Consider the following 112356-nt stretch of genomic DNA (forward strand, 5'->3'; position numbering starts at 1 on the left):
GGGGCGCAAGCCGATCCTGCTCGCAGGCCTGAGCCTGTTTGTGCTGGGCTGCGCAGGCATGTTCTGGGTCGAGACGGCGCCGCAACTGCTGGCGCTGCGCTTTATGCAGGCGATTGGCGTGTGTGCCGCCGCGGTGAGTTGGCAGGCTCTGGTGATCGACCGTTACCCGGCCGACAAGGCTCACCGCGTGTTCGCCAGCATCATGCCGCTGATGTCGCTGTCACCGGCGTTGGCGCCGCTGTTGGGCGCAATGGTTTTGAATCACTTTGGCTGGCAGGCGATCTTCGGCGTATTGCTGGGGGTGTCGCTGTTGTTGCTGTTGCCGACATTGTTTCTGCGCACCCCTCCGAAACGTCAGGCAGAGAAGAGCGAGCCTTCGCGCCTCGGCTACGGGCAGTTGCTGACTTCTCGCGTGTTTACCGGCAACGTCATGATCTTCGCCGCGTGCTCGGCCAGCTTCTTCGCCTGGCTGACGGCTTCGCCTTTCATCCTTGGCGACATGGGCTACAGCCCGAATGACATCGGGCTGAGCTATCTGCTGCCCACATTAGCGTTTCTGGTGGGTGGCTACAGTTGCCGCAGCGCGCTGCAGCATTTTCAGGGCAAGACGCTATTGCCATGGTTGCTGCTGGCGTATTGCATCAGCATGGTGGCGCTGTACCTGGTTGCCACCTTGACTGTGCCGACGCTGACCACCTTGCTGATGCCGTTCTGCTTGATGGCCCTGGTCAACGGTGCCAGTTACCCCATCGTGGTGGCGAATGCGCTGATGCCGTTTGCGGAAAATTCCGGCAAAGCCGCGGCACTGCAAAACACCCTGCAACTGGGTCTGTGCTTTCTCGGCAGCTTGATCGTGTCATCGATGATCGACCAGCCGCTCCTGATTACCGCCATCGTGATGCTGGCAACCGCGCCGCTGGCGGTGTTGGGGTACTGGTTGGCGCGGCCCAAAAAGGGTAATTCGGCACTGGCACAAGCCTGAAGTGACAATCGGATCCCACACTTGATCGGATTCCTTCAGCGATTAAAAGGTGATTTCCAGATTCACCGTCGGCGTCGATGTGCGGCTACCCCGGCCGCCGTCCACGCCGAACTTGTTATGCCAGTACTCGTAACCCACCCCGAGATACAGGTTTGGCTTCACATTCTTACCCGGTCGCACCGCCACCATCAGCGCCGTGCGCATCAGGGCTTCCGGCGCGGTGTCGCGGCCGTGGTAGTCCTCACCTTTTTCCCCGACATAATTGATAAAGCCCTGGAATTTCGCCGCGTGATTGGCGATCTCGAACGGTCGCATCCAGGTCAGGTTGAGCATGTAGGTATCGTCGAAGGTGTGGTTCGACTCCTGCGCACCGGGGATGCCGGTGTGGTTCCTCTCCTTGTAGTACATCAGGCTCAGGTCCAGCACACCGACGGTGTTGAACTTCAAGGTCGGGCCGATCACCAGCGCGCGTTTTTTTGCTGAAGCGAAATTGTTGTTGCGGTTGGCATCGAAGCCCAACGTCAGCGCGTAATCCTTGACCAGGCCGGTACCCAGCGGCACATCGAATACCCGCGATGCGTACAGCTGGTGGCGGTACACCGCGTACACCTCACTCCCCCCATGATCAGTGCCCTCGCGCGGGTCGCGGCTGTCGGACAGGAACACATCGAGGTTGAGGAAATTGCTGCCGTATCGGTAGCCGCTGGCGTGGGTGAAGCTGTAGATGCGCTTGCTGAATTCGTTGGGGTTATTCGGATTGGTGAACTGCTGGCCGTAGCGAAACCCTACGCTGTTGTTCATCCATTCCACCGCGACGGCCTCCCCGCCGCCGAGCAGGGTGAGTGCAACGGTGGCGCCCTGTAATGCCTTTTTCATTGTCCTGGGTCCTTTGGCGTTCTGGCTCATCACGGCCGAATTGTTTTTGTAACGCCGGCGGAGGGTAACTTGTTCGGGTGATTGTATACAACTCTATGGACATCCAGTCCGGACATTGCATACAGTGACCGCACAACAAAAACAGAGAACCCCTCACCATGACTAACCCGAAGGCGTCACCGCAGCGGCCAGAAGATGAGAATCTCGGCGTCGCCGCTAACATGGCTTACGGCCTGCAACATGTACTCACCATGTACGGCGGCATCGTCGCGGTACCGTTGATCGTCGGCCAGGCGGCCGGGTTGTCGCCGGCGGATATCGGCTTGTTGATTGCCGCATCGTTGTTTGCCGGTGGCCTGGCCACGCTGTTGCAGACCTTGGGCCTGCCGTTATTTGGGTGTCAGTTGCCGCTGGTGCAGGGCGTGTCGTTTGCTGGCGTGGCGACCATGGTGGCGATTGTCGGCAGTGATGGCGCCGGCGGGATACCGGCGATTCTCGGGGCGGTGATGGCCGCGTCGCTTATCGGGTTGCTGATAACCCCGGTGTTCTCTCGGATTACCAAGTTTTTCCCGCCGTTGGTCACGGGCATTGTGATCACCACCATCGGCCTGACCCTGATGCCGGTCGCGGCGCGCTGGGCCATGGGCGGCAACAGTCGCGCTGCGGATTTCGGCAGCATGCCCAATATCGGCCTGGCGGCATTGACCCTGGTGCTGGTGTTGCTGCTGAGCAAAATCGGCAGCGCTACCATTTCACGTTTGTCGATCCTACTGGCAATGGTGATCGGTACGGTGATCGCGGTGTTCCTCGGCATGGCTGACTTCTCCGGGGTGACCCAGGGGCCGATGTTCGGCTTCCCTGCGCCATTCCATTTCGGCATGCCTACCTTCCATGTGGCCGCGATCATCTCCATGTGCATCGTGGTGATGGTGACCTTGGTCGAGACCTCGGCGGACATCCTGGCGGTGGGTGAGATCATTGACACCAAGGTCGATTCCAAACGCTTGGGCAACGGCCTGCGCGCCGATATGTTGTCGAGTATGTTCGCGCCGATCTTTGGTTCGTTCACCCAGAGCGCCTTCGCCCAGAACGTCGGTCTGGTCGCGGTTACCGGGGTGAAGAGCCGTTTTGTAGTGGCCACGGGCGGGCTGTTTCTGGTGATTCTCGGCTTGTTGCCGTTCATGGGACGGGTGATTGCGGCGGTGCCGACATCCGTACTGGGCGGGGCGGGGATTGTGTTGTTCGGTACCGTGGCGGCGAGTGGTATCCGCACTTTGTCCAAGGTGGACTACCGCAACAACATGAACCTGATCATTGTTGCCACCTCCATCGGTTTTGGCATGATCCCCATCGCGGCGCCCAGTTTTTACGATCAATTCCCCAGCTGGTTCGCGACCATCTTTCACTCGGGGATCAGTTCGTCGGCGATCATGGCGATCCTGCTGAACCTGGCGTTCAACCACTTCACCGCTGGTAACTCGGACCAGCAGTCGGTGTTTGTGGCAGGCACAGACCGCAGTTTGAGCGCCCGAGATGTGTCATCACTGCGTGAAGGGGACTATTTCAGGGGCGGCAAATTGTTTGATGCCGAGGGTAAGGAGATTCCGTTGGTGGCGGATGTGGCGAGGAAAGCGCCGAAGACAGAAACCACCGAGGTCTGACGCCGAACAGGGGGGCAGTGTGGGAGCTGGCTTGCCTGCGATAGATAGCAAGGGTGAATTCACCGCCGTCATCGCAGAATAGGTATCTACACAAATATTGGTCGATACCCAAATTTGGCTGCGATGCCGCTTTGGCTTTTGATCTGGCTTGTGATTTTGATCTCAGGCGCCCCGTCAACCACGCTGGCCGAACGCAGGCTTGAATCCGTGGGTAACACGGCAGGACGCCCGGTTAGCCGCACTGGGCCAAGGATGGCCCATTGCGGCGGCCCACGGATTCAAGCCTGCGTTCTGGCACACCGAGCCTGGGCGAGGTGCCGAGTGGTGGGGCGAGGACCTTTTGGTTACTTTTGGGTCCTTCCAAAAGTGACCCGCTGTAAGAGCGGAACCCTAGGAGGCCGTTACCGCAGCAATGGATATGTTCCCCGACCAAAAAACTCTAGCGCCTGACACATAGCCTTCGCGAGCAAGCCCGCTCCCACACTGTGATCGATTTACACCTGATAAGGCTCGATCGACTATCAGGTCGCCACGGGAACAAGCTCCCTCGCCACAGGTTTAACACAGTCCTCAAAAATGTGTAGATACCTATGGTCATCGCAGGCAAGCCAGCTCCCACATTGATTTAGCCAGCTTTGAGTTCTTTGTACTGCGCTGAACACACCTCGTCCAAAAACTTCACCACGGTCCCCATGCACGCCTGGCGTTCTTCCACATGGGGCATGTGGCTGGAGTCTTCAAACAGCGCCCAGCGCACATCGGCAATCTCATCCAGGAACGGTTTGACCACCAGCGGCGTGGCCTCGTCATGGCGACCGGAAATGACCAGAGTGGGTACATTGATCGCCGACAGGCGGCCAATGGATTTCCAGTCCTTCAAGCTGCCGATCACGTGGAACTCGGTTGGGCCGCTCATCGCGTGGTACACCGTCGGGTCTGCGTCGACCTGGGCGAACGTGCGCGCCACTTCTTCCGGCCACGGGTTGACCCGGCACACGTGATGGTCATAGAACACTCGCGAGGCGGCGAGGTATTCCGGGTCATGGTAGGTACCGGCGGCTTCATGCTTGAGCAGGGTTTCATGCACGCCTTCGGGCAACAATTTGCGCAGGCGGTTGGCTTCGCTGACCCAGGTGCGCATGCACGTCGGCGAGTTGGCCGGGATGAAGGCACGCAAGCCTTTAGGCTGCAAAATCGCGTGTTCACTGCCAAGCATGCCGCCCCAGGACTGGCCGAGGATCGCGTAGTTATCGCTGATTTGCAGATGATTCAGCAGGTTGTTCAGTTCTTCCAGGAACAGGCCCACGGTCCAGAAAGACGGATTTTTTTCGGGCAGGTGGGTGGAGCGACCGTTGCCCAGTTGGTCGTAATGGATCACGGCGTGGCCGCTGGCGGCGACGTCCTTGAACGCATCAACATAATCATGGGTGCACCCGGGGCCGCCGTGGATAACCACCAGGGGCGTGCGGCCGCTGCAGAGGTCACCTGTGACGCGGAACCAGGTTTGGTAGGCGCCAAACGCCGCATACCCTTCGCGGATTTTTTCGATGAATTCCATTTCGTACCTGCTCTGAAAAAATGATCAGGCACACGATAAAGCGTGGAAGAAGTTTAAGTAACTAGCAAAACAGCTAGGTTTTGCCGAGGGGTCAGTCTTCCAATAGGCGGTAATGGGTGGCGCGCACCACCGCCTGTACGCGATTCTTGGCCCCCAACTTGTGCATTGCCGAGGCCAGATGCAGGGTGACCACCGCCAGTGAACGGCTCAATTGCGTGGCGATTTCAGCGGCGGTCAGGCCGTCGGCGGCCCATTTGAGGCACTCGCGTTCACGTTTGGTCAGGTGGATATGCGGGTAAGTGCGCAGCTCTTTGCTGAACAGCGGGTAGGCCGCTTCCTGCAGGGCGTGGGAAATCAGGCTGAAATCCGACAAGGTCTGCTGCGCATCCTGCAGGACGTTGCCGGCTTTACCGGTACGCAGGCCGGTCAGCGAGGCGAAGCCGCCACGGGGCAGGTGAATGGGCACGCTGACGCCGCAGGTCAGTTGTTGGTCGTGCAGATAGGATGAAACGGGGGCGTGGCAGGGATCGATGATCTTTTGCAGAGGGGTATCGGCCTTGATGTCGTAGGACCAAACAAACGGCGACACCGTGCTCAGGGCCAGGTGTTGCACCGGGTCGATCTGGTAGAACCCTTCGCTGCACCACAAGCTATGCCAGCCCGGCGGGGTATTGCGCAGTTCGAGCACCGAGGGGGTGATCAATGCACCATCCTGGTCGATTGGCACCGGGGTGTAGTCATACACCAGTGCATCGAAACCCAACTGCTGGGCGAGGATGAATGTGTTGTCCATCTGCTCATCCAGGCTCCTGCCCGGCATCAGACGGTGATTTAAGGCAGTCAGCTTGGCCAGCATCCGTTCTGCTCCCGAATTCATTTGAATCTCGACTTGCTGCAAGTAGAATGCCACGCCCCGGCGAAGGACTGCCAGGCCCAAACCTATAAGAAATGCTAGGTTATGGACGCGCGGCATCCTCGGTAGTGTTGGCCTGATAAACGGCCGCTACCTGCCAGGCCGACACAACACAAGGAATGTATGCATGTGGCGTGAAATTGCCCCCGACCAGCAGTACAACGTGCAAGTCGACGGCCATGACCTCGTGGTCTACAGCTTCGGCGAAGGCGATGAGGTGCTGTTGTGCCTCAACGGCGGGCCCGGCCTGCCGTGTGACTACTTGCGCGACGCCCATGGCTGGCTCAAAGACCATAACCTGCGAGTGGTTGCATTCGACCAGCTTGGCACGGGCGCATCAGCCAGACCGACCGACGTTTCGCTGTGGGAAATCGGCCGTTATGTCGAAGAAGTCGAAACCGTGCGCCAGGCACTGGGCCTGGGCCGCGTGCATTTGCTCGGGCATTCATGGGGCGGCTGGCTCGGTATCGAATACGCCATCCATTACCCCGATGTGCTGAAAAGCCTGATCCTCGAAAACACCGTGGGTGACATTCCACACCTGTCCCAGGAACTGGAACGCCTGCGCGGCGCCCTTGGCAGCGAAACCGTGGCCATGATGCAACGCCATGAAGCCATGGGCACCCTCGACCACCCGCAGTACCAGGCCGCGATCACCTTGCTCAACTATCGCCACGTGTGCCGTCTCGACGAATGGCCCGCGCCGGTCAAGCGTTCCCTCGACGACTGGAACATGGGCCCCTACGAAACCATGCAGGGCCCCAACGAATTCCTCTACATCGGCAACCTCAAGGATTGGAACCGCATCCCTGAGATGGCCGCGTTCAAGATGCCCCTGCTGATCACCACCGGCCAGCACGACGAACTCACCCCGGCCTGCGCCCTGCGCATGAAGATGGCGGCCAAACACGCCGAATTGCACGTATTTCCCAACAGCAGCCATATGCCCTTTTATGAGGAACCCCAGGCGTATTTCCCGGTGTTGCTGGACTTCCTCACGCGTCACCGAGGCTGACGGATGAACCTGGCACGTTATCGTTTTGTGCTGTCCCGGCCGCTGCAATTGCTGCCGGTGCTGTTTGGCATCAGCCTGATCACCTTTGTGCTGGTGCGCTCGATCCCCGGCGACCCGGCGCGCGCGCTGCTGGGTTCGCGCAGCACGCCCGACGCCTTGCTGAAAATCCGCGCCCAGTTCGGCCTCGACCAACCTGTGTGGCTGCAATATTTCTACTTCCTGAAAAACCTGCTCAAGGGCGACCTCGGTCAATCGCTGCTGTACAAGGTCGACGCGCTCAAGCTGATCGTCACGCGCATCGAGCCGACGCTGGTGCTGGTGCTCGGCAGCGTGGTGCTGGCGCTGCTGATCGCGGTGCCGCTGGCCACCGTGGCCGCGCGTAACAAAGGTGGCTGGGCGGATAAGCTGATCCGCGTGTTCACGACGGTCGGCCTGGGCATGCCGGCGTTCTGGCTGGGCTTGATGTTGATCTTGTTGCTGAGTGTGCAGTGGGGGCTGTTTCCGGTATCGGGTTACGGGCGGACCTGGCTGGACAAGGCGCACCACATGGTTCTGCCGTGCCTGACGATCGCCCTGGCCCTGTCGGCGGTGCTGGTGCGCAACCTGCGGGCGAGCATGTTGATGGAGTTGCAAGCCGACCACGTCACCGCCGCCCGGGCGCGCGGGTTGTCGGAAGCTGCGGTGTTTCGCCGCCATGTGCTGCCCAATTCGCTGGTACCGGCCGTCAACCTGCTGGCGGTGAATATCGGCTGGTTGATCAGCGGCACGGTGGTGATCGAAAGCCTGTTTGCCATCCCCGGGATCGGCCAGTTGCTGGTGCGCGGGATCTTCACGCGCGACTACATGGTCGTGCAGGGCGTGGCCATGGTGCTGGCGTGCGCGACCGTGGTGGTCAACTTCCTGGCTGACGTGGCCACTGTCGCCCTCGACCCACGGGTGAAGATGCAATGAGCACTCGCCCCTTGATTGCGCCATGGCGTTTGCGTCTGCGGTTTGGTTTTCGCAACGGCCGGCTGACCGCTGCCTGGGGTTTGTTGATTCTGCTGCTGTGGTTGGCGCTGGCGCTGTTTGCGCCGTGGATCGCGCCTTATGACCCGATTGCGCAAAACACGGACTTCAGTTTGCTCGGCCCAAACCTTGCCCATCCATTCGGCACGGACAACTATGGTCGAGACATTCTTTCGAGGGTGATCTGGGGCGCGCGCATCGATTTGCAACTGGCGATCGTTGGGGTGATCTTCCCGTTCCTGATCGGCACCTTTGTCGGCGCGGTTTCAGGCTATATCGGTGGGCGTTTCGACAGCTTCTGCATGCGCCTGATCGATGTGATTCTGGCATTCCCCTTCCTGGTGCTGATGCTGGCAATCATGGCCATCCTCGGTCCGGGCTTGAAGAGCTTCTATATCGCCATGGCGCTGGTGGGTTGGGTGTCTTACGCGCGGCTGATCCGCTCGCAGATCCTGGTGCTCAAGGAGAGCGACTTCGCCCTGGCCGCCAAGAGCCTGGGCTTTGGTCACGGGCGGATTCTGTTCCGGCATCTGCTGCCGAATGCGATGTTCGGCTCGATTGTGTTTTCCATGTCTGACGCGGTGCTGGTACTGCTTAATGGCGCCGCTGTGAGCTACCTGGGCCTGGGCGTTCAACCGCCGACCGCCGAATGGGGAACGATGGTGGCCGAGGGGCAAGCCTTTATCACAACCGCTTGGTGGATCTGCACCTTTCCGGGGCTGGCCATCGTGACGCTGGCCATGGGCTTCAGCTTGCTGGCTGATGGCGTGGCGCAAGTGCTGGGGGATCGCTCATGAGCCTGCTGCAAGTACGCGACCTCAGCGTGATTGCCAACAATACCGGGCGTGATGTAACCCTGGTCGACCGTGTGTCCTTCGACCTGGCTGAAGGTGAAATCCTCGGCCTGGTCGGGGAGAGTGGCTCAGGCAAGACCATGGCGTGTCGCGGCCTGATGCGCCTGTTGCCGTCGCCTGCGCTGCGCGTGCAAGGTGGCGCGGTTCGGTTGGCCGGCCAGGATCTGCTGCCACTCGATGACGCCGGCATGCGTGCCGTGCGCGGCGGCCAACTGGGCATGATCTTCCAGAACCCCAGCAGCCACCTCGACCCGCTGATGCGTATCGGCGAGCAGATTGCCGAGGGCATTCGCCTGCACCAAGGCGTGTCGAAAAAAGACGCGCGGCTGCAAGCCATCGAGGTGTTGCGCCAGGTTGGCATCCCCGATCCCCAAGCGCGGGTCGACAACTACCCCCACGAGTTTTCCGGCGGCATGCGCCAGCGCGCGATGATCGCGGTGGCGCTGGGCTGCAACCCGAAAGTGCTGATTGCCGACGAGCCGACCACGGCCCTGGATGTAACGGTGCAGGCGCAAATCCTGCGGTTGCTGCTGGAGCTGCGTGATAAACGCGGTCTGTCGATCATCATGATCACTCACGACCTCGGCGTGGTTGCGCAAACCTGCGACGCCATCGCCGTGATGTACGCCGGGCGCCTGTGCGAACACGGCAGCAAATACGAACTGCTGGCGCATCCGCAACACCCGTACACCGCTGGCCTGATCGACTGCCAGCCCGCCCACAGCAGCGGCCACGCCTTGCTGCGCACGATTCCCGGGCAGCCGCCGTTGCTGGACGCCTTGCCCGCCGGCTGCCGGTTCAACCCGCGTTGCCCGCAGGTCGGCGCCTTGTGCACCGAGGTGCTGCCGGAAGGCGCGCGAGTCGCCTGTCATTACCCTTTGGGAGCGCACCCATGAGCCTGTTGCAGATCAAGGACCTTGAGGTGAAGTTTGCCGCGTCCGGCACGGGGTTGTTCGGCCTGAACAAGCAGTGGGTGAGGGCGGTGAACGGCGTGTCGCTGGACCTGGCGGCGGGTGAAACCCTGGGGTTGGTCGGCGAGTCCGGCAGCGGCAAGAGCACCTTGGGCCGGGCGGTGTTGCACCTCAACCCGATCAGCGCCGGACAGGTGTTGTTTGACGGCATCGACATGGCCCACGGCAGCGCCATCGATATCACTCGCCTGCGCCATGAAACCGCGATGATCTTCCAGGACCCGTACGCCGCACTGAATCCACGCCACACCATCGGTGAAACCATCGCCGAAGTGTTGCGCGTGCAGCGCAAGGTGGCGCCGGATCAGATCCCCGCTCGCGTCAACGAGCTGCTCGACCTGGTCGGGCTGCGCCCCGAACTCGCCAGCCGCAGACCCGGCTCCCTCAGTGGCGGCCAATGCCAGCGCGTCGGCATTGCCCGGGCATTGGCGGTAGAGCCACGGCTGATCATCGCCGATGAATGCGTGGCGGCGCTGGACGTGTCGATCCAGGGCCAGATCATCAACCTGCTGCTGGAACTGCAACAGCGTATGAACCTGGCGATCCTGTTTATCGCCCATGACCTGGCCATCGTGCGGCGCCTGTGCAACCGCGTTGCGGTGATGTACCTGGGCAAGATTGTCGAGGAAGGACCGGTGGAAGCGGTCTTCACTTCGCCACGGCATCCTTACACGGCGGCCTTGATCCAGGCGATTCCAGAGATTGATCCGCATCGGCCGTTGCCTACGGAGCCCTTGCCGGGTGAGCCACCCAGCCCGCTGAATTTGCCTACCGGTTGCGCCTTTCACCCGCGTTGCCGGCACGCTCGAGCCATGTGTTCCGAGGTGTTGCCGCCAACGCATTTCCTGCACGAGCATCGATACAGTTGCGTGCTTGAAGAACCTTTGCTTTGACCCTTACCTGCCATTCATTAACAAGGAGTTGTGATATGCAAACGCGCCACTTGAAGTTGCTCGCCGCCGCTACGTTGACCGCTTGGTCCCTGACTGCTGGGTTGGCACACGCCGCCGGCGTCCTGACCATCGGCTGCCGCGAGGACAGCACCACGTTCGACCCGATCAAAAGCGCGCAAAACCGCGACACGTGGGTATTCGCCAACGTCTACGACACCCTGGTGCGCGTCGATAACCTGGGCACCAAGATGGAGCCGGGGTTGGCAGAAAGCTGGGATATTTCCAAGGATGGCCTGACCTACACCTTCAAGCTGCGCGACGCGAAGTTCTCGGATGGCTCGCCGATTACCGCTGAGGATGCGGCGTTCAGCCTGTTGCGTATCCGCGACAACAAAGCCTCGCTGTGGGCTGATCCGTTCAACTTGATCAACACCGCCAAGGCGGCCGATCCGAAAACCCTGGTGGTCACCCTCAAGACGCCGGCTGTCGCTTTTCTCTCGCAACTGGCGTCGCCGACGGTGTCGATCCTGTCGGAAAAGGCCATGACCAAAATGGGTGAAGACGCCTACTCGGAAAACCCGGTGACGTCCGGCGCGTTTACCGTAGACGAGTGGCGCAAGGGTGATCGCGTCATCCTGAAAAAGAACCCGAACTTCTGGCAGGCCAAGAACGTCAGTCTCGATGGCGTGGAGTGGGTCTCCGTCACCGACGACAATACACGCATGCGCATGGTGCAGAACGACGAGCTGGACGCAGCGATCTTCGTACCGTTCTCGCGGGTTGAAGAGCTGAAGAAAGACAAGAACGTGGTGATCCACTCCGACCCGTCCACCCGCGAAGATCACCTGTTGATCAACCACGCTCACGGCCTGCTGGCCAAGCATGAAGTACGCGAGGCGCTGGACATGGCCATTGATAAACAATCGCTGGTGAAAGCCGCCACTTACGGTCAAGGCACCGTGGCCTATTCATACATCCCGAAGGGCTCGCTGTTCCACTACGCCAACAACTTGCAACGCCCGTATGACCCGACGGCCGCCAAGAAGCTGCTGGAGGCTGCGGGTGCCAAGGACTTGAAGCTTAACTACGTGGTCAACGCCGGCAACGAAGCCGACGAGCAGATTGCGGTGATCATCAAGGACCAGCTGGCCAAGGTCGGCGTGACCGCCAACCTGCAAAAGGTCGACCCGACCCAAAGCTGGCAGATGCTGGTGGACGGGGAATACGATATTTCGGTGATGTACTGGACCAACGACATCCTCGACCCGGACCAGAAGACCACCTTCGTACTGGGCCATGACACCAACCAGAACTACATGACCCGTTACAAGAACGACAAGGTCAAGGAGTTGGTGGCGGCCGCGCGGATCGAGGCCGACCCGGCCAAGCGTGAGCAGATGTATGTCGAACTGCAGAAACTGGCGAAACAGGACGTGAACTGGATCGACTTGTACTACAGCCCGTACATCAACATCTCACGCAAAAATGTGAGCAACTTCCTGCAAAACCCGCTGGGCCGTTTCACTCTCGAAGAGGTGGTGAAAAACTAAAGAGCGCTGCAATACCAATGTGGGAGCGGCGGTCGCACCGCTGCTCCCACATTTGGTTCTGTGTTGTGTCAGATATTATTGCGCGTCAAACGCTTGCCCATTGATCCCCGCACTGTCCGGCCCCATCAGGTACAAATACACCGGCATGATCTCTTCCGGCGCAGGCCGTTCCATCGGGTTTTCCCCCGGATACGCCTGGGCCCGCATGCTGGTGCGCGTACCGCCCGGGTTGATGCTGTTAGCGCGTACCGCCGCCACGTCTTCGAGCTCGTCGGCCAAGGTCTGCATCAGGCCCTCAGTGGCAAACTTCGACACACCGTAAGCCCCCCAATACGCCCGGCCTTTACGCCCGACGCTGCTGGAGGTGAACACCACCGACGCATCCTGGGACAGCTTCAGCAGCGGCAGTAGGGTGCTGGTCAGCATGAACATCGCGTTGACGTTCACGTGCATCACGCGCATGAAATTCTCACCGGACAACTGCTCGATCGGCGTGCGTGGGCCGATGATCGACGCGTTGTGCAGCAGGCCGTCGAGGTGGCCGAATTCGTTCTCGATCATCGCGGCCAGCTCATCGTATTGATGGGGCAGGGCAGTCTCCAGGTTGAACGGAATCACCACCGGTTGCGGGTGGCCCGCGGCTTCGATTTCGTCGTAGACCTGGGCCAGGTTGGCCTCGGTCTTGCCCAGCAGCAGCACGGTCGCGCCATGGGCGGCGTAGGTTTTTGCCGCCGCCGCGCCAATCCCGCGACCGGCACCGGTCACCAGGATTATCCGGCCTTTGAGCAGTTCTGGACGTGCGGAGTAATCAAACATAAATAGCCTCGACAGAATTCAAGGTGATACAGCTTTCAATGTGGAATCCAATTCCTGTGGGAGCTGGCTTCAGTGTTTGCAGGGGCGGCAAACAATCAGCAACTGCACAGCGCGTTATCCAGCACCTTGCGCAGCTCCAGCGGGTGATCCACCACGACATCGGCGCCCCAATGACGCGGGTTGTCGTCCGGGTGGATGTAGCCGTAAGTGACCGCCGCCGTGCGGGTGCCGGCATCACGGCCGGATTCGATATCGCGCAGGTCATCGCCCACGAACAACACGCTGGCCGGGTCCAGGCCGAGCATCTTGCACGCCAGGATCATCGGCTCCGGGTCCGGCTTGCTGTGTTTCACATGGTCCGGGCAGATCAGCAGGGCCGAACGCTCGGCCAGGCCCAGTTGCTGCATGATCGGCTCGGCAAAGCGCAGCGGCTTGTTGGTGACCACGCCCCAGATCAGATGGGCCTTCTCGATGTCTTCGAGCAACTCGGCCATGCCATCGAACAGTTTGCTATGGATCGCGCAGCCCTTGACGTAGCGCTCGAGGAACTCCAAGCGCAATTCTTCAAAACCTGGGGATTCCGGGTCCATGGAAAAGGTCACGGCGACCATCGCTCGCGCACCGCCGGAGATTTCATCGCGGATGTGCTGGTCGTTGATCGGCGCCAGGCCGCGGTCGGCGCGCATGGCCTGGCAGATGGCGATAAAGTCCGGCGCGGTATCCAGCAAGGTACCGTCCATATCGAAGAGAACCGCTCGCAACTTCACAGGCTTACTCCTCGCGCAGGGTCTGGATCATGTAGTTGACGTCCACGTCGCTGGCCAGCTTGTAGTGCTTGGTCAGCGGGTTGTAGGTCAGGCCGATGATGTCCTTGACGGTCAGCCCGGCCTGGCGGCTCCAGGCACCCAGCTCGGACGGGCGGATGAATTTCTTGAAGTCATGGGTGCCGCGCGGCAGCAGCTTCATGATGTATTCCGCGCCGATGATCGCGAACAGGTAGGCCTTGGGGTTGCGGTTGATGGTGGAGAAAAACACCTGGCCGCCCGGCTTGACCATACGGAAGCACGCGCGGATCACCGAGGACGGGTCCGGCACGTGCTCGAGCATCTCGAGACAGGTGACCACGTCGAACTGCTCGGGCATTTCTTCGGCCAGGTCTTCGGCGGTGATCTGGCGGTATTCGACGTTGACGCCGGATTCCAGCTGGTGCAACTGGGCCACGGCCAATGGGGCTTCGCCCATGTCGATGCCCATCACGGTCGCGCCGCGCTGCGCCATGGCTTCGCTGAGGATGCCGCCGCCGCAACCTACATCCAGAACCTTCTTGCCGGCCAGGTTGACGCGCTCGTCAATCCAGTTGACGCGCAGCGGGTTGATGTCGTGCAGGGGTTTGAACTCGCTCTCGCGGTCCCACCAGCGGTGAGCCAGGGCTTCGAATTTGGCGATTTCGGCGTGGTCGACGTTGCTCATGGTGAATCCTCTAAATCTGATAAATCGGTTGGCCGTTTCTGAACGTCAGGGTTCAAAACCGGCGTTATTCGCTGTGCCCGCTGATGCGTTGGCCCCAGGCAATGGCCGTGGCGGTCAACTGTTGTTCATCCATGCAGGTCAATTGCCGGTCGTCGAGCAACTGCTTGCCGGCGACCCAAAGGTGTTTCACACAATCGCGTCCGGTGGCATATATAAGTTGTGAGACCGGATCGTAGATCGGTTGTTGCGCCAGCCCCGACAGATCGAAGGCGACCATATCCGCCGCCTTGCCCACTTCCAGCGAGCCAATCTCGCTTTCCAGGCCCATGGCCCGCGCGCCATTGAGCGTCGCCATGCGCAGGGCGCGGTGGGCATCCAGCGCGGTGGCTGAACCGGCGACGGCCTTGGCCAGCATCGCGGCGGTGCGGGTTTCGCCCAGCAGGTCGAGGTCATTGTTGCTGGCGGCGCCATCGGTGCCGATGGCCACATTGACGCCAGCCTGCCATAACCGCTCCACCGGGCAAAAGCCGCTGGCCAGTTTCAGGTTCGATTCCGGGCAATGGATGACGCTGGTGTTACTTTCTACCAGCAAAGCCAAGTCGTCCTCGCTGATTTGGGTCATATGAACGGCCTGGAAGCGCGGGCCCAGCAGGCCGAGTCGACCCAGGCGTGCCAGGGGGCGCTCGCCGGTCTGCTCAACCGCTTGCTGCACTTCAAAGGCGGTTTCGTGAACATGCATATGAATCGCTGCATCCAGCTCCTCGGCGATTACCCGGATTTTTTCCAGGTTGTCGTCGCACACCGTGTAGGGCGCGTGCGGGCCGAAGGTGATTTTGATGCGCGGGTGGTGCTTGAGGTCGCCGAACAGCTCGACACCCTGGCGGATCGCCTCATCGGCGGTGCTGGCGCCGGGGATCGGGAAGTCGAGGATCGGAATCGCGATCTGCGCGCGCATGCCGCTGTTGTGCACGCAGTCACTGGCGACCTTGGGGTAGAAGTACATGTCGGAAAAGCAGGTAATGCCACCTTTGAGCTGTTCGGCGATGGCCAGGTCGGTGCCATCACGTACGAAGGCTTCATCGACCCACTTGGCTTCGGCGGGCCAGATGTGTTTTTCCAGCCAGGTCATCAGTGGCAAATCGTCGGCCAGGCCGCGAAACAGGCTCATCGCCGCATGCCCGTGGGCGTTGATCAGGCCGGGGCTGAGCAGCATGCCCGGCAGTTCGCGCACCTCAACGGCCGAAAGCTTCAAGGCCGCGGCCCGTGGCCCGATAAAGGCAATGCGCCCATCGCGGATGCCCAGACCATGCTCCTTGAACACCACGCCGGCAGGTTCGACAGGTACCAGCCAGGTTGGCAGCAACAACAAGTCGAGCGGGGCGGCAGTGGCGGTCATCGCAGGCTTCTTCCCAGGCAGCTATAAAAGAAGGGCGAAGTATACCCGAGCGTCCTGGCTGGCGGATCGCTATAATCGGCGGCTTTGTTCATGAGTGCGGAGTAAGGGATGCGCGATCGACTGTTGGCAGCGGAGAAAGTGAAGGCCATCGATTGGCGTGATGGCGCGCTGTACCTGCTCGACCAGCGTGCCTTGCCGTCCCGGGAAAGCTGGGTGGCCTGCGTTACGGTCGATGAGGTGGCTGCAGCCATTCGTTCGATGGTGGTACGCGGTGCGCCGGCTATTGGTATCAGTGCTGCGTATGGCTTGGTGCTGGCGGCCCGCGAGCGGATCGCCGAAGGCGGTGATTGGCAGGCCGCATGGGAAGAAGACTACGCATTGTTAGCCGATACCCGATCGACCGCGTCGAATCTGTTCTGGGCACTGAAGCGCATGCGCGACCGCCTGGACCGCGTCAAGAAGCACGCCGATCCGCTGGCGGTGCTGGAAGCCGAGGCGATTGCGATCCACGAAAGCGACCGCGAAGCCAACCTGACAATGGCCCAACTGGGCGTTGAGCTGATCCGCAAGCACCAGGGCAATGCCCAGGCAATCCTCACCCATGGCAACGCTGGCGCCCTGGCGACCGGTGGTGTCGGTACGGCCCTTGGCGTGATTCGTGCGGCCTATCTGGAAGGCATGGTCGAACAGGTTTACGCCAATGAAACCCGGCCCTGGCTGCAAGGCTCGCGCCTGACCGCCTGGGAACTGGCGGGCGAGGGCATCCCGGTGACGGTGAATGCCGACTCGGCCGGTGCACATATCCTGAAGACCAAAGGCGTGACCTGGGTAATCGTCGGTGCCGACTGCATCGCCGCCAATGGTGATGTGATCGGCAAGATCGGCACCTACCAGCTGGCGGTGTGCGCGATGCATCATGGCGTGCGTTTTATGGTGGTGGCGCCGAGTTCGACGCTGGACAGGATGATGGCCACTGGCGATGACGTTGCGCTGGAAGAGCGTGATGCGGGTGAGCTGCTGGAAGTTGCGGGCCAGCGTTTCGCGGCCGATGTGACAGCTTATAACCCGGTGTTTGATGTGACGCCGGCTGATTTGATCGATGTGATCGTGACCGAGAAAGGCGTCGTTGAGCGGCCGGATACGGCCAAATTGGCCAGGTTGATGTGCCGTAAGCGGTTGCATTGAGGGCTTTGGCGCCTGTCCGATTGCTATCGCAGGCAAGCCAGCTCCCACCTTGGATAATGGTCACAGATCTACGTGTGGGAGCTGGCTTGCCTGCGATTGGCCATTTAAGTCAATAAAATCCTTGGATCCACGCTCGAAAAATAGCACCACCCCACTTCTGAGCCCCTCTCGTCCCCCTCAAGCCTGTCATCCGTCAACTTACTATGCTCCATGCGCATCAGGGGGATAGGTGCGTGGCGGCGATTGTGATAACATCCGGCGGTTTCCAGGGCTGCCCCAAGGGGTGGCCTATAACGTGCAGATCCGTGTCATAACTCGTTGATTTGTCGTAAGTCGTTGTCAGGCACTCTGCCGGCAGCGGCGAGCTTCGTTCGTCCCATATGGATGTGACGAGGTTTCACCCGAAAAAGGAATCAGGCTTCTCATGGGCGAACTGGCCAAAGAAATCCTCCCGGTCAATATCGAAGACGAGCTGAAACAGTCCTACCTCGACTACGCGATGAGCGTAATTGTCGGTCGGGCACTGCCTGATGCGCGCGATGGCTTGAAGCCCGTGCACCGGCGTGTGCTGTTCGCGATGAGCGAGCTGGGTAACGACTGGAACAAGCCGTACAAGAAATCTGCCCGTGTTGTCGGTGACGTGATCGGTAAGTATCACCCTCACGGCGACACTGCGGTGTACGACACCATCGTTCGGATGGCCCAGCCGTTTTCCCTGCGCTACCTGCTGGTAGACGGCCAGGGTAACTTCGGTTCGGTCGACGGCGACAACGCCGCGGCCATGCGATACACCGAAGTGCGCATGACCAAGCTGGCGCACGAGCTGCTGGCCGACCTGCATAAAGAAACCGTGGACTGGGTGCCGAACTACGACGGCACCGAAATGATCCCGGCGGTCATGCCAACCCGTATTCCCAACCTGCTGGTCAACGGTTCCAGCGGTATTGCCGTGGGCATGGCCACCAACATCCCGCCGCACAACCTCGGTGAAGTCATCGACGGTTGCCTGGCGCTTATCGACAACCCTGAGTTGACCGTCGATGAGCTGATGCAATACATCCCCGGTCCGGACTTCCCGACCGCCGCGATCATTAACGGTCGTGCCGGCATCATCGAAGCCTACCGCACCGGTCGCGGCCGCATTTACATGCGCGCCCGCTCGATGATCGAAGACATCGACAAAGTCGGTGGCCGCCAGCAGATCGTCATCACCGAACTCCCGTACCAGCTGAACAAGGCGCGTCTGATCGAGAAGATCGCCGAGCTGGTTAAAGAGAAGAAGCTTGAAGGCATCACCGAGCTGCGCGACGAGTCCGACAAAGACGGTATGCGCGTAGTGATCGAGCTGCGTCGTGGCGAAGTGCCTGAGGTGATCCTCAACAACCTTTACGCCCAGACCCAGCTGCAAAGCGTATTTGGTATCAACGTAGTTGCACTGATCGACGGTCGCCCGCGCATCCTGAACCTCAAGGATCTGCTGGAAGCGTTTGTCCGTCACCGCCGCGAAGTCGTTACCCGCCGTACCGTATTCGAACTGCGCAAGGCCCGCGAGCGCGGCCACATCCTGGAAGGCCAGGCTGTTGCGCTGTCGAACATCGACCCGGTCATCGCCCTGATCAAAGCCTCGCCGACCCCGTCGGAAGCTAAAGAAGCACTGATCAAGATGCCGTGGGAATCCAGCGCCGTAGTGGCGATGGTTGAGCGCGCCGGCGCCGATTCGTGCCGCCCTGAGACCCTGGACCCGCAATACGGTCTGCGCGACGGCAAGTATTTCCTGTCGCCGGAACAGGCCCAGGCCATCCTCGAACTGCGCCTGCACCGCCTGACCGGTCTGGAGCACGAGAAGCTGCTGGCCGAGTACCAGGAGATTCTCAACCAGATCGGCGAGCTGATCCGCATCCTCAACAGCGCCGTGCGCCTGATGGAAGTGATCCGCGAAGAGCTGGAAGTGATCCGCGCCGAATACGGTGATGTGCGCCGCACCGAGATCCTCGATGCGCGCCTCGACCTGACCCTGGGTGACATGATCCCGGAAGAAGAGCGCGTCGTGACCATCTCCCACAGTGGCTACGCCAAAACCCAGCCATTGGCTGCGTACCAGGCCCAGCGTCGTGGTGGTAAAGGTAAGTCGGCTACCGGCGTCAAGGATGAGGACTACATCGCTCACCTGCTGGTCGCCAACAGTCACACCACGCTGTTGCTGTTCTCCAGCAAGGGCAAAGTGTACTGGCTGAAAACCTACGAAATTCCGGAAGCCTCCCGCGCCGCCCGTGGTCGCCCACTGGTCAACCTGCTGCCGCTGGACAGTGATGAATACATCAGCACCATGCTGCCGGTCGAGGAATACACCGAAGGTCACTTCATCTTCATGGCGACCGCCAAGGGCACCGTGAAGAAGACCCCGCTGGAATCCTTCAGCCGTCAACGCAGCGTGGGCCTGATCGCCCTGGAGCTGGATGAAGGCGACGTACTGATCTCCGCGGCCATCACCGATGGTGAGCGTGAAGTCATGCTGTTCTCCGACGGCGGTAAAGTAACGCGCTTCAAGGAATCCGACGTTCGCGCCATGGGCCGTACCGCTCGCGGTGTGCGCGGCATGCGCCTGCCGGAAGGGCAGAAGCTGATTTCGATGCTGATCCCGGAAGAAGGCAGCCAGATCCTCACCGCTTCCGAGCGTGGTTATGGCAAGCGTACCGCTATCAGCGAGTTCCCGGAGTACAAGCGTGGCGGCCAAGGCGTGATTGCCATGGTCAGCAACGACCGCAACGGCCGTCTGGTCGGCGCAGTCCAGGTGCTCGATGGCGAGGAAATCATGCTGATTTCCGACCAGGGCACCCTGGTACGTACCCGTGTGGCTGAAGTGTCGAGCCTGGGCCGTAACACCCAGGGCGTGACCTTGATCAAGTTGGCCAAGGACGAAAAACTGGTCGGCCTGGAGCGTGTCCAGGAACCGTCGGAAGTGGAAGGCGAAGAGCTGGAAGGCGACGAGCTTGAAGGTGAAGGCTTCGATGGCGAGGTGATCGCAGCCGGCGATGACAACGTCGACGAGCCAACCCTCGATGCAGCCGCAGACGAAGAAGAGCCGCAGGAATAAGCGGACACACAGGGGGCGGATGAAGATTCGCCCCCTTGTTGTTTGTCCGGATGGAAATGTTGATACCCAAGCAGATTCCTTGTGGGAGCGGGCTTGCTCGCGAAGGCGGACTGACATTCACTACAAATGTCGGCTGTTAGATCGCTTTCGCGAGCAAGCCCGCTCCCACATTGGATCGGGTGTCGCCTGATATGTTTGCGTGACTACCACCAGATCAGAGTGAGATTGGATGTGAGCAAGAGAGCCTATAACTTCTGTGCCGGTCCCGCGGCGCTTCCTGAAGCAGTCCTGCAGCGTGCGCAGGGTGAACTCCTCGACTGGCATGGAAAAGGCCTCTCCGTGATGGAAATGAGCCATCGCAGCGATGAGTTCGTGTCCATCGCCACCAAGGCCGAGCAGGACCTGCGCGACTTGCTGGGCATCCCATCCGACTACAAAGTGCTGTTCCTGCAAGGCGGCGCCAGCCAGCAATTCGCCCAGATCCCGCTGAACCTGCTGCCGGAAGGCGGCACGGCCGACTATATCGACACCGGTATCTGGGGCCAGAAGGCGATTGAAGAGGCCTCGCGTTACGGTCACGTCAATGTGGCGGGCACCGCCAAGCCCTACGACTACTTCGCGATTCCCGGTCAGAACGAGTGGAAGCTGTCGAAGGACGCTGCCTACGTGCACTACGTGCAGAACGAGACCATCGGCGGCCTGGAGTTCGACTGGGTGCCGGAAGTGGGTGACGTGCCGCTGGTGTGCGACATGTCTTCGGACATCCTCTCGCGCCCGATCGATGTGTCCAAGTACGGCATGATCTACGCCGGCGCGCAAAAGAACATCGGCCCGAGCGGCATCGTGGTCAACATCATCCGCGAAGACCTGCTCGGCCGTGCCCGTTCGCTGTGCCCGACCATGCTCAACTACAAGGTCGCGGCGGATAATGGCTCGATGTACAACACCCCGCCAGCGTTCGCCTGGTACCTGTCGGGCCTGGTTTTCGAATGGCTGAAAGAGCAGGGCGGTGTGGCTGCCATGGGCAAGCGCAACGAAGAGAAGAAGCGCACCCTGTACGACTTCATCGACGCCAGCGGCCTCTACAGCAACCCGATCAACCTCACTGATCGCTCGTGGATGAACGTGCCGTTCCGCCTGGCGGACGACCGTCTGGACAAACCGTTCCTGGCCGGTGCCGACGAGCGCGGCCTGCTGAACCTCAAGGGCCACCGTTCGGTCGGTGGCATGCGCGCCTCCATCTACAACGCTGTCGACATCAACGCGATCAACGCGCTGGTTGCCTACATGGCAGCGTTCGAAAAGGAACACGGCTAATGTCTGAGCAAGAACTCAAGGCCCTGCGTGTACGCATTGACAGCCTGGACGAGAAAGTCCTGGAGCTGATCAGTGAGCGCGCGCGGTGCGCGCAGGAAGTGGCACGGGTGAAAATGGCGTCCCTGGCAGAAGGCGAAGTGCCGGTGTTCTACCGGCCTGAGCGTGAAGCCCAGGTGCTCAAGCGTGTGATGGAGCGCAACAAGGGCCCGTTGGGCAATGAAGAGATGGCGCGGTTGTTCCGTGAAATCATGTCGTCATGCCTGGCGCTGGAGCAACCGCTGAAAGTGGCGTACCTCGGCCCGGAAGGCACCTTCACGCAAGCGGCGGCCATGAAACACTTCGGCCACGCGGTGATCAGCAAGCCGATGGCTGCGATCGACGAAGTGTTCCGTGAAGTGGCGGCCGGTGCGGTGAATTTTGGCGTGGTCCCGGTGGAAAACTCCACCGAAGGCGCGGTCAACCACACCCTGGACAGCTTCCTCGAGCACGACATGGTGATCTGCGGCGAAGTCGAGCTGCGTATCCACCACCATCTGCTGGTGGGCGAGAGCACCAAGACCGACAGTATCAGCCGCATCTATTCTCACGCCCAGTCCCTGGCGCAGTGCCGCAAGTGGCTGGACGCGCATTACCCGAATGTTGAGCGCGTGGCAGTCTCCAGCAATGCCGAAGCCGCCAAGCGGGTCAAGGGTGAGTGGAACTCGGCGGCCATCGCCGGTGATATGGCGGCGGGCCTGTATGGCCTGATGCGCCTGGCCGAAAAAATCGAGGACCGCCCGGACAACTCCACGCGTTTCCTGATGATTGGCAGCCAGGAAGTGCCGCCGACCGGCGACGACAAGACCTCGATCATCGTCTCCATGAGCAACAAGCCCGGCGCGCTGCATGAGCTGCTGGTGCCGTTCCACGACAACGGGATTGACCTGACGCGCATCGAGACTCGTCCTTCGCGCAGCGGTAAATGGACTTACGTGTTCTTTATCGACTTCATCGGCCATCACCGCGACCCACTGGTCAAGGGCGTGCTCGAGAAAATCAGTCAGGAAGCCGTGGCACTCAAGGTGCTGGGCTCTTACCCGAAAGCGGTTTTGTGAGGCGTTAACATGAGTGGCAACTTTCTCGCCCTGGCTCAGCCGGGCGTGCAACAACTGTCGCCTTACGTTCCGGGCAAGCCTGTGGACGAGTTGGCGCGTGAGTTGAATCTGGATCCTTCCAAAATCGTCAAATTGGCGAGTAACGAAAATCCGCTGGGCCCGGGCCCTAACGTGCTCGCGGCGATTCGCGAAGAGCTGGCCGAGCTGACGCGTTATCCCGACGGCAATGGCTTTGCTCTGAAGTCGCTGCTGGCGCAGAAGTGCCGCGTCGAGCTGAACCAGGTGACGTTGGGCAACGGTTCCAATGACATTCTCGAGCTGGTCGGCCGTGCCTACCTGGCGCCTGGCCTGAATGCGGTGTTCAGCGAGCACGCGTTCGCGGTGTATCCAATTGTCACGCAGGCTGTTGGCGCGGATGCGCGCATCATTCCTGCGAAGGACTGGGGCCACGACCTGCCGGCCATGTTGGCGGCCATCGACGCCCAGACCCGCGTGGTGTTTATTGCCAACCCGAACAACCCGACCGGTACCTGGTTTGATGCTCAAGCGCTGAACGACTTCCTGCAAGACGTGCCTGAGCACGTACTGGTGGTGCTGGACGAAGCCTACATCGAATACGCCGAAGGCAGCGACTTGCCGGACGGCCTGGACTTCCTGGCGGCCTACCCGAACCTGCTGGTATCGCGCACGTTCTCCAAGGCCTATGGCCTGGCGTCGTTGCGGGTCGGCTACGGTCTGTCCACTGCGGTGGTTGCCGATGTGCTGAACCGCGTACGCCAGCCGTTCAACGTCAACAGCCTCGCGCTGGCCGCGGCCTGTGCGGCGGTTAAGGATACCGAGTACCTGGAAGAGAGCCGTCGCGTCAACGAAAGCGGCATGCTGCAATTGCAGGCAGGCTTTCGTGAGATGGGCCTGGGCTGGATTCCGTCCAAGGGCAACTTCATCTGTGTCGACCTTGGCCAAGTGGCTGCCCCGGTGTTCCAGGGTTTGTTGCGCGAAGGCGTGATCGTGCGTCCGGTGGCCAACTACGGCATGCCGAATCACCTGCGTATCACCATCGGTTTGCCGGCTGAAAACAGCCGCTTCCTGGACGCGCTGGCCAAGGTTCTGGCCCGTGGTTGATGTCACCGCATTGCAACCTGCTGTGCCTATGATCGGTCGCCTGGTGGTGGTCGGTCTGGGCTTGATCGGCGGCTCCTTCGCCAAAGGCCTGCGTGAAAGCGGGCTGTGTGGCGAAGTAGTCGGTGTGGACCTTGACCCCAAATCGCGTCAGTTGGCGGTTGAGTTGGGGGTGGTGGATCGCTGTGAAGCGGACCTGGCGCTTGCGTGCCGCGGCGCTGACGTGATCCAGCTCGCGGTGCCAATCCTGGCCATGGAGAAATTGCTCGGTGTGTTGGCCGGCATGGACCTTGGTCAGGCGATCCTGACGGACGTCGGCAGTGCCAAGGGCAATGTGGTGCGTGCGGCGCAACAGGCGTTTGGCGGCATGCCGGCGCGGTTCGTGCCGGGCCATCCGATTGCCGGTTCCGAGCAGAGTGGGGTAGAGGCGTCGAATGCGCAGCTGTTCCGTCGCCACAAAGTCATCCTCACACCGCTGAAGCAAACCGACCCCGCTGCATTGGCGGTGGTGGATCGTCTGTGGCGTGAGTTGGGCGCGGATGTCGAGCACATGCAGGTTGAGCGTCACGACGAGGTGCTGGCGGCGACCAGTCACTTGCCGCATTTGTTGGCATTTGGCCTGGTGGACTCCCTGGCCAAGCGCAACGAGAACCTCGAGATATTCCGTTATGCCGCCGGCGGCTTCCGTGACTTCACGCGGATTGCCGGCAGCGACCCGGTGATGTGGCACGACATCTTCCTTGCCAATCGCGAAGCGGTGTTGCGCACCCTGGACACCTTCCGCAGTGACCTCGACGCCTTGCGTGATGCGGTCGACGCGGGGGACGGCCATCAATTATTGGGCGTGTTCACCCGTGCACGGGTGGCGCGTGAGCATTTCAGCAAGATCCTGGCTCGCCGGGCCTATATGGAAACCGCTGTGAGCGCTGATGAACTGACCTTTCTCGCCAACCCGGGCGGCCGCTTGAGCGGAAGCATTCGGGTGCCGGGCGACAAGTCGATCTCCCATCGGTCGATCATGCTCGGTTCGTTGGCTGAAGGTGTGACCGAGGTCGAGGGTTTTCTCGAGGGCGAAGACGCCCTGGCGACCTTGCAGGCGTTTCGCGACATGGGCGTGGTGATTGAAGGCCCGCACCATGGGCGTGTGATCATTCATGGCGTGGGTTTACATGGCTTGAAGCCGGCGCCGGGGTCGATTTACCTCGGTAACTCTGGCACCTCCATGCGCCTGCTGTCCGGCTTGCTGGCAGCGCAGCGCTTTGACAGCGTGCTGACGGGCGACGCGTCCCTGTCCAAGCGCCCGATGAGTCGCGTGGCCAAGCCGCTGCGGGAAATGGGCGCGGTGATCGAGACTGGGCCGGAAGGGCGTCCGCCGCTGACCATCCGTGGTGGCCAGTCGTTGAAGGGCGTGGCGTATGACATGCCGATGGCCAGCGCCCAGGTCAAATCCTGCCTGTTGTTGGCGGGTTTGTATGCCGAGGGCAAGACCGCGGTGACCGAGCCGGCACCGACCCGTGACCACACCGAACGTATGTTGCGCGGCTTTGGTTATCCGGTGGCGGTGCAGGGCGCGACGGCTTCGGTTGAGTCGGGGCATTCGTTGACGGCTACCCATATAGAAGTGCCGGGGGATATCTCTTCTTCTGCGTTCTTCCTAGTGGCTGCGTCGATTGCCGAGGGCTCCGAGTTGTTGCTGGAGCATGTCGGTGTCAATCCGACGCGTACCGGCGTGATCGACATCCTGCGGCTGATGGGCGCAGATATCACGTTGGAAAACCAGCGCGAAGTCGGCGGTGAGCCTGTCGCGGACCTGCGGGTGCGCGCGGCGGCGCTGAAGGGGATCGAGATTCCCGACGCGCTGGTGCCGTTGGCAATCGATGAGTTTCCGGTGCTGTTCGTCGCGGCGGCCTGTGCCGAGGGGCGCACGGTGTTGCGCGGGGCTGAGGAGCTGCGCGTGAAGGAGTCTGACCGTATCCAGGTGATGGCCGATGGTCTATTGGCGCTGGGGGTGAAGTGTGAACCGACCCCCGATGGGATTATCATTGACGGTGGCCTGATGGGGGGGGGCGAAGTGCATGCCCATGGCGATCACCGGATTGCCATGGCGTTCAGTGTGGCTTCCCTAAGGGCGGCGGCGCCGATTCGTATCCGCGACTGCGCCAATGTTGCTACGTCTTTTCCGAATTTTCTTACACTGTGTGCCCAAGTCGGCATCCGTGTTGCCCAAGAGGCTCAATTGTGAATATCAAAGCACCGGTGATTACCATCGACGGGCCAAGCGGTTCGGGCAAAGGCACGATAGCCGGCATCCTGGCCAAGCGCCTGGGTTGGTGCCTGCTGGATTCCGGCGCGCTTTACCGCCTGTTGGCGTTTGCCGCTCGCAACCATGGCGTCGACCTGACCAACGAAGAATCCCTGAAGCTGCTGGCCGCACATTTGGATGTGCAGTTCGTCGGCGCGACGGAAGGTCATCCCCAGCGCATCATCCTCGAAGGCGATGATGTGACCGATGATCTGCGCAACGAACAAGTCGGCTCCTGGGCGTCCCAGGTCGCCGCGCTGCCTGCGGTGCGTGACGCTCTGCTGCAGCGTCAGCGGGCGTTTCAGGAACCGCCGGGCCTGGTGGCCGATGGCCGCGACATGGGCACCGTGGTATTTCCAGAGGCGCCGTTAAAGATTTTCCTGACCGCCAGTGCCGAGGAGCGGGCTCGCCGCCGTTACTTGCAGTTGAAGGGCAAAGTCGATGGTGTTAGTCTGTCGAGTCTGCTAGATGAGATCCGTGCACGCGATGAGCGTGATACCCAGCGCGCAGTAGCCCCGCTAAAGCCGGCGGCTGATGCCATACAGCTGGATTCCACGGAGTTGTCCATCGAGCAGGTGCTGGAACGCATCATGAGCGAGATCGCTATTCGCGATATCGCCGGGTGACCAAGAAGGCCGCAGGGGACCAGTCATAGTCCTGTGGTGCTTCTTTTAATTGAAACTGACCCACACCGTCTGGGGTGTGGAGATGGGCGTATTCTTCGCCCTTATCAACAGGAATTAAAATGAGCGAAAGCTTTGCGGAACTCTTTGAAGAAAGCCTAAAAACCCTGAACCTTCAGGCAGGCTCCATCATCACCGGTGTTATCGTTGATATCGATTACCAAGCTCGCTGGGTAACCGTTCACGCTGGTCTGAAGTCTGAAGCTCTGATCCCGCTGGAACAGTTCTACAACGATGCTGGCGATCTGACAATCAATGTCGGTGACGAAGTTCACGTTGCTCTGGATTCGGTTGAAGACGGTTTCGGTGAAACCAAGCTGTCCCGTGAAAAAGCCAAGCGCGCTGAATGCTGGATTGTTCTCGAAGCAGCCTTCGCAGCTGAAGAAGTGGTCAAGGGCGTTATCAACGGTAAGGTTAAAGGCGGCTTCACTGTCGACGTTAACGGCATCCGTGCGTTCCTGCCAGGTTCTTTGGTCGACGTTCGTCCTGTGCGCGACACCACGCACCTGGAAGGCAAAGAACTCGAATTCAAGGTCATCAAACTCGACCAGAAACGCAACAACGTTGTCGTTTCCCGTCGCAGCGTCCTGGAAGCAGAGAACTCCGCCGAGCGTGAAGCTCTGCTGGAATCCCTGCAGGAAGGCCAACAAGTCAAAGGTATCGTCAAGAACCTCACCGATTACGGCGCATTCGTCGATCTGGGTGGCGTCGATGGCCTGCTGCACATTACCGACATGGCTTGGAAGCGTATCAAGCATCCTTCCGAAATCGTCAACGTTGGCGACGAGATCGATGTCAAGGTTCTGAAATACGATCGCGAACGCAACCGTGTTTCCCTGGGCCTGAAGCAACTGGGTGAAGATCCATGGGTCGCTATCAAAGCCCGTTACCCAGAAAGCACTCGCGTTACCGCGCGTGTTACCAACCTGACCGACTACGGCTGCTTCGCTGAGCTGGAAGAAGGCGTGGAAGGCCTGGTACACGTTTCCGAAATGGACTGGACCAACAAAAACATCCACCCTTCGAAAGTCGTACAAGTCGGCGACGAAGTGGAAGTTATGGTTCTGGACATCGACGAAGAGCGTCGTCGTATCTCCCTCGGCATCAAGCAGTGCAAATCTAACCCATGGGAAGATTTCTCTGGCCAGTTCAACAAGGGCGATAAAATCTCCGGCACCATCAAGTCGATCACCGATTTCGGTATCTTCATTGGTCTGGACGGCGGCATCGACGGCCTGGTTCACCTGTCCGACATCTCCTGGAACGAAGTGGGCGAAGAAGCTGTTCGTCGTTTCAAGAAGGGCGACGAGCTGGACACCGTTATCCTGTCGGTTGACCCAGAGCGCGAGCGCATCTCCCTGGGCATCAAGCAACTGGAAAGCGACCCGTTCTCTGAATACGTTCAGGACAACGACAAAGGCGCAATCGTTAAAGGCATCGTGAAAGAAGTTGACGCTAAAGGCGCCATCATCACTCTGGCCGACGATATCGAAGCGACTCTGAAAGCCTCCGAAATCAGCCGTGATCGCGTTGAAGACGCGCGCAACGTTCTGAAAGAAGGCCAGGAAGTAGAAGCCAAGATCATCAGCGTTGACCGCAAGAGCCGCGTAATCCAGCTCTCCATCAAGTCGAAAGACGATGCTGAAGAGAAAGAAGCCATCCAAAGCTTGAAAGACAAGCCTTCGGATAGCATCGCTGCTGGTCCTACCACTCTGGGCGACCTGTTGCGTGCACAAATGGAAAAACAGAACTAAGTTCTGTCAGACCCTAGAAAAAGGGCGACTTCGGTCGCCCTTTTTTGCGCCTGAAATTCGTTGAATCAACACCGAGAACCAAGATGCACAGCTCAGTGTCAGAACTGACTATAGTCTTAAAAAAACAGTTCTCGCGTTGTTGCTTCAATAAGGATTTGAATGAACAGGCTTATCGTACTAACCGCAGTGTTGGTACTTGCGGGCTGCTCCACCACCAGCGCCAAGACCCACGCCAAGCGAGGTGTCAGCGGCATCGAGATCGATTGCTCGGGCCTGGGCAACAACTGGAGCAAGTGCGACAAACGCGCGGCCAGAGAGTGCAAGATGCAGGGTTACAAGGTCATCACCAAGTCCAGTGACGCCACGGACGAAGAGGGCGACTATCCATTCGGCTGGAACCCCGCCGGCGCGGTAACGCGGACGATGTTGGTGATCTGCAATTGAGTGCGAGGTCCATCCGCAACAGGTGTTTATTCAGTCCACAGATAAGTTTATGCATGGGCTGTTCAAATTCATCAAGTCATGCTAAAACCTTCGAAGCGCTTTTCCTAGCTGCTTGAAAAAGAAGGGAAAAATATGACGAAGTCGGAGTTGATCGAACGAATTGTCACCCATCAAGGGCTGCTCTCATCCAAGGATGTCGAGCTGGCTATCAAGACCATGCTCGAGCAAATGTCCCAGTGCCTGGCGACGGGTGATCGGATTGAGATTCGTGGGTTTGGGAGTTTTTCGCTGCACTACCGCGCGCCGCGGGTAGGGCGGAATCCTAAGACCGGGCAGTCTGTGAGTCTCGACGGCAAGTTCGTTCCTCACTTCAAACCGGGCAAAGAGTTGCGTGACCGGGTGAACGAAGAAGAGGAAGAAGGCGTCTGAGTGTTTTTGGGGTAGGAGAATGTTATGCGTGGGGTTAAGCGCGTTGTCGTGGTGCTGACGGCGCTGGTAGTGGCATTGGTGGTTTTAACATTTGTGCTGGAAAACCAGCAGGGTGTGTCTCTTTCGTTCCTGGGCTTGGCTACAGGGCAGATGCCTGTGTCGGTGTTTATGGTTGTGGCTTTGATAGTTGGGATGTTGGTAGGGCCGCTGTTGGGTGTGTTGGTGCGTAAGCGACGTCAAAGTCCGATTCCTGCCGCGCGCGTCTAGCGTCTACTGCTGCTTGATGTGCCGAGGTTCGGTGTTCGATGTTGGGGCGCCGTCTTCAGATAATTTTGTCGCACAGCCCCTTCACTGCTGTGCTGCGTCGCAATGACGCGGCTCAAATTTTCGGCAATCCTGGCAGAGTCATCGAGCGATATCTGGCTTATTCAGAATTTCCTTTACTTTTTTTCTCCTTGAAAGGCCTCGCTAAGATTTTTCATTCGAGGGCAAGCTAAGCGCACTTTGTTGGAGTTGCGAAAACGGCAAGGAGACCAAGATTGTCTCTTTGGTCAGTCGGACCCGTCAGCAACCTTGCTCATGCTCTACGTTGGGCAATCCAGATTCCGGCAGTGCGAAGTGCGACGAGGCCAATAACTAGCAAGTTTCTAGTTCTTTCTGGGCGTTGATGCTCTGCAGATCGAAGAAGGCACTTGTAAAGTGCAAATCGGATGTTCCCACCGACGGCCGTATCGCTCAGATTTTTTTGGTAGACTTTAGGGTGATGGCCATGTGTATTTATCTCGCCAAGCGCTTTTTAATCGGGCAGAAGCGAGTTTCATTCTGAGAGCGCCTGTATCAGTAGATGGATCCGTTGGACATTACCCGCCTACTTCCAATCTGGCAATGTTCAGTCAATAAATTTAGGGCTTGCAAGTCCTGGCTTGCAGAGCGACGGAGACTTAGGCTACGGAATTTTCTTTCGCGGATTGATCCTGTGTAAAGTGATGTGGTACTCAATTCCCGAAATTGATCAACGGTATGCGGTTTCTCAAGAATCAATTCTTAAAGAGGTAGGCCTGAAAAAGCTGTGTAAAGCCTCGGATTTCCCGGACTCGTGGTTTCCTCCTTTTTGTGAAAAGTGACATCTCAGTTTGCAGCTTCGCTGGGTTGGTGCTCGTTTTGTCGTCGATGATTTGACCCGCTCTGGACTGTGGAGCGAACGCCGATACTCAATGCACAGAAGCCAGTCATTGAACTTATGCAGCAATACCGAGAAACTACAGCGAATTTATGCGCATGGCCAGTGGGTTATGGGGCGCAATTTGGATATTTTAGGAAGTAGCAAAGATATGACGGACATCAAACGCAAAGGAATTATCCTCGCTGGCGGCTCAGGCACACGCTTGTACCCACTCACGCTAGGCGTATCGAAGCAGATGCTGCCTGTCTTCGATAAGCCGATGATTTTCTATCCGCTGTCTGTGCTGATGCTTGCCGGAATGCGGGAAATTCTGATCATTTCCACGCCTGATGATCTACCCGGTTTCAAAAAACTGCTTGGCGACGGCCGTCAATACGGTATTCAGTTGAGTTACGCCGAACAACCCAGCCCTGACGGTCTTGCTCAGGCGTTCCTGATTGGCGAGGAATTTATTGGCAACGATCCATGTTGCTTGGTCCTCGGGGATAATATTTTCTATGGTCAGCGTTTTTCGGATAATTTGAAGTCGGCGATGGCTCAGCAAGCAGGCGCGACGATCTTTGGGTATCACGTTTCCGATCCAGAGCGTTTCGGAGTGGTTGAGTTCGATGCAGAAGGTGTGGCCCTGAGCATCGAAGAAAAGCCAAAAGTGCCCAAGTCAAACTATGCAGTGACCGGATTGTATTTTTACGATAATCGTGTGGTGGATATTGCCAAGGGCATTAAGCCATCATCGCGTGGCGAGCTTGAGATCACCGACGTGAATCAGGCCTATCTGAACGATAAATCACTGACTGTGGAAATGCTTGGACGTGGCTTTGCATGGTTAGATACTGGCACCCATGAGTCACTGTTAGAGGCGAGCCAGTTTGTTCACACCATTGAGAATCGCCAAGGTCTTAAAGTTGCCTGTCTGGAAGAAGTTGCATTCTGCAACGGATGGATTAGCCGAGAGCAGATGGCCACTCAGGCGGAAAAATTGAAAAAGACCAGTTACGGTCAGTACCTAAAAATGCTTTTGGAAGAGGCGTCAGGCGAATGAAGTTAATACAAGCATCAATACCTGACGTTGTAATCATCGAGCCGAAAGTATTCAGCGATGACCGCGGCTGGTTTTTAGAGAGCTTCAATGAAGCAGTGTTTCACGACGCCCTGAAGGCGAGAGGGCTTCCAGTGCCTCGCGCGTTCGTTCAAGACAATCACTCTTGCTCTAAAAAGGGTGTGATTCGAGGTCTCCACTACCAACTGCCGCCCCATGCTCAAGGTAAGCTCGTACGGGTAACTCGTGGCTCTGCGTATGACGTTGTGGTGGATATACGCGCAGAATCACCCACGTTCGGACAATGGACAGGCGTGGAACTCAGCGCGGTCAATCAGCGAATACTTTGGATTCCCGAGGGTTTTGCGCATGGCTTCGTTGCCCTTGAAGACGAAACGCATTTTCTCTACAAAACCACAGATGTCTATGATCAGGCATCCGAAAGAAGCATTCGCTGGGATGACCCCGCAATTGGAATCACCTGGCCTGAACTGCCGGGCTCCCTAGTCAGCGCGAAAGATGCAGCTGCCCCTTTACTGGCAAATGCAAGTCGCCATTCGGAGTTTTTGCTTGGAGCAAAGGAGTTGGTTGACCTTCGCGTGATCGGTGATGAGCGTGGAAGCCTGATTGCGCTGGAGCAGGGGCAGAACATACCGTTTGCCATCAAGCGTGCTTATTACATATTTGGCACCCAGCCGGATGTCAGTCGTGGGTTCCACGCACACCGTCGCTTGGAACAAATGGCGATTTGTGTTTCCGGCAGCTGTAAAATGATCATTGACGATGGTGAGACCAGAGAGACCGTGCTGCTCGATTCAAGCACCAAGGCGCTAATTATCAGGAATATGCTTTGGCGTGAAATGCATGAATTTAGTCCGGATTGTGTTTTGCTGGTTTTCGCCAGCGAACACTTCAATGAATCCGACTACATCCGAAGTTATGACCAATTTATAAGGGAAGTCAAAAATGGAAAAGCATAAGAAATTAGTAATTGTTGGCGCGGGCGAGTTGGCGATGATCGCTTACGAATATTTTACCTATGATTCTGCTTACGAAGTTTTCGGCTTTGCTGTTGAACGTGAGTATTTAGATATTCAAAGCCTCTATGATTTGCCGATTGTTGCCCTTGAAGATATACGAGCGCATTTCCCCTGCGCCGAGTATGAAGTCTTTGTTGCTATTCCTGCCTCGCAGCTAAATCGCCTGCGAACTAGGCTGTATCACTCGGTAAAGGAAATGGGTTACACCTGCGCAACTTATATCAGTTCCCGCGCATTTGTTTGGCGGAACGCAGTAATTGGTGAGAATTGTTTTATATTTGAAGATAATACCGTACAGCCTTTTGTTGAGATAGGTAATAACGTGATTCTTTGGAGTGGTAATCACATCGGTCACCGTTCTGTTATCGAAGATAACTGTTTCCTTTCCTCCCATGTTGTAGTGTCTGGCTATTGCCGTATCGGAAATTCGTCGTTTCTAGGTGTCAATGCTACGCTAAATGACCATATTACTGTCGCTCGCGATTGTATTGTTGCCTCGGGGTCTCTGGTGTCGAAAAGCTTAAAGGAGCCTGAGCGTATCTATTACGGAGCTCCCGCCAAAGAGATGCCCAGGAAAAGTTCGCTCTCGGTTAAGTTGTGAAGGCGCCGACTATGAAATGGAATAAATTAGGTCACGTATTTTCGCAGTCAGGTATTGACGATTGGAAAAGTAACTCGGCACTGACACCAATGCCCATCCTTCTCAACGAAGATGTCATACGCATCTACGCCGGTTTTCGAGACAAAGAGGGCATCAGCAGAATAGGCTACGTTGACGTATGCGCCAACGACCCCACCCTAGTCTTAGGCGTATCCGAACAGCCTGTTCTCGACCGCGGACGCGACGGCTGCTTTGACGACAATGGTGTGATCATGGGAGATATCGTCAGGGTTGGCGATATCTTGCGCATGTATTACGTCGGCTTCCAATTGGTCAAGCGCGCCAAGTTTCTAGCGTTCACCGGTTTGGCAGAAAGCAGCGACGGTGGGAATACTTTCCAGCGTGTTTCAGAAGCCCCGGTAATGGACCGCGCACACGGGGGTACGACTATCCGCGCGATCCACTCGGTTTTATTCGAGGACGGCGTATGGAAGGCTTGGTACGCGGTTGGTGATTCCTGGGAGTTGATCAAAGGTAAGTATTTCCCAAATTACAATATCTGGTATACCGAATCGGCTGATGGTGTTGTATTCGATCGACCTGGAATAAAGTGCATTGATGTGGAAGGCGACGAATACCGCATTGGTCGTCCATCGGTGTATAAAAATAATAATGTCTACTACATGTTTTACACCAAAGGTAGTACCTCCGGAGAGGACTATTTCCCAGGTGTCGCCATCTCCACGGATGGCAAGAGCTGGACGCGCTGCGATGCGGAGTTCGGTTTAACGCTGTCCCCAGAAGGATTCGACTCGATCCACCTCTGCTACCCACGACTGGTTAATGCCAGCGGCAAGATATTCTGCTTCTATAACGGCAATAATATGGGCGCGGAAGGTTTTGGTGTCGCGGAGTTAGTTGAATGGTAGTTTGCGAGTTTTACTCGACAGAGAAGAAAGAGATCTGGAATCGGTTTATTGCAGAGGCCAAGACACCTCTGTTCATGTTTAAAAGAGACTTCATGGAGTATCACGCCGATCGATTCGTCGATGCTTCGATTATGTTTTATGAAGACGATACGCTAATCGCGGTCATGCCGGCATCGCAGAAAGCAGATACGCTGTCCAGCCATGGTGGCCTTACCTATGGTGGCTTGGTGCTGTCACAGAAAGTCAAAGCCAGAGCCGTGCTTGACTGCTTTGAAGCCCTGAAAGGATTCTGCGCGCAATATGGGTTTGAAAAGCTTATTTATAAGGCCGTCCCCTATATCTTTGCTCGTCATGGGGCTCAGGAAGATCTGTATGGGTTATTTCGCGTAGACGCACGGCTGAGTCGCCGAGATCTATCGAGTGTTATCTATCTCAAAGACAGGATGAAGTTGTCCAAGGGCAGGAAGTGGCTAATCGCTCGCGCGAAGAAAAATAACTTGGTAGCCGCGCCGTCTACCGATTTGGAGGGGTTCCTCGGGCTGCTCAGTGGTGTACTGGAAAAGCACGATGCAGTACCTGTCCATACCGCGCCGGAGCTGATTCACCTGTCGTCGCTGTTCCCTGACCAGATTTCTTTAATGGCAGTAGTGCATGAAGAAAAAATGCTCGCTGGTGCGCTGCTTTTCAAATTTGAAAATGTCGTTCACACCCAATATCTTGCGACCAGTGAAGAGGGTAAAGATCTTGGCGCGCTGGATTGCCTAATCGAATTCTGTATTCAGAAAAGCCAATCAGATGGGTTCGAATATTTTAGTTTCGGTATATCTACAGAAGATCAGGGACAATATCTTAACACTGGCCTTTTAGCACAAAAAGAGAGCTTCGGTGCTCGGGGAATGACCATCGACTCTTATGAGGTTTTATTAAAATGATTGACTTTCTTAGTTTGAAGAAAATTAACGACGTGTATTCCGAAGAGCTGAAGGCGGCCTGCTCGCGGGTGATCGATTCGGGCTGGTATGTCGGGGGTAATGAGCTGTCAAGTTTTGAGCAAGAATTCGCCGATTATTGCGGCGCAAAATATTGCGTCGGAGTAGCGAACGGCCTTGATGCATTGACGCTGACACTACGGGCTTGGAAAGAAATGGGCAAGCTGTCTGAGGGCGATGAAGTGATCGTTCCAGCCAATACGTATATCGCCAGTATTCTGGCGATAACGGAGAACCGCCTGACCCCAATATTGGTAGAGCCTGACGAAGCCAGTTTCAATCTGCCGCCCGAGGGTGTGAAACGCGCTATAACCCCGCGTACCAAAGTTATACTGGCTGTGCACCTTTACGGCCAGTTGGCAGAGATGCCTAAACTGTGCGCTATTGCTCAAGAGCATGGTTTGCTGGTGCTTGAAGATTCGGCGCAATCCCATGGCGCGAGTATTGATGGGCGTCGGGCAGGGAATTGGGGAGATGCCTCGGGTTTCAGCTTCTATCCCGGTAAAAATCTGGGGGCGCTTGGAGACGGCGGGGCCATGACGACCAATGATGGCGAACTGGCCTCCGTGGTCCGAGCGCTGGGTAACTATGGCAGTTACAAAAAATACGAAAACCAGTATAAGGGAGTGAATAGCCGTCTTGACGAGATCCAGGCTGCTATGCTCAGGACGAAACTGCGGTATCTCGATCATGAGGTCAGTGTGCGACGCGAATTGGCCAACCGTTACATTCAGGGTGTGACCAATAGCGAACTGCAAATGCCCGTGGCCGCTCGGTACGAACAACATGTTTGGCACCTGTTTGTTGTGAAGAGCCCCAAGCGTGATGCACTGAAGGCTCACTTGTATAAAAACGGCATTCATACACTCATCCATTACCCGATACCTGCTCACCGTCAACAAGCCTATAGAGAGCTCTCCATTTGCCAACTCCCCATCACCGAAGCCATTCATCAGCAGGTACTGAGTTTGCCACTCAGCACGGCGACATCCCCTGAAGAGGTTGATCGTGTCATTGAAAGTCTAAATCAGTTTTCTTGAGTAAGTTTTTTGGCCGGATGCATGAGTGGCTATTCAGGCGAATTATCCGGTTGTTGGCTACATGGTGATAGATTGAGTAAAATTTGAATATACTACGCACAGGAGTAATAACTTCCGTCGCCACGCTTGCGAGGTTACTCTCGGGGTTTCTGGTGATGAAGTTGGTCGCAGTTCTGGCTGGCCCCGAGGGTGTCGCTCAGTTGGGTCAATTTATGAGTCTGACGGCGCTGCTTGTGGTATTCGCAGGCGGGGGCGTAGGGTCGGGGGTTGTTAAGTATCTAGCGGAATATCGCGATCAAGATAATTATGTAAAAGTGTTGTTGAATTCAGCGTTCTGCTTTTCGATGATATCTTCGCTGATTATGTGTGTGACCGTACTGTGCCTGAGTGAGCAGATTACTATATGGCTGCTGGGGGATCTTCGCTATCAAAGCCTGATCGTAGTGCTGGCGTTTGCACAGGTCTTTGTCGCGCTGCATAATTTGATCATCGCGATCGTCAATGGAATGATGGACGTAAAACGTCTTGCCGGCATTCATGTGGGCGGCGCAGTCGTGGGGGTTCTGGCACCTTTGATACTGGGCTATTTTTATCAGTTGTATGGAGTGTTGCTTGCATTCTTGCTTGCGCAAGCCAGTCTACTGATAATTAGCCTTGTATTCTATTATAAGAGTGCATACTTTAATTTTAACTACTTCAAGTGTTCGCTGGATAAGGAGATTCTAAAAAAGCTTTCCTACTATTCATTGATGACATTGACGTCAGCGCTGTTAGCGCCTTTATTGCAGATTTTGGTGAGAAACATCTTGGCAGATAGATTTACTTGGGAACAGGTTGGCTATTGGCAGGCAGTCAGCAAGGTGTCTGAAGCCTATTTGCTGTTCGTGACGATGGCTATCAGCGTCTACTATCTTCCAAAGCTTTCTTCTATCACCGAGAAAAAACTATTCGTTGATGAAATAAAAACCGCTTATAAATATCTAATCCCTGTCGTCAGTGTGCTGGCGCTGGGTATTTATTGCTTTCGAGACCTGATTACATGGATCCTGTTCTCTGACGAGTTCACTGGGTCCCTCTATCTCTATGCGCCCCAGTTAATAGGTGATGTGATCAAGGTCGCCTCTTTCATTTTGTCGTTCATTATGCTGGCCAAAGCAATGACTAGAACATTCCTGATTTCTGAAATTTTTTTTGGGATGACCTATGTTGCTGGCGTTTATTTCCTTACTCCAATATTTGGCTTGATTGGCGCGATGTATGCATTTGTCTTGAACTATCTATTTTATTTTATCTTTACGGTGTATGTGGCAGGCCGTTTTATTAGAGGTATGAAATGAAAAAAGTTAGCGTGATGATGCCTACTTATAATGCAGAGCGCTATGTGGCGGCAGCGTTGGACTCTATCTTGAACCAAGATTACGACAATATCCAAGTTGTTGTCTGTGACGATGCGTCGCAAGATAAAACGGCAGAGATTATTTCTACTTATTGCTTGCGTTATCCGGAAAAAATAACAGCTGTTATTAATACGGAAAATCTGGGTGTCACTCTCAACTGCAACAAGGCACTTGGTCTTTGCGAGGGTGAGTATATATCACTGTTTGCTGGCGACGATCTTATGTTGCCGGGTAAAATCAGCAAGCAAGTAGCCGTCATGGATTGCTTGCCTGACGTAGTGCTGACTTATCACCCTGTAGAGATCTTCGACTCAGAAACCAACAGGACTATTTTTACAACCAATCAGCACGCTCGTGAGGATGTCTACTCCACCGAGGATTTACTGCTCAAGGGCGGGATTCCCGGGGGCTGCTCAATCATGATCCGTCGCGATGCGCTGCCTAAAGGTCTTTACGACGCTCGGCTCAAGACAGTCAGCGACTGGCTGTTTTTCCTTGAAGTTTCCATGGGTGGGCGTTTGTATAAAATCGATGAAGTTTTGGCGCGATATCGCAAGCACGCGGGCGGTGCAAGCATGCAGACCTATGATCTTCTGGAGGAATCGCTTCTGGCGCTTGATTATTTCGCTGAGAAGTTTGGTCAGGGTCCGCACTTGAAAGCCTTGATTGCGCGGGCGAAGGCACGTTACATCGCGGGGGAGAGCTTCCGTCAGCTAAAACTTGATCCCACACTGGCGCTCTCGCTTGCTTCCCGTGCTATGGGGCACGCGCCCAAGGCGCCTACCTATATAGGGCTGTATGCGGTCGCTTGGGCAAATCGATACGTGCCTGGTGGGAATGCAATAATCAGACTCTCAGGCGGTCGTCTCAAATACCTCATCAAACGCGTCATGGGCTAATATGGGAGTCATTATCTGATGGGTAATCCTGTATTTGTCTTTTGCTCGGTATGGGGAGGCGTATTACTGCTGTACTGTCTGGGGGCTACCACCAATCTGGTCCCGATCAATGCGGTCGGACTGACGCTTATTATAATGAATATGATGAGCATGCTCTTAATCTATATGATTCTGGGCAGGCCTTCTCGCAAGCCAGACGCCGAAACATTTAGCAGGTATCAGGCCGGCGTGCGGGGTTACCTTAAGACGCTGTTTTGGATATGGCTGGTGGGGACTTGTTTCGAAGTCTATGTGCAGCGTGGTTTTCCGCTGTACTGGAACTACGTCGGGGATGGGCGATTGTATACCGATTTCGGTATTCCGTCTTTTCACGGAATAATGAATGCAATGTATTTGCAGGTCGTGACGGCGCTGGCGTATTTATATTTTGTACGACCCAGGTTCCGCATTGTGATTTTTATTCTATTGCTGCTCTGCTGGCCAGTCATGATGCTTGGACGTGGCATTCTCTTGAGTGCGATTATACAAGTGGTGGGTGTGTTTTTCCTGATGCGCACCCTCAGTTTTAGAGTGATTGTAACTCTGATTGTGTCTGCAATAGCGGCGATTTTCCTGTTCGGTTATGTGGGTGATCTACGACAGGTATTGAACCCGTTTTCTTATCTGGTCAGTAAAGACTACGAGTGGTTTTTCTCCGCGTTGCCCAGTGGCTTCCTGTGGTTCTATGTTTATCTTACATCAGGCATGAGCAATCTATTCTATAATGTTGATACGTTGCAGCCTGCTTATAGTTTTGGCTACTCCTTCTACAATCTGATTCCCAGCGCACTCAAAGTCTGGTTTGGTTTTGACCAGCGGAGCGATTTGTTTGTATTTGTAGACGGAAATTTAAACGCAGCGACTTTCTACTCTGGATTCGTCTCCGATTTTGGTCCTGTAGGCGCTTTTTTCATCGTCTCCTTTATTCAGTTTTGTTGTTGTTTTATCTATGGTGTTGCGCGTAAAGGCCGGCCTTGGGGGATCTTTGCTTATGCCGTAGCCTTGCAGGTTCTCATTTTTTCAATATTTTATGATATGTTTTTTCTCTTGCCGATTTTATTTCAATTCGTACTGGCGATGATTTTTTGCTTCATCTACAGGGCATTCAATCGTAGAAGATTTTAGTTAGAATGAGCACATAGCTCTCTCGTTAAATAATAGGAGTTCCAAATGGCTGGATTGATATTGGTAACAGGTGGGGCAGGCTTTATTGGGTCACATTTAGTGCCTAAATTGCTTGCTTCGGGTTTCAAGGTTCGCATCCTTGATTCCTTGTCGGTGCAGGTACATGGTGAGGTTCCTGTCGATCTTGAATGGCTGTCCAGCGATGGCGTCGAGTTTTTTCGTGGCGATGTCACCCGCGCTTCGGATTGGGAGCGAGCGCTTGTTGGGGTGTATGGCATCGTGCATCTGGCGGCCGAAACCGGCACCGGTCAGTCGATGTATCAGGTCGCTAAATACAACGAGGTCAATACACAGGCCACGGCATTGTTGCTTGATGTGCTAGGTCACGTGAGTCATCAGGTCAAACGGGTTGTGCTTGCCTCCAGTCGGTCGATCTATGGCGAAGGCGCTTACGTCCACTCGGTTACCAACCAGCGAATCTTCCCCGTTGCGCGCAGCGCAGAAATGCTGGCAAAGGCACAATGGGAACCCGTATGCCCTGACACTGGAGCAGTGCTGAACCTGGTGGCTACGAAGGAAACGGACTTGGTTTCGCCTGCGTCAATTTATGCAGCAACTAAGTATGCCCAGGAGGATCTGTTGCGTATCGGTTGTCAGGCGATGGGTATTGGCTACGCCATATTCCGCTTGCAAAACGTTTATGGTGAACGTCAGTCGCTCAACAATCCTTACACCGGCATTTTGTCGATTTTTTCAACAAAAATCCGAATGGACAGCCAACTACCGCTTTTCGAAGACGGGGAGGAAAGTCGGGACTTCGTCCATGTGGATGATGTCACCGACGCACTGTTGAAAGGTATTACGGTTAATCCTGCCCCTAACGCCGCAATTAATGTCGGCAGTGGGGTGGCCACCTCAGTCAGGACCGTCGCTGAGGAGTTGACTCGCGCGTTTGGTAAAGAGCCTAACGTTGTCGTGACCGGCCAGTTCCGCGTCGGCGATATCCGTCATAACTACGCCGATATTACCCGACTGAAAAATTTGCTAGGTCTTGAGCCGAAAGTCACGCTCAAGGAGGGCTTGCAAAGGTTCGCCAGCTGGGTGCTCGAACAGCCGCTTCCCGAAGATCAATTGGAGAAGGCCAACAAAGAACTTCGTGACCGGAAACTGATGAACTGAGGTGTACATTATGTCCGATCATCAGCCAGGCCTTCGACAGTTGCTGATAGCTGACGCAATACGCCACCGTCAACTTTTGGGGCTACAAGCCATTGGTCCGAGCATCAAGTTATGGATCGGCATGTTGGCGCCTCGATTTGCCCCTGTATTGCTCCATCGACTGGCGCATCGCTGCCATCGAGGGCCCTTGGCACCGCTCGCGAAGATGTTTTCATTGATTAATTTTATTTTCTTCGGGATTGAAATTGCAGTGGCGTCCAGGATCGGTCCAGGTCTGTTCTTCCCGCATACTCAGGGCACGGTCATCGGAGCGTTCACGATTGGGGAAAATGCGGTGATCTATCAGGGAGTCACAGTAGGCGCAAAGGATCTGGATTTTACCTATGACGCTGCTCACCGACCATGTATCGGGGATAACGTTCTTCTCGGTGCAGGTGCCAAGGTGCTCGGTGGCATCGTGTTGGGTAACAGCGTTACGGTGGCAGCGAATGCGGTTTTACTGTCGTCCGTCCCGGACAATGTCGTTGTGGGAGGCATCCCCGCTAAAATCCTCAAGTCTCGGAATGTTGAATGAAATATCTTCTGGATGGAAAGAAAATTTTAATCGTTGCTCCGCAGTTCTTTGGTTATGAGACGGAAATCTGCGATGAATTGAGACGTCGTGGAGCAGAGGTTGATTTCGTACTGGATCGACCTTTTGCCACCCCTTTGATGAAGGGGGTTACACGTGTACGTCGGGAATGGGTGATTAAGGCTGCGGATCGCTACTACACTGAACAGGTCGAATCCACCGACTACCACTATGTGTTTGTAGTAAATGGCCAAACGCTTTCCGAGACGACCCTTAATCGTTGGCAGAAACTGTTCTGCGGCGCCGTATTCGTGCTGTACATGTGGGACTCCTTTGGCAACCGTCGCTGGGTGCTGGACAACCTGAAATACTTCCATCACGTCTTTACCTTCGACCGAAACGACGCTGCCAAATACGGGCTAAACTTCAGGCCGCTGTTCTTCTCGCGCGGTTTCGAAGTGACCGCTCCCGAACAGATAACGTTTGATATCAGCTTTATCGGCACCGCCCATACCGATCGTTATCAGGTTTTAACCAAAGTCGATAAGGCCCTTGGTCCTGCGATCAAAAAACACTGGTATCTTTTTCTTCAGGCCAAATGGGTCTATTTGACTTACAAGTTGACGAACAAAGGCTTTAAGGAGGCCAGCGTTTTAGACTTTAAGTTCGATCCGCTGGACAAGTGTACTGTCCAGCAAATTTTCTTCGCCTCAAAGATGATATTGGACATAGAACATCCGCAGCAAACCGGGTTGACAATGAGATCGTTGGAGACGCTGGGTGCAAAGAAGAAACTTATTACCACCAATGCGGCTGTGCGTGAGTATGATTTTTTTTCTGATACGAATATTTGTGTGATTGATCGTCGTGCCCCCAGCATTCCTGCAGACTTCCTGACGTCCGAGTATGTCGATGTTCCGACCGAGGTGTATCAGCGTTATCGACTAGAAGGGTGGCTTGACGAGATTCTAGAGGTAGTGACTGCATGAATATTTTAGTGACGGGCGCGACGGGATTTGTCGGCAATGCGTTATGTGCGCAACTGGTCAACAGCGGTTATACCGTGCGAGCCCTGATACGCGGCGAAACCCCTACGCTGAAAAACGTTGAGTTTGTGGTGGGCGCGCTCGATGATGAGGCGGCCCTGGCTTCAGCTCTCACGGGTATTGACTGCGTCGTTCATCTGGCCGGGCGTGCTCACCAGCTTAATGATGTGGCAACCGCTCCTCTGGTTGCGTTTCGCGCGGTAAACCGCGATGGAACCTTGTTGCTAGCCAACTGTGCGAAAGCGGCTAGGGTGAAGAGGTTTGTGTTCATCAGTTCAATTGGTGTCAACGGGGCGGCCACGACTGACCTTCCATTTACTGAGCTCGCGCCGCTGACTCCCCATGCCGATTACGCAATCTCGAAGCTGGAGGCGGAAGAGGGCTTGCTTACCCTCATGGCAGATAACTTTGAGGTGGTCATTGTCAGGCCTCCACTGGTTTATGCCGCCCATGCGCCCGGTAATTTTGCTCGTCTTTTGAAGCTGGTATCTTTAGGGATTCCTGTGCCGTTTGGTTCAGTAAAAAACCAGCGCAGCATGATCGCGCTAGAGAATCTGGTTGAATTCATCCGCCTATGCATTACGCACCCGGCAGCGGCAAACGAGTTGTTCCTGATCAGTGACGGATTAGCAGTTTCCACGGCGGATATTTTTCGCTACCTCGCCCACGGAATGGAAAAGCGCCTGATCCTGCTCCCGTTTCCGCTGGCAGCCATGAAAATGGGCGCTCGTTTATTGAGTAAAGAGGCACTCTACACTCAGCTCTGTGGTTCACTTGTCGTGGACTGTTCAAAAGCCATGGATTTGCTCCAATGGAAGCCGGTGGTGTCCCCAGAACATGCACTTGTGAACGCCGGTAAGCTTTACAAGCAGCAAAAAGTAGAAATGTCATAGGTTAATTTAATGAACTATTGGTTTTTGCTCCTCGTTTTACTTATTTCCTTGCTGCTTACGGGGCTCCTGCGCCGCTACGCGATTTCTCGTAAGTTGATTGATGTACCGAACGCGCGCAGTTCTCACTCCGTCCCAACCCCGCGGGGAGGTGGGGTAGCGATCGTGGTTAGCTTTTTGGGCGCATTGTTAATTGCTTGGGCCAGCAACTGGGCCGACATGTTCATAGCTATGGCATTATTGGGTTCAGGCGCGCTCACTGCTTTGATCGGGTTCATGGATGATCACGGTCACATTGCTGCACGCTGGCGTTTGTTGGGTCATTTCGGTGCAGCTGCTTGGAGTCTCTATTGGCTGGGTGGTACACCCTCCCTCCAGATTATGGGATTCATACTCGAGCATGGCTACGTCGGTGCAGTGTTGGGCGCGTTTTATCTTGTCTGGATGCTCAATCTCTACAACTTCATGGATGGAATCGACGGGCTTGCGGCAGGTGAAGTCGTTTGCGTGTGTTTGGGTGCAAGTCTGATTTACACAATTTTTGGTTTTGCCCCGTTGATTTGGGCTCCCATAGTTCTAGCGATGGCGGCACTCGGATTTCTTTTCTGGAACTTCCCCCCTGCACGGATATTCATGGGGGACGCGGGCAGTGGATTCCTTGGTATCATCCTGGGTGTGCTATCGCTTCATGCTGCTTGGACCGATTCACGCTTGTTCTGGGTGTGGGCCATTCTGCTTGGGGTGTTTATCGTTGATGCGACATTGACTCTGTTCCGGCGTCTTATTCGCGGCGAGAAGGTATATGAAGCGCATCGAAGCCATGCGTATCAGTTTGCGTCCCGACGTTACGGCAAACACTTGCCCGTCACAATCGCAGCGCTTTTGATTAACATCTTTTGGTTGCTGCCTATTGCATTTTGCATGATGCATTTCCAACTTGATGGACTGGCTATGACGTTAGTTGCGTACGTACCACTGGTATGGTTGGGCTTCAGGTTTAATGCTGGGCAAGCAGAGTAACCCGAATAGAACCCAATCTGTGGTGCCAAGGTCTAGCGTTTGGCTTGGTGTGATTGACCATGGCAGGCGCGCTACCTATCCACCGATAAGACGTATAGACTGTGCCATCCGGCTTGCGCAGATCACCACTATCCGCTGGCTCTAGCTCTCAGGCAGTCAACGACACGACGGCACGTCGTTGAGGGGAGCTAAACTTTATTGGTAATAATGGTAATTGTAGAAATTATGGATAAATTACGTGCCTATTTGCTGAGTCTCCCGCGTCGGCAGAAACGTGTTCTGCAAGTCATTACCGATATATTTTTGGTTTGGTTTTCGTTATGGATGGCTTTCGTCGTTCGGCTTGGGATCGAGGATCTTGCTAATCCTCTAGTAATGCACACTTGGCTTTTTGTTACAGCACCAATCGTTACTATCCCTTTTTTCATCCGATTTGGCATGTATCGTGCTGTAATGCGCTATTTCGGTAATGATGCACTGATCGCTATTGTCAAGGCGGTAAGCTTGTCCGCGTTGATACTCGGCGTTGTTTTTTATTGGTACAGCAATCATGAAAATGTTATTCCACGGTCAATCATATTCAACTATTGGTGGTTGAGTTTGATCATGGTAGGTGGTTTGCGGTTAGCGATGCGTCAATATTTCTTAGGTGACTGGTTTGCCGCTGCACAACATGTCCCCTTCACCAATAGAGACGATGGATTGCCGAAAGTCGCGATTTATGGGGCGGGAGCAGCGGGCAACCAATTGGTCGCTGCTTTGCGAATGGGGCGGGTCATGCGACCGGTTGCCTTCATTGATGACGATAGCGGCATCGCAGATCGGGTGATTGCTGGATTGCATGTATATAAACCTAAACATATCCAGCGAATGATCGATGAAACGGGGGCTCAGGAGATATTGCTCGCGATCCCCTCTTCAAACCGTGGGCGTCGTCGAGAGATTCTAGGGCTCTTAGAATGCTTTCCCCTGCACGTACGCAGTGTCCCTGGGTTCATGGATCTGGCGAGTGGGAGGGTCAAGGTAGATGATATCCAGGAGGTAGATATTGCTGACCTTCTAGGCCGTGATTCTGTGCCTGCGCAAGGCGAGCTGCTGGAGCACTGCATTAAGGGGAAAAGTGTCCTTGTGACTGGCGCAGGGGGATCAATCGGTTCTGAACTCTGCCGACAGATCATCTTGCAGCAGCCCAAGACATTATTGTTGTTCGAACATAGCGAATTTAATCTCTACAGCATTCTTTCAGAGCTTGAGCTGAGTGTGAGCCGAGCATCATTAACGACGCGGATTCTGCCGATTCTAGGCTCGGTTCGTGATCCGTCGAAGTTGCTGGATGTCATGAAAACCTGGCATGTTGACACGGTTTACCATGCCGCTGCCTACAAGCACGTGCCTATGGTTGAACACAATATTGCCGAAGGTGTGTTGAATAATGTGATAGGGACGGTGAATACCGCCCAGGCGGCGCTCCGGGCCGGCGTTACCAACTTCGTGCTGATCTCCACGGACAAGGCTGTGCGTCCTACCAACGTCATGGGCAGCACGAAACGTCTGGCTGAATTGACATTGCAGGCGCTTAGCCGCGAACCTGCTCCGGTGCTGTTTGGGGACAAATCTAACGTTTCCTGTGTCAACAAAACTCGCTTCACCATGGTTCGCTTTGGCAATGTGCTGGGTTCGTCGGGATCGGTAATTCCGCTTTTTCACAAGCAGATCAAATCGGGCGGACCGATCACGGTGACCCATCCGAAGATTACACGTTACTTCATGACCATTCCTGAGGCCGCACAGTTGGTAATCCAGGCTGGTTCCATGGGGCTGGGGGGCGATGTATTCGTATTGGACATGGGCGAACCTGTGAGAATCGTGGAGCTGGCAGAAAAGATGATCCATCTGTCCGGTCTGAGTGTGCGTTCCGACAAGAACCTCCATGGAGACATCGCCATTGAATTTACGGGACTGCGTCCAGGTGAGAAACTTTACGAAGAGTTACTCATTGGTGACAACGTAGTCGCTACACAACATCCGATGATCATGAGTGCAAACGAAGATTATTTGTCATGGGACATATTCAAAGCCAAACTCGGCGAGTTGTTGGCCGCTGTTGAGGAAGATGATTACACTCGGGTCCGCCAACTCTTGCGAGGCACTGTTAGCGGCTACTCCCCCGATGGCGAAATCGTCGACTGGATATTTCAGCAACGCCGCCTGGAACCCTGAGTTAACACTCTGTTACGCACCCACTTTTGACACCTTCTAATCATCGCCTAGGTTAGAAGAGCAGCTTTGGAAAAGCTGCTCTTCTCTCAACGATGTCATGGAGCGTCAATGATGCAAAACACTTATATATCTTCTCTGATTTTCGCCTTTCTCAGCACCCTTTCTATCGCTACCAGCGCAGCACCCTCCAGCAAGCCCGAGTCCCAAACTCCCATCTCCGCACAAGTGACCAAGGCTGATCAAGCAGCGAAGGTCAACCTCAATGCCGCTGACGCTGAAACTCTGCGTCGTGACCTCTTCGGTATCGGTGCCGCGAAGGCTAAGGCAATCATCTCCTACCGTGAAAGCAATGGTCCGTTTACGGCGGTGGACGAATTATTGGAAGTGAAAGGCATTGGAAAGGCACTGCTGGAAAAGAATCGCGAAAGGTTGGTGATCAACTAAGGGGATAACGTAGAAGACCGGTCATTGACCGGTCTTTTGTAAGCGCTCCATAAACCCCACCTTCAAAGCGCTGATCTGATCCCGGATGCTGTGCTCCCGATTCCCTCAGGAGCCAGCTCGCCATGATGCGACCCGATGCCAAAGTCGAAAAAGTGTATCTGTACCCCAAGCCCGTCGACTTCCGGAAATCTATCGACGGCCTGGCGGCGCTGGTCGAGTTGGCTATAAAGGTGGCGGTCTTCGACCCCGTACTTTTCGTTTTCCTCAACAAGTCGCGCAACAGGGTGAAGATTTTGTACTGGGAGCGCAACGGGTTCTGCCTTTGGCTCAAGCGCCTCGAGTCCGAACGATTCAAAACATCGCCGGACGCCACCGACGAGGCTATCGTTCTGACCGTGCAGGAACTCAACTGGATGCTCGATGGCTTTGACCTCTGGCGCAAACGTCCTCATCAAGTTTTGACGCCGCGATTCGTAGCCTGATTCGGTATAATCCAGGGCATGAATTCCTTGCCCGAAAATCTTCCAGATGATCCCGTTCTGCTCAAGCAAATGCTTGGGCAGATGCTCGACGAGCGTCAGATGGATAAAGGAAAGATTGTTCGGCTAGAAGAACAGAATGCCCTCCTGCTTCAGCGTCTGTTCGGACGTAAGTCCGAGCAAACAGCTGATGCGGCAACGCCGCAACTGGCCCTCTTCAATGAAGTAGAAAGCGTCGTCGAGCCTGTGGACGAAGCCTCAGATGAAGAGGTCGTTGCCCCGACCAAGCGCCGCAGTAAACGCAAGCCACTGCCCGCCGATCTGCCGCGTATCGAGATCATCCACGAACTTCCCGAACATGAACTGACGTGCGTCTGCGGCTGCCGCAAACACACGATTGGCGAAGAAGTCAGCGAGCAGCTTGAAATCGTGCCGATGCAGATCCGTGTGATCAGACACGTTCGCAAAGTTTACGGTTGCCGCGACTGCGAGATGGCGCCGGTCACTGCTGACAAGCCGGCTCAACTGATTGAAAAAAGCATGGCCAGCCCAAGTGTTCTGGCGATGTTGCTGACCACTAAGTACGTCGATGGACTACCGCTTCACCGTTTCGAAAAAGTCTTGGGCCGCCATGGCGTCGATATCCCGCGCCAGACGTTGGCACGCTGGGTTATCCAGTGCGGTGAACACTTCCAGCCGCTGCTGAATTTAATGCGCGATAGCCTACTGGGCAGCCGCGTTATCCACTGCGATGAAACACGGGTACAGGTGTTGAAAGAGCCTGGCCGAGACCCAGGCAGCCAGTCTTGGATGTGGGTGCAAACCGGCGGCCCGCCAGATAAACCAGTGATCCTTTTTGACTACTCCACCAGCCGTGCGCAGGAGGTACCGACGCGCCTGCTCGAAGGTTATCGCGGCTATCTGATGACCGATGATTACGCCGGTTACAACGCGCTGGGCGCGCAAGCCAGGGTCGAGCGTCTAGGGTGTTGGGCGCATGCTCGTCGCAAGTTCGTGGAAGCACAAAAAGTGCAGCCTAAAGGCAAGACAGGACGTGCCGACATCGCGCTGAACTTGATCAACAAACTGTATGGCGTAGAGCGTGATCTAAAGGATGCGTGTGACGACGATCGTAAAACCGGCCGTCATGATCGGAGTCTGCCAGTACTGGCTCAGTTAAAAAGCTGGATGGAAAAGACGCAGCCACAAGTTACGTCTCAGAACGCCTTGGGCAAGGCCATCGGCTATCTGGCAAGTAACTGGAACAAACTGGAGCGGTATGTCGAGGAAGGCTATCTGCCAATCGACAACAACGCTGCCGAGCGCGCGATCAGACCCTTCGTCATCGGAAGAAAGAACTGGTTGTTTAGCGACACACCCAAAGGCGCGACCGCCAGTGCTCAACTTTACAGCTTGGTCGAGACTGCCAAAGCCAACGGCCAAGAGCCCTATGCGTGGCTGCGCCACGCATTAGAACGGCTACCACTGGCGACCTCGGTTGGAGATTACGAAGCGCTGTTGCCGTGGAACTGCTCGCCGGTATCGCCCAGCTAAGCGCTCTACCCATCTTGTAGTCGGTGGGGTTTATGGAGCGCTTACGTTATTGCCAACCTCATCCTGGCCTTGTTTTTCGCTTTGGAGAGCCAATTCCATCAGAGCAGCTTCTAACGCGAGCTGATTCTCGTACATCCGTTCAAGCAAATCCGGGAGTGAGTATTCCCCTTACATGTGTGCAGTCTCATCGAAAAGGTCTAAGCATAGCAGAGGCCCACCAAATTGATGCTTGCTTAGCTTGGTTAAATCGTGGAAATGCGATATTATTTTGACTTATTAAAAAGTTACAGGTCCGATAGGGAACGTCTATGAGTCTGTATATTTGATTAGCTCTTTTACTCTGTGACTTTGTAAAGATGGTCGCGCATCCGATGCAAGATATTAAGCAAGACCTGCAGGCTAACTAACACAAGAAAATACAACTTCATGAATAATACATTGCAACGAATTGAACGGCATACACTCGTAGGTTGCTTGGGCATATTCTTTATAATCTTCTGGTTTTGCTTTAACTACAACCATGGTGAGAGAATCCAGCATAATAATGGCCTTGGCTGGGATGGCGCGGCTTACGCTGATTGGGCACAGCGCGACACCATGGAAATCCTCAACAGTCATCTAGTTTCCGAATATTATGTCGGTCGCTTGCTTCCCTCTATAATTATTCACCAGGTCACTCAGTTGCTCGGGTATAAGTCCCTTTCGACCCCTCAGGTGATACATGCTTTTTACTTGTTTAATGTGGGGTTGCTAGTCGTTGCAGCAGCATTTTTGTTCTTAATTGGCAGGCACTATCAGTGGCAGAGGCAGATTTATTTTCTAGGGTTTAGTGCGCTTTTTTTCAACTATCCAGTACTTACGAATCTTTCCTATAATCCTACGCTTACTGATATGTCTGGTTATGTATTAGGGCTGGGGATTTTTTATGCCTATATTAGCAGCCGCTTTTGGCTCCTGGTGTTGCTCAGTTTTCTATGCTGTTTTGTCTGGCCCACTATGTTATACGGCGCCCTACCGATGATCATGTTAGGGCGAACTCAGGTCGCTGTGCGTTACCCCGGCTTGCATAGCCGCTTGTTAGCATTACTGGTCGCGCTTTCACTGATCTCCCTCGCCGGCTACTTATATTACAACGGGCTACGACAGTCTCCAGGAACCACCTTATTTAAAGTCCAGATTGTTCCGTTCAGCGTTCTACTGTTCATTGGTTATATTTATCTGGCCTTGAAACATCTTATCGATGTGCCTTCGGCCCTGCGTGCGTCAAAACACATAAAGATCATTCCAGTGGTGATGGGGGTTTTACTTTATATCGCCGTCAAAGCCATCGTGTATCAATACTCAGATAGAACCCCAGGTCCTCTCACAATTACCAGCTATTTAGGACTGTTCACGCAGGCGTCTTTATCCAACCCACTCGTAAACGTCATCGCACACGCTATGCACTACGGGCCTTTCTATTTGGTTGCAATTTTGCTGTGGCCACGCGTGGCTGCACAGGTCAAAGAAGAGGGGTTGGGTTTAACCGTTTATATTGCTCTGTTCGCGTTTTTATCGATTGGGTCCGAATCGCGCCAGTTCCTGAATGCCTGGCCGGCACTCGCCATGCTGACCTGCCAAGTCCTGAACCGGTTGGCGAATGATGGCAAAATCGACTGGTGGTTTACTTACTCTATCGCAGGAATGGGTCTGATTATTTCCAGATTCTGGCTGACCATCAACGTAGGCCCGTGGACCGGAAATTTCCAGGCGTTCCCTGATCAGATGCTCTATATGTATTCTGGCCCGTGGATCTCACATCAGATGTACGGCGTTTTCCTTGCAGTGACCTTGCTCTGTCTCATTGGCCTGCTTACGCTGCTGCGCCCCAGCTTGTCCGCCACCAAACCAACACAGTAGGTGAACTGATGAAAAAGCTATCCATTGTGATTCCGGTATATTATAACGAAGGCTCGTTACCGGATTTATTCACTAAACTTTTATATATCGAAGGGTTACTCAAGCAACAAGAAGTTATGCTTGAATTGATTTTTGTCGATGATGGCTCAAAGGATAACTCACTCAATTTTCTTCGGCAGTTTGTCATCACACGCCCCAGCACAAAAGTGATAAAGTTGAGTCGTAATTTTGGCGCAATCAGCGCCATTAAAACTGGGCTGAATTATATTACCGGGGATTGTTTTCTATTTTTAGCGGCAGATCTTCAAGATCCACCAGAACTTATCCCCGACATGGTCGAGCGCTGGCAGCGCGGTGCCAAGTACATTATTTGTGAGCGTACTGATCGTTTAGATCCCATGGGTTCGAAAGTTTTTTCTGCCGTGTACTACCAACTGCTTAGAAAATTCGTGCTTGCAAGTTACCCAAAAAATGGCTTTGATCTGGCGCTCATGGATAAGCAACTCTTGTCATATTTAAAAGACAGCGGTAAGCATATTAACTTTCCATTGTTCCCTTACTGGCTGGGCTTCACCCCCGAAAAAATACCCTACGTTCGTCAAGCACGCGAGCACGGTAAGTCTCGCTGGACATTCGGGAAAAAATGGAAATTGCTGATTGACTCTATTTTCTCGTTCTCCTTTGCTCCTGTCAGATTGGTATCGGCAATTGGACTAATAGTGTCCTTGGTAAGCTTTGGGTATGGCACTGTAGTGATAGTAAGCGCCTTGCTTGGCAAGGTCGATGTGCCCGGATTTGCAACATTGGCGACGTTGATTTCTTTCTTGCTAGGTTTGATTATCGTAATGCTTGGTGTAATAAGCGAATACATTTGGAGGATATTTGATGAGGTCAATCGTCATCCTTATGCAGTTATTGAGGAAGAGATTCTTTAATGTAGAGTTCGCAAGGTTTCTTGTCGTTGGGGGTATCAATACGTGTGGCGGATATGTTGTGTATTTAGCCCTCATTCAAATAATGGAGTATGCATACGCCTATTCGCTTTCGTTTGCGATTAGTGTGGTCGTTTCTTACTTGCTTAATACGCTCCTCGTTTTCAAAGAGCCGCTGGCTTTAAAGAAGTTTATGGCATTTCCGCTGATTTACGTATTTCAGTATATAAGTGGTCTATGCATAATTCATGTGGCTGTTGAGATATTCTATGTGTCGGTGGTTTTAGCGCCGCTGATTGTTGTGGTTATTACATTGCCTGCAACGTTTTTAATGGCGCGATTTATCATGAAGTAATAGGTACCTCTTATTCTTCATAAAGCAGGCGCTTCTACCGAGAGGTCGAGCGTATGCGCTGTGAGATGGAGTCGCTATTCAGGAGGTGACCGAAAGCAAAAAAATTGTGAAGCCGGGTATCGTGGCCTGATCCCGATATCCCTAGCGTCCCAACGAGTCCCGATTGGGGGATGCGCCGTGAGATGATGATCCTGAGCTATTCGACTGTAAGCGATCCATAAACCCCACCGACTACAAGATGGGTAGAGCGCTTACGATCCGCGAAGCCTTGCACCGTCTCGGCCAGGAAGGCCTGACCCGCTACGTGCGCAACAAGGGCGTCATGGTCCGGCGGCTGGAGTGCGACGAGGTGCGTGATTTGTTTGTAGTCCGCCGCACCCTGGAGTTGCAGGCCATCGCCCAGAGCGGCCCTCTGACAGAGGATCAATCGGAGCGCATGCAAAACGCAATCGACGCCACCACCCTGGCCCGCGAGCGCGAAGACTGGCGTGCGGTCGCCACCCACAGCCTGGTGTTACACCAGCAGATCGTTGGGTTGATGCGCAGCCCGTTGTTCGATGAGTTTTTTGCCCAGGTCATCGCCCAGCTGCGTCTGGTGTTTTGCGCCGCGCCTGATGAGCAGCGTTTCCAGTCGCCATGGTTGGAGCGCGATCGTGAGATTTACACGTTACTGGTCCAGCAGGATAAACCGGCGGCAGGGGAGGCGATGAGCCTCTACCTGGGTGATTCGGAACGTGTGTCGTTGGCCTTGTTTAATCACCCCTGATCGAGGATCCGCACCATGTACAAAGACTATCCGGCCGCTTATCAGGTCAGCAAAGGTTCGGCGCTGCAGGTCGACACGGCGTTTTACGAACGCATCCGTGACCATAAACAGCAACGTACGTTGATCGAGCAGTTCTAGGTGCCGATCCGAACGGGCAGGGCGTGGAAGGTGCCGGCCGGGCATGTGTTTCGTGTGACCACGCCGGTCGGTCCACAGGTGGGTGACTTCAATGTGTGGAACGCCAACGACCCTCGCGAACGCCTGTGGGCAGCGCGCACGCGTCAATTGCAGGGTGCCCATGTGAGCACGCATGACCGGTTGTGGTCGAATCTGCCATTTTTAAGACCGCTGGTGACGATCACCGATGACAGCCTGGCCAGTTACGGCACCGATGAGCATGGCGGGCGCTTGCATGATTTGCTCGGCACGCGTTGCGATCCGTATGTGAATCGGATGCTCACCGGCGAGGACTTCCATCACCATTGCCATTCGAACCTGACTCGCGCGGTTTTACCCCACGGTCTGACGGAGTTCGACGTGCATGACGTGCTGAATATTTTCCAGTGCACGGGCCTGAATCACGACGACATGTATTTCATGAAGGCTTGCCCGGCGCAGAAGGGCGATTACCTGGAGTTCTTTGCAGAGATTGATTTGCTGTGTGCGCTGTCGACGTGCCCGGGCGGGGATTTATCGTTGCCGATGTGGGGGCCGGAGGCGCAGGACCCTCTGACGGTATGCCGTCCGTTGGGGGTTGAAATTTATAAGTTGGAAGATGAATTGCTGAACGGCTGGAGCCAGCCGGAGCGTGCTGCCTACAAGGGGCAGCACGGTTTGCAGATTGCCAAGGCGGCTTGGGAGTAACCCAAGGCTCAGCGATCCTGCGCGTCCTTCGCATCCGCCTGGGCGTTACGCTCGGCCACGCGTTTGCGTTGTTCGTCGGTGAGTTCGACCTTGTTGGCGCTGTCTCGCAGCATCATCAGCCCACCGACGATCGACCCGATCGCGACCACCATAATCAACCACGCATACCACGGCATAAGGCTCTCCTTGAGGCAGATCACCGTGGGAGAATTTTCCCACGGGGATAACTGCTTTGAGTAACAGGCTTTCTCAGGAGTTCAGTGTAGGCCTATTCCGCCTCGTTAACCTCAGAGTCCGGTCAACATCGCATCCGCAGGTGCATCCGCGCGGTCTTGCGCGGTCATCTGGAAGTAAACGAACCCAACGGCCATAAAGCCCAGGAAGATCAGCCCGATCAGCGTGTTAAACCACGCCATGGCCACCAGGCACACCACCGCCAGCACCAGCGCAATGCCCGGCACGATGGGGTAGCCCGGTGCGCGGAAGGTGCGTTCCAGCAACGGTTCGGTCTTACGCAGTTTGAACAGGCTGAGCATGCTCATGATGTACATCACAATGGCGCCGAATACGGCCATGGTGATCATCGCTGCGGTCAGTGTCATGCCGCCCAGGTTGATCAGGCCGTCGCTGTAGATCGCGGCGATGCCGACCACGCCGCCGGCGATGATTGCCCGGTGCGGTGTCTGAAAACGCGACAGTTTGGCGAGGAAAGACGGCAGGTATCCGGCGCGGGCCAGGGCGAAGAACTGGCGCGAATAGCCCAGGATGATGCCGTGAAAACTCGCTACCAGGCCAAACAAGCCGATCCACACCAGCATGTGCAACCAGCCGGAGCTGTCGCCGACCACGGTTTTCATGGCTTGTGGCAATGGGTCGTTGATATTGGAGAGGGTGCGCCAGTCGCCCACACCGCCGGCAAAGAACATCACGCCCATGGCCAGGATCACCAGGGTCAGGATGCCGCTGATGTAGGCTTTTGGAATGGTGCGCTTCGGATCTTTCGCTTCTTCGGCGGCCATGGCGGCGCCTTCGATGGCGAGGAAAAACCAGATGGCAAAGGGAATCGCGGCAAACATGCCGGCAATCGCTGGGGCGCCAAAGGTGTCGGAACCGGCCCAGCCGTTCAGGGCGAAGTTGCTGAAGCTGAAGGCGGGCGCTACGACGCCCATAAACACCAGCAACTCGGCGACGGCGAGTACGCATACCACCAATTCGAAGGTGGCGGCGAGTTTCACACCAAGGATGTTCAGGCCCATGAACACGATGTACGCGCCGACGGCCGCGTGTTTCGGGTCCAGCGCCGGGAATTGCACGTTCAGATATGCGCCGATGGCCAAGGCGATCGCAGGCGGCGCGAAGACGAACTCGATCAAGGTCGCGAGCCCCGCGATCAAACCGCCTTTCTCACCAAAGGCACGACGGCTGTAGGCAAACGGCCCACCCGCGTGAGGAATCGCGGTGGTCAGCTCGGTGAAACTGAAGATGAAGCAGGTATACATGGCGGCGACCATCAACGAGGTCACCAAAAAGCCCAAGGTCCCGGCGACGCCCCAGCCATAGCTCCAGCCGAAGTATTCGCCGGATATCACCAGGCCGACGGCGATGCCCCACAAGTGCAGGGTGCCCAAGGTGGGTTTGAGTTGTGTGTTCATTGTGCTGCTCCCTGAACGGTTTGGAATGATTCAAGGTGTTGCAGCGTGCATGCCAGCTTGAGAATCATTGTCGTAAAGCCGTGCAACTGTCGCCATGGGAACGGTTTGGCGTTTGAATTTGCCCTGCGTTGCACCAGATAAGTGCTGTGTTGACTGAGCTGGCGCCTTCGCGGGCAAGCCCGCTCCCACATTGGGCCGCGTATTTCCTGCTGAAACGCGGTCGAGTGTGGGAGCGGCGGTGCGACGATTCGACTTGCCCGCGATGAGGCCCTCCCATCCACGGCAAATCCCGCTGTAAACCCCGCATAAACCCACTCTTTACGCCGTCTTTACGCCCCGCCCATACCCTCGCTCTCGTTCCTTTACACCACTCCTGCCGACAATTGACCCACACGCGGCACTCGCCGCTAAACGGAGAGACTTCCATGAGCGTTCTGGACGGGGTGTCACTGGTATTGGCCGTGGCGCTGTTCATTTATCTGCTGGTTGCGCTGTTACGCGCGGATCGGAACTAGGAGCTGGCCATGCACAGTTATGACTATTGGCTGATCATTGCCTTTTTTGCCTTGGTGCTGGTGCCGGCCCCGTTCCTGGGGCGGTTCTATTACAAAGTGATGGAAGGGCAGCGCACCTGGCTGAGCCCGGTTCTGGGGCCTGTGGAGAAAGCCTGTTATCGCCTGGCGGGCGTGGACGAGCAGCAGGAACAAAGCTGGCAGAAATACATGCTGGCCTTGCTCGCGTTCAATCTAGCGAGCTTTTTGCTGTTGTTCACGATTCTGTTGTTCCAGGACTATCTCCCACTGAACCCGCAGAAGTTGCCGGGTCAGGAATGGACGCAGGCCTTCAACACGGCGGTCAGTTTCATGACCAACACCAACTGGCAGTCCTACAGCGGTGAGGCGTCTTTAAGCTACCTCAGCCAGATGGCCGGCCTGACCGTGCAGAACTTCGTCAGCGCTGCCACTGGCCTGTCAGTCCTGGTTGCTCTTTGCCGTGGGATCGGTCGCAAATCGGCGCAGACATTGGGTAACTTCTGGGTCGACATGACCCGCGCCACCCTCTACGGCCTGTTGCCGTTGTGCCTGGTGCTGGCGTTGTTCCTGGTGTGGCAGGGCGTTCCGCAAACCTTCGCCCATTACGTCGATGCCGTGACGATGCAAGGCGTGGATCAAGTGATCCCCCTGGGCCCGGCGGCCAGCCAGATTGCGATCAAGCAGTTGGGTACCAACGGCGGTGGCTTCTTTGGTGTCAACTCGGCGCACCCGTTCGAAGACCCGACTGCCTGGGCCAACCTGTTCGAAGTGGCATCGATCATCCTGATCCCGGTGGCGCTGGTGTTCACCTTCGGCCACTACGTGAAAGACCTGCGTCAGAGCCGTGCGATTCTCGGCTGCATGCTGGCGCTGTTCCTGATCGGTGGCGCGACCTCGTTGTGGTCCGAATACCAGCCCAACCCGACCCTGAACAACCCTGCCGTGGAGCAGACCGCGCCGCTGGAAGGTAAGGAGGCGCGCTTCGGCACCACCGGCACGGTGCTGTGGTCGGTGACCACCACCGCAGCGTCCAACGGTTCGGTCAACGGCATGCAGGACAGCCTCAGCCCCCTCAGCGGGATGGTCGCGCTGGTCAACATGATGGTCGGCGAAGTGATCTTCGGCGGCGTCGGTGCCGGCATGTACAGCATGTTGCTCAATGTGTTGATCGCGGTGTTCCTCGCCGGCCTGATGATCGGCCGCACCCCGGAATACCTCGGCAAGAAGCTGCAGGCCAAGGAAGTGCAATTGCTGGTGGTGACGCTGCTGGTCATGCCGGTTGGCGTGCTCGTGCTCGGTGCCATCGCCGCGAGCCTGCCAGGCCCGGCCGGTGCCATCAGCAACCCAGGTCCGCACGGCTTCAGCCAGTTGCTCTACGCCTACACCTCGGCCAGTGCCAACAACGGCTCGGCGTTCGGTGGCTTCAGCGCCAACACACCGTTCCACAACCTGATGCTGGGCCTGGGCATGTTGATCGGTCGCTTCGGCTACATCCTTCCGGTACTGGCCCTGGCCGGCAGCCTGGCGATGAAGAAGGCCGCACCGATTGGTCAGAACAGCTTCCCTACCCATGGCCCGCTGTTCGTGACCCTGTTGACCGTGACCATTTTGCTGGTGGGCGGGCTGACCTTCCTGCCGACGCTGGCACTGGGCCCTATTGCTGAACATCTGAGCATGGCTGCTTCTAAATGAAGAGCGAAGGGGATATGAAAATGAATATGCCTGCAAAAAATGCGGCTTCGGTGCAAACCCAAGAGCCCGCCAAAACCGCGATCTCCGCCCTGTGGCGCCCGGCGCTGGTCCAGGCGTTCGTGAAGCTGGACCCGCGCCAACTGCAACGCTCGCCAGTGATGTTGGTGGTCGAGCTGACCGCCATCCTCACCACCGTGCTGTGCTTTGTGCCGGACACGACGGTGCCGACTTACGTCGCCGTGCAAATCGCCGTGTGGCTGTGGTTCACCGTGCTGTTCGCCAACTTTGCCGAAGCCTTGGCCGAAGGGCGAGGCAAAGCCCGTGCCGACAGCCTCAAGGCCGGCAGCGAAGGCCTGAGCGCACACCGCAAAGAGGCCGATGGCAGCTTCAAAGTCGTGCCGGCCACCAGCTTGCGCAAAGGTGATGTGGTGCGCGTTACCGCTGGAGAAATGATCCCCGGTGACGGCGAAGTCGTTGAAGGCATCGCGGCGGTTAACGAAGCGGCGATCACTGGCGAATCCGCCCCCGTGATCCGCGAGTCCGGTGGCGACCGCTCGGCCGTCACCGGCAACACCCGTCTGGTATCGGACTGGCTGCTGATCCGCATCACCGCCAACCCGGGTGAGTCGACCCTGGACCGCATGATCGCCCTGGTGGAAGGCGCCAAACGCCAGAAAACCCCCAACGAAGTCGCGCTGGATATCCTGCTGATCGGCCTGACCCTGATCTTCCTGCTGGTGGTGGTGACCCTGCAACCGTTCGCCCACTTTGCCAATGGCAGCTTGCCGTTGGTGTTCTTGGTCGCACTGTTGGTGACGCTGATTCCTACGACCATTGGCGGCTTATTGTCGGCGATCGGTATCGCCGGTATGGACCGCCTGGTGCGCCTCAATGTGATCGCCAAGTCCGGCCGCGCCGTGGAAGCGGCGGGGGACGTGCATGTGCTGCTGCTGGACAAGACCGGCACCATCACCTTTGGTAACCGTCGCTGTACGGCGGTGGTCGCGGCGCCTGGCGTCAGCGGCAATGAAGTGGCCGAAGGCGCGTTGTTTGCCTCCCTGGCGGATGACACGGCGGAAGGTAAATCCATCGTCGAATACCTGCGCGCCTTGCACCCGCAAGCCGAGCCGACTGCGGATGAGCTGACGGCCGTGCCGTTCAGTGCTGAAACCCGCTTGTCTGGCGTCGATTATCAGGGCCGTGTGTTCCGCAAAGGTGCCGTGGATTCGCTGCTGGCGTTTATCGGCCAACAACGCAGCGACCTGCAACCAGCACTGTCGCGGGAAATCGACAAGATCGCCCAGAGCGGTGGCACGCCATTGCTGGTGTGTGCCGATGGCAAGTTGCTCGGTGCGATTCACCTGAAGGACGTGGTCAAGCCCGGCATCCGCGAGCGTTTCGCCGAGTTGCGCAAACTGGGCATTCGGACCGTGATGGTGACGGGCGACAACCCGCTGACCGCTGCTGCGATTGCTGCCGAAGCCGGCGTGGACGACGTGCTGGCCGAAGCCACGCCGGAGAAAAAACTCGCCCGTATTCGTCATGAGCAGAACGACGGTCGCCTGGTGGCGATGTGCGGCGACGGCGCCAACGATGCTCCGGCCCTGGCCCAGGCGGACGTTGGCATGGCGATGAACGATGGCACCCAGGCCGCTCGCGAAGCCGCCAACATGGTCGACCTCGATAGCGACCCCACCAAGTTGCTGGACGTGGTGCAGATCGGCAAGGAGTTGCTGGTGACGCGCGGTGCGCTGACCACCTTTTCCATCGCCAACGACGTGGCCAAGTACTTTGCGATTTTGCCGGCGCTGTTCGCTTCGATCTACCCGCAACTCGGCGTGCTCAACGTGATGCACTTGCAGAGCCCGCAAAGCGCGATTCTCTCGGCCATCGTGTTCAACGCGCTGATCATCGTGGTGCTGATCCCGCTGGCGCTGCGCGGTGTGCGCGTGCAGGCGGCGAGCGCGGCGGCCTTGCTGCGGCGCAACTTGCTGATCTACGGGCTGGGCGGGCTTGGGGTGCCGTTCGTGGGCATCAAGGCGATCGACATGCTGCTGACGGCGTTGCACCTGGTGTAACCGAACCTGCTCTTTGTAGTGAGCGGGCTTGCCCCGCGCCGGGCTGCGAAGCAGCCCCATTGCAACACGGCAGAGCGTCCCACAAATTGAGGAATCCAAAATGTCCAACCTAATCCGTCCGGCCCTGAGCCTGCTGGTGCTCATGACCCTGATCACCGGCGTCGCTTACCCACTGGTGGTGACCGGCGTTGCCCAAGTCGCCTTCCCGGATCAAGCCAATGGCAGCCTGGTACGCGACGCCAGCGGCAAAGTGCGCGGCTCCAGCTTGATCGCCCAGGACTTTACCGGTGACAGCTGGTTCCACCCGCGCCCCTCGGCCGGCGCTTTCGCGACGGTTTCCAGCAGCGCCAGCAACCTTGGCCCAAGTAACCCGGCGCTGACGACGCGCATCTTTGATGATGCGAATAAACAGCGCGTGCCCAGCCAAGGGCCGGTGCCTTTGGCGTCGCTGACTACCTCTGGCAGCGGTCTTGATCCACACTTGCCACCGGAAGCGATTGCCTATCAACTGGCGCGGGTGGCGGCGGCGCGGAGTGTGCCGGTGTCGACCTTGCAGCGGTTGCTCGATGAGCATATCGAAAGCCCGTTGGTAGGGCCGCCGGTGGTGAATGTGCTGGCATTGAACATGGCTCTGGAAAAACTGTAACCCCCTGTGGGAGCGGGCTTGCTCGCGAAAGCGGTGTATCAGCCAATGTATCTGTTACTGATAGACCGCCTTCGCGAGCAAGCCCGCTCCCACATTGGATCGTCAGTGGGCCTGAATACTTGAATACCTGAAGGAACCCCCAAGCATGAGCGACTCCGGCCGCGCCGATGCCCTGCTAGCCGATCTGCCCCGCAACGGCCGTGGCCGGCTCAAAGTCTTCCTTGGCGCCGCGCCCGGCGTGGGCAAGACCTACGCCATGCTCCAGGCCGCCCATACCCAGTTGCGCCAGGGCGTGAAGTTGATCGCCGGCGTGGTCGAGACCCACGGCCGCGCCGAGACCGAAGCCTTGCTCAGCGGCCTGCCGCAGCAACCGTCGCTGCGCACCGAATATCGCGGCGTGATGCTTGAAGAAATGGACCTCGACGGCCTGCTCGCCGCCCAGCCCAAGCTGGTGCTGGTGGACGAGCTGGCCCACAGCAACGCCCCCGGCAGCCGCCATGAAAAGCGCTGGCAAGACATCCAGGAACTGCTCGCCGCCGGCATCAACGTGTTCACCACGGTCAACGTCCAGCACCTGGAAAGCCTCAACGACCAAGTACGCGGCATCACCGGCGTGCAGGTGCGTGAAACCCTGCCGGACTGGGTGCTGCAAGAGGCCGACGAACTGCTGCTGATCGATCTGCCCTCTCGCGAGTTGCTGGAGCGCCTGCGCGACGGCAAGGTCTATGTGCCGGAGCAGGCCCGCGCGGCCATTGATGCATTCTTCACCCAGACCAACCTCATGGCCTTGCGCGAGTTGGCGATGCAAACCGCCGCCGCCCATGTCGACGATGATTTGGCCCAAGGCTACCGCCAACTCGGCCAGGCCGCGCCGGCAGTACGTGGGCGTTTGTTGGTCGGCGTGGACGGCGATGCACAGGCCGAACGCCTGGTGCGCCATGCCAGCCGTGTTGCCCAACGCCGGCATTTGCCGTGGAGCCTGGTGCACATCGATAACGGCCGTGCGCGGGATGAGCAGTTCCGATTGCGCCTGCAAAATGCCCAGCAACTGGCCGAACGCCTTGGCGGTGAAGTGGTGTTGCTGCGAGCCGGCGAGGTGGCCAAAACGCTGATCCAGCATGCCGCCGAACGCCGCGCCAGCCTGGTGTTGGTGGGGCAGTCGCGGATGCGTTGGCGGCGTCGGTTGTTCGGTGGCGGCCTGGCTGTGCGTTTGCTGCGTAATGCCCGTAGCTTGGAAATCAACGTCCTCGACAGCGATGACATCCCCGCACCGTCACGCTTGCCGGACGTGCGCGGCCTGGTGTGGTTCGACTATGCGCTTGCGGTCGTGGCGACGGTGGTTGCTGCGGCATTGGCTTGGGCGGTGTCCAGCGTCTTGCCGCTGCCGAATATCTCGCTGGTGTTCCTGGCGGCGGTATTGCTGGTGGCCGTGCGCAGCAGCCTGGGGCCGTCGCTGGTGTGTGCGGCGTTGTCGTTCATAACCTACGACTTCCTGTTTATCCCACCGAAATTTTCCTTCGCCATCCAGCGCGAAGAGGACGTGCTGACCCTGTTGTTCTTCCTGTTGATGGCGGCGTTGACCGGCAACCTCGCCGCACGTCAACGCCGTCAGTTGCAGGCGTTGCGCGACACCCAGGAAGAAACCAGCGAACTGCTCGACCTGTCACGCAAACTGACCGCCGCCACTGATCGCCAGGCGGTGATCAGCGCCGCGGCGCATCACCTGGAAGGCTGGAGTGACCTGGACCTGTGCCTGGTCAACCGCGATGGCCAGGGCGGTTGGGCGATTGAGACCGGCGGCCCGCTGACGCTTACCGAAGCCGAGCGCGCCGCTGCTGATTGGGCCTGGCAGCATGACCAACCGGCGGGCATGGGCACTGGCACCTTGCCGTTCGGGCGTTGGTGGTGGTGGCCGTTGTCAGCCGAAGAGGGCCCGTTGGGTTTGCTGGGCGTCAGTCCAAAACCCGGCCAGGAACTGGGCGGCCAACGCCGTCGCTTGCTGACTGCCTTGAGCCAGCCATTGGCCCAGGCGCTGGCGCGGGCGCAACTGGCCCAGGAGTTGGAGTCCGCGCGGTTGCACGGTGAGACCGAGCAACTGCGCAGCGCCTTGCTGGCCTCGGTGTCTCACGATTTGCGTACGCCGCTGACCTCCATGCGCGGCAGCATCGACAGCCTGTTGGCGCTCGGTGAGGCCATCCCGCTGGAAGATCGCCGCGAGTTGCTTGAAGGCACCCGCGATGAGGCCGAACGTCTCGACCGCTATATCCAGAACTTGCTCGACATGACGCGCCTCGGCCATGGCGCTTTGAAACTGGCGCGGGATTGGGTGTCGCCGGGCGATATCGTCGGCAGCGCCCTCGGTCGTTTGCGTGCGGTGCTGGCGCCGTTGAAGGTGAGTACCGACGTGCCGCCTGAGTTGCCACTGTTGTATGTGCATGCTGCGCTGATCGAACAAGCGCTGGTTAATGTGCTGGAAAACGCCGCGCGTTTTTCACCGTCTCAAGGGCGTTTGCAACTGAGCGCGGGCGTGCTGGATAACCAGCTGTTTTTTGCCGTCGCTGATGAAGGCCCAGGCATTCCCGAAGACGAGCGCGCAAAGATTTTCGACATGTTCTACACCGCCGCACGGGGTGATCGAGGCGGGCAGGGCACAGGCTTGGGCCTGGCAATCTGCCAGGGCATGGTCGGTGCCCACGGCGGGCATATCAGCGTGGCCGACGGCATTGACGGGCGCGGCACCTGCATCACCTTGTTCCTGCCCTTGCCGACACAGCCTGGCCTGGAGCGCGAGGCATGAGCTACCCTGTTTTCTTCACGGATTTTGATTGGACACCATGAGCCAGACCGCGACGATTTTGGTCATTGATGACGAACCGCAGATCCGCAAATTTCTGCGCATCAGCCTGGCCTCCCAGGGCTACAAAGTGATTGAGGCCGGCACCGGCAACGAAGGCCTGGCCCAGGCGGCACTGAGCAAGCCGGACCTGCTGGTACTCGACCTTGGCTTGCCGGACATGGACGGCCAGCAAGTGCTGCGCGAATTCCGTGAGTGGTCGACGGTGCCGGTGTTGGTGCTGTCAGTCCGCGCCAGTGAAGGGCAAAAAGTCGAGGCGCTCGACGGTGGCGCCAATGACTATGTGACCAAACCCTTCGGCATCCAGGAGTTTCTCGCCCGGGTACGTGCGCTGCTGCGCCAGGCGCCCGCGGGTGAAGCCCAGGAAGCGGCCTTGCGGTTTGGCCCATTGACGGTCGACCTGGCCTATCGCCGCGTGCTGCTGGACGGTGCCGAAGTGGCGCTGACGCGCAAGGAGTATGCGGTGCTCGCGCAGCTCGCCCGGCATCCGGGGCGGGTGATTACCCAGCAGCAATTGCTCAAGGATATCTGGGGGCCGACCCATACTGAGGACAGCCACTATCTGCGTATTGTGGTGGGGCATCTGCGGCAGAAACTGGCGGATGATCCGACACAGCCGAGGTTTATCGTGACCGAGGCGGGGGTAGGGTATCGGTTGTTGAGTGCTTAGATGTTTGGCGTCGGCTCCGAGGCCATCGCGGGCAAGCCCGGCTCCCACAGGGGGAGTGCATTCCAAAGGTTGGAGCTGGCTTGCCTGCGATGGCGTCATCAGCAGCACCTTAACCCTCAACTCTGCTCACGCTCATACCGATCCAACGTATCACTGGCAATCTCTCGCCCCAGCGCAATCAACTCCGGCGCTTTGTAGAACTCGAAAAACCGGCACACCCGCTTCGGCACGTTGATCAGCACATCCGGCGGGTAGCCGGCGATTTTGTACTGAGCCAGCGAGGTTTGCATCACCTCGAAGCTCTGGTTGATCAGGTCCAGCAGCGACGCCGGGCCGACGTTATCGATGATGAAAGACCCGGTCGCCGACTTCGGTGCACCGGGTTTTTCCGGTGCGGCGTTGGGTTGTTGGGATTCCGGCTCGGCCGAGTCCAGCCACGGGTTGATCTCTGCCGCTTGCGCCTCCAATGCCTCTTGCTCCAGCTTCAGCAATTGTTCGGCCTGCTTGCGGCGAAACGGCAGGTGCGAACCGAGTGATTTGGCCAGGTTGTTGAACCGACTCTTGAACGCTGGCGGGCGTTGGATCACCGGCAACCGGTACTGCTTCTGGTTGGTGGCGTTGAGGTTGACCGCGATGATCAAGTCACAATGACTCGACACCACCGGCACGATGGGCAGTGGGTTGAGCAGGCCGCCGTCCACCAGCATGCGGTTGCCTTGCATCACCGGGGTAAACAGGCTGGGAATCGCCGCGGAAGCGCGCATGGCCTGGTGCAGGCAGCCTTCCTGGAACCAGATTTCCTGTTGGTTGGTCAGGTCGGTGGCGACGGCGGTGTAGGGGATGCGCAGTTCTTCGATATTGATCTCACCGACGATCTTGCGGATCTGCCCGAAGACCTTCTCGCCGCGAATTGCCCCCAGGCGAAAACTCACGTCGACCAGGCGCAGCACGTCGAGATAGTCGAGGCTTTCAATCCAGTTTCGATACGCCTCCAGCTTGCCGGCGGCGTAGATCCCGCCGACCACGGCCCCCATGGAGCACCCGGCGATACAGGCGATGTCGTAGCCGCGCCGTTCGATTTCCTCGATAACCCCAATATGGGCGTAGCCCCGGGCCCCGCCGGAGCCCAGCACCAAGGCAACACGTTTTTTCATGGTCCATGTCCTTCCTAATGCAGGCGCCCACAATGCACCCATTGAGGTGGCAGCTTCAATCTTCGCTAGGCATGTAATATTTTTCCTGAATACTCGCGGCGCTCGGGTATGCTCGGGTGTATAGGTACTGTCGATTTCAGGCTAAGGATTAGGCACTTTTCCATGTAGGCAACGTCTACAACGTACGACTGTTTTTTCTTTATCTTGAGGTGTCATCGATGAAAGCTTGGATGTGTGTGCCTGTGATCGTGTTGGCCCTGGCCGGTTGTGCCGGTAAAACCGCGTACCGCGACAGTTGCGGCTCGCAATTGGACGCTGCCTGGAAGGAGCTCGACCTGGCCAAGGCTGAGGGTTTTGCCGGCACGGTGAGCTACTCCAAGGCCTTGTCTTTGTTGACCGGCGCCAAAACCCAGCAACAATTTGAAGCGTTCGAAGGCTGCTCCACTAAAGCCGAGAAAGCGCGGTTCTATATTCGTGAGTCTCGCGCCGGGCGTTGACGCGTAGCGGCTGTCGAGTGCAACGAGGCTGCATCGGCGGCCATGAGTTATCTGGGAATTTTCGTCGTCAGGGGGAGGAAGGGATGTCAGCTTTGGTCGATCAGTTAGTCGCTCAGGTCATTAGCCTGGAAGTAGGGTTACTGAGCTGCCAGGCTCGCCTCGCCGCCGTCACCGACGATGAAGCCTTGCATGACTTGCGCACCACCGTGCGCCGACTGCGCAGCCTGTTGCGTCCCTTGCGCGGTCTACCTGGGGTAGAACAGCTTGAATTGGCAGCCAGCAAGGTCGGCCAACTGACTACGCCGCTACGCGACCGCGAGGTGCTGGCGGCGTATTTGCATCAGCATGGCCATCACGAAGCCGCGAGCCGGCGCCTGCGTTTGCAACCCGATGCCTATCGCCAGGTGGCGCAAAGCCCGGAAGTTGCCCATTTGCTGCAGATACTCGACGCCTTCCCACGTTTTATTCGTGCCTCTGAACACCAGAAACTGCTCAAAGGCCTGCGCCCACGCATCGAGAAACGTCTGGCCAAGCAATGGCAGAAACTCGGTGAAGCGTTGAAAGACCCCGACCATGATCGTCACCGCCTGCGGTTGCTGATCAAGCGCGTGCGCTACGCTGCGCAAGCGTATCCCGAGCTGGACAAATTGCCTGCCAACGCCCTGTCACGCTTGAAAAAAGCCCAAGCTGCCCTCGGGGATTGGCATGACTGCTGGCAGTGGTTGGCCCTGGCCGAGCACCAGGCCGATCTGCAACCTTGTGTTGCGGTATGGCATCGCACCATGGCCAAGGCGCAAGGGCAGGCCGATCGCGTGCTCGCCAAATTCAGCGCCGATTGTTTCTGAGCCGGTCCGGCTTTTGGCCGGAATAGGCGCTGCACCTCACGGGCCCGATGATTAAGATCACCCATCTGTTCCTTCTGATGTGAGACGCGCCATGCGCTTTAGTGATTTGCTCGACGCCGCACGAAGCAACCCGCTGGATGTAACCATCCCTGCGGAATGGGCCCAGGGCCGCGCAACGTTTGGTGGGCTGGTCGCCGCATTGCAATACGAAGCCCTGCGCGCCCAGGTGCCAGCCGATCGGCCTTTACGATCAATGGCAATCACCTTTGTTGGCCCGGTAGCGCCGGACGTTTCTGCCAGTTATCAAGTCGAAGTGTTGCGCGAAGGCAAGGCCGTTAGCCAATTGCTCGGCCGCGTGACGCAGAACGGTGAAGTGGCGACACTGGTACAAGCCAGTTTCGGCGCGTCGCGAGCGTCGGAAATCGCTGTCGAGAGTGAAGCACCGCCCGTGTTCAAACACTGGGATGAGTGTCAGGAACTGCCCTATATCAAGGGGGTCACCCCTGAATTCATGCGCCACCTGGCGATGCGATGGAGCGTCGGCGGCTTGCCATTTACTGGCAACAAATCCCGCGACATGGGCGGGTGGGTACGTTTACGCGGGGATGTAAAAGAAGAGCCACTGACCGAGGCGCATATCCTCGCCTTGGTCGACGCCTGGCCACCGGCCCTACTGCCGCACCTGAAAAAGCCGGCACCGGGCAGCACCCTGACCTGGACCATCGAGTTCATCCAACCTTTGCAAAATCTCACGACGCTCGACTGGTGCCAGTACCATGTCAACATCGAGCACGCCCGCGACGGCTACGGCCATGCCGCTGCCGCGCTATGGAGCCCCACCGGCGAGTTGATCGCCATCAGCCGCCAGACCGTGGTGGTCTTCGCCTGACCTCAATGTCGGTGGCGTTGCTGTTCAACACAAACTGGCTTGGACTTCCACGCTATGACCCTGCCGCTGCAAGGCCAGACCAGCCAGGACACCGACAATGCCGACGGCGACACTGGCAGGGCTTGTGCTGAATACCCCGGATACGATCAACAGAAACCCGATAATGAACAGCGGCACCGCAATCAGGCGCAATGCCTGGTTGGTCGGGTGCTGGTGGTTCTGCGGGTAACTACGCCATTGCCAGGCGGGGAGGTTGGGGTGACGTTTGCCCATGATGGTGAATCCTCTGTCCGTTGAAATGCTATGGACAGAGTTTAGGTGGGGCGGGGCGAGTGGGCGAATTGGGGTTGCCTATGGGGGGCATAGGGAATACTCACCTAAAGTCTGCAAGAGCATTTTTTAGCGGATGTCGAGGCTAAATGTTCTGGGCGAGTCTAGCTGTGAATGTACTCGTATACCTCTGGATAGAAGATTTTCCTGATGTCTAAGGTGCTGATCGCAAACTCTAATTTCTCTGAATGTATAGCGTGACATATGATTTGAGCGACGCCATGCGTTTCAGTGTCATGAAATTTGAATAACAGATTTTCTTCGTCTGCCAATATTAATTTAAAGTCGTCCGTTGTGGATATGTACTCTAAATGGCTTAGTCGTTGCCATAATGACTCTGGTTGGTAGTCTTGTCTTGTCATTAAAGTTGCACGGCTACGGTATGCCTTTAGTTTGTTTAGATCTATATGGTCTGGACGGGTGTCCAAATACTCTACTCCAGAATAAATTGAGGTTGCTTCATTTTTTCTGAATATGTCTTTGGGGCCTGAGTTTTTCGCAAAGCGCCTTAACGCTAGGTACTCCTGTGTCTTGTTGTACTTGGGAGTCCTAGTGGTATACCAAGTTAGTATCAGTGGCCATTCATGTGTCAACAGCGATGCGAGGGCGAGCCAAGTGTTCCACACATTTTCAAAGTCTGGATTAAGGAGTGTAAACGTGGCATACCCTCGTTCTTCTGTAGGGTGTAGGTGTGCCCAGGGGTGTATGCCGGTTTCGTGTATGAAGACTGTGTCCATTAATCACCTTTTAAAATGCGTATGGGAGTCATTGCCGATGGTTAACGGAACTTTTACCCCTCAACGGTAACCTCGGTATTGAAGTGTGGAGCATGATTGCCTTTTTCATGACCTAATGAATGCTCACAAATTTCTACATCTCTATAAAGTAATTCGAATTCGTAAACCCTTCCTTGAATGTAGCGATCTTGATCGGTGATGGTTTCTCGGTAAACATTTTTGGGATGCTGAGTCTTAGGTACACCTCCGATTGCTTTTGCTCTTTTAAAAGCTCCATTTCTAGAAAGTCTGGTATCAAAGCCTTTGGGTAGCTCAACGTCACCCTCATTGATTTCAACGTTTTCCCCCGGATTTTCTGGGCGATTTGTGGGTTTACATCCATCCTCCCCCGGACACCTGCTCAGCCCTAGCGGATCCACCCAACCCGTAGGGTTGGGCACGTACTGGTAGGCGTTAATCCCACCCGCCAACTTAACTGGATCTGGCGTCAGGTAGCGACCAACATCCGGATTGTAATAGCGATGGCGGTTGTAGTGCAGCCCGCTTTCTTGATCGAAGTATTGGCCTTGGAAGCGCAGCGGGTTGTCGACTTTTCCTATGTCCAGGCGGCTGATTTCACCGTAGGCGCGGTAGTGCGCGGACCAGATGATTTCGCCATCTGGGGCGGTGAGTTCTTGTGGCGTGCCGATGTGGTCGAGTTGGTAATGGTAGGGCTTCGTTTCTTTTGGACCGAAACCTTCCAGCAGCGCCAACGGGCGAAAGCTGTCGGGTTCGTAGAGGTAACTGCGGTGGCGGTCCGCGTGGTGTTCGGCGATGAGTTTGTCGCCTTGCCAGAAGAACTCGGTGGTTAGGCCGTCGATGGTTTTGCTGATGGGCGGCCATCGGGAGCAATCGCTTGTAGCATCACCGGCGTATTGCCGATGGGCACAAAGCGTGTGCTCTCGAACATATGCACCAAGGTCAACGCGCCCTGGGCTTTGCAGACGGCAACCGTGCGATTGGGTTTTTTGGAGGACGCCGGAGCGACGAGAGAAACCTCTTCCCCCACCTTGAATACCTGCTCGACTTCCAGCGACGAGCCACTCCAGACGCTCTCGGCCCATTCGTCAAAAGTATTCAGGCAATCCCGAAAGTCACGAAAGACGCTTTCGACGTCTGGCGCTTTGGCATTCATCGGCGACAGGACAAACTTGCCAATGACCGGAATCAAGAGGCCGTCCAACGGGGCACGGTGTTAACGGAGAAGTACATCGGCGGTCCCTCGCGCTGATTGATCAGGCGAGAGACTTTGGAGAGGTTGGTAGTGAAAAGAAGTCGGCGTTATTCGCCGGGATAGCTAGGAAGTTTCACCAAAACCTCGGGCAAACCGAGGCTTCGTTGTAGGCAAGGGATTACAGGCTGATCATTCCTACAGCTTCAACAGTCCAATCGCTTTGCTCAGCTCCCCGGCCAAGGCCGCCAGTTCATTGCTGGTAGTCGCCGAGTCCACAGTCTGCTGCACGGTGTTCTCGGTCACGTCACGAATGCTCACGACCGCGCGGTTCATCTCTTCGGCGACGTGGCTCTGTTGTTCCGCGGCGACGGCGATCTGGGTGTTGCTTTCGCGCATCTGCGCCACAGCACCGGTGATTTCGGCGAGGGCGGCGCCGGCTTCCTGGGCTTGTTGGACGCAGTCGTCGGCCTTGAACGAGCTTTCCTGCATGAAGTCCACCGCGTCGCGGGTGCCGGCTTGCAGGGCTGAGACCATGCGGGTGATTTCGTCGGTGGAGGTTTGGACGCGTTTGGCGAGGTTGCGCACTTCGTCGGCAACCACGGCGAACCCCCGACCCATTTCGCCGGCGCGGGCCGCTTCGATGGCGGCGTTGAGGGCGAGCAGGTTGGTCTGTTCGGCGATGCTGTGGATCACGCTGACCACGCCGTTGATTTTCTGGCTGTCCTCGGCGAGTCTCTGGATCATTTCGGCGGTTTGCTGCACGCCGGTCGACAGGCCGGCAATCGAGCGTTGTACGCGGGTGACCACTTCCCGGCCGCTGCCGGCAAGGGTGTCGGCGGTCTGCGACAGATCCCGGGTGGCGCCGGCGTGCTGGGCAATATGGTAGACGGTGGCGGTCATCTCGTTGATGGCGGTGGCGGCCTGGTCGGTTTCGCTCTGCTGGCCGAGCATGCCGTGCTGCACCTCGTTCATGCTGCTGGCCAGGCGCGCGGCGCCATCATCGAGTTGCTTGGCGGTACGCGCGACGGTGTTGACCACACGTTGATAGCCCGCTTGCATGGCGTTGAAGGCGCTGGCCATCTGGCCGACTTCGTCCTTGCACGCCAAAGGCACACGGGCCGACAGGTCGCCGGTTTTCTCAACGTGCAGCATCACGTCCTTGAGGGTGTTGAGTTGGCTGAGCAGGAAGCGGATCAACAATTGCGAGGCACCGAGCATCGCGAGCATCAGGATCAATACCGCCACCGCATAGTTGGTGAAGCGTTCGCCGAACACCTGGCTCAGGCTTGGCGCGTAAGCGAGTACGGCCACGTATTGACCGTCAGTGCGGGCGATGACTTCAGCCCCCATCAGTACGTTCTCGCCGAATAACGGCATGTGATTGAGTTCGACCCAGCCAACGCTGCTACCCAGGGCTGACAGGTCCTGGTCGGCCATTTGTGGGACTTGGCCGCGCTTGAACGTCAGCCATTGCTCGCCCTTGGGCAGCGCTTCGCCAGCCGGCCAGGCGCTGAGCAACCGTGCTTGGGCCTGCGCCGAGGCATGGGACGCGCTGCTGCGGGCCTGTTGTTCAAGCTGCAGGGCGTACAGCACCAGCAACAGGGTGGTAATGAAGGCGACCGCGTTGACGGCCCAGAATTTGTACTTCAGCGAGATATTGCTAAGCCAGGCACCCATGGAAGGTTTTCTCTGATAGCGGAAACAGCATTGGCAAGGTGCCATTATTGTGCCGCTATCGAGGAAACCGGTTTTGACATGGGTCAACGCGCCGCATCAATCCACTTCAGGCAGCCCGAAAAAGGTGCGGGCGCAGGCAGTGCTGTGCCGGGCCAGATCTTCCACGCTCTCGTTGCGATGCAGGGCGACTTCGCGCAGCACTTCCGGCAGGTACGCAGGTTCATTTCGGCCATTTTTTGGCTTGGGGCGCAGCGTACGTGGCAGCAGGTAGGGCGCATCGCTTTCCAGCATCAGACGGCCACGGGGAATTTCCCTGACCAGTGGGTGCAGGTGTGTCCCACGGCGTTCGTCACAAATCCAGCCGGTGATGCCAATGTGCAGGTCGAGGTCGAGATAACTGAACAGCGCCGTTTGTTCGCCGGTGAAGCAATGCACCACGGCGGCGGTGAGTTGGTCGCGGTAGTCCTTGAGGATTTCCAGCAGGCGCACGTTGGCGTCACGCTCGTGGAGAAACACCGGCAGTTTCAGCTCGACGGCCAGTGCCAGGTGCTCTTCCAGTACTTTTTCCTGCTGCGGGCGCGGTGAAAAATCCCGGTTGAAGTCCAGCCCGCATTCACCCACTGCTCGCACGCGGCTTTCGCTGAGCAAACCGCGCAAGCGTTGGGCGCTGTCGCCGTTCCAGTCACTGGCAGAGTGGGGGTGAATACCGGCGGTGCTGAACAGGCGCTGGCCGCTTTCATCGAGTTTTACGCACAGCTCCAGGGCGTGTTCGCTGCCCTCGACGCTGGTGCCGGTGAGCACCAATTGTTGCACGCCGGCGGCATAGGCACGCTCAAGCACAGCCTGGTGTTTCTCGTCGAAACTGGGGTTGGTCAGGTTGACGCCGATATCAATGAGTTGCATGGTGCTACCTCCGCCTGCGGCCGGAAAGCATATCAGAGCTGTAGATTTATAAGAAAAACTAAGAACTACAACGAGTTATAGCTGTCTTTGAACGTCGCAAGTGACACTGGGCTTGGTCGAACGCCTTGCCCTGTGCCACCGTTGCGCGCAAAGCCTGCGCTTAAAGCGCTCTGTTTCTGACCCCACCGCCTCGTTTTTCGCGAGGATGTTGGCCAGTATTCTTTTCCGGAGAGCGGATGATCCGACCCTCGGCGTTGCTTATATTGTGCCTGACGCTGCTGCTGCCCATGGCCGCGGTTGCGCGTCTGGACGGGCCGCTGGAAGTGACCAAGCCCGGCAAAGTACGCGACCTGGCGCAGATCCGCTCCAGCCGCACCCTGCGTGTATTGGTCAACCAGAGCCGTAACAGTTCCGGCGAGGTTCAGGGTCAGGCCATCGGTGTGGAATACCATCGTTTGCGCGCCTTCGAGCAATACCTCAATGGCCATTCCCGTAACGGCCAGGAAATCAACCTCAAGATCATTCCCAAGGCCAAGGACCAGTTGCTCGGCGCGCTGGCCCGTGGTGAAGGTGACCTGGTGGCGCCCGGTGAGCTGCTGGATGTCAAGGCTGCGCACAAGATCAGCACCAGCGATCCGATTGCCAGCGGTGTGCCGCTATGGCTGGTGGGTGTGAAAGGCGAGCGGCGGTTTACCAAGGTTGAGCAGCTGTCCGGACGCACCCTGGCGCTGACCACCGGGAGTGCGGCGGCGGACGCCATCAGCCAGGTTAATCAGAAACTGGCCCTGCACAAGCAACCACCCATCAAGGTGGAGTGGGTTGACCCGACCCTGGCCGTGGAGGATGTGCTGGAGATGGTCCAGGCTGGCATTTTCCACCTGACCATTGTCGAAAAGCCGATTGCCGAGCGCTGGTCGAAGATCCTGCCCAAGTTGCGTTTCGATAAACAGGTGGTCATCAGCGAGCCGGGCGACGAGTATTGGTTTGTGCGCCAGGATGCCTCGATGCTGCGGGCCAGCATTGATCGCTTCCTCAAGACCTATCGAACCCCCGCAGACCAGGATGTGGCGTTTCAACGCATCTACCGTCGCCTCTACCAAGTACGTAACCCGCTGGCCCGCGCCGACCGCCAGCGCCTGGAAAAATTGCGCCCGGTGTTGCAAAAACATGCCCGCGAGCAGGGCATGGATTGGTTGAACCTTGCCGCGCTGGCCTTCAAGGAATCCGCACTTGACCCTGGCGCACGCAACAGCGGCGGGCCCACCGGCCTGATGCAGATCACGCCCTCGGCAGCGCAGCGCGTGGGGGTCAACAATATCGAAAGTCTCGACAATAATGTGCAGGCGGGTGCGCGCTACCTGGCGATGATCCGCCGCAAGTTCTTCGCCAGCCCCAAGCTCAACGAGCGCGAGCGGATGGCCTTTGTGCTGGCGGCGTACAACATGGGGCCAGAGCGGGTGCAGGGCATGCGCACAGAGGCAAAGCGCCGGGGGCTCAACCCCAACCAGTGGTTCTTCCAGGTTGAACGCATTGCCATGGAGCAAGTAGGCATGGGCGGCGTCAGCTATGTTAATAGCGTCAACAAGTACTATTTGGCGTTCGATCGGGAGCGGGAGTCCCTGGAACCGCCAGCGCCGAAAATCATTTCACGGAAGTAATCGATTTCATCGATATTAATCAGGCATTTTTTCGGCTTTTATCATTGTTTAAACTGATTAATATAGCGGCCAACCAACCCCTACTTTGAAAAGGATTATCACCATGAGCCCACTGATCAAAAGCGTCCTGTCCACCCGTGCCGGTTACGGCCTGACCATCCTGCGTATTATTGTCGGCATTATCTTCGCCGCCCACGGTTCGCAAAAACTCTTTGGCTGGTTTGGCGGCTATGGCCTGGCGGGCACTGCCCAGTGGATGGAAAGCATCGGCCTGGCGCCGGGTACGCTGATGGCGCTGCTGTCGGGTGGTACCGAGTTCTTCGCTGGCCTGGCACTGATCGTTGGTCTGCTGGCGCGTCCGGCGGCACTCGGCTTGACCATCCTGACGCTGGTGGCGATCTTCTCGGTGCACATCCATAACGGTCTGTTCATGGCCAACAACGGTTATGAGTTCGCACTGGCCTTGCTCGGCGGCACCCTGGCGGTGTTGTTGGAAGGTGCGGGCAAACTGTCTGCCGACCGCGCTATCGCCAACTGATCGTTCTGCAAAACCTTGAATCGGCCCGCCATGTGCGGGCCTTTTCGTTGCTCGGGATTGTTGACACCGCCCCATCGGCTTCTCTAGGATGCCGTTCATGCGCCGATTTAAACAGCTAATTGCGGGGCGCCATGGGTGATCGTTATCGGTCCCGACAGAAGCATGTTCCATGCTTTGAAATTCCGCTAAAGCGCTGGTTCGGTGTTGCCTCTCACCTGCCCGCAGACTTTTGAGGCAGAGACACGACACGATGAATGCACTACGCCCCCTGATACGCCTGGCCCCGATCACCGCGGACCTCACTCAACGCAATCCTAAAATTCTCCTTGGCGGCAAGCACCAGCCTACGCTCTTGCGTTACTTGGATGGCTGGCCGCGCCGCACTGGCCGACCCTCAGCGTTCCTGATCCAGTTTGTCGAAGATGGCGATTCCCTTGCGCGTTTTGCCAGCAACAGCTTTGACCTCGCTGTCATCCAGGCCCCCAGTGCCGGCGACGCCGAAGAAGTCATCCGCCAATTGACCCGCATCGCTCGACAAGGGCTGATCGCCCGACGTTAATCGTTCAGTGAATCAGGCTGCCAGCGTGCAGCCGACGACGGCGATGACCCCGGAAGACCCCCCAGGCGATCAGGCATAACGTCAGCGGAATGGCAAAGGTCACGACCAGTTTTATCGCCAGTTCCAGGTCACGCACCTGGGCATAGGCTTCGCGTTGTAAGGCATGCAGCTCCATGGGCAAGCGCAGGCGTTCCTTGTTGAGGGCTTGCAACTGGGTGGTGGTGTCCACCGCCTGGGTGCCGAGGGCAGTGGACCACGGGTTCAGCCGTTGCCATTCCTGCTCCGTTCGTTGCAGGCGTCGTTCCAGGTCGCTGGCCTTTGCGCGATAGGCGTGCTTCGCGACCTCGCGCATGCGCTCCAGCACTGTCGGCTCCCGGTCCTGCGGCACGCGAGGGCGGATTGCGGCGAGTGTGTCGGGGGCGGACAGGTTGTCCAATGTATTCAAGACAAACAACGCGTTGCTGTCAGGTGCCGAATTGCTGACCTTGTCCGTAAGCAAGTCCGTGTCAGCAATGACCACGACCTGTATCTGCGCTGCTTTCTGCACACCGGGCGGTTGCCCCTTGAGGCCATCTGGAAAGACAGAATAGCTCGGCCCCTCGATACGTGCGGCTATCACATGACGTCGCGCTTGGCCCGATGCCTGTTCAATCAATGAGTCGACCGTGGTTGCGCGTGTGAAACTATTGGCATCCAGCAGCACCGATTGCTCGGAGCTGTGCAGGAGAGGGGTTAAGGTCGTGCGACTTTTACTCAGTCGTGAGAGGGCACCACTGCTCGATACCGTCACCCTGTTGAGGTTCCATGTGCTGATATCGTTTGTGTTCATCGCCTGCCGAGGCAGATTCAATCGGACCTGAGTGGGCGCCCCTGGCGTTTCCCAAGGCGTATAGAGGTCGTCGGCCAGCAGCTTGTCCGCTGGCATCTGGATACCCCAGGCAGCCAGTAATTGGTCCAGGCGAGTGTTCGCAGGGGCAGCGGTCGAGCGTTGCTCGCTCAAGGGATCAATAAACATCATCAATCTGCCGCCCTTCAATACAAATTGTTCAATCCCATACAGGGTTCGCTCAGATAACGCCTGTGGGTGCACAACCATCAGCGTTTTTATGCGCTCGGGGACGTGCGCGGCAGTCGACTCCAGGTTGACCAGATCAAATTCACGTCGTAGATCCTGCAACAGCCGACCTGCAGCTTCGTCCATCGCCAGCCCCGACAGCAGTGCAACGACCGGGCGCTCCGGGTGCTGCAACTTATAGAGCAGGTGGCTGATTTCATACTCGAGCAAAGGCTCCCGGTCGAGGCTGAAGGAACCAATACGGCGCACACTGTGACCGGCGCGGGTGCCGATAAGGCCGAGAAACCCAGCGGTGTGGTCGAGTCCGGATAGCCGCGCTTTGTAGGCGTCCTCGGAAAAAGGTGCAGGTTTAATAAGGTGCAGGTTAATCATGCCATTGGCGGTTTTTTCGTACGCCTTGAGCAGTTCCTCAATACGCTTGCTGTAGCGTTGCACGGCGTTGCTTCTTTTAGGGGCGTTGTTCGAGTTGAAGTAATACAGGTCGACGGGGCTTTCCAATGTGGAAGCTAGATGTTGTGCTGAAGACGATAAAGTGTGAACTTTTTGTTGAGAAAAATCCCACTGAATATCAGGAAGTTTACCTATCCAAACCAGATTGAACGCCAGAAAAAGCAACAAGGTGACGGTGAGTGTCATGCCGGTGCGCAGAGTGGACCGCATTAAGGGTTTCCCTTCTCAGCTGTGTTTGTAGTTGAGTGTGACGGTCGCCGCAGCGAGAAAGGCGAGGATCATGCTAATGAAGTAAAGCGTGTCGCGAAGTGTAAGTTTTCCATCATCGATACTGCTGAATCGTAAAGCAGGGCTGAGGGTGGCCAGGCTGTCGATCAATCCTATCGGGGCTTGATGCTCAAGCGCATCCAATACAGTAGAGAGCCCACTGGCTGTTAGCAGCAAGACAAGGGTCAGTACGAAAATGACAGTGCGCTGGCATACAAGTGTGCAAATAAAGAAACCGGCGGACAGGTAGCTGCCCGCGAGCAGCCAACTCGACAAAAATTGTGAAGCGATAACGCTGTTGTCTGCCCTGCCCAAGTAGTTGGCAATGATGACGAGAGGAAACATCAGGAGCAGCGTGGTGCCTGCGACGAACCAAGCGGCTAGGAATTTCCCGATAACCCATTCAAGTGTCGTGATGGGCATGGTTTTCATCAGGCCGAAAAAACCTGCATTGGCCTCATCCGACCATAGTTGCGTGGCCAGGGCGGGAATCAACAGTAAGTACAGCCAGGGGTGGAACTGGAAAAAGACCTGCAAGTCGCTGTCGTTTTGTTCCGGCCACGAGCTTATGTCCATGCCCAACGTCACTGACAGTATCAGGAAGATCGCAATGCTCAGGTAAATACTGGGTGTGCAGGCAAAGCTGGCAAGTTGACGCTTTAATATGATGGGCAATAGTTTCAAAGCGACGCCTCCTGGCTCAGTTGGTGGACTACATCATTGAGGCGACCTGGTTCCAGGTTCAGTGAGTTGATTTTCCAGCGACGACTGGCAATCAGCGTGCTGATATGGGGATAGATGGTGTGCCCCGGCATGGCGAGAACGGTCACCGTGCCGGGTGCGTGCCGATGCTCCTCGATGCCTGCCACGCCTGGCAGTACGGCGAGGGCCAGTAGATCCAATGGTGTGTCGGCAGCAAGTGTGACGGCCTGGAAGTGACGGGAGCCGCGCTGTAGATCGGGCAGTGGGGTATCGGCCACCAGGCGACCGCCAGCTATGACCAACGCGCGTGTACACCATTCGGACAATTCATCGCAGTGACGAGAGGCGATGATCACTGTCATTTCTTGCGTCAGTGATTGGATAAGCGCCCTGAATGTATGTTTCTGATCAGGTGCGAACCCTTCCGTTGGCTCATCCAGCAGTAACAGGGCTGGACCATGCAGGATGGCTTGGGCAATAGCGACTTTGCGTTTCCAGGCAATGGAGAGCGCGTCGAGGGGGGCATTGAGCACCGGAAACAGTTCCAGTCTTGCAACAACGTGTTCCAACCGTGCGCGCTTTTCGGCGCCGTGGAGGCCGCGCACGGCCGCGATGAAGCCAAGGAATGTGTTGACGGACATTGTTGGATGGCCGAGGTCTTTTGACAGTTGGTAGCCGACGAGTTTTCTCGCTTTAAGTGCATGGCTTTGAGTATTGAAGCCCTGGATATTTATATAACCGCTGGACGGCTGCGTCGAACCGGCTATTAGATTGAGCAGGGCTGTTTTGACCGTATGATCCTCTCCGAATAAACCCAGGCATTCTTGTGGATGGGCGCTAAATGAAAAGTCGCTGATTAGAGTTGTGTTACCCGTGTGTTTTGTCAGATTGCTTATTTCGATCATTTTTGTACCGAATAAGTTTGGCATGACGTAGGGGGCGTGAAAAAAGGGTACGGGTAATGACCGTTTTTGGGAACGCCGATAACTATTAATAAGACAAGTCCTACGTGCGAGGCAGTCAAGCCACTGAAACAATGTGTTGTGTTTAAAAGTGTCCAATTTTCGAATGTTTATTTGTTGTTTATGTAAACTTTCTGCCCCGCATAATGAGGCCTGAATGCCATGATGCTGCTACGTACCCTTGTGCTTGAACGCGACGGTCAAGATGCCCCGGTTAACGGTGCACTGCTCTGTGGGTTTGCTGTAGGTCAGACGGCCTCCAACTTTCTTGTTTACAGTTTGGATGAGGAGGTAGAGCCGGGAAGTTCCAGGGTCTATATCGCGGCCTTGCGTAAGAAACTTGACCGGTATTTCCTGGGCGGGGTCGAGTCCAAGGAAGACTTGCAGGTGGCCTTACATGTTTTTAAGCAAATACTGACATTGGCCGCTTCGGGGGTTAAGGCGGGCGGCGTTACTGAGACTCAGGAGCCCTATCATTTTGTCGATTTGAAAGGTTGCAAGCTGCCGCCCGCCAGGCCCGAGGATCATCACTCGGTGATTATCAAGAAAGCGCTGGTGATGAAAGTGATCACCCTGGGCATGTCGGCCTCGACACTGCCGGCTATCGAAAGTGCTTCATTGATCGTGCCGTCCATTCGTTTTTCGTCGCAAATGAGCTCCCCGGCCAAAGGGGCGGGCCCCTCAGAGCCACCCCGGCCGATGCATGAGCATCTGGTTGAGGAGCCACTGCCAGCTTCCGTCGAAACGCCCGTGATCATGGCGCCGCCGCCACCTGCAATCCCACGTGCACCCGTTGCACCGGCACAACCGCAACCCCCTGCGTCAACTGACCACAGTACGTTGTTCGAGGTGGACAGTACGTTGACCAACCTTGCCCGTGTCGCCCAGGAGCTGACCCAGCAAAAACTCGCGGCAATCGAGCAGGAGACGGCACTTGAGCAATGGCAGGCGCGGTTGCAGCAGGGGCAAAGCCAGTTGGACGAGAAGGTTCGAGAACTGGAACAACGCACCGCTCAATTGCATGATCAGTCGCTAGCGGTCAGCCAGAGGACCGAAGCCCTGAAGGTGATGACGTCGCAGGTGGCGGGCCTGCGGCAAAGCCTGAGAGGCATGCTGCTTGAGCTGGATCGGGCGTTGGATAGCTAGACTGGCCTGGCTACTTTCCCGGGTTCATTTATCATCAACGCCAGCCAGCCAACGCCGGGGCTGAAACCCAGGCGTATCGGCACCTATGGACATTGCCTGGGGATGCAAGCGTTTGAGTACCAAGCTGATTACCAAAGAAGGCCATGAAGCGCTGAAGAAGGAGCTGGATTACCTCTGGCGTGAGAAGCGCCCCGACACCACGCGCAAAGTAACGTGGGCGGCCTCGTTGGGGGACCGCAGCGAAAATGCCGATTACCAGTACAACAAGAAGTTGCTGCGCGAGATCGACCGTCGCGTGCGCTACCTGCGCAAGCGCCTGGAAGACATGCGTGTGGTGGAGTACATGCCCGAGCAGGAGGGCAAGGTGTTTTTTGGCGCCTGGGTGGACATCGAAAACGAACAGGGTGAGACCAAGCGTTTTCGTATCGTCGGCTATGACGAGATCTATGATCGGATGGACTACATCTCCATCGACTCACCCATGGCCCGTGCGCTGCTGCGCAAGGAAGTAGACGACGAGGCCCTCGTGCAGACCCCGAGTGGTGAAGTGTGCTGGTGGATCACCGGGATCGAGTATGTGAAGTGAGCTGGGCTGCGAAAACACCAGAGATCAAATGTGGGAGCTGTCGAGCTTTAGCGAGGCTGCGATGCCGGCGCTGCGGTCTGGCAAAGACCGCGCGGTGATCCCTTCGCCGCGTTGCTAAAGCGCTCCCACACGGCGCTTCAACCTTCGCGCAACACAGTCAGCGGGCTTGCGTTCAGTGCACGGCGGGTGCCAAACACACCCGCACCGCCGATCAGCACGGCGCCAATCACCGGCAGCAACAACAACCATGGGTGAGGCTGCCAGGCCAGGTCAAATGCATAGCGGTACAGCACAAAGGTCACCAGTTCAGTCCCCAGTGCCGCCAACAGCCCACTGACAGCACCCAGCAAGCCGAACTCGATACGCCTGGCCTTGACCAGCAGCTTGCGTTCGGCGCCCAGTGCGCGTAATAGCGCGCCTTGGCGGATACGTTCGTCCAGCGTGGCCTGCAGGCCCGAGAACAACACCGCCATCCCCGCTGCCAGGACAAACAGCAGCACGTACTCCACCGCCAGGGTCACTTGGGCGAGGATGCTGCGCAACTGCTCCAGCAGCGCCTCGACCTGCAGGATGGTTACCGCCGGGAACGCCCGGGACAGGTCGACGATTTGCTGGTCATGCCCGGGTGCCAGGTAGAAGCTGGTCAGGTAGGTGGTCGGCAGGTCCTTCAAGGTGCCTGGCTGGAAAATCATGAAGAAGTTGGGCTGGAAGTTATCCCAGTTGATGGTCCGCAGGCTGGTCACCCGCGCTTCACGATTTTCGCCGCCCACCGTGAACACCAAGTGGTCATTGAGCTTGAGCTTGAGGCTTTCCGCTACCTTGGCTTCTACGGAGACGCCAGGGATTTCATCGGTGGGCTGCTGTGACCACCATGAGCCCGCCGTCAGGGCATTACCCGGTGGCAGGTCGGCAGCCCAGGTCAGGCTCAGGTCGCGTTGTACCGCACGATCGCCGCTTGAGTCCTTGCTGACGATTTCCTGTACCGGTTCACCGTTGATACTGATCAGGCGACCCGGCACCACCGGATAAAGCGGCGCGGATTGCGCTTGCAGTTCCAGCAGGCGGGCGCCAAAGGCCTCCTTGTCGGCCGGCAGGATATTCAACGCGAAATAGTTGGGCGCATCCTTAGGCAGCTGGTTTTGCCAGGTGTCGAGCAACTCGCCACGCAGCAGGGCGATCAAACCCATGGACAGCAGGATCAGGCCAAACGCCAGGGATTGACCGGCCGCCGCCAACGGGTGGCGCAGCAATTGGCCCAGGCCCAGGCGCCACGGCAGGGAGGCGCGTGCCAGCAGGCGGCGCAGGCTTTGCAACAGCAGCAGGAGCAAGCCGCCGAGGACCAGCGCAGCCACCACGCCACCGCCCAGCAGGGCGAAGGTCAGCACCAGGTCGAGGCTCAGGCGCCACATGATCAGGCCCAATGCAAACAGTGCTGCGCCGTAGACCATCCAGGTGCTGGAAGGAATCGGCAGCAGGTCGCGACGCAATACCCTTAGTGGCGGCACACGACCCAGGGCGGCCAAGGGCGGCAGGGCGAAACCGGCGAGGGCGACCAGGCCGGTGCCGATGCCCGCAATTGCCGGTAACAGCCCGCCGGGAGGAACGTCCGCCGGCAGCAGGTCATGGAGAAAGTAGAACAGGCCAAACTGCGCCAGCCAGCCGAGCAGGGCGCCGGTCAGGCTTGCCAGCAGCCCCAGTACGCTCAGTTGCAGACTGAACAGCAACATGGCTTCGCGCCGTGACAATCCCAGGCAGCGCAGCAAGGCACTGGCGTCAAAGCGCCGGGTGGCGAAGCGATTGGCCGACAGCGCCACGGCCACACCGGCCAGCAGCACCGCGACCAGGCTGGCCATGTTCAGGTAGCGTTCGGCCTTGCCCAGCGCGCCGCCGATCTGTTGGTTGCCGTCCCGTGAATCCTGCAGCCGCTGGTTGGCGGCGAGTCCTGGCTTGACCAGGTCACGATAGGTTTGCAGTACCGTGCTGCCCTGTGGCCCGCGCCACAGTTCGCGATAGCTGACGCGGCTGCCGGGCTGGACGACGCCGGTGGCGTCCAGGTCCGCCAGGTTGATCATCACCCTGGGCGTAAGGCTGTAGAAGTTGCCGGCGCGGTCCGGCTCATAGGTGAGCACGCGGGCCAGGCGCAGGGTTTTCATGCCCACATCAATGCTGTCGCCGACCTTGAGGTCCAGTGCTGTCAGCAGCCGGGCTTCAACCCAGGCTTCCCCGGGTTTGGGCCCGCCGCCAGGGGTCTCCTCGCCGAAGGGCGCAGCAGCGCTTTTCAGTTCGCCGCGCAGCGGGTACTGCTCGTTGACCGCCTTGATGCTGGAGAGCTGGATGCCGTTATCAGTGGCTATAACGCTGGAGAACTCCACGACGCGAGCGTGATCGAGGCCCAGTTCGGTGCCGGACTGGATTTGCTCGGGGCGGGCCGGCGAGCTGCCTTCCAGCACCAGGTCGGCGCCCAGAAACTCGGTGGCGCGCAACAGCATGGCGCCATTGAGGCGAGCGCCGAAGTAGCCGATGGCGGTACTGGCGGCCACGGCCACCAACAGGGCGAAGAACAACACACGCAATTCGCCCGCGCGGGCATCGCGCAGCAATTGGCGCATGGCAAGGCTGAATAGGCGCAACAGCGGCAAACGTGCCATCAAGGCTCCAGGGGCGCGACCATCAGGCCGGCTTCAAGGCGGATCAGGCGTCGGCAACGGTGGGCCAGGCGCTCGTCGTGGGTGACCAGCACCAGGGTCGTGCCGCTCTCTTTATTGAGTTCGAACAGCAGGTCGCTGATGCGCTCGCCGGTGTGGCTGTCGAGGTTGCCGGTAGGTTCGTCGGCAAACAGTACGTCCGGTTCGGCGGCAAAGGCGCGGGCAATCGCCACGCGTTGTTGCTCGCCACCTGAGAGTTGGCGTGGTGAGTGGGTCAGGCGCTGGCCCAGGCCGACACGTTCGAGCAGGTGCCGGGCGCGCTCGCGGGCGTCTTTGCGGCCGTCCAGTTCCAACGGCAGCATGACGTTCTCCAGCGCGTTGAGGCTGTCGAGCAGTTGGAAGGACTGGAACACGAACCCTACGTGCTCGGCACGGATGCGCGCGCGCTGGTCTTCGTCGAGAGTGCTCAAGGCTTGCCCGGCGAGGGTGACTTCGCCGCTGCTGGGCAGGTCGAGGCCGGCCAGCAGGCCGAGGAGGGTAGATTTGCCGGAACCGGAGCTGCCGACGATAGCCAGGCTATCGCCCTTGTTCAGTTCCAGGCTCAGTTCGTGCAGGATAGTCAGTTCACCTTCCGCGCTGGGAACCACTTTGCTAAGGTTCCGCGCGGTGAGAATGCTTGCGCCCATGGAGAATCCGATGCGAATGTGGTTTTTGAGTGCTGGCCTGGCCTTGATGTGCATGGCCCAGAACGCAGCGGCGGGTACAGTCCTGATCGTTGGCGATAGTATCAGTGCCGGTTTCGGCCTGGATACCCGCAAGGGGTGGGTTGCCCTGCTGGAGCAACGGCTCAAGCAGGAAGGTTTCGACGATAAAGTGATCAACGCCTCCATCAGCGGGGATACCAGTGCCGGGGGCTTGGCGCGGCTGCCGGCGGCGCTTGCAGAGCATAAGCCAGACGTGGTGGTGATCGAGTTGGGCGGCAATGATGGATTGCGTGGACAACCCCCGGCGCAATTGAAACAAAATCTTGCGTCGATGATTGACCAGTCCAAGGCCGGTGGTGCCAAGGTGTTGTTGTTGGGGATGCAATTACCGCCCAACTATGGCCCGCGCTACACCACGGCATTTGCCGAAGTCTTTGGCGCACTGGCCAAGGAAAAAAACGTCCCGCTGGTGCCGTTTTTCCTCGAAGGCGTGGGTGGGCACCCGGAGCTGATGCAGGCCGATCAACTGCACCCGGCCGTCGGCGCCCAGGGCAAGTTGCTGGAAAATGTCTGGCCGACGCTAAAACCGCTGCTTTGACGCTTTTCTACCGGCAGGCTTTCGGCTAAGGTGGCGCCCCCCCGATTTGGAGCCCCTGATGTCGCGTCCTGCCTGGTCCCTGTTTAATTACCAACTGATCGAGCCGGACGAGCAGCTGGATCTGTTCGCCTGCCAGGAAGTGCGGGTGCATCTGGTGACGCGTCAACTGGAACTGGGCGGCACCATCGATCGTACCCTGTGCGGCACGCTGCTGCCGGCGCAACCGCGTTGGTCGCGGGTTGATCGCTCGATCTTCCAGGACCAGCGCCTGTGCCCGTTGTGTCGTGCGATCCTGGAATCCCAGAAGCGTGGCACGCCGCCGATCTGGCCGGAACTGCGTTTCGAGCTGTAAGGGGCAGCTAGAAGCGCGCTTCACGTATACAATCTATCTTTATCTCCCGTCGTTCTGCGAAGGATTTTCCGGATGTTGTCGCGCCTTTCCGTCGTCACCTGCTGCCTGTCTCTCGCCGCACTCTGTGCGGCCGGTGCTGCGTCAGCTTTGCAGTTGCCCTTGCCACCGCCGGGTGAAGACATCGTCGGTCAGGTCCAAGTGATCAAGGCCAAGTACGAGGACACCTTTGCCGACCTGGGCACCACCTATGACCTGGGCTATTCGGAGATGGTCGCGGCGAACCCGGGCGTGGATGCCTGGTTGCCGGGGGCGGGCACCGAGATCGTGCTGCCGACGCGGTTCATCCTGCCGCCGGGCCCGCGCGAAGGTATTGTGATCAACCTGGCGGAGTACCGGCTCTACTACTACCCCAAGGGCCAGAACGTGGTCTACACCTTCCCGCTGGGCATTGGTCGTGAAGGCTGGGGTTCGCCTATCGCCCATACCAGCATCATTGCCAAAACGCCGAACCCGACCTGGACGCCGCCCGCCTCAATCAAGGCCGAGCACGCCGCCAACGGTGACCCGCTGCCCAACGTGGTGCCGGCCGGCCCGGACAACCCCTTGGGCCCGTTCAAGTTCACCCTGGGTACTCCGGGTTACCTGATCCACGGCTCCAACGCGAAGTTCGGCATCGGCACCCGTACCAGTCACGGCTGCTTCCGTATGTTCAACAACAACGTGCTGGAGATGGCCGGCATGGTGCCAGTGGGCACGTCGGTGCGCATCATCAGCGAGGCCTACAAGTTCGGTCGCAGTGGCGGCAAGGTCTATCTGGAAGCGCATACGCCATTGAATGATGACGGGACGCCATCGGTGGTCGACAAGCACACGGCGGTGATCAACGCCTTGCTCAAGCGTGAAGACTTGGCCAATCAACTTCGAGTGAACTGGGATCAGGTGCGTGACGTCGTCGCGGCGGAAGACGGTTTGCCGACGGAAATCGGTGTGCCGGGCCCGGCACCGATCGCCTCCAGCGCGCCGATCGACCTGCAGCAATAAGGCGTTCGTTCAAAAGCCCGTCAAGGCCTTGCGCCTCGGCGGGCTTTTTATTGCGCGTTATTCAGGTACACATACCAGGCAATAAAAAAGCCGACCCATAAATGGATCGGCTTGATAACAACCCCGAAGGATTATTACTTGCGGCTAGCTTTTTCAAGCATACGCAGTGCGCGCTCGTTAGCTTCGTCAGCAGTCTGTTGTGCTTTTTGAGCAGCAGCCAGCGCTTCATCAGCTTTACGGTAGGCTTCGTCTGCACGAGCCTGGGAGCGAGCTGCTGCGTCTTCAGTTGCAGTCAGACGAGCTTCGGTTTCTTTGGAGACGCTGCTGCAACCGGTAGCCAGAACTGCGGCCAGAGCCAGAGCAGAGAATTTCAGAACGTTGTTCATCGTGTTCCCCTTCAAGGACTTTCTATTAGATGGCTAGTTCGCCCAGAGTGAGCTAATAGCCGGCGTACATACTACCCATTACTTGTAGTAAGTAAACTGACGTAGCGCAAGAAGCAAAAAAAATTCTCGTGCCGAATCTATTTTGGCTAACCTTTTGAAGGTTTGTATAAAAAGCGTCCAATTTTTTTCAATCAGGCGACAATTGGATCCAGGCTGGGAAAGGCCGGCCGGCATGTGTCAAGCGCTGTAAATAGATGAAAATTTATATATACAGCTGACACTTTCGTTCAGCACGGCTTTGCGTTGCCCGGCATCTTTTGCGCATGTAGAGGTGACTTTAAGAGCGCCTGTTCGTCTCAAGGTTCAACTGCCGGCAATGTACAGGCTTTCGATCATCGGTTGATCGAGGCCCTTTCTATATCTACCAGCGGCAGGGGATGGCAGGTGCGCCTTGAGCAATCGCAGGATTGGTGCCTACTATTTCCTGCGTGCTGGTTGTGAGCGCTCAGGGTTTTCTCGTTGTCGGAACCGGCACGGGGTGGCGTAGATGTTCCTTCGCCGGAAAAACATCGGTAAGGTAGGGTCAGAAACCAAGACCCGCGAGGAGTAGTGATGAGCGAGGCGTTGTCCATCCACCATGACCAGGCTGGTCATCAGTTCGAGACCAATGTGGACGGTTATCGTGCCTATCTGACCTACATGGACCTCGGCAAACAGACCCTGGATATCTATCGGACCTTCGTGCCCAACGCACTGCGGGGTCGTGGTATTGCGGCGGCATTGACCGAGGAAGCCTTGAAGTTCGCCGAACAGGCAGGCTATACGGTGATCCCGTCCTGCTCCTACGTCGAACGCTACATGGAGCGCCACCAGCGCCATGCCGCGAAGCTGTAAGGCATAAATAGCACCATAAAAAACGCCGGGCTCAGCCCGGCGTTTTTGTGTGCGCAGTGTTGTGTCAGGTGCGTTTGCGTTTCGGCAATACGTCCTTGAGCTTGGCGTGCATGCTGCGCAGAGTGTTTTCAGTGGCGGCCCAATCGATGCAGGCATCAGTGATCGAAACGCCATATTGCAAGTCGGCCAGGTCTTTTGGAATCGCCTGGCAACCCCAGTTCAGGTGGCTCTCGACCATCAGGCCGATGATTGATTGGTTGCCTTCGAGGATCTGGTTGGCGACGTTTTCCATCACCAGCGGTTGCAGGGCCGGGTCCTTGTTGGAGTTGGCGTGGCTGCAGTCGACCATGATGTTCGGCTTGATCTTGGCCTTGTTCAGCGCCTGTTCGCACAGCGCAACGCTGACCGAATCATAGTTGGGCTTGCCGTTGCCGCCGCGCAGCACCACGTGGCCGTAGGCGTTGCCCTTGGTGGTGACGATGGACACGCCACCTTCCTGGTTGATACCCAGGAAGCGGTGCGGGCTGGAGACCGATTGCAGCGCGTTGATCGCCACGGTCAGGCCACCGTCGGTGCCGTTCTTGAAGCCCACGGCCGAGGAAAGGCCGGACGCCATTTCTCGGTGAGTCTGGGATTCAGTGGTGCGTGCGCCGATGGCCGACCAGCTGATCAGGTCCTGCAGGTACTGCGGGGAGATCGGGTCCAGGGCTTCAGTGGCGGTGGGCAGGCCCATTTCAGCCAGGTCCAGCAGCAATTGACGACCGATGTGCAGGCCATCCTGGATCTTGAACGAGTCGTCCAGGTACGGATCGTTGATCAAGCCTTTCCAGCCGACGGTGGTACGCGGTTTTTCGAAATAGACGCGCATCACCAGGTACAGGGTGTCGGACACTTCCGCCGCCAGTACTTTGAGGCGCTCGGCGTACTCGTGGGCAGCCTTGAGGTCATGGATCGAGCAGGGCCCGATGACGACGAACAGGCGGTGGTCGGTGCCGTCGAGAATGTCACGGATGACTTCGCGGCCCTTGGTGACGGTCTGCAGGGCAGCGTCGCTCAAAGGGATTTCGCGCTTGAGCTGATCAGGTGTGATCAGGGTCTCGTTGGATTCGACGTTTAGGTCATTGATCGGTAAATCAGCCATCGTGTTACTCGTCAGGGTCACGGGTGCTGGCCGCCAGCCATCCCCGTGCGGCGGAGCACAGCATGATTTGGATGCAGGGGGAGGGAACCTTAGCGCGTAACACCGGCCCGCGACAATGGGCAAAGCCCGCTTTAATCCAGCGTTGGCGCCACAAACGCCTCATGGGAGAACTCACAGGCATGGCGCGATACCCACTCGCGGGCCAGTGCTTCGAATTGCTGGGCGGTGGGTTCTGCGTTGTCGTGCTGGCGGCAATAGCGCTCTATCCGGCATGCTTGCTCACCCATTCGCGCACCGAACAGCGCATGTTCATCGGTAAACGAGACACCGACGCGGTAGCCGTTTTCCACCTTGCGGCACCACGCCACATAGCCTGGATAACGCGCGCTGGCGCCCAGGGAAGGGATGTGCAGATCAACCGCCGTGCCCTCGCGCCAGGCGCGTGGCCAATGGCAGGCAACACCGCCCAGGCCGGTAGTGTGCAGGCGTTGGCGGGGGATGGCAGGAGAGGGGCGTTGGATTAACTCGACAGCGACATCATCAGGGTGAGGTAAAAAACGACCCATGTACACGGACTCCGAGTACCGTCCAGTTGACGGCGGCAGCAGCAGTATAGTGAAGGAACTGGAATTGACCGACCTGGATATTGACCAGCAATTGCTGGGATTGCCAGGTATTTCGCTTGTCGTGTTCACAAGCGTAGGGTGTTCCAGTTGTCGTTGGGCGCGCCAGCAATTACCAGGCTGGACGTTGCCGCTGGACCGGGTGTGCTGGGTGGATGCCGGGCACAACGGCGGTGCGGTCGAACGCTACCAGATCTTTCATTTGCCGGCGTTGTTCGTGGTGTGCGAGGGTCAATTCCTCGGGCAATTACAGACGCGTCTTACACCTTCTGACCTTGCTGACTCTATAAAACATGCGCTTACCCGCACTCCAGAGGATCTGCCATGACCGCACAATCAACCCGCATTGGCATCATCGGCACCGGCGCCATCGGTGGTTTCTACGGTTTGATGCTGGCACGCGCCGGTTTTGATGTGCACTTCCTGTTGCGCAGTGAGTACGCAGCGGTCAGCGAGACCGGCCTTCACCTTAACAGCCGCGTGCATGGCCCCTTGCACCTGCACCCGGTGCAGGCCTACGCCCGGGCTGCCGATATGCCACCGTGCGACTGGCTTCTGGTGGGCACCAAGTCCACCGGCAACGTCGACCTGGCCCCGACCATCGCCCAGGTTGCGGCGCCGGATGCCAAGGTGGTGTTGCTGCAAAATGGCCTCGATGTGGAAGACAGCCTGCGTGAGCACCTGCCCGCATCGCTGCATTTGCTCGGCGGCCTGTGCTACATCGGCGTGCATCGTTCTGCCCCCGGCGTTATCGAGCATCAGGCGTTGGGCCGGGTCAACCTGGGTTATCACAGTGGCTCGGCGGCCAATGATGAAGCCCGCCAAAAGGCGATCGTCGAAGCCGGCGCCGCGTTGTTTCACAAGGCGGGTATCGAGTCCCAGGCCAAGGCGAACGTGCATCAGGCCCGTTGGCATAAGTTGGTGTGGAATGTGCCCTACAACGGCCTCTCGGTGTTATTGGGCGCGGGCACCACGGCGATGATGGCGGATGAATCCAGCCGCGAGCTGATTCAGGCGTTGATGGCCGAAGTGGTACAAGGCGCCCACGCCTGCGGCCATGAAATCCCCAAGAGTTACGCTGAGCAGATGTTCGCCATGACCGAAACGATGGTCGACTACCTGCCGAGCATGTACCACGACCACGTGCACAAACGCCCGCTGGAACTGGCGGCGATCTATGCGCGGCCACTCGCAGCGGCAAAAGCTGCCGGTTGCGAACTGCCGCGGATGCAGGCGCTGTACCAGGCCTTGAGTTTTATTGATCGGCATAACCGCTGAGTCGGGGGACACACCATGGCAAAGGAATTGGGCGACAAGCTGGTGCTGGCGATCTCGTCGCGGGCCCTGTTCGACCTGAGCGACAGCCACAAGGTCTACCTCGCCCAGGGCGTCGAGGCCTACCGCAAATACCAGATCGAACACGAGGAAGAAATCCTCGAAACCGGCGATGCCTTTCCGTTGGTCAAGAAGCTGCTGAGTCTCAACGCCAGCCTGGGCCGTGCCCGGGTCGAAGTGGTGCTGGTGTCGCGCAACAGTGCCGATACCGGCCTGCGCGTATTCAACTCGATCCAGCATTACGGCCTGGATATTTCCTGCGCCGCTTTCGTAGGCGGGCGTAGTCCTTATCCTTATTTGGCGGCGTTTGGCTGCCATCTGTTTCTGTCGACCCATGCTGAAGATGTGCGCAGTGCCTTGGATGCCGGTTTTGCGGCGGCGACGATTTTGTCCGGCGGTCCAAACCGTGCCTCCAGCGAAGAGCTGCGCATCGCCTTCGACGGTGACGCCGTGTTGTTTTCCGATGAGTCGGAGCGTGTTTACCAGGCTGGTGGGTTGGAAGCGTTCCAGGCCAATGAGCGGGAGTCGGCGCGCCGGCCTTTGCACGGCGGTCCTTTCAAGGGTTTTTTGGCGGCGCTCAACCTGCTGCAGCGCGAGTTTTCCGATGAGTCCTGCCCGATCCGTACGGCCTTGGTCACCGCGCGCTCGGCGCCGTCGCACGAGCGAGTGATTCGCACCTTGCGTGAGTGGGATATCCGCCTGGACGAGTCGTTGTTCCTCGGCGGCCTGCAAAAATCCGCGTTTCTGGAGGCGTTTGCTGCCGATGTGTTTTTCGATGACCAGGCCGGGCATTGCGAGAAAGCCAGGGAGTTTGTAGCGACCGGGCATGTGCCCCATGGCATTAGTAATGAGGTGAAGATCTAAGCCAATCGTATTCGCCCGGGCACTGCTAAGCTCATTTCATCTCCGCCATCCTGGCAGTTCCGGGGGGGTTCTATGATTCGTTCGATGCTGTACGCCACGGACCTTGGTCTGTACGCACCTTATGTGATGCAGCACGCGCTGGCGCTGGCCCGAACGTTCAAGGCAGATTTGTATGTGATCCATGTGGTCGAGCCCATCGGGTTGTTCGCCGAATCGGTGTTACAGAGCTACCTTGATGAGAAGGCCCTGAGTGAGTGGCAGAGTCAGGGGCTGACCACGGTGATGGCGACGATTGAGCAGCGGGTACTGGACAGTTTTCGCGAGGAGTTGGGGGAAGGGGAGCAAGACCTGAAGTTGATCCGTTCGGTGCGGGTGATCCAGGGGGACCCGTGCGAGGTGATACTCGACGAGCTGCGCAAACTGTCCGTAGACCTGTTGATTGTAGGCAGTCATAGCCACGCGATCGCGGCGGCCACCCCGTTGGGGCGCACTGCTGCACGGGTGCTGCAGTTGTCTACGGTGCCGGTGTACCTGGTGCCTTCGTTACAGCGTCGACGCAGTGATAATGCGTGATGGGTAAACCAATAAAAAGTTCTAGATTTATCCATCGAACCTTTAATATAGTTATATACCGTCGCTGATACCCGTGGCGTCTATCTGCTTTGAGGGACACATATGAAGCTTCAACAACTGCGGTACATCTGGGAAGTGGCGCACCACGACCTCAACGTTTCCGCTACCGCTCAAAGCCTGTACACCTCGCAACCTGGTATCAGCAAGCAGATCCGCCTGCTCGAAGATGAGTTGGGCGTCGAAGTGTTCGCCCGCAGCGGCAAGCACCTCACCCGTGTCACCCCGGCCGGTGAACGCATCATCACCACCGCTGGCGAGATCCTGCGCAAAGTCGAGAGCATCAAGCAGATTGCCCAGGAATTCTCCAACGAGAAGAAGGGTACCCTGTCCATCGCAACCACCCACACCCAGGCACGTTATGCGTTGCCGCCGGTGATCCGTGATTTCATCAAGCAGTACCCCGACGTGGCCCTGCACATGCACCAGGGGTCGCCGATGCAGATCGCCGAGATGGCCGCTGACGGCACCGTCGATTTCGCTATCGCCACCGAAGCCCTTGAGTTGTTCGGTGACCTGGTGATGATGCCGTGCTACCGCTGGAACCGCTGCGTGGTCGTGCCGCAAGGTCACCCGTTGGCCAAGCTGCCGAAACTGACCCTGGAAGCCCTGGCTGAATACCCGATCGTGACCTACGTATTCGGTTTTACCGGCCGTTCCAAACTCGACGAAGCCTTCAGCCATCGTGGCCTTACGCCGAAAGTGGTGTTCACTGCGGCCGACGCCGACGTGATCAAGACTTACGTGCGCCTGGGCCTGGGCGTCGGTATCGTCGCCAAGATGGCGGTCGACACTGCCCTCGACAAAGACCTGGTGGTGCTTGATGCGAGCGAGCTGTTCGAGTCGAGTGTGACCAAGATAGGTTTCCGTCGCGGCACTTTCCTGCGTGGGTTTATGTGCGATTTCATCGAGAAGTTTGCGCCGCACCTGACCCGTGACGTCATGGCCAAGGCGATCCAGTGCCACAACAAGCAGGAACTGGAAGAGCTGTTCGACGGCGTTGAACTGCCCGTTCACTGAGTGGTTTATTTGGCCTCGGTAACCGTAAACAGTTGCCGAGCGCCTGCCACCAGAATCTCCACCTCATCACCTTCAAACTTGCCCAGCAGGCTTTTGCCCAGCGGCGAGCGCGGGGTGATGACGGTCACCGGTTGCCCCACCACGTCCACTTTCAAACCCGCCGCGTCCGGCGCCAAAAACAGCCACTGCTGGCGACCGCTCTCATCAGTCAGGCCCAGTAGCGCGCCGATTTCTATGCCCCGCTGATCATCGTAGGCACGCAGTGCCATGTTCTGGCACTGCGCCAGTGACTGCTTGATTTCCTCTACACGCTTGGCTTGCCCGGCTGCCAGGTAGGACGCCTCCAGCCCCAGAGTGTCGTATTTGTTTTCGGCGATGTTTTCTTCGTGGGTCGCCGTTTCGTAGGCGGTCTGCGCGGCACGTTGGGCAATGTCGAGGTCGACGCTGAGCTTTTCCAGGACCAACGGGTGGACAGCGTGTTTATTCATAGTGATCAATCGCAGAATTGCAGGACATTGGCCCGAGTCTTTTCGTTGGGAGCGTTCTGGTCCTGTTGCAGCCAGAACTGGCATTTGGGGTTGGACAGGTTGCGTGCATTGCTGCGGGCCTGATCCAGGGTTTGCTCCTGTTCCTGCTTCTGCAGGTTCTGCTGATATTGCTCGAACAGGCGGTTCGGCGGCTCAGGTTCCACAACCGCAGGCTTGCCCAATTGCTGGACCGCCTGGGCCACCGGCGCCAGGCTCTGCGGGAACAGATAGCGCGAAGCCAGCCAAGTGGTCAGCACGATGGCGATAAACCCCAGCCACACGCCAAACGCGATAGAAACACTGAGCTTGAGCAGCGATAACGAACGATCAGACATGGCGGCCTCCTGGCAGGCATTTGCGGCGTGGTGGCGATTGTCGCACAGCCACTGTGCAGAATAATCGCGATCAAGCCTTCTGCATCGGTGCATTTATGCGGACAATCGAGCCTTTGATCGTTGGAGCCCGGAATGAAAGCCCGCTGGGATATTTTTTGCAGCGTCGTCGACAACTACGGCGACATCGGCGTGACCTGGCGCCTGGCCCGGCAATTGGTGGCGGAGCATGCTTGCGCTGTGCGTTTGTGGGTCGATGACCTGCGCGCCTTCGAGCGCATGTGCCCGGAAATTGATGTGCAGCAAGACCTGCAATGGCAGGAAGGCGTCGAAGTGTGTCATTGGCCGGTCGAGTGGGTGGGTGCGCCAGCGGCAGATGTAGTGATCGCCGCCTTCGCCTGCCAGTTGCCGCCCGGCTATATGGAGGCCATGGCCGAATGCGAGCGTACGCCGTTATGGATGAACCTGGATTACCTCAGCGCGGAAGACTGGGTGGTGGGGTGTCACGGGCTACCGTCGGTGAAATTCAAAGGCGTGCAGAAGTACTTTTTCTTTCCCGGGTTTCGTCCCGGCACCGGCGGCTTGTTGCGCGAGGCGGGGCTGCTGGAGCAGCGTCGGGCCTTTCAGCAGGATGCCAGTGCGCAGCGAGACTTCCTGCAAGCCTTGGGCATATTTCCCGCAGCCGATGCGCGGTTGATCTCACTGTTTGCCTACGAAAATCCCGGGCTGGCCAGTTGGCTGGACGTGTTATCGACGGATGGGCGTGCCACTCATCTGTTGGTTCCGGAGGGCCGGATTCTGGGTGATGTGCAGCGCTGGCTGGGCCTGGACCGGCTGGCAGCGGGGGACATCCAGCAACGCGGAGCGCTGACGGTGCAGGTCATCGCGTTCGTACGCCAAGAGCAATATGACCGCCTGCTGTGGTGCTGCGACTTCAATGCCGTACGCGGCGAAGACTCGTTCGTACGCGCCCAATGGGCCGGCAGGCCGTTGGTGTGGCACATCTATCGCCAGGACGAAGACATCCATCTCGACAAGCTCGATGCCTTCCTGGCGCTGTACACGGCCGGCTTATCAGCGGCGGCAAAGGCTGCCTTGATCGGACTCTGGCAAGCCTGGAACACGGAGGGCGATATGGCACAACCGTGGAAAATGTTGCTGGAACACGGGCCGGAGGTGAGCCGGCACGCCGAAACATGGTGTCTGGAACAAGGCTTGCAGGCCGATCTTGCGACGGCGCTGGTGAAGTTTTATGAAAGTTGGATATGATACGCCACCTTGAATTTTGTAAATCCCATCCAAATTTCGGATATATGCAATGAAAACTGGTAAAGAACTGAAACCCGGTACAGTGATCCGTCTCGAAAACGACCCTTGGCTGGTTCAGAAAGCTGAGTTCACCAAGTCTGGTCGTAACAGCGCAATCATGAAGACCAAGCTGAAGAACCTGCTGACCGGTTACAAGACCGAGATCGTCTACAGCGCCGATGACAAACTGGACGACGTGATCCTCGACCGCAAAGAAGCGACCCTGTCCTTCATCAGCGGCGACACCTACACGTTCATGGACACCACCGACTACACCATGTACGAGCTGAACGCTGAAGATATCGAAGCCGTTCTGCCGTTCATCGAAGAAGGCATGGAAGACGTCTGCGAAGCTATTTTCTTCGAAGAGCGCCTGGTTTCCGTAGAGCTGCCGACCACCATCGTGCGTAAAGTGGCCTACACCGAAGGTTCCGCTCGCGGCGACACTTCCGGCAAGGTGATGAAGCCTGCCAAGCTGAGCAACGGTACCGAACTGCAAGTGGCCGATTTCATCGAAATCGACGACCTGATCGAGATCGATACCCGCGAAGGCGGTTCGTACAAAGGTCGCGCCAAGAAGTAATTCTGGCCCAGCCGATACGAAAAAAAGCCCGATCTTGTGTCGGGCTTTTTCGTGCGCGTCGTATTGATTACTTCAGGTGTTGCTTCAGTTCGTCCGACGCTTGCAGCAGGGCTGAACGCACCGCTGGCACCTGGCTGACCACATTGAGCAAACCGTAGTCGTGGATCATGCCGTTGTAGCGCACGGCGGTTACCGGCACACCTGCCTGGTCCAACTTGCGGGCATAGGCCTCGCCTTCATCACGCAGCACATCGGCGCCGGCCGTCTGGATCAGCGCGGGCGGCAAGCCTTCGAGCTGAGCAGTGGTGGCCCGCAGCGGCGAGGCATAGATCTCGGCGCGTTGGTTGGCGTCGGTGGTGTAGTTGTCCCAGAACCACTTCATCATGTTGCGGGTGAGGAAGTGCCCTTCGGCGTACTCGTTGTAGGACCCCGTGTCGAAGCTGGCGTCGGTCACCGGCCACAGCAGCAGCTGGAATCTGATCGCCGGCGTGCCCTTGTCCTTGGCCATCAGGCTGACCACGGCCGCCATATTGCCGCCGACACTGTTGCCGGCTACCGCCAGGCGCTTGCCATCGACATTGATCTCTTTGCCGTGCTCGGCCACCCATTTAGTAGCGCCGTAGGCCTGGTTGATCGCCACCGGATAATGCGCTTCCGGCGAAGGCGTGTAGTTGACGAACACCGCCACCGCACCCGAGCCCGCCACCAAATCCCTCACCAGGCGTTCGTGGGTCGGGTAATCCCCCAGCACCCAGCCGCCACCGTGGAAGAACATGAATACCGGCAATGTGCCCTTGACCCCGGCCGGACGCACGATGGTCAGGTCCAGCGGCTTTCCATCGACCTGAATGGTCTTCTGGCTCACATCCGCGGTGGGCAAGGTCAGCTTGACACCGGCCTGGGCGCCAGTGAGTACGGCACGGGCGTCCTTTGGCGTCAGTTGCTCTATCGGTTTACCGGTGCCGGCGTTCAACGCATCCAGGAAGGCCTGGGTGTTGTGTTCCACATCACCCGTCGCAGCAAAGGCGTGGGTGATGGACAGGGCGAGCAGGGTTCCGGTGAGCGCTTTACCCATTGTGTTCATGTCTTTCTCCAGGGGCGGCCAAGGTCATTAGACGGTCACGTGCAGGCGCACATCGACGTTGCCACGGGTGGCGTTGGAGTACGGGCAGACGTGGTGAGCCGCGTCGACCAGGCTTTGCGCGTCGTCCTGGGCCAGGCCCGGCAGGCTGATGTGCAGGTCGATATCCAGGCCGAAACCACCGGGGATCTGGCCAATGCCGACGTGGGCAGTGATCGAGGCATCATCCGGGATCTTGCGTTTGGTCTGGCTGGCGACGAATTTCAGCGCGCCGATAAAGCAGGCCGAGTAGCCGGCAGCGAACAGTTGTTCAGGGTTAGTGGCTTGGCCACCGGCACCGCCGAGTTCTTTGGGCGTGGAGAGTTTGACGTCTAGGATGTTGTCGTTGGAAACAGCACGACCATCACGACCGCCGGTGGCGGTGGCTACTGCGGTATAGAGCGTTTGCATGGTGTTTTCCTCTTGGCTTTCAGCGCTAAATGTTTGCGCGCTAAGTAGTTGGTGAGGTGAATGTATAGCGCTAATGTTTAGCGCGCAAGATAAATTTTTAAAAAAGTTCGCAATGCGTCGTTTTCTGGCGCCACAAACCAAATGTGGGAGCTGGCTTGCCTGCGATAGCGGTGGATCAGTCACTGAATCAATCGACTGACATACCGCTTTCGCGAGCAGGCCCGCTCCCACATTTTAGATTTTTGATGGCGGGTCTACCGCGTTAGAGGCTGGCTTGCAGGTTGGCACGCAACGCAATCAAGTCGCCTTGCAGCTTGCGCAACTGGTCCAATTCCAAGCCGCTGGCGCCCAGAATGCACTCAGGAATCCCCATGGCCTTGTCCTGTAACGCCCGGCCGGCGTCGGTCAATTCCACCACCACCACGCGCTCATCTTCACGACTGCGTGTTCGGCTGAGCAGGCCTTCGACCTCCAGGCGCTTGAGCAGCGGGGTGAGGGAGCCCGGATCGGTCAGCAAGCGGCTGCTGATTTCGCCGACGGTCAAACCATCCTGTTCCCACAGCACCATCATCGCCAGGTATTGCGGGTAGGTCAGGCCCAGGGCCTGCAACAAAGGCTTGTAGACCTTGGTCATCAGCAGCGAGGTGGAGTGCAGGGCGAAGCACAACTGGTTGTCCAGCATCAGCGATTCGCACGGATCAGGGTTTTTACTCATGGCGGGGCCTCGAAAAAGCGTGTCTGGGCTGGAATCTAGCGGGCAATTCTTTAATGCGCCAGATAATTCCGTGCGGGCGGTCAGACCAAGCCACTTTGCAATGCCAGATCCCAGGGCGGCACTGGGCTGAAACGGGTTTTGAGGTATTCCAGCAACAAGCGGCTACGTGCATTGGGTTGCTGCTCCAGGCGCAGCGCATAGATCCCGGTGGTCTCGGGGCTGGGCAGGCCGTTTTCGCAAAACAACGGTAACAGCTCGCCGCGCACCAGGTACTCACTGGCGAGCCATGTGGGCAGATGGGCAATCCCCAGCCCCGCCAACGCGCCGGACAGCAAGGCTTCAGCGTTGTTGGCGCTCATGCGGATGCGCTGCGGGCGATAGGTCGCGCGGCGCCCATCCAGCTCAAAGCGCCAGGCGAACATCGGCGCCAAGCCATCCCAGTCCAGCCCGTCGTGTTCGCTTAACTCGCGAGGATGCAGCGGCGTGCCACGGCTTTTCAGATAGGCCGGGCTGGCGCAGGCGATGCGTACGATGCTTGCCAGGGGCGTGGCAATCAGCCGGGTGTCGACGATATGCCCGGCGCGCAGCACCAGATCGACCTTGCCCAGGTGCGCGCCCTGCATATCCACAAAGCTGTCGATCAAATGCAGGTGCACGTCCAGCCCCGGATACACATTGAGAAAATCTGCAATCACCGGTGCCAGATGCCGTCGCCCAAACGCTGCCGGCGCGTCCACGCGAATCAAGCCTTCCGGCGCATGGCTGAGGGACACCGCTTCGGCGCGCGCCAATTGCAACTCGTTGACAATCCGTCGCGCCCGCTCGGCAAATGCCAGGCCTGCCGGGGTCGGCACCACCGCGTGGGTGCTGCGCTGGAACAGGCGGCTGCCCACTGAGCTTTCCAGGCTGTCGATGCGCCGTGCCACCGCTGAGGGCGTCAGCGGGTGGCGACGTGCGGCGGCGGAAAAGCTGCCGGTCTCCAGTACATCGAGAAACAGGCCAAGCTGATCGGTCAAGGTATTCGGGTTCATTACACAAACGCTTATGCGAGATTGGCACAGCCATTGTGCGTTGCTGTGCGTTTCCACGCCATAGCCGACTGCGTAGCATGCAAGGCATGGGATTGAGGAGTAGCGCGCAGTGTTGGATGTAGTGATGTATTTGATCTTGGGCGCAGCCCTCGGCACGGTGGGTGGCCTGTTTGGCATTGGTGGCGGGCTGATTGCGATCCCGGTGCTGGGCGTATTGTTCGGCCTGGATCAACAACTGGCCCAGGGTACGGCGCTGGTGATGGTGGTGCCCAACGTGATGCTTGCGCTGTGGCGCTATCACCAACGTAACCGCATCGAACTGCGGCATGCGCTGCCGTTGGCGATCATGGGGTTCAGTTTTGCCTGGCTCGGTTCGATCTGGGCGGTGGGCCTGGATGCGGGGGCGATGCGCATCGGCTTTATCGTCTTTCTGGGGGTGCTGGCGGCCTATAACCTGCTGCGCATGTTCACCCGCAACGCACCCCCGAGCGCGCAGATGCGTTACTCCTGGCCCTGGCTGGGCGTATTGGGTGCGGCGTCCGGCTCTATGGGCGGTTTGTTTGGCGTGGGGGGCGCGGTGGTCGCCACGCCGGTACTCACCAGCGTGTTTGGCACCAGCCAAGTGATCGCGCAAGGATTGTCGCTGGCCTTGGCGCTGCCCAGCACCGGCGTAACGCTGGTGACCTACGCCTGGCACCAGGAAGTGGACTGGATGATCGGCGTGCCGTTGGCCGTCGGCGGTTTGCTCAGTATCAGTTGGGGTGTGAAGGTGGCGCATGCGCTGCCGGAGCGTGTGTTGCGCGGCTTGTTCTGTGGCTTCCTGGTGGTGTGCGCGGTGATGCTGACCTTTAAAGTCTGAAACCTTCGAGGATGTAGTCCGCCAGGCATTCGGTGATGGGCGAATTCATCTGTGGGTTGCGCAACAAGTGCAGGTTCATCGAGGGCAGTGGTGGCAGGCCCTCGTCCTTGCCAAGCACGCGCAGGTCGTCAGTCACCAGGCTTTCCATGCTGACCATCACCGCCAGGCCGGCGTTGACCACCGCCTGGATCGCCGCCACGTTGGAGCTGTGATAGGCCAGGCGATAATCGCGCCCGGCCGCCTCCAATGCCGACCGCGCCCACTGGGTGTAGAGACAATCGGCACCGGACATCGCCAGTGGCAGGGCTTCATGCTCGTCCGTGCAAAAGCATGGCGCTGCCGCCCACACCATGCGTTCTGTGCGCAACAGCTCACCGATTTCATTGCCTGGCTCGCGGCTGACAACGGTCAACGCCAAATCCCGCCGCTGCATTAGCACCGGTGAGGATTCGCAGTGCATCTCGATCTGGATCAGCGGATAGGCCTTGGAAAACTGCTTCAGAATCCCAGGCAGGAAACGCATCACGTAGTCATCTGGCGTGCCGATGCGCACCAACCCCACCATGTGCGGCTCACGCAGGGTGTTGAACACTTCGCTGTGCAGTTTCAGGATGCGCCGCGCATACCCCAGCAACACCTGGCCTTCGGGTGTGAGCCGTACCTGGCGACCATCACGTTCGAACAGCTTGCGCTGCAACACGTCTTCTTCCAGGCGCTTCATCTGCATGCTCACCGCCGATTGAGTGCGGTTGACCAATTCCCCGGCGCGGGTAAAACCGCCCTGGTCGGCGATGGCGACGAAGGTGCGCAGCACTTCTGTGTCGATGCTTGGGAAGCTGGACAAATGATCAATCTCTGAGATGTATTGCATAAGAAACATTCGTTGGATTGATCATAAGCCCGGGCACACACTTGCGCCATCCCCACGGGAGGGCGAGAAGATGAAAGGTCAAAGAGGTTTTGTATTGCTAGTGAAACGTCCATTTTTCGGGCTGTTTCACAAGATCGCCCGTTGGCAGGTGGTGCACGCGGAGCGGCAGATGCTGGCAACCTTGAGCGATGAGGCGCTCAAGGATATCGGGCTCAATCGCCGCGACGTAGAGCAGGAGCGACACCTGAATTTCTGGCAAGACCCGCTGCGAAAATGATCGCGGATGCAGTAGGGTAGGTGGCGCGCCCACACGGAGACCCCCATGCCCGCCGACCTGTCTTTTTCACTCAAGCAAGCTCGACGCATGGCGCTGGCGGCCCAGGGTTTTTCCGGGCGCCAGGCGCCTGCGCTGATTAAGGCTGCGCAGCTCAACCGGATGATTGAACGCCTCGGCGTGTTGCAGATCGACTCGGTGAACGCCGTGGTGCGCTCGCATTACCTGCCGCTGTTTTCCCGACTGGGCAATTACTCCCCTTTGCTCCTTGAACAGGCGGCCTGGAGCCAGGGCCGGCGGCGTTCGTTGTTCGAATACTGGGGGCATGAGGCGTCACTATTGCCGCTGGCGCTTTACCCGTTGATGCGTTGGCGCATGGTGCGGGCGCAGCAGGGGCAGGGTATCTATTCACAGATGGCGCGTTTTGGTCGGGAGCAGCAGGCCACCATCCAGCGTGTTTTGCAGACCGTTGAACAACAGGGGGCACTGGGTGCCGGCAGCCTGTCGACCCGCGAAGAGCGCGCGGGCCCGTGGTGGGATTGGAGTGATGAAAAACACGCGCTGGAATGGCTGTTTGCTGCTGGCCTCGTCACTGTCGCAGGGCGGCGTGGGTTTGAGCGGCTCTATGATTTGCCGGAACGGGTGATCCCCCGCGAGATGCTTCAAGCCTCTGTGACTGAAACTGAAGCCCAGCGCGGCTTGTTGTTGCACAGTGTGACAGCGTTAGGTGTGGGTACGGAAAAAGACCTGCGCGATTATTTTCGCCTGGACCCTGCCGACAGCCGCAATCGCCTTGCCGAATTGGTTGAGGACGGCCAATTGCTGACCTGCCAGGTGCAAGGCTGGAAACAGCCGGCGTACTGCCTGCCCGAACCCAAAGTGCCGCGCAAAGCACCGGCCAGCGCATTGCTGTCGCCATTCGATTCGTTGATCTGGGAACGCAGCCGCACCGAGCGCTTGTTTGATTTCCGTTACCGCTTGGAGATCTACACGCCACAGGACAAACGCGTCTACGGCTATTACGTGCTGCCGTTTTTGCACAACGAGCGGATCGCCGCGCGCATCGACTTGCGCGCCGAGCGCGCCAATGGGCGTTTGGCGGTGCATGCGGTGCATGAGGAAGAGCCGGGGCTTGATGAGGAGGGGATGTTGGCGCTGGCGCTGAATCTGCGGCAGATGGCTGATTGGCTGGGGTTGGAGCAGGTGCTGCTCAATTGCCAAAGGCCGAGTGCCGACCGGTTAAGCGTTGCAATGATCAGCTTGGATGTTGTGCTTTAGGGCGCTATCGGGGCTTGTCCCCGATGGCGCCCTAAAGGCAACTTAAATCTCAGCGCTTGACCTGCTTCAAGGTCTCGGCAATCAAAAACGCCAACTCCAGCGACTGATCGGCATTCATCCGCGGGTCGCAATGGGTGTGATAGCGGTCCGACAAACCATCTTCAGTAATCGGCCGCGCGCCGCCGATGCATTCGGTGACGTTCTGCCCGGTCATTTCGATATGAATCCCGCCGGCATACGTCCCCTCGGCCTGGTGCACCTGGAAGAAATCCTTCACCTCGCCCAGGATCTGCGCAAAGTCGCGGGTCTTGTAGCCGCTGCTGGCCTTGATGGTGTTGCCATGCATCGGATCGGAGCTCCATAGCACCTGCTTGCCCTCGCGCTGCACCGCACGAATCAGGCCTGGCAGGTGGTCGCCGACCTTGCCGGCGCCCATGCGCGCGATCAGGTTGAGGCGGCCGGGGTCGTTGTCCGGGTTGAGGATGTCGATCAAGCGGATCAAGTCATCCGGGTTCATGCTCGGCCCGACCTTGACGCCGATCGGGTTGTTCACCCCGCGCAGGAATTCGACGTGGGCACCGTCCAACTGGCGCGTACGGTCGCCGATCCACAGCATGTGCGCCGAGCAGTCGTAGTAGTCGTTGGTCAGGCTGTCACGGCGCACGAAGGCTTGTTCGTAGTTGAGCAGCAGTGCTTCGTGGGCGGTGAAGAAGCTGGTTTCGCGCAGTTGCGGCGAGCTGTCCATGCCGCAGGCGCGCATGAAGGCCAGGGTTTCATCGATGCGGTCGGCCAGTTGGCTGTACTTCTCGGCCAGAGCGGAGTTGGCGATGAAGTCCAGGTTCCACTTGTGCACCTGGTGCAGGTCGGCAAACCCGCCTTGGGCAAACGCGCGCAACAGGTTGAGGGTGGCGGTGGACTGGTGATAGGACTGCAACAAGCGGTCCGGGTCCGGCACGCGGCTTTTTTCATCGAAACCGATGCCGTTGACGATGTCGCCGCGATAGGCGGGCAGGGTGATGCCGTCGATGGTCTCGTCGTTGGCCGAACGCGGCTTGGCGAACTGGCCGGCCATGCGCCCGACTTTGACCACCGGGCAGCCGGCGGCGAAGGTCATCACAATGGCCATCTGCAGCAACACCTTGAAGGTGTCGCGGATTTTCGCGGCGGAGAATTCGGCAAAGCTCTCGGCGCAGTCGCCACCTTGCAGCAGGAACGCGCGTCCCTGGGTCACTTCGGCAAACTGGCGACGCAACTCGCGGGCTTCCCCGGCAAACACCAGCGGCGGGTAGCTGGCCAGGCTCTGCTCCACGTGCAGCAGGTGCGCAGCGTCCGGGTACTGGGGTTGTTGCTGGATCGGCAGGGCGCGCCAGCTGTCGGGGCTCCAGGGTTGGCTCATCATGCACTCGATTGTTGATTGACGGTCGGGCGCCAATGTTATCAGCAATTAGTGCGTGACCTGTTGCCGCCGGTTGGCCGACAATCACGCCTTTGCCGTGCAGCAAACCCTTTAGGAGTAATGATGACCGAGGAGCGTGTCGAGCGCCTGCTCGCCGAAGTCCATGATGATTTCGGCATGATCCGTGTGCTCGAAGTGGCCGATTACCGTTTTCTCGAGTTCGGCGATGCCATCGAGCAAAGCTGCGTGTTCACGGCTGACCCGAGCTGGCTGGAGTACGACTACACCCGCGCGATGCTGATCGGCGCGTTGTGCCATGAACAGCCGGAAAGCGCACTGTTCCTCGGCCTGGGCGCCGGTACGCTGACCCAGGCGTGCCTTAAGTTCCTGCCGCTGGAAGACGTGGAGGCCATCGAGTTGCGTCCCGACGTGCCGCGCCTGGCCATCGAATACCTGGGGCTGGACGATGACCCACGGCTGTATATCCGCGTCGGCGACGCGCTGCAATTGCTCGACACGGCTGAGTCGGCCGACCTGATTTTCGTCGACCTCTACACCGACGTCGGCCCCGGCGTCGGGCACCTGGCCTGGACCTTCCTGGAAAGCTGCCAGAAAAAACTCAACCCCGGCGGCTGGCTGGTGATCAACCAATGGGCCACCGACGATGGCAAACCGTTGGGTGCGGCGTTGTTGCGCGGGTTGTATCACCGGCATTACTGGGAACTGCCGGTGAAGGAGGGGAATGTGATTCTGTTGGTGCCTTCGGAGCTGGATCAGGCGTTGGATAGGGAGGGCCTGTCCGCTCGCGCCGAAGCCTTGGCGCCGCGTTTGGGCTATTCGCTGCAGTCGCTGATTAAGGCGATTCGGCCGGCAACCTAGTCGCCTGTTCTGACGCTTTCGCAAGCAAGTCGAAGAGGCCATCACTGTCGACGGCTAATTCAGGTTATTCATATACCCTTGAACACCCCCGGCCGCTTCTCAATCATCGCCCGTACACCTTCCTCGGCATCCTCGCTGTTAAGCAATTTATCCACCACAGGCGGCAAAGCCGCCGCCGCGACGGCTTCGCCTTCCATATGCGCCAGCCGTGCCGACATCAATGTGGCCTGCACACCCAGCGGTGGTTGCCAGCCGACGGCCATCACCGCGCTGACATTGGCCAGGTCCAGCCCGGCAGTGAAGTGATCACCATGGGCAAATACCACCGCCACCCGCGCATCGGCATTTCGATCAAATTCACCATATGTCAGGCTCAGCTCGTTGAGCAGGTCCAGGTCGAAAGCGTTGCGTTTGGCTACCCGGTCCAGGCCCAACAGCAGGACATGGCCCTGCAGTTTTCGGCTGACGCGGCGGCTGCTGGCTTGATTCATCGGGTGTGCCCTCGGGCGCGGGGAAGGGTTTCAGACCAAAGGGTCGGAAGGGTTGGGTGAACCGTTTAAGCGTTGTGACCAACAGGGCCGGGCCTTTGAAAAATAGACCTAACGCGTGTTATCTGCAAAGACTGTGACGCAGCGCGGTTTATCAGTGCTTTACGATAAAAAAAGCTCCCTTTTTCAGCTATTTCCGGTATAGTGCGCGCCGGCCTTTAACCGGGCCGCGTTTAGGTAGCGCAATTCCCCGAAGTCAGCTTCGGCTGCACGTCCGCACAGCGGACTCTTCCTTGACGAATCTTTTTCATTCATTCGTTTTCGCAAATCCCCGCCGACAAAGCAGCCAGGGCGACTCTTGAGTCTCAACACGGCATGCGCAGCTTTGGAGCATGGGTCTTTGCGGATGCACTTAGAGGCAGACCCATGACCCAGGAAACCGGCGGCTTCGCCGCTTTTAATCTTAACCCGAATATTCTCGCTGCCGTCATCGCGACCGGCTACGAAGAACCTTCGGCGATTCAGCAGCAATCGATCCCGATCATCATGGCCGGCCAGGACATGATTGGCCAGGCGCAAACCGGTACTGGTAAAACCGCCGCGTTCGCCCTGCCTATCCTGCACTGCATCGATCCTGCCAAGCGCGAACCGCAAGCCCTGATCCTGGCGCCAACTCGTGAGTTGGCGCTGCAAGTAGCAACCGCTTTTGAAACCTACGCCAAGCAAATGCCAGGCGTTACCGTTGTGGCTGTTTACGGCGGCGCGCCGATGGGCCCGCAACTGAAAGCAATCCGTAACGGCGCACAGATCGTTGTCGCCACCCCGGGCCGTCTGTGCGACCACCTGCGTCGCGACGAGAAAGTCCTGTCGACCGTGAACCATCTGGTTCTCGACGAAGCTGACGAAATGTTGAAGCTGGGCTTCATGGATGACCTGGAAGTCATCTTCAAGGCGCTGCCACCGACCCGTCAGACCGTCCTGTTCTCGGCCACCCTGCCACAGTCGATCCGTGCCATTGCCGAACGCCACCTGCGCGATCCGCAACACGTGAAGATCCAGACCAAGACTCAGACCGTTACTGCGATCGAACAGGCTCACCTGTTGGTTCACGCTGACCAGAAGACCTCGGCTGTATTGAGCCTGCTGGAAGTCGAAGACTTCGACGCCCTGATCATGTTCGTGCGCACCAAGCAAGCGACCCTTGACCTGGCCAGTGCCCTGGAAGCCAAAGGCTACAAAGCCGCTGCGCTGAACGGTGACATCGCCCAGAACCAACGTGAGCGCGTGATCGACTCCCTCAAGGATGGCCGTCTGGACATCGTTGTGGCGACCGACGTTGCTGCGCGTGGTCTCGACGTTCCACGTATCACCCACGTGTTCAACGTTGACATGCCGTACGACCCAGAGTCCTACGTTCACCGTATCGGCCGTACTGGCCGTGCCGGTCGCGAAGGTCGTGCACTGCTGCTGGTGACGCCACGTGAGCGCCGCATGCTGCAAGTGATCGAGCGTGTTACCGGTCAGAAAGTCGCTGAAGTCCGCCTGCCGGATGCCCAGGCCGTTCTGGATGCTCGCATCAAGAAACTGACCAACAGCCTGTCGCCGCTGGTGGCTGACGCTGAATCGACCCACGGCGAATTGCTTGACCGCCTGACCGCCGATATCGGTTGCACCCCACGTGCCCTGGCTGCAGCCCTGCTGCGTAAAGCGACCAACGGTCAAGCATTGACCCTGGCAGCCATCGAGAAAGAACGCCCACTGGTGCCGAACAACGCGCCACGCGGTGATCGTCCAGAGCGTACTGGCGACCGTCCAGACCGTGGTGATCGTGAGCGTCGCGCTCCGGTTCCATTGGCTGAAGGCCGTGCTCGTTGCCGTACCGCGCTGGGCGCGCGTGACGGTATCGCTGCCAAGAACCTGCTCGGCGCTATCCTCAACGAGGGTGGCCTGGCACGTGAAGCCATCGGTCGCATCCAGGTCCGTGACAGCTTCTCCCTGGTGGAGCTGCCGGAAGATGGTCTGGAAAAACTGCTGGCCAAGCTGAAAGACACTCGCGTTGCCGGTAAGCAGTTGAAGCTGCGTCGCTACCGCGAAGATTGATCCGCCTATGGGTTGATTGATCGCACATAAAAAATCCCCGACTGGTTCGGGGATTTTTTTGTCTGGCATTTGAGGTTTTGGCTCTGTATCCAAGTTAATGTGGGAGCGAGCGAGCCCGCTCCCCACATTTAGATTTCTGTCAGCCGAAGCGGTAGATGTCCATGCCGAGGGCGCCCATAGTGAACCCCTGGTGCGCCACGCTGAAATCGCCACCGGCGCCACGTGCAAAGTACAGCGGCAACAAATGCTCATCGCTGGGATGGCTACGTACCGCATGCGGTGCCTGACGGCGATAGTCGTGCAGCGCGTTCTCATCGTTAGCCGCCAGCTTGTCCACCACCCAGTCCCGGAAATCCCGCGCCCAGGGCTCTATGCTCTCAGGCCCTGCGTGCCAGTCAAGTTCGCCCAGGTTATGGGTGATGCTGCCCGAGCCGATCAATAGCACACCTCTGTCGCGCAGGCTGGCAAGCGCATGCCCGACCCGTGTCTGCAGGGCAGGGCCCATGCGGCTGGGCAGGGAAACCTGCACCACTGGAATGTCTGCCGCCGGGTACATCAACGAGAGCGGTACCCAAGTGCCGTGGTCGAACGGGCGTTGGTCGTCTAGGCGTGCATTCAAACCATCGGCGTGCAGCCGCTTGACTATCTCGCCGGCCAACTGCGGATCGCCCGGCGCGGGGTATTGCACGGCAAACAATTCGCGGGGGAAGCCACCAAAGTCGTGCCAGGTGTCGGGCGCCGCGCTGCCGCTGACCAGCAGCTCATGGCTTTCCCAGTGCGCCGACACCACCACGATTGCCTTCGGCCGTGGCATCTCAGCGGCGAGTCGCTGGAGCGCCGGGCCGCTGGCGCCGGGTTGCAGGGCGAGCATGGGCGAACCGTGGGAGATAAACAGGCTGGGGAACATAAGGGGGGTCCTGAGCGTTAACATGGGCCCATCTTTAATCAGATCATTGATCTAAATCTAATATAAGTTTTAGCACAATTTGATCGAGTTTTCGGGGGTATCCATGGAGCTTGAGTTTTGGCGGGAGCGCTGGGCGCGCAATCAGATCGGCTTTCATTTGCCCGAGGTCAATCCTTGCCTGCAACGGCACTGGCCGACGTTGGCCCTCGCCAAGGGCGCCAAAGTGCTGGTGCCATTGTGTGGCAAAAGCCTGGACCTGATGTGGCTGGCCAGCCGTGGGCATCGTGTACTTGGCGTGGAGCTGTCGGAGCAGGCGGTGGAAGCTTTCTTCAGCGAACAGAGCCTGGCGCCGCGCATCACCCAGCGGGGCGTGTTCAAGGTGTATCAGGCTGATTTGATCGAAGTGTGGTGCGGCGATTTCTTCGCCCTTGACGCCGAGGCGCTGGCTGATTGCACGGCGCTGTATGATCGCGCCGCGCTGATCGCCTTGCCGCCGCTGATGCGTGCGCAGTATGCCGAGCACCTGAATACGCTTTTGCGGCCGGGTTGCCAGGGGCTGCTGATCACCCTCGATTACGACCAGACGCAAAAAGCCGGCCCGCCGTTTGCGGTGACGGATGAGGAGGTGAAGGTGCTGTTTGGCGCGGACTGGGCCCTGAAGGTGGTGGAAGAGCAAGACATTCTGGGCGAGAGCTGGAAGTTCGTGCAGGACGGCGTTACGCGGCTGGAAGAGCGTGGGTATCAACTGACCAGGTGCTGACCCTGCTAGCGATGGCCATCGGTATCTACACATTCTAAATGTGATATCACGTAGCAGAGGCTCGCTCTAGAGGTGTAGATACCTATGCCGCAATGCTCAAAGACGTACCCACGAAAAAGGGGCGATCAGATCGCCCCTTTCGGTGTCACTACCGAGCTATCAGCCCCGACGACGCAGTGCGTCGATACGCTCTTCCAGTGGCGGGTGGCTCATGAACAGGCGAGCCATGCCTTGCTTGATGCCACCGTTGATACCAAAGGCCGTCAGGCTGTCCGGCATATGCACCGGCAGGCCCTGTTCGGAGCGCAGGTGTTGCAGCGCTGCGATCATCGCCCCGGTACCGGCCAGGCGGGCACCGGCTTCGTCTGCGCGAAATTCCCGTTTGCGCGAGAACCACATGGTGATCGCGCTGGCCAGGAAGCCCAGCACGATTTCGGCGAAGATGGTTGCCACGAAGTAGGCAATACCGCGGCCTTCTTCGTTCTTGAAGATCACCTTGTCGACAAAGTTGCCGATGATCCGCGCGAAGAACATCACGAAGGTGTTCACCACGCCTTGGACCAGCGCCAGGGTGACCATGTCACCGTTGGCCACGTGGCCGATCTCGTGGGCCAGCACCGCCTTCACTTCATCGTACGAGAAGCGTTCCAGCATGCCCTGGCTGACCGCAACGAGTGCGTCGTTCTTGTTCCAGCCGGTGGCAAAGGCGTTGGCTTCATAGGCCGGGAAGATCCCGACCTCGGGCATCTTGATGCCTGCTTCGCGGGACAATTGCTCGACGGTCTGCAGCAACCATTGCTCATGCCGGGTACGTGGCTGGGTGATCACCTGGGTGCTGGTGCTCATTTTCGCCATCCACTTGGAGATGAACAGCGAGAACAGCGAGCCGGCAAAACCAAAGACCGCACAGAAAATCAGCAGCTGATTGAGGTTCAGGTCAACCCCGTTGGCCGCCATGAACCCATTGAAGCCGAAAAGGCTCAAGGTAATGCTGGCAATCAGCACGACCGCAAGGTTAGTGGCCAAGAACAGCAGGATGCGCATCATGGTTGTAGAGTTCTCCTCATGCTTAATATGTCGCGTACTGCGGGGTATATAAGGTGCGGCATGGGGTGATTCAACCGAGCGACTATTTCAAACTGTGTCCTACAGCCTGAATGTAGAGCCTTGAAGGGCTTTTCCGACGCGAAAAAGCCGCCTTGATCGGTTCGCCTATACCTTCCAGCCCAGTAAATATAGGGGGGAGATAGCTTTTGCTGCGCCAGCAAACGGCTGGAACGGAGAAGGGGCAGAGAAGTGTTGCCAGATACTCGCTGTACGACCGATTGTCGATCGTACAGCGCCGTTTCCGTTACTGGCGATAGGACTTGAGGAAGCTACCGATGCGACCAATGGCCATCTCCAGGTCATCCACGCGCGGCAATGTCACCACGCGGAAGTGATCCGGCCACGGCCAGTTGAACGCCGTGCCTTGCACCACCAGCAGTTTTTCCGAGAGCAGCAGGTCGAGCACAAACTTCTCGTCGTTGAGAATCGGGCACACCTTCGGGTCGATCCGCGGGAAGGCGTACAGCGCGCCCATGGGTTTCACACAGCTCACGCCCGGGATTGCGTTGAGCAGTTCCCAGGTGCGATTACGCTGTTCCAGAAGGCGACCTTGGGGCAAGATCAGGTCGTTGATGCTCTGGTAGCCGCCCAGCGCGGTCTGGATCGCGTGCTGGCTGGGTACGTTGGCACACAGGCGCATGTTGGCCAGTATGTCGATACCTTCGATGTAACTTTGCGCGTTGTGCTTGGGGCCGGAGATGGCGATCCAGCCGGAGCGAAACCCCGCCACGCGGTAGGACTTGGACAGGCCGTTGAAGGTCAGGCACAGCAGGTCCGGCGCCAGCGACGCGGTGCAGATGTGCACGGCGTCGTCGTAGAGGATCTTGTCGTAGATCTCGTCGGAGAACACCACCAGGTTGTGCTGGCGCGCCAGTTCGAGCATGCCCAGCAACACCTCCCTGGAATACACGGCGCCGGTCGGGTTGTTCGGGTTGATGATCACCAGGGCCTTGGTGTTCGGGGTGATCTTGGCCTTGATGTCGGCCAGGTCCGGGAACCAGTCGGCGCCTTCGTCACACAGGTAGTGCACCGGGTGGCCACCGGACAGGGTCACGGCGGCGGTCCACAGCGGGTAGTCCGGCGCCGGCACCAGCACTTCGTCGCCATTGTTGAGTAGGGCCTGCATGGACATCACGATCAGCTCGGACACGCCATTGCCCAGGTAGATGTCTTCGATGCCAACACCTTCGACCTGCTTTTGCTGGTAGTACTGCATCACCGCTTTACGCGCGCTGAACAAGCCTTTGGAGTCGCTGTAGCCCTGGGCGGTGGGCAGATTGCGGATCACGTCCTGGAGGATCTCGTCCGGCGCTTCGAAACCAAAGGGCGCCGGGTTGCCAATGTTCAGCTTGAGGATGCGATGGCCTTCCTCTTCCAGGCGTTTGGCGTGCTTGAGCACTGGGCCGCGAATGTCATAGCAGACGTTGGCGAGCTTGTTCGATTTGCTGACCTGCATGGCGATGTGATCCTGAAAATGAACGATCCAGACGGTGTGGACACTACCGTACTGTGAATCCCGCGGGGCCGCCCCCATAAATACGTTTGAATGCCGGTAGCGCGGGTGCCAGACTGGCGTTTTGAAGAGGCGCAATCATACGTGCCGCCTGATCTACGGAAAAGACACAGATCAGGCTTTTTCAGTTGCCGAGGTGTACCGATGGAAAAGCTGCAGAAGACCATTGATGAATGGAAAGCCATGCTCGACCCCGAGCAGTACAACGTATGTCGTCTCAAGGGTACCGAGCGACCTTTCAGCGGCAAGTACAACGGCACCAAGACGGACGGTGTGTACCACTGCATCTGCTGCAACGAGCCGCTGTTCGATTCGACCACCAAGTTTGATTCCGGCTGCGGCTGGCCCAGTTTCTACGCGCCGATTGCCGACAGCGCGATGATCGAAATCCGTGACGTCAGCCACGGCATGACCCGCACCGAAGTCACCTGCGCCAAATGCGATGCCCACCTGGGCCATGTATTCCCCGACGGTCCGCCGCCGACTGGCCTGCGTTATTGCATCAATTCGGTGTGCCTGGACCTCGTCCCGCGTTGATAAAACCTCTGTAGGCGTTCGGCAAGCCGGGCTCCTACAGAGGGAGGTGATAATGGGATATCATTGCGGTCAATTAAATTGCACACAATTGAATTGCCGACTATGTTTATCTTCTCTCCCCCTTATCAAGGCACTGCCATGAATGACAACCTGCTGAGCATCCCTTGCACCACCATCAAAGGTGAGCAAAAGACCTTGGCCGATTTTTCCGGCAAGGCCATCCTGGTGGTGAACACCGCCAGCAAGTGTGGCTTCACCCCGCAGTACAACGGCCTGGAGCAACTCTGGCAGCAGTACAAGGACCAGGGGCTGGTGGTATTGGGTTTCCCTTGCAACCAGTTCGGCAAGCAGGAACCGGGTAACGAAGGGGCGATCTCCGAATTCTGCGAGCTGAATTTCGGCGTCAGCTTCCCGCTGTTCAAGAAAATCGACGTGAACGGCAGCGATGCCCACCCGCTGTTCGTGCAACTGAAACAACAGGCGCCGGGCCTGCTCGGCTCCAAAGGCATCAAGTGGAACTTCACCAAGTTCCTCATCGGTCGTGAAGGCCAGGTAGTCAAGCGGTTTGCCCCGACCACCAAGCCTCAGGACCTGACTCAAGAGATCGAAGCCCTGCTCAAATGAGCGTATCCCTGGCCCTCGATAACCAGCTGTGTTTCAAGCTCTATGCCGCGTCCAGGGCGGTGATCCGCGCCTACAAGCCGATGCTGGATCAACTGGGCCTGACCTACCCGCAATACCTGGTGATGCTGGTGTTGTGGGAGTGGCACGACACAGCCCCCGCGCAACCCACGGTCAAGGCGTTGGGCGAGCGCTTGATGCTGGATTCGGGCACGCTGACGCCGTTGCTCAAGCGCCTTGAACACCTTACGTGGGTCAAGCGCCAGCGCAGCGCCAAGGATGAGCGGGAAGTGCACCTGAGCCTCAGCG

108 protein-coding genes and 4 pseudogenes (2 of these 112 only partly in view) are annotated in these 112356 nt (G+C 57.8%); 77 read left to right on the plus strand and 35 right to left on the minus strand.

Going from position 1 to position 112356, the window contains the following annotated elements:
* Window positions 1-982, plus strand: partial view of a purine nucleoside transporter PunC gene (gene punC / locus AACY44_RS00785; RefSeq protein ID WP_339438672.1) — the 3' portion only. 203 nt of this gene lie to the left of the window's left edge; only the last 982 of its 1185 coding nucleotides appear in the window; the start codon falls outside the window, past its left edge; the stop codon is at window positions 980-982.
* A gap of 42 nt (window positions 983-1024) precedes the next feature.
* On the opposite strand, the gene AACY44_RS00790 is transcribed toward punC, so the two are convergent.
* Window positions 1025-1858 (minus strand): nucleoside-binding protein, encoded by an 834-nt coding sequence (locus AACY44_RS00790; protein WP_339529630.1) that lies wholly within the window; start codon window positions 1856-1858, stop codon window positions 1025-1027.
* A 158-nt stretch (window positions 1859-2016) separates the two neighbouring features.
* Between AACY44_RS00790 and AACY44_RS00795 the strand changes: the two genes are divergently transcribed.
* Window positions 2017-3519, plus strand: a complete 1503-nt coding sequence (locus AACY44_RS00795) for a nucleobase:cation symporter-2 family protein (protein ID WP_339428398.1) — start codon at window positions 2017-2019, stop codon at window positions 3517-3519.
* 625 nt (window positions 3520-4144) lie between these two features.
* Here AACY44_RS00795 and AACY44_RS00800 read toward each other — a convergent pair.
* Window positions 4145-5077 carry a proline iminopeptidase-family hydrolase gene (locus AACY44_RS00800; RefSeq protein ID WP_339414835.1) on the minus strand — a complete coding sequence of 311 codons (933 nt, stop codon included), beginning with the start codon at window positions 5075-5077 and terminating at the stop codon, window positions 4145-4147.
* Window positions 5078-5168: 91 nt separating this feature from the next.
* Complete coding sequence (locus AACY44_RS00805; RefSeq protein WP_065889502.1) at window positions 5169-5933, minus strand: LuxR family transcriptional regulator; 765 nt, start codon at window positions 5931-5933, stop codon at window positions 5169-5171.
* A gap of 184 nt (window positions 5934-6117) precedes the next feature.
* Here AACY44_RS00805 and AACY44_RS00810 point away from each other — a divergent pair, with 184 nt between their 5' ends.
* From AACY44_RS00810 to AACY44_RS00835, 6 genes are read left to right on the plus strand one after another with little or no spacing between them, the layout of a single operon-like run.
* Entirely contained in the window at window positions 6118-7005 is an 888-nt protein-coding gene (locus tag AACY44_RS00810) for a proline iminopeptidase-family hydrolase (RefSeq protein ID WP_339456478.1), read from the plus strand.
* A gap of 3 nt (window positions 7006-7008) precedes the next feature.
* Complete coding sequence (locus AACY44_RS00815) at window positions 7009-7956, plus strand: ABC transporter permease (RefSeq protein WP_339428399.1); 948 nt, start codon at window positions 7009-7011, stop codon at window positions 7954-7956.
* Window positions 7953-8810: an ABC transporter permease gene (locus AACY44_RS00820; protein WP_339414832.1), complete on the plus strand. Its 858-nt coding sequence runs from the start codon at window positions 7953-7955 to the stop codon at window positions 8808-8810. Before AACY44_RS00815 ends, AACY44_RS00820 begins: the two co-directional genes overlap by 4 nt.
* Window positions 8807-9763, plus strand: a complete 957-nt coding sequence (locus tag AACY44_RS00825; protein WP_339414831.1) for an ABC transporter ATP-binding protein — start codon at window positions 8807-8809, stop codon at window positions 9761-9763. Before AACY44_RS00820 ends, AACY44_RS00825 begins: the two co-directional genes overlap by 4 nt.
* Window positions 9760-10731, plus strand: coding sequence for an ABC transporter ATP-binding protein (locus AACY44_RS00830; protein ID WP_339414830.1), 972 nt, complete (start codon window positions 9760-9762; stop codon window positions 10729-10731). Before AACY44_RS00825 ends, AACY44_RS00830 begins: the two co-directional genes overlap by 4 nt.
* Before the next feature lie 35 nt (window positions 10732-10766).
* Window positions 10767-12281, plus strand: coding sequence for an ABC transporter substrate-binding protein (locus AACY44_RS00835; protein WP_339529632.1), 1515 nt, complete (start codon window positions 10767-10769; stop codon window positions 12279-12281).
* 75 nt (window positions 12282-12356) lie between these two features.
* On the opposite strand, the gene AACY44_RS00840 is transcribed toward AACY44_RS00835, so the two are convergent.
* The 4 genes from AACY44_RS00840 to AACY44_RS00855 all read right to left on the minus strand — a co-directional run bounded on the left by AACY44_RS00840 (window position 12357) and on the right by AACY44_RS00855 (window position 15963).
* Complete coding sequence (locus tag AACY44_RS00840; protein ID WP_339414828.1) at window positions 12357-13097, minus strand: YciK family oxidoreductase; 741 nt, start codon at window positions 13095-13097, stop codon at window positions 12357-12359.
* A gap of 95 nt (window positions 13098-13192) precedes the next feature.
* Window positions 13193-13864 carry an N-acetylmuramic acid 6-phosphate phosphatase MupP gene (gene mupP, locus AACY44_RS00845; RefSeq protein ID WP_339428404.1) on the minus strand — a complete coding sequence of 224 codons (672 nt, stop codon included), beginning with the start codon at window positions 13862-13864 and terminating at the stop codon, window positions 13193-13195.
* A 4-nt stretch (window positions 13865-13868) separates the two neighbouring features.
* Window positions 13869-14567, minus strand: coding sequence for a bifunctional 2-polyprenyl-6-hydroxyphenol methylase/3-demethylubiquinol 3-O-methyltransferase UbiG (gene ubiG, locus AACY44_RS00850; RefSeq protein ID WP_017734479.1), 699 nt, complete (start codon window positions 14565-14567; stop codon window positions 13869-13871).
* 64 nt (window positions 14568-14631) lie between these two features.
* A complete protein-coding gene (locus AACY44_RS00855; RefSeq protein ID WP_339414826.1) occupies window positions 14632-15963 on the minus strand; it encodes a TRZ/ATZ family hydrolase in 1332 nt (443 codons plus the stop codon).
* A 108-nt stretch (window positions 15964-16071) separates the two neighbouring features.
* Here AACY44_RS00855 and mtnA point away from each other — a divergent pair, with 108 nt between their 5' ends.
* From mtnA to AACY44_RS01030, 35 genes and pseudogenes are all read left to right on the plus strand, one after another.
* The gene (gene mtnA, locus AACY44_RS00860; RefSeq protein ID WP_339456482.1) at window positions 16072-17148 is read left to right on the plus strand and encodes an S-methyl-5-thioribose-1-phosphate isomerase; all 1077 of its coding nucleotides are present in this window, start codon (window positions 16072-16074) and stop codon (window positions 17146-17148) included.
* 424 nt (window positions 17149-17572) lie between these two features.
* On the plus strand, window positions 17573-20242 hold the full coding sequence (gene gyrA, locus AACY44_RS00865) for a DNA gyrase subunit A (protein WP_339414824.1): 2670 nt from the start codon (window positions 17573-17575) through the stop codon (window positions 20240-20242).
* 231 nt (window positions 20243-20473) lie between these two features.
* The gene (gene serC, locus AACY44_RS00870; RefSeq protein WP_339414823.1) at window positions 20474-21559 is read left to right on the plus strand and encodes a 3-phosphoserine/phosphohydroxythreonine transaminase; all 1086 of its coding nucleotides are present in this window, start codon (window positions 20474-20476) and stop codon (window positions 21557-21559) included.
* On the plus strand, window positions 21559-22653 hold the full coding sequence (gene pheA, locus AACY44_RS00875) for a prephenate dehydratase (protein ID WP_339414822.1): 1095 nt from the start codon (window positions 21559-21561) through the stop codon (window positions 22651-22653). Before serC ends, pheA begins: the two co-directional genes overlap by 1 nt.
* Window positions 22654-22662: 9 nt before the next feature.
* Window positions 22663-23775 carry a histidinol-phosphate transaminase gene (hisC, locus tag AACY44_RS00880; RefSeq protein ID WP_339414821.1) on the plus strand — a complete coding sequence of 371 codons (1113 nt, stop codon included), beginning with the start codon at window positions 22663-22665 and terminating at the stop codon, window positions 23773-23775.
* A gap of 28 nt (window positions 23776-23803) precedes the next feature.
* Window positions 23804-26014 carry a bifunctional prephenate dehydrogenase/3-phosphoshikimate 1-carboxyvinyltransferase gene (locus tag AACY44_RS00885; protein WP_339529730.1) on the plus strand — a complete coding sequence of 737 codons (2211 nt, stop codon included), beginning with the start codon at window positions 23804-23806 and terminating at the stop codon, window positions 26012-26014.
* Window positions 26011-26700 carry a (d)CMP kinase gene (gene cmk / locus AACY44_RS00890; RefSeq protein WP_012722932.1) on the plus strand — a complete coding sequence of 230 codons (690 nt, stop codon included), beginning with the start codon at window positions 26011-26013 and terminating at the stop codon, window positions 26698-26700. Before AACY44_RS00885 ends, cmk begins: the two co-directional genes overlap by 4 nt.
* Before the next feature lie 119 nt (window positions 26701-26819).
* Window positions 26820-28511, plus strand: a complete 1692-nt coding sequence (rpsA, locus tag AACY44_RS00895; RefSeq protein ID WP_012722933.1) for a 30S ribosomal protein S1 — start codon at window positions 26820-26822, stop codon at window positions 28509-28511.
* A 159-nt stretch (window positions 28512-28670) separates the two neighbouring features.
* Window positions 28671-28955 carry a hypothetical protein gene (locus AACY44_RS00900; RefSeq protein ID WP_339497164.1) on the plus strand — a complete coding sequence of 95 codons (285 nt, stop codon included), beginning with the start codon at window positions 28671-28673 and terminating at the stop codon, window positions 28953-28955.
* Window positions 28956-29087: 132 nt separating this feature from the next.
* Entirely contained in the window at window positions 29088-29384 is a 297-nt protein-coding gene (gene ihfB / locus AACY44_RS00905; RefSeq protein WP_003189779.1) for an integration host factor subunit beta, read from the plus strand.
* A 24-nt stretch (window positions 29385-29408) separates the two neighbouring features.
* Window positions 29409-29651, plus strand: a complete 243-nt coding sequence (locus AACY44_RS00910) for a lipopolysaccharide assembly protein LapA domain-containing protein (protein WP_339529636.1) — start codon at window positions 29409-29411, stop codon at window positions 29649-29651.
* 1064 nt (window positions 29652-30715) lie between these two features.
* Window positions 30716-31609 (plus strand): glucose-1-phosphate thymidylyltransferase RfbA, encoded by an 894-nt coding sequence (rfbA, locus tag AACY44_RS00915; RefSeq protein WP_339415044.1) that lies wholly within the window; start codon window positions 30716-30718, stop codon window positions 31607-31609.
* A pseudogene (rfbC, locus tag AACY44_RS00920) lies at window positions 31606-32154 on the plus strand (dTDP-4-dehydrorhamnose 3,5-epimerase); the annotation flags it as partial. The gene rfbA and the pseudogene rfbC, both read left to right, overlap by 4 nt.
* A 36-nt stretch (window positions 32155-32190) precedes the next feature.
* Window positions 32191-32586 (plus strand): sugar 3,4-ketoisomerase, encoded by a 396-nt coding sequence (locus AACY44_RS00925; RefSeq protein ID WP_339428413.1) that lies wholly within the window; start codon window positions 32191-32193, stop codon window positions 32584-32586.
* Window positions 32573-33247 carry an acetyltransferase gene (locus AACY44_RS00930; protein ID WP_307386122.1) on the plus strand — a complete coding sequence of 225 codons (675 nt, stop codon included), beginning with the start codon at window positions 32573-32575 and terminating at the stop codon, window positions 33245-33247. Before AACY44_RS00925 ends, AACY44_RS00930 begins: the two co-directional genes overlap by 14 nt.
* An 11-nt stretch (window positions 33248-33258) precedes the next feature.
* A complete protein-coding gene (locus AACY44_RS00935; protein ID WP_339529638.1) occupies window positions 33259-34176 on the plus strand; it encodes a hypothetical protein in 918 nt (305 codons plus the stop codon).
* Window positions 34177-34268: 92 nt separating this feature from the next.
* Window positions 34269-35108 (plus strand): GNAT family N-acetyltransferase, encoded by an 840-nt coding sequence (locus tag AACY44_RS00940; protein ID WP_339428409.1) that lies wholly within the window; start codon window positions 34269-34271, stop codon window positions 35106-35108.
* Window positions 35105-36205: a DegT/DnrJ/EryC1/StrS family aminotransferase gene (locus tag AACY44_RS00945; protein WP_339414816.1), complete on the plus strand. Its 1101-nt coding sequence runs from the start codon at window positions 35105-35107 to the stop codon at window positions 36203-36205. Before AACY44_RS00940 ends, AACY44_RS00945 begins: the two co-directional genes overlap by 4 nt.
* Before the next feature lie 83 nt (window positions 36206-36288).
* Entirely contained in the window at window positions 36289-37542 is a 1254-nt protein-coding gene (locus AACY44_RS00950) for an O-antigen translocase (RefSeq protein ID WP_339414815.1), read from the plus strand.
* Complete coding sequence (locus tag AACY44_RS00955) at window positions 37539-38501, plus strand: glycosyltransferase (protein WP_339428411.1); 963 nt, start codon at window positions 37539-37541, stop codon at window positions 38499-38501. The genes AACY44_RS00950 and AACY44_RS00955 overlap by 4 nt, the downstream gene beginning before the upstream one ends.
* 18 nt (window positions 38502-38519) lie before the next feature.
* Window positions 38520-39665, plus strand: a complete 1146-nt coding sequence (locus AACY44_RS00960; protein ID WP_339414813.1) for an O-antigen polymerase — start codon at window positions 38520-38522, stop codon at window positions 39663-39665.
* 45 nt (window positions 39666-39710) lie between these two features.
* The gene (locus AACY44_RS00965) at window positions 39711-40844 is read left to right on the plus strand and encodes an NAD-dependent epimerase/dehydratase family protein (protein ID WP_339414812.1); all 1134 of its coding nucleotides are present in this window, start codon (window positions 39711-39713) and stop codon (window positions 40842-40844) included.
* A 10-nt stretch (window positions 40845-40854) separates the two neighbouring features.
* Window positions 40855-41418, plus strand: a complete 564-nt coding sequence (locus tag AACY44_RS00970; RefSeq protein ID WP_339414811.1) for a serine O-acetyltransferase — start codon at window positions 40855-40857, stop codon at window positions 41416-41418.
* On the plus strand, window positions 41415-42404 hold the full coding sequence (locus tag AACY44_RS00975) for a hypothetical protein (protein WP_339414810.1): 990 nt from the start codon (window positions 41415-41417) through the stop codon (window positions 42402-42404). Before AACY44_RS00970 ends, AACY44_RS00975 begins: the two co-directional genes overlap by 4 nt.
* Window positions 42401-43354: an NAD-dependent epimerase/dehydratase family protein gene (locus AACY44_RS00980; RefSeq protein ID WP_339414809.1), complete on the plus strand. Its 954-nt coding sequence runs from the start codon at window positions 42401-42403 to the stop codon at window positions 43352-43354. The genes AACY44_RS00975 and AACY44_RS00980 overlap by 4 nt, the downstream gene beginning before the upstream one ends.
* Before the next feature lie 9 nt (window positions 43355-43363).
* Window positions 43364-44371: an MraY family glycosyltransferase gene (locus AACY44_RS00985; protein ID WP_339414808.1), complete on the plus strand. Its 1008-nt coding sequence runs from the start codon at window positions 43364-43366 to the stop codon at window positions 44369-44371.
* 222 nt (window positions 44372-44593) lie between these two features.
* The gene (locus AACY44_RS00990) at window positions 44594-46591 is read left to right on the plus strand and encodes a polysaccharide biosynthesis protein (protein WP_339415042.1); all 1998 of its coding nucleotides are present in this window, start codon (window positions 44594-44596) and stop codon (window positions 46589-46591) included.
* Between the two features lie 111 nt (window positions 46592-46702).
* Entirely contained in the window at window positions 46703-47035 is a 333-nt protein-coding gene (locus tag AACY44_RS00995) for a ComEA family DNA-binding protein (RefSeq protein ID WP_339415041.1), read from the plus strand.
* Between the two features lie 122 nt (window positions 47036-47157).
* On the plus strand, window positions 47158-47517 hold the full coding sequence (gene tnpB / locus AACY44_RS01000; RefSeq protein ID WP_339414807.1) for an IS66 family insertion sequence element accessory protein TnpB: 360 nt from the start codon (window positions 47158-47160) through the stop codon (window positions 47515-47517).
* Window positions 47518-47535: 18 nt separating this feature from the next.
* A complete protein-coding gene (gene tnpC, locus AACY44_RS01005) occupies window positions 47536-49068 on the plus strand; it encodes an IS66 family transposase (protein ID WP_339529641.1) in 1533 nt (510 codons plus the stop codon).
* Window positions 49069-49494: 426 nt separating this feature from the next.
* Window positions 49495-50967, plus strand: coding sequence for a hypothetical protein (locus AACY44_RS01010; protein WP_339529643.1), 1473 nt, complete (start codon window positions 49495-49497; stop codon window positions 50965-50967).
* An 8-nt stretch (window positions 50968-50975) separates the two neighbouring features.
* On the plus strand, window positions 50976-51902 hold the full coding sequence (locus AACY44_RS01015) for a glycosyltransferase family 2 protein (protein WP_339414805.1): 927 nt from the start codon (window positions 50976-50978) through the stop codon (window positions 51900-51902).
* Entirely contained in the window at window positions 51874-52254 is a 381-nt protein-coding gene (locus tag AACY44_RS01020; RefSeq protein WP_339427807.1) for a GtrA family protein, read from the plus strand. The genes AACY44_RS01015 and AACY44_RS01020 overlap by 29 nt, the downstream gene beginning before the upstream one ends.
* Before the next feature lie 238 nt (window positions 52255-52492).
* Window positions 52493-53020, plus strand: coding sequence for a GntR family transcriptional regulator (locus tag AACY44_RS01025; RefSeq protein WP_339529645.1), 528 nt, complete (start codon window positions 52493-52495; stop codon window positions 53018-53020).
* 15 nt (window positions 53021-53035) lie between these two features.
* Window positions 53036-53884 (plus strand): annotated as a pseudogene (locus AACY44_RS01030) (urea carboxylase-associated family protein).
* Between the two features lie 8 nt (window positions 53885-53892).
* On the opposite strand, the gene AACY44_RS01035 reads toward AACY44_RS01030, so the two are convergent.
* Both AACY44_RS01035 and eat read right to left on the minus strand, forming a co-directional pair.
* Window positions 53893-54060 carry a DUF2897 family protein gene (locus AACY44_RS01035; protein WP_003172675.1) on the minus strand — a complete coding sequence of 56 codons (168 nt, stop codon included), beginning with the start codon at window positions 54058-54060 and terminating at the stop codon, window positions 53893-53895.
* A gap of 111 nt (window positions 54061-54171) precedes the next feature.
* Window positions 54172-55536 carry an ethanolamine permease gene (eat, locus tag AACY44_RS01040; protein ID WP_049709334.1) on the minus strand — a complete coding sequence of 455 codons (1365 nt, stop codon included), beginning with the start codon at window positions 55534-55536 and terminating at the stop codon, window positions 54172-54174.
* A 425-nt stretch (window positions 55537-55961) separates the two neighbouring features.
* Between eat and kdpF the strand changes: the two genes are divergently transcribed.
* From kdpF to AACY44_RS01070, 6 genes are all read left to right on the plus strand, one after another.
* A complete protein-coding gene (gene kdpF, locus AACY44_RS01045; protein ID WP_339427768.1) occupies window positions 55962-56051 on the plus strand; it encodes a K(+)-transporting ATPase subunit F in 90 nt (29 codons plus the stop codon).
* 9 nt (window positions 56052-56060) lie between these two features.
* Window positions 56061-57761: a potassium-transporting ATPase subunit KdpA gene (gene kdpA / locus AACY44_RS01050; RefSeq protein WP_339427769.1), complete on the plus strand. Its 1701-nt coding sequence runs from the start codon at window positions 56061-56063 to the stop codon at window positions 57759-57761.
* A gap of 20 nt (window positions 57762-57781) precedes the next feature.
* Window positions 57782-59839, plus strand: a complete 2058-nt coding sequence (gene kdpB, locus AACY44_RS01055; protein ID WP_339529647.1) for a potassium-transporting ATPase subunit KdpB — start codon at window positions 57782-57784, stop codon at window positions 59837-59839.
* A gap of 100 nt (window positions 59840-59939) precedes the next feature.
* The gene (gene kdpC / locus AACY44_RS01060) at window positions 59940-60485 is read left to right on the plus strand and encodes a potassium-transporting ATPase subunit KdpC (protein ID WP_339529649.1); all 546 of its coding nucleotides are present in this window, start codon (window positions 59940-59942) and stop codon (window positions 60483-60485) included.
* A 145-nt stretch (window positions 60486-60630) separates the two neighbouring features.
* Complete coding sequence (locus tag AACY44_RS01065) at window positions 60631-63282, plus strand: sensor histidine kinase KdpD (protein ID WP_339529651.1); 2652 nt, start codon at window positions 60631-60633, stop codon at window positions 63280-63282.
* Between the two features lie 37 nt (window positions 63283-63319).
* Window positions 63320-64009 (plus strand): response regulator, encoded by a 690-nt coding sequence (locus AACY44_RS01070; protein WP_010211910.1) that lies wholly within the window; start codon window positions 63320-63322, stop codon window positions 64007-64009.
* Window positions 64010-64125: 116 nt separating this feature from the next.
* On the opposite strand, the gene AACY44_RS01075 is transcribed toward AACY44_RS01070, so the two are convergent.
* The gene (locus tag AACY44_RS01075) at window positions 64126-65163 is read right to left on the minus strand and encodes a patatin-like phospholipase family protein (protein WP_339414797.1); all 1038 of its coding nucleotides are present in this window, start codon (window positions 65161-65163) and stop codon (window positions 64126-64128) included.
* Window positions 65164-65381: 218 nt separating this feature from the next.
* On the opposite strand from AACY44_RS01075, the gene AACY44_RS01080 reads away from it, so the two are divergent.
* The 3 genes from AACY44_RS01080 to AACY44_RS01090 all read left to right on the plus strand — a co-directional run bounded on the left by AACY44_RS01080 (window position 65382) and on the right by AACY44_RS01090 (window position 67394).
* A complete protein-coding gene (locus tag AACY44_RS01080) occupies window positions 65382-65660 on the plus strand; it encodes a hypothetical protein (RefSeq protein ID WP_339414796.1) in 279 nt (92 codons plus the stop codon).
* Between the two features lie 83 nt (window positions 65661-65743).
* Complete coding sequence (locus AACY44_RS01085; protein ID WP_339497398.1) at window positions 65744-66505, plus strand: CHAD domain-containing protein; 762 nt, start codon at window positions 65744-65746, stop codon at window positions 66503-66505.
* Window positions 66506-66596: 91 nt separating this feature from the next.
* Window positions 66597-67394: an acyl-CoA thioesterase gene (locus AACY44_RS01090; RefSeq protein WP_339437439.1), complete on the plus strand. Its 798-nt coding sequence runs from the start codon at window positions 66597-66599 to the stop codon at window positions 67392-67394.
* Between the two features lie 33 nt (window positions 67395-67427).
* On the opposite strand, the pseudogene AACY44_RS01095 reads toward AACY44_RS01090, so the two are convergent.
* The 5 genes and pseudogenes from AACY44_RS01095 to AACY44_RS01115 form a co-directional block, all read right to left on the minus strand.
* Window positions 67428-67667, minus strand: a pseudogene (locus AACY44_RS01095) (terminase); the annotation flags it as partial.
* An 847-nt stretch (window positions 67668-68514) separates the two neighbouring features.
* Window positions 68515-69333, minus strand: a pseudogene (locus AACY44_RS01100) (RHS repeat domain-containing protein); the annotation flags it as partial.
* A complete protein-coding gene (locus AACY44_RS01105) occupies window positions 69309-69671 on the minus strand; it encodes a hypothetical protein (RefSeq protein ID WP_339415054.1) in 363 nt (120 codons plus the stop codon). The pseudogene AACY44_RS01100 and the gene AACY44_RS01105, both read right to left, overlap by 25 nt.
* A gap of 198 nt (window positions 69672-69869) precedes the next feature.
* The gene (locus AACY44_RS01110; protein ID WP_339529654.1) at window positions 69870-71351 is read right to left on the minus strand and encodes a methyl-accepting chemotaxis protein; all 1482 of its coding nucleotides are present in this window, start codon (window positions 71349-71351) and stop codon (window positions 69870-69872) included.
* 96 nt (window positions 71352-71447) lie between these two features.
* On the minus strand, window positions 71448-72254 hold the full coding sequence (locus AACY44_RS01115) for a TatD family hydrolase (protein ID WP_339427774.1): 807 nt from the start codon (window positions 72252-72254) through the stop codon (window positions 71448-71450).
* 236 nt (window positions 72255-72490) lie between these two features.
* On the opposite strand from AACY44_RS01115, the gene AACY44_RS01120 reads away from it, so the two are divergent.
* From AACY44_RS01120 to AACY44_RS01130, 3 genes are all read left to right on the plus strand, one after another.
* Window positions 72491-73912, plus strand: a complete 1422-nt coding sequence (locus tag AACY44_RS01120; protein WP_339529656.1) for a transglycosylase SLT domain-containing protein — start codon at window positions 72491-72493, stop codon at window positions 73910-73912.
* 103 nt (window positions 73913-74015) lie between these two features.
* Window positions 74016-74450: a DoxX family protein gene (locus tag AACY44_RS01125; RefSeq protein ID WP_339414790.1), complete on the plus strand. Its 435-nt coding sequence runs from the start codon at window positions 74016-74018 to the stop codon at window positions 74448-74450.
* Window positions 74451-74700: 250 nt separating this feature from the next.
* The gene (locus AACY44_RS01130) at window positions 74701-75009 is read left to right on the plus strand and encodes a hypothetical protein (RefSeq protein ID WP_056857201.1); all 309 of its coding nucleotides are present in this window, start codon (window positions 74701-74703) and stop codon (window positions 75007-75009) included.
* A gap of 4 nt (window positions 75010-75013) precedes the next feature.
* Here the strand turns inward: AACY44_RS01130 and AACY44_RS01135 are convergent, their stop codons facing one another.
* From AACY44_RS01135 to AACY44_RS01145, 3 genes are read right to left on the minus strand one after another with little or no spacing between them, the layout of a single operon-like run.
* Window positions 75014-76744 carry a Gldg family protein gene (locus AACY44_RS01135; RefSeq protein ID WP_339529658.1) on the minus strand — a complete coding sequence of 577 codons (1731 nt, stop codon included), beginning with the start codon at window positions 76742-76744 and terminating at the stop codon, window positions 75014-75016.
* Window positions 76745-76759: 15 nt separating this feature from the next.
* Entirely contained in the window at window positions 76760-77485 is a 726-nt protein-coding gene (locus AACY44_RS01140; RefSeq protein WP_339529660.1) for an ABC transporter permease, read from the minus strand.
* Entirely contained in the window at window positions 77482-78408 is a 927-nt protein-coding gene (locus AACY44_RS01145) for an ABC transporter ATP-binding protein (RefSeq protein WP_339414787.1), read from the minus strand. The genes AACY44_RS01140 and AACY44_RS01145 overlap by 4 nt, the downstream gene beginning before the upstream one ends.
* A 219-nt stretch (window positions 78409-78627) precedes the next feature.
* Between AACY44_RS01145 and AACY44_RS01150 the strand changes: the two genes are divergently transcribed.
* Together AACY44_RS01150 and greB are read left to right on the plus strand one after the other, a co-directional pair.
* A complete protein-coding gene (locus tag AACY44_RS01150; RefSeq protein ID WP_339437442.1) occupies window positions 78628-79611 on the plus strand; it encodes a hypothetical protein in 984 nt (327 codons plus the stop codon).
* 112 nt (window positions 79612-79723) lie between these two features.
* Window positions 79724-80197, plus strand: coding sequence for a transcription elongation factor GreB (greB, locus tag AACY44_RS01155; protein WP_192298729.1), 474 nt, complete (start codon window positions 79724-79726; stop codon window positions 80195-80197).
* Between the two features lie 137 nt (window positions 80198-80334).
* Here greB and AACY44_RS01160 read toward each other — a convergent pair whose 3' ends face one another.
* Window positions 80335-82845, minus strand: coding sequence for an ABC transporter permease (locus tag AACY44_RS01160; RefSeq protein ID WP_339437443.1), 2511 nt, complete (start codon window positions 82843-82845; stop codon window positions 80335-80337).
* On the minus strand, window positions 82845-83528 hold the full coding sequence (locus AACY44_RS01165; RefSeq protein WP_005786391.1) for an ABC transporter ATP-binding protein: 684 nt from the start codon (window positions 83526-83528) through the stop codon (window positions 82845-82847). Before AACY44_RS01165 ends, AACY44_RS01160 begins: the two co-directional genes overlap by 1 nt.
* A 10-nt stretch (window positions 83529-83538) precedes the next feature.
* On the opposite strand from AACY44_RS01165, the gene AACY44_RS01170 reads away from it, so the two are divergent.
* From AACY44_RS01170 to AACY44_RS01180, 3 genes are all read left to right on the plus strand, one after another.
* Window positions 83539-84144, plus strand: a complete 606-nt coding sequence (locus AACY44_RS01170) for an arylesterase (protein ID WP_339414784.1) — start codon at window positions 83539-83541, stop codon at window positions 84142-84144.
* A gap of 58 nt (window positions 84145-84202) precedes the next feature.
* Complete coding sequence (locus tag AACY44_RS01175; protein ID WP_065872740.1) at window positions 84203-84496, plus strand: hypothetical protein; 294 nt, start codon at window positions 84203-84205, stop codon at window positions 84494-84496.
* A 72-nt stretch (window positions 84497-84568) separates the two neighbouring features.
* Window positions 84569-85537 carry a L,D-transpeptidase family protein gene (locus AACY44_RS01180; protein WP_339414783.1) on the plus strand — a complete coding sequence of 323 codons (969 nt, stop codon included), beginning with the start codon at window positions 84569-84571 and terminating at the stop codon, window positions 85535-85537.
* A 134-nt stretch (window positions 85538-85671) separates the two neighbouring features.
* Here AACY44_RS01180 and oprI read toward each other — a convergent pair whose 3' ends face one another.
* Entirely contained in the window at window positions 85672-85923 is a 252-nt protein-coding gene (gene oprI, locus AACY44_RS01185) for an outer membrane lipoprotei OprI (RefSeq protein WP_003172710.1), read from the minus strand.
* A gap of 612 nt (window positions 85924-86535) precedes the next feature.
* Here oprI and AACY44_RS01190 point away from each other — a divergent pair.
* Complete coding sequence (locus AACY44_RS01190) at window positions 86536-86817, plus strand: GNAT family N-acetyltransferase (protein WP_339414782.1); 282 nt, start codon at window positions 86536-86538, stop codon at window positions 86815-86817.
* A gap of 64 nt (window positions 86818-86881) precedes the next feature.
* Here AACY44_RS01190 and AACY44_RS01195 read toward each other — a convergent pair whose 3' ends face one another.
* The gene (locus tag AACY44_RS01195; protein ID WP_016975370.1) at window positions 86882-87958 is read right to left on the minus strand and encodes a 3-deoxy-7-phosphoheptulonate synthase; all 1077 of its coding nucleotides are present in this window, start codon (window positions 87956-87958) and stop codon (window positions 86882-86884) included.
* Window positions 87959-88089: 131 nt separating this feature from the next.
* Complete coding sequence (locus tag AACY44_RS01200; RefSeq protein ID WP_339414781.1) at window positions 88090-88524, minus strand: PilZ domain-containing protein; 435 nt, start codon at window positions 88522-88524, stop codon at window positions 88090-88092.
* Between AACY44_RS01200 and AACY44_RS01205 the strand changes: the two genes are divergently transcribed.
* From AACY44_RS01205 to cysB, 5 genes are all read left to right on the plus strand, one after another.
* Complete coding sequence (locus tag AACY44_RS01205; RefSeq protein WP_339414780.1) at window positions 88523-88909, plus strand: thioredoxin; 387 nt, start codon at window positions 88523-88525, stop codon at window positions 88907-88909. The two genes, AACY44_RS01200 and AACY44_RS01205, sit on opposite strands and share 2 nt — an antisense overlap.
* Window positions 88906-89859, plus strand: coding sequence for a putative 2-dehydropantoate 2-reductase (locus AACY44_RS01210; protein WP_339529662.1), 954 nt, complete (start codon window positions 88906-88908; stop codon window positions 89857-89859). Before AACY44_RS01205 ends, AACY44_RS01210 begins: the two co-directional genes overlap by 4 nt.
* Window positions 89860-89874: 15 nt before the next feature.
* Window positions 89875-90780 carry a 5'-nucleotidase gene (locus AACY44_RS01215; RefSeq protein ID WP_339529664.1) on the plus strand — a complete coding sequence of 302 codons (906 nt, stop codon included), beginning with the start codon at window positions 89875-89877 and terminating at the stop codon, window positions 90778-90780.
* A gap of 72 nt (window positions 90781-90852) precedes the next feature.
* On the plus strand, window positions 90853-91353 hold the full coding sequence (locus AACY44_RS01220; RefSeq protein WP_339414777.1) for a universal stress protein: 501 nt from the start codon (window positions 90853-90855) through the stop codon (window positions 91351-91353).
* Window positions 91354-91455: 102 nt separating this feature from the next.
* Window positions 91456-92430, plus strand: a complete 975-nt coding sequence (cysB, locus tag AACY44_RS01225; protein WP_339414776.1) for an HTH-type transcriptional regulator CysB — start codon at window positions 91456-91458, stop codon at window positions 92428-92430.
* A gap of 5 nt (window positions 92431-92435) precedes the next feature.
* Here cysB and AACY44_RS01230 read toward each other — a convergent pair whose 3' ends face one another.
* Both AACY44_RS01230 and AACY44_RS01235 read right to left on the minus strand, forming a co-directional pair.
* Window positions 92436-92918 (minus strand): GreA/GreB family elongation factor, encoded by a 483-nt coding sequence (locus AACY44_RS01230; RefSeq protein WP_339529666.1) that lies wholly within the window; start codon window positions 92916-92918, stop codon window positions 92436-92438.
* 5 nt (window positions 92919-92923) lie between these two features.
* Window positions 92924-93292 (minus strand): hypothetical protein, encoded by a 369-nt coding sequence (locus AACY44_RS01235; protein ID WP_339414774.1) that lies wholly within the window; start codon window positions 93290-93292, stop codon window positions 92924-92926.
* Window positions 93293-93424: 132 nt separating this feature from the next.
* Here AACY44_RS01235 and earP point away from each other — a divergent pair, with 132 nt between their 5' ends.
* Both earP and AACY44_RS01245 read left to right on the plus strand, forming a co-directional pair.
* The gene (gene earP / locus AACY44_RS01240) at window positions 93425-94558 is read left to right on the plus strand and encodes an elongation factor P maturation arginine rhamnosyltransferase EarP (RefSeq protein ID WP_339529668.1); all 1134 of its coding nucleotides are present in this window, start codon (window positions 93425-93427) and stop codon (window positions 94556-94558) included.
* 49 nt (window positions 94559-94607) lie between these two features.
* Window positions 94608-95180: an elongation factor P gene (locus AACY44_RS01245; protein WP_003172723.1), complete on the plus strand. Its 573-nt coding sequence runs from the start codon at window positions 94608-94610 to the stop codon at window positions 95178-95180.
* Between the two features lie 67 nt (window positions 95181-95247).
* Here AACY44_RS01245 and AACY44_RS01250 read toward each other — a convergent pair whose 3' ends face one another.
* The 4 genes from AACY44_RS01250 to AACY44_RS01265 all read right to left on the minus strand — a co-directional run bounded on the left by AACY44_RS01250 (window position 95248) and on the right by AACY44_RS01265 (window position 98457).
* Window positions 95248-96264 carry an alpha/beta hydrolase gene (locus AACY44_RS01250; RefSeq protein ID WP_339414772.1) on the minus strand — a complete coding sequence of 339 codons (1017 nt, stop codon included), beginning with the start codon at window positions 96262-96264 and terminating at the stop codon, window positions 95248-95250.
* A gap of 27 nt (window positions 96265-96291) precedes the next feature.
* On the minus strand, window positions 96292-96711 hold the full coding sequence (locus AACY44_RS01255) for an organic hydroperoxide resistance protein (protein WP_339414771.1): 420 nt from the start codon (window positions 96709-96711) through the stop codon (window positions 96292-96294).
* Window positions 96712-96973: 262 nt separating this feature from the next.
* Window positions 96974-97426 carry a MarR family winged helix-turn-helix transcriptional regulator gene (locus AACY44_RS01260; RefSeq protein WP_339414770.1) on the minus strand — a complete coding sequence of 151 codons (453 nt, stop codon included), beginning with the start codon at window positions 97424-97426 and terminating at the stop codon, window positions 96974-96976.
* An 80-nt stretch (window positions 97427-97506) separates the two neighbouring features.
* Window positions 97507-98457, minus strand: a complete 951-nt coding sequence (locus AACY44_RS01265; RefSeq protein WP_339414769.1) for a LysR family transcriptional regulator — start codon at window positions 98455-98457, stop codon at window positions 97507-97509.
* Between the two features lie 109 nt (window positions 98458-98566).
* On the opposite strand from AACY44_RS01265, the gene AACY44_RS01270 reads away from it, so the two are divergent.
* A complete protein-coding gene (locus AACY44_RS01270; RefSeq protein ID WP_339414768.1) occupies window positions 98567-99316 on the plus strand; it encodes a sulfite exporter TauE/SafE family protein in 750 nt (249 codons plus the stop codon).
* Here the strand turns inward: AACY44_RS01270 and AACY44_RS01275 are convergent.
* A complete protein-coding gene (locus AACY44_RS01275; protein WP_339414767.1) occupies window positions 99306-100187 on the minus strand; it encodes a LysR substrate-binding domain-containing protein in 882 nt (293 codons plus the stop codon). The two genes, AACY44_RS01270 and AACY44_RS01275, sit on opposite strands and share 11 nt — an antisense overlap.
* 70 nt (window positions 100188-100257) lie before the next feature.
* Between AACY44_RS01275 and AACY44_RS01280 the strand changes: the two genes are divergently transcribed.
* The gene (locus AACY44_RS01280; RefSeq protein ID WP_339427785.1) at window positions 100258-100464 is read left to right on the plus strand and encodes a DUF1127 domain-containing protein; all 207 of its coding nucleotides are present in this window, start codon (window positions 100258-100260) and stop codon (window positions 100462-100464) included.
* Window positions 100465-100509: 45 nt separating this feature from the next.
* Window positions 100510-101739 carry a winged helix-turn-helix domain-containing protein gene (locus tag AACY44_RS01285; protein ID WP_339414763.1) on the plus strand — a complete coding sequence of 410 codons (1230 nt, stop codon included), beginning with the start codon at window positions 100510-100512 and terminating at the stop codon, window positions 101737-101739.
* 49 nt (window positions 101740-101788) lie between these two features.
* Here AACY44_RS01285 and AACY44_RS01290 read toward each other — a convergent pair whose 3' ends face one another.
* The gene (locus tag AACY44_RS01290; protein ID WP_339414762.1) at window positions 101789-103135 is read right to left on the minus strand and encodes a class II 3-deoxy-7-phosphoheptulonate synthase; all 1347 of its coding nucleotides are present in this window, start codon (window positions 103133-103135) and stop codon (window positions 101789-101791) included.
* A gap of 123 nt (window positions 103136-103258) precedes the next feature.
* Between AACY44_RS01290 and AACY44_RS01295 the strand changes: the two genes are divergently transcribed.
* Window positions 103259-104014 (plus strand): spermidine synthase, encoded by a 756-nt coding sequence (locus tag AACY44_RS01295; RefSeq protein ID WP_339414761.1) that lies wholly within the window; start codon window positions 103259-103261, stop codon window positions 104012-104014.
* Window positions 104015-104082: 68 nt separating this feature from the next.
* Here AACY44_RS01295 and AACY44_RS01300 read toward each other — a convergent pair whose 3' ends face one another.
* The gene (locus AACY44_RS01300) at window positions 104083-104505 is read right to left on the minus strand and encodes a hypothetical protein (RefSeq protein WP_339414760.1); all 423 of its coding nucleotides are present in this window, start codon (window positions 104503-104505) and stop codon (window positions 104083-104085) included.
* A gap of 423 nt (window positions 104506-104928) precedes the next feature.
* Here AACY44_RS01300 and AACY44_RS01305 point away from each other — a divergent pair, with 423 nt between their 5' ends.
* On the plus strand, window positions 104929-106602 hold the full coding sequence (locus tag AACY44_RS01305) for a DEAD/DEAH box helicase (RefSeq protein ID WP_053255160.1): 1674 nt from the start codon (window positions 104929-104931) through the stop codon (window positions 106600-106602).
* A gap of 139 nt (window positions 106603-106741) precedes the next feature.
* Here AACY44_RS01305 and AACY44_RS01310 read toward each other — a convergent pair whose 3' ends face one another.
* Window positions 106742-107509, minus strand: a complete 768-nt coding sequence (locus tag AACY44_RS01310; protein ID WP_339529670.1) for a DODA-type extradiol aromatic ring-opening family dioxygenase — start codon at window positions 107507-107509, stop codon at window positions 106742-106744.
* A 103-nt stretch (window positions 107510-107612) separates the two neighbouring features.
* Between AACY44_RS01310 and AACY44_RS01315 the strand changes: the two genes are divergently transcribed.
* The gene (locus AACY44_RS01315) at window positions 107613-108269 is read left to right on the plus strand and encodes a thiopurine S-methyltransferase (RefSeq protein ID WP_339414758.1); all 657 of its coding nucleotides are present in this window, start codon (window positions 107613-107615) and stop codon (window positions 108267-108269) included.
* Between the two features lie 159 nt (window positions 108270-108428).
* On the opposite strand, the gene htpX is transcribed toward AACY44_RS01315, so the two are convergent.
* Together htpX and AACY44_RS01325 are read right to left on the minus strand one after the other, a co-directional pair.
* Window positions 108429-109316 (minus strand): protease HtpX, encoded by an 888-nt coding sequence (htpX, locus tag AACY44_RS01320; protein ID WP_339414757.1) that lies wholly within the window; start codon window positions 109314-109316, stop codon window positions 108429-108431.
* A gap of 304 nt (window positions 109317-109620) precedes the next feature.
* Window positions 109621-110832: a pyridoxal phosphate-dependent aminotransferase gene (locus AACY44_RS01325; protein WP_339414756.1), complete on the minus strand. Its 1212-nt coding sequence runs from the start codon at window positions 110830-110832 to the stop codon at window positions 109621-109623.
* A gap of 201 nt (window positions 110833-111033) precedes the next feature.
* On the opposite strand from AACY44_RS01325, the gene msrB reads away from it, so the two are divergent.
* The 3 genes from msrB to AACY44_RS01340 all read left to right on the plus strand — a co-directional run.
* A complete protein-coding gene (msrB, locus tag AACY44_RS01330) occupies window positions 111034-111426 on the plus strand; it encodes a peptide-methionine (R)-S-oxide reductase MsrB (protein ID WP_339414755.1) in 393 nt (130 codons plus the stop codon).
* 138 nt (window positions 111427-111564) lie between these two features.
* On the plus strand, window positions 111565-112050 hold the full coding sequence (locus tag AACY44_RS01335) for a glutathione peroxidase (protein WP_339414754.1): 486 nt from the start codon (window positions 111565-111567) through the stop codon (window positions 112048-112050).
* Window positions 112047-112356 carry the 5' portion of a MarR family winged helix-turn-helix transcriptional regulator gene (locus AACY44_RS01340; RefSeq protein ID WP_339414753.1) on the plus strand. It continues 170 nt past the right edge of the window, so only the first 310 of its 480 coding nucleotides appear in the window; its start codon is at window positions 112047-112049; its stop codon lies beyond the right edge, outside the window. The genes AACY44_RS01335 and AACY44_RS01340 overlap by 4 nt, the downstream gene beginning before the upstream one ends.

Source organism: Pseudomonas sp. RA_15y_Pfl1_P11 (assembly GCF_963970975.1).
Taxonomy (GTDB): Bacteria; Pseudomonadota; Gammaproteobacteria; order Pseudomonadales; family Pseudomonadaceae; genus Aquipseudomonas; species Aquipseudomonas tritici.

What these genes read in the sequence shown, in the direction of transcription:
- AACY44_RS01290 (WP_339414762.1), bottom strand. Translation starts at nt 103,135, where the DNA reads ATGAGCCAACCCTGGAGCCCCGACAGCTGGCGCGCCCTGCCGATCCAG.
- AACY44_RS01305 (WP_053255160.1), top strand. Translation starts at nt 104,929, where the DNA reads ATGACCCAGGAAACCGGCGGCTTCGCCGCTTTTAATCTTAACCCGAAT.
- AACY44_RS00815 (WP_339428399.1), top strand. Translation starts at nt 7,009, where the DNA reads ATGAACCTGGCACGTTATCGTTTTGTGCTGTCCCGGCCGCTGCAATTG.
- AACY44_RS00830 (WP_339414830.1), top strand. Translation starts at nt 9,760, where the DNA reads ATGAGCCTGTTGCAGATCAAGGACCTTGAGGTGAAGTTTGCCGCGTCC.
- AACY44_RS01255 (WP_339414771.1), bottom strand. Translation starts at nt 96,711, where the DNA reads ATGCAAACGCTCTATACCGCAGTAGCCACCGCCACCGGCGGTCGTGAT.
- AACY44_RS00855 (WP_339414826.1), bottom strand. Translation starts at nt 15,963, where the DNA reads ATGACCGCCACTGCCGCCCCGCTCGACTTGTTGTTGCTGCCAACCTGG.
- AACY44_RS01310 (WP_339529670.1), bottom strand. Translation starts at nt 107,509, where the DNA reads ATGTTCCCCAGCCTGTTTATCTCCCACGGTTCGCCCATGCTCGCCCTG.
- kdpF (WP_339427768.1), top strand. Translation starts at nt 55,962, where the DNA reads ATGAGCGTTCTGGACGGGGTGTCACTGGTATTGGCCGTGGCGCTGTTC.
- AACY44_RS00810 (WP_339456478.1), top strand. Translation starts at nt 6,118, where the DNA reads ATGTGGCGTGAAATTGCCCCCGACCAGCAGTACAACGTGCAAGTCGAC.
- AACY44_RS00940 (WP_339428409.1), top strand. Translation starts at nt 34,269, where the DNA reads ATGGAGTATCACGCCGATCGATTCGTCGATGCTTCGATTATGTTTTAT.
- AACY44_RS00945 (WP_339414816.1), top strand. Translation starts at nt 35,105, where the DNA reads ATGATTGACTTTCTTAGTTTGAAGAAAATTAACGACGTGTATTCCGAA.
- AACY44_RS01035 (WP_003172675.1), bottom strand. Translation starts at nt 54,060, where the DNA reads ATGCCGTGGTATGCGTGGTTGATTATGGTGGTCGCGATCGGGTCGATC.
- AACY44_RS00970 (WP_339414811.1), top strand. Translation starts at nt 40,855, where the DNA reads ATGTCCGATCATCAGCCAGGCCTTCGACAGTTGCTGATAGCTGACGCA.
- eat (WP_049709334.1), bottom strand. Translation starts at nt 55,536, where the DNA reads ATGAACACACAACTCAAACCCACCTTGGGCACCCTGCACTTGTGGGGC.
- AACY44_RS01025 (WP_339529645.1), top strand. Translation starts at nt 52,493, where the DNA reads ATGGGTAGAGCGCTTACGATCCGCGAAGCCTTGCACCGTCTCGGCCAG.
- AACY44_RS00995 (WP_339415041.1), top strand. Translation starts at nt 46,703, where the DNA reads ATGCAAAACACTTATATATCTTCTCTGATTTTCGCCTTTCTCAGCACC.
- AACY44_RS01125 (WP_339414790.1), top strand. Translation starts at nt 74,016, where the DNA reads ATGAGCCCACTGATCAAAAGCGTCCTGTCCACCCGTGCCGGTTACGGC.
- AACY44_RS01235 (WP_339414774.1), bottom strand. Translation starts at nt 93,292, where the DNA reads ATGTCTGATCGTTCGTTATCGCTGCTCAAGCTCAGTGTTTCTATCGCG.
- AACY44_RS01145 (WP_339414787.1), bottom strand. Translation starts at nt 78,408, where the DNA reads ATGATCGAAATAAGCAATCTGACAAAACACACGGGTAACACAACTCTA.
- AACY44_RS00835 (WP_339529632.1), top strand. Translation starts at nt 10,767, where the DNA reads ATGCAAACGCGCCACTTGAAGTTGCTCGCCGCCGCTACGTTGACCGCT.
- AACY44_RS01160 (WP_339437443.1), bottom strand. Translation starts at nt 82,845, where the DNA reads ATGGCACGTTTGCCGCTGTTGCGCCTATTCAGCCTTGCCATGCGCCAA.
- AACY44_RS01165 (WP_005786391.1), bottom strand. Translation starts at nt 83,528, where the DNA reads ATGGGCGCAAGCATTCTCACCGCGCGGAACCTTAGCAAAGTGGTTCCC.
- AACY44_RS01115 (WP_339427774.1), bottom strand. Translation starts at nt 72,254, where the DNA reads ATGCAACTCATTGATATCGGCGTCAACCTGACCAACCCCAGTTTCGAC.
- AACY44_RS00805 (WP_065889502.1), bottom strand. Translation starts at nt 5,933, where the DNA reads ATGCTGGCCAAGCTGACTGCCTTAAATCACCGTCTGATGCCGGGCAGG.
- AACY44_RS00910 (WP_339529636.1), top strand. Translation starts at nt 29,409, where the DNA reads ATGCGTGGGGTTAAGCGCGTTGTCGTGGTGCTGACGGCGCTGGTAGTG.
- AACY44_RS01015 (WP_339414805.1), top strand. Translation starts at nt 50,976, where the DNA reads ATGAAAAAGCTATCCATTGTGATTCCGGTATATTATAACGAAGGCTCG.
- AACY44_RS00935 (WP_339529638.1), top strand. Translation starts at nt 33,259, where the DNA reads ATGAAATGGAATAAATTAGGTCACGTATTTTCGCAGTCAGGTATTGAC.
- AACY44_RS01065 (WP_339529651.1), top strand. Translation starts at nt 60,631, where the DNA reads ATGAGCGACTCCGGCCGCGCCGATGCCCTGCTAGCCGATCTGCCCCGC.
- AACY44_RS01085 (WP_339497398.1), top strand. Translation starts at nt 65,744, where the DNA reads ATGTCAGCTTTGGTCGATCAGTTAGTCGCTCAGGTCATTAGCCTGGAA.
- AACY44_RS01215 (WP_339529664.1), top strand. Translation starts at nt 89,875, where the DNA reads ATGGCAAAGGAATTGGGCGACAAGCTGGTGCTGGCGATCTCGTCGCGG.
- kdpA (WP_339427769.1), top strand. Translation starts at nt 56,061, where the DNA reads ATGCACAGTTATGACTATTGGCTGATCATTGCCTTTTTTGCCTTGGTG.
- tnpC (WP_339529641.1), top strand. Translation starts at nt 47,536, where the DNA reads ATGAATTCCTTGCCCGAAAATCTTCCAGATGATCCCGTTCTGCTCAAG.
- AACY44_RS00955 (WP_339428411.1), top strand. Translation starts at nt 37,539, where the DNA reads ATGAAAAAAGTTAGCGTGATGATGCCTACTTATAATGCAGAGCGCTAT.
- AACY44_RS00900 (WP_339497164.1), top strand. Translation starts at nt 28,671, where the DNA reads ATGAACAGGCTTATCGTACTAACCGCAGTGTTGGTACTTGCGGGCTGC.
- AACY44_RS01130 (WP_056857201.1), top strand. Translation starts at nt 74,701, where the DNA reads ATGAATGCACTACGCCCCCTGATACGCCTGGCCCCGATCACCGCGGAC.
- cysB (WP_339414776.1), top strand. Translation starts at nt 91,456, where the DNA reads ATGAAGCTTCAACAACTGCGGTACATCTGGGAAGTGGCGCACCACGAC.
- AACY44_RS00985 (WP_339414808.1), top strand. Translation starts at nt 43,364, where the DNA reads ATGAACTATTGGTTTTTGCTCCTCGTTTTACTTATTTCCTTGCTGCTT.
- oprI (WP_003172710.1), bottom strand. Translation starts at nt 85,923, where the DNA reads ATGAACAACGTTCTGAAATTCTCTGCTCTGGCTCTGGCCGCAGTTCTG.
- AACY44_RS01090 (WP_339437439.1), top strand. Translation starts at nt 66,597, where the DNA reads ATGCGCTTTAGTGATTTGCTCGACGCCGCACGAAGCAACCCGCTGGAT.
- AACY44_RS01170 (WP_339414784.1), top strand. Translation starts at nt 83,539, where the DNA reads ATGCGAATGTGGTTTTTGAGTGCTGGCCTGGCCTTGATGTGCATGGCC.
- pheA (WP_339414822.1), top strand. Translation starts at nt 21,559, where the DNA reads ATGTCTGAGCAAGAACTCAAGGCCCTGCGTGTACGCATTGACAGCCTG.
- AACY44_RS00790 (WP_339529630.1), bottom strand. Translation starts at nt 1,858, where the DNA reads ATGAAAAAGGCATTACAGGGCGCCACCGTTGCACTCACCCTGCTCGGC.
- AACY44_RS01205 (WP_339414780.1), top strand. Translation starts at nt 88,523, where the DNA reads ATGTACACGGACTCCGAGTACCGTCCAGTTGACGGCGGCAGCAGCAGT.
- rpsA (WP_012722933.1), top strand. Translation starts at nt 26,820, where the DNA reads ATGAGCGAAAGCTTTGCGGAACTCTTTGAAGAAAGCCTAAAAACCCTG.
- AACY44_RS01075 (WP_339414797.1), bottom strand. Translation starts at nt 65,163, where the DNA reads ATGAAAAAACGTGTTGCCTTGGTGCTGGGCTCCGGCGGGGCCCGGGGC.
- AACY44_RS01300 (WP_339414760.1), bottom strand. Translation starts at nt 104,505, where the DNA reads ATGAATCAAGCCAGCAGCCGCCGCGTCAGCCGAAAACTGCAGGGCCAT.
- hisC (WP_339414821.1), top strand. Translation starts at nt 22,663, where the DNA reads ATGAGTGGCAACTTTCTCGCCCTGGCTCAGCCGGGCGTGCAACAACTG.
- AACY44_RS00825 (WP_339414831.1), top strand. Translation starts at nt 8,807, where the DNA reads ATGAGCCTGCTGCAAGTACGCGACCTCAGCGTGATTGCCAACAATACC.
- rfbA (WP_339415044.1), top strand. Translation starts at nt 30,716, where the DNA reads ATGACGGACATCAAACGCAAAGGAATTATCCTCGCTGGCGGCTCAGGC.
- gyrA (WP_339414824.1), top strand. Translation starts at nt 17,573, where the DNA reads ATGGGCGAACTGGCCAAAGAAATCCTCCCGGTCAATATCGAAGACGAG.
- AACY44_RS01260 (WP_339414770.1), bottom strand. Translation starts at nt 97,426, where the DNA reads ATGAGTAAAAACCCTGATCCGTGCGAATCGCTGATGCTGGACAACCAG.
- AACY44_RS01280 (WP_339427785.1), top strand. Translation starts at nt 100,258, where the DNA reads ATGAAAGGTCAAAGAGGTTTTGTATTGCTAGTGAAACGTCCATTTTTC.
- AACY44_RS01190 (WP_339414782.1), top strand. Translation starts at nt 86,536, where the DNA reads ATGAGCGAGGCGTTGTCCATCCACCATGACCAGGCTGGTCATCAGTTC.
- AACY44_RS00840 (WP_339414828.1), bottom strand. Translation starts at nt 13,097, where the DNA reads ATGTTTGATTACTCCGCACGTCCAGAACTGCTCAAAGGCCGGATAATC.
- AACY44_RS01135 (WP_339529658.1), bottom strand. Translation starts at nt 76,744, where the DNA reads ATGCGGTCCACTCTGCGCACCGGCATGACACTCACCGTCACCTTGTTG.
- AACY44_RS00975 (WP_339414810.1), top strand. Translation starts at nt 41,415, where the DNA reads ATGAAATATCTTCTGGATGGAAAGAAAATTTTAATCGTTGCTCCGCAG.
- AACY44_RS01265 (WP_339414769.1), bottom strand. Translation starts at nt 98,457, where the DNA reads ATGAACCCGAATACCTTGACCGATCAGCTTGGCCTGTTTCTCGATGTA.
- AACY44_RS01175 (WP_065872740.1), top strand. Translation starts at nt 84,203, where the DNA reads ATGTCGCGTCCTGCCTGGTCCCTGTTTAATTACCAACTGATCGAGCCG.
- AACY44_RS01220 (WP_339414777.1), top strand. Translation starts at nt 90,853, where the DNA reads ATGATTCGTTCGATGCTGTACGCCACGGACCTTGGTCTGTACGCACCT.
- AACY44_RS01080 (WP_339414796.1), top strand. Translation starts at nt 65,382, where the DNA reads ATGAAAGCTTGGATGTGTGTGCCTGTGATCGTGTTGGCCCTGGCCGGT.
- AACY44_RS01195 (WP_016975370.1), bottom strand. Translation starts at nt 87,958, where the DNA reads ATGGCTGATTTACCGATCAATGACCTAAACGTCGAATCCAACGAGACC.
- AACY44_RS00930 (WP_307386122.1), top strand. Translation starts at nt 32,573, where the DNA reads ATGGAAAAGCATAAGAAATTAGTAATTGTTGGCGCGGGCGAGTTGGCG.
- AACY44_RS00980 (WP_339414809.1), top strand. Translation starts at nt 42,401, where the DNA reads ATGAATATTTTAGTGACGGGCGCGACGGGATTTGTCGGCAATGCGTTA.
- AACY44_RS01285 (WP_339414763.1), top strand. Translation starts at nt 100,510, where the DNA reads ATGCCCGCCGACCTGTCTTTTTCACTCAAGCAAGCTCGACGCATGGCG.
- earP (WP_339529668.1), top strand. Translation starts at nt 93,425, where the DNA reads ATGAAAGCCCGCTGGGATATTTTTTGCAGCGTCGTCGACAACTACGGC.
- AACY44_RS00820 (WP_339414832.1), top strand. Translation starts at nt 7,953, where the DNA reads ATGAGCACTCGCCCCTTGATTGCGCCATGGCGTTTGCGTCTGCGGTTT.
- AACY44_RS01070 (WP_010211910.1), top strand. Translation starts at nt 63,320, where the DNA reads ATGAGCCAGACCGCGACGATTTTGGTCATTGATGACGAACCGCAGATC.
- AACY44_RS01325 (WP_339414756.1), bottom strand. Translation starts at nt 110,832, where the DNA reads ATGCAGGTCAGCAAATCGAACAAGCTCGCCAACGTCTGCTATGACATT.
- kdpB (WP_339529647.1), top strand. Translation starts at nt 57,782, where the DNA reads ATGAATATGCCTGCAAAAAATGCGGCTTCGGTGCAAACCCAAGAGCCC.
- AACY44_RS01150 (WP_339437442.1), top strand. Translation starts at nt 78,628, where the DNA reads ATGATGCTGCTACGTACCCTTGTGCTTGAACGCGACGGTCAAGATGCC.
- AACY44_RS00800 (WP_339414835.1), bottom strand. Translation starts at nt 5,077, where the DNA reads ATGGAATTCATCGAAAAAATCCGCGAAGGGTATGCGGCGTTTGGCGCC.
- htpX (WP_339414757.1), bottom strand. Translation starts at nt 109,316, where the DNA reads ATGATGCGCATCCTGCTGTTCTTGGCCACTAACCTTGCGGTCGTGCTG.
- AACY44_RS01180 (WP_339414783.1), top strand. Translation starts at nt 84,569, where the DNA reads ATGTTGTCGCGCCTTTCCGTCGTCACCTGCTGCCTGTCTCTCGCCGCA.
- ubiG (WP_017734479.1), bottom strand. Translation starts at nt 14,567, where the DNA reads ATGAGCAACGTCGACCACGCCGAAATCGCCAAATTCGAAGCCCTGGCT.
- AACY44_RS01275 (WP_339414767.1), bottom strand. Translation starts at nt 100,187, where the DNA reads ATGCAATACATCTCAGAGATTGATCATTTGTCCAGCTTCCCAAGCATC.
- AACY44_RS00960 (WP_339414813.1), top strand. Translation starts at nt 38,520, where the DNA reads ATGGGTAATCCTGTATTTGTCTTTTGCTCGGTATGGGGAGGCGTATTA.
- AACY44_RS01010 (WP_339529643.1), top strand. Translation starts at nt 49,495, where the DNA reads ATGAATAATACATTGCAACGAATTGAACGGCATACACTCGTAGGTTGC.
- AACY44_RS01210 (WP_339529662.1), top strand. Translation starts at nt 88,906, where the DNA reads ATGACCGCACAATCAACCCGCATTGGCATCATCGGCACCGGCGCCATC.
- ihfB (WP_003189779.1), top strand. Translation starts at nt 29,088, where the DNA reads ATGACGAAGTCGGAGTTGATCGAACGAATTGTCACCCATCAAGGGCTG.
- AACY44_RS01245 (WP_003172723.1), top strand. Translation starts at nt 94,608, where the DNA reads ATGAAAACTGGTAAAGAACTGAAACCCGGTACAGTGATCCGTCTCGAA.
- AACY44_RS01250 (WP_339414772.1), bottom strand. Translation starts at nt 96,264, where the DNA reads ATGAACACAATGGGTAAAGCGCTCACCGGAACCCTGCTCGCCCTGTCC.
- AACY44_RS01315 (WP_339414758.1), top strand. Translation starts at nt 107,613, where the DNA reads ATGGAGCTTGAGTTTTGGCGGGAGCGCTGGGCGCGCAATCAGATCGGC.
- AACY44_RS01230 (WP_339529666.1), bottom strand. Translation starts at nt 92,918, where the DNA reads ATGAATAAACACGCTGTCCACCCGTTGGTCCTGGAAAAGCTCAGCGTC.
- AACY44_RS01335 (WP_339414754.1), top strand. Translation starts at nt 111,565, where the DNA reads ATGAATGACAACCTGCTGAGCATCCCTTGCACCACCATCAAAGGTGAG.
- AACY44_RS01020 (WP_339427807.1), top strand. Translation starts at nt 51,874, where the DNA reads ATGCAGTTATTGAGGAAGAGATTCTTTAATGTAGAGTTCGCAAGGTTT.
- AACY44_RS01120 (WP_339529656.1), top strand. Translation starts at nt 72,491, where the DNA reads ATGATCCGACCCTCGGCGTTGCTTATATTGTGCCTGACGCTGCTGCTG.
- AACY44_RS00885 (WP_339529730.1), top strand. Translation starts at nt 23,804, where the DNA reads ATGATCGGTCGCCTGGTGGTGGTCGGTCTGGGCTTGATCGGCGGCTCC.
- mtnA (WP_339456482.1), top strand. Translation starts at nt 16,072, where the DNA reads ATGCGCGATCGACTGTTGGCAGCGGAGAAAGTGAAGGCCATCGATTGG.
- AACY44_RS01200 (WP_339414781.1), bottom strand. Translation starts at nt 88,524, where the DNA reads ATGGGTCGTTTTTTACCTCACCCTGATGATGTCGCTGTCGAGTTAATC.
- AACY44_RS01110 (WP_339529654.1), bottom strand. Translation starts at nt 71,351, where the DNA reads ATGGGTGCCTGGCTTAGCAATATCTCGCTGAAGTACAAATTCTGGGCC.
- AACY44_RS00795 (WP_339428398.1), top strand. Translation starts at nt 2,017, where the DNA reads ATGACTAACCCGAAGGCGTCACCGCAGCGGCCAGAAGATGAGAATCTC.
- kdpC (WP_339529649.1), top strand. Translation starts at nt 59,940, where the DNA reads ATGTCCAACCTAATCCGTCCGGCCCTGAGCCTGCTGGTGCTCATGACC.
- tnpB (WP_339414807.1), top strand. Translation starts at nt 47,158, where the DNA reads ATGATGCGACCCGATGCCAAAGTCGAAAAAGTGTATCTGTACCCCAAG.
- msrB (WP_339414755.1), top strand. Translation starts at nt 111,034, where the DNA reads ATGGAAAAGCTGCAGAAGACCATTGATGAATGGAAAGCCATGCTCGAC.
- AACY44_RS00965 (WP_339414812.1), top strand. Translation starts at nt 39,711, where the DNA reads ATGGCTGGATTGATATTGGTAACAGGTGGGGCAGGCTTTATTGGGTCA.
- AACY44_RS01295 (WP_339414761.1), top strand. Translation starts at nt 103,259, where the DNA reads ATGACCGAGGAGCGTGTCGAGCGCCTGCTCGCCGAAGTCCATGATGAT.